This is a genomic window from Paenibacillus sp. USHLN196 (assembly GCF_037144955.1).
Taxonomy (GTDB): domain Bacteria; phylum Bacillota; class Bacilli; order Paenibacillales; family Paenibacillaceae; genus Paenibacillus; species Paenibacillus xylanexedens_C.
In genome coordinates this window covers 288357-403699 of the sequence record NZ_JBBCYH010000001.1, presented here as the reverse complement: position 1 = coordinate 403699, position 115343 = coordinate 288357, and the positions used below count along the sequence as shown (strand labels likewise).

The 115343-nt window shown below is 44.0% G+C and carries 98 protein-coding genes and 7 pseudogenes (1 of these 105 only partly in view); 23 read left to right on the top strand and 82 right to left on the bottom strand.

Translation table 11 applies throughout. From position 1 onward, the window contains the following. The 9 genes and pseudogenes from WFI24_RS01665 to WFI24_RS01625 form a co-directional block, all read right to left on the bottom strand. Window positions 1–814 (bottom strand): annotated as a pseudogene (locus WFI24_RS01665) (IS3 family transposase) (it extends 268 nt beyond the left edge of the window). 4 nt (window positions 815–818) lie between these two features. After that, window positions 819–1358 carry a GNAT family N-acetyltransferase gene (locus WFI24_RS01660; RefSeq protein ID WP_336758249.1) on the bottom strand — a complete coding sequence of 180 codons (540 nt, stop codon included), beginning with the start codon at window positions 1356–1358 and terminating at the stop codon, window positions 819–821. A 99-nt stretch (window positions 1359–1457) separates the two neighbouring features. After that, a pseudogene (locus WFI24_RS01655) lies at window positions 1458–1745 on the bottom strand (winged helix-turn-helix transcriptional regulator); the annotation flags it as partial. Between the two features lie 9 nt (window positions 1746–1754). After that, window positions 1755–2558 (bottom strand): undecaprenyl-diphosphate phosphatase, encoded by an 804-nt coding sequence (locus WFI24_RS01650; protein ID WP_145325319.1) that lies wholly within the window; start codon window positions 2556–2558, stop codon window positions 1755–1757. Window positions 2559–2971: 413 nt separating this feature from the next. Continuing rightward, window positions 2972–4576, bottom strand: a complete 1605-nt coding sequence (locus tag WFI24_RS01645) for a glycoside hydrolase family 43 protein (protein WP_336758246.1) — start codon at window positions 4574–4576, stop codon at window positions 2972–2974. 24 nt (window positions 4577–4600) lie between these two features. Beyond that, window positions 4601–9706, bottom strand: a complete 5106-nt coding sequence (locus tag WFI24_RS01640) for a pectinesterase family protein (RefSeq protein ID WP_336758244.1) — start codon at window positions 9704–9706, stop codon at window positions 4601–4603. 222 nt (window positions 9707–9928) lie between these two features. Then, window positions 9929–11071 carry a glycoside hydrolase family 88/105 protein gene (locus WFI24_RS01635; RefSeq protein WP_336758242.1) on the bottom strand — a complete coding sequence of 381 codons (1143 nt, stop codon included), beginning with the start codon at window positions 11069–11071 and terminating at the stop codon, window positions 9929–9931. Window positions 11072–11126: 55 nt separating this feature from the next. Then, on the bottom strand, window positions 11127–12632 hold the full coding sequence (locus WFI24_RS01630; RefSeq protein WP_145325323.1) for an extracellular solute-binding protein: 1506 nt from the start codon (window positions 12630–12632) through the stop codon (window positions 11127–11129). 80 nt (window positions 12633–12712) lie between these two features. After that, window positions 12713–13570, bottom strand: a complete 858-nt coding sequence (locus tag WFI24_RS01625) for an ABC transporter permease (RefSeq protein WP_145325524.1) — start codon at window positions 13568–13570, stop codon at window positions 12713–12715. 418 nt (window positions 13571–13988) lie between these two features. On the opposite strand from WFI24_RS01625, the gene WFI24_RS01620 reads away from it, so the two are divergent. Further along, entirely contained in the window at window positions 13989–14873 is an 885-nt protein-coding gene (locus tag WFI24_RS01620) for a carbohydrate ABC transporter permease (RefSeq protein WP_145325324.1), read from the top strand. Between the two features lie 63 nt (window positions 14874–14936). On the opposite strand, the gene WFI24_RS01615 is transcribed toward WFI24_RS01620, so the two are convergent. After that, complete coding sequence (locus WFI24_RS01615; protein ID WP_336758241.1) at window positions 14937–17174, bottom strand: AraC family transcriptional regulator; 2238 nt, start codon at window positions 17172–17174, stop codon at window positions 14937–14939. A gap of 295 nt (window positions 17175–17469) precedes the next feature. Here WFI24_RS01615 and WFI24_RS01610 point away from each other — a divergent pair, with 295 nt between their 5' ends. Together WFI24_RS01610 and WFI24_RS01605 are read left to right on the top strand one after the other, a co-directional pair. Continuing rightward, the gene (locus WFI24_RS01610; RefSeq protein WP_336758753.1) at window positions 17470–17568 is read left to right on the top strand and encodes a hypothetical protein; all 99 of its coding nucleotides are present in this window, start codon (window positions 17470–17472) and stop codon (window positions 17566–17568) included. Continuing rightward, window positions 17535–18185, top strand: a complete 651-nt coding sequence (locus WFI24_RS01605) for a helix-turn-helix transcriptional regulator (RefSeq protein WP_336758240.1) — start codon at window positions 17535–17537, stop codon at window positions 18183–18185. The genes WFI24_RS01610 and WFI24_RS01605 overlap by 34 nt, the downstream gene beginning before the upstream one ends. A 515-nt stretch (window positions 18186–18700) precedes the next feature. Here WFI24_RS01605 and WFI24_RS01600 read toward each other — a convergent pair. The 10 genes from WFI24_RS01600 to WFI24_RS01555 all read right to left on the bottom strand — a co-directional run bounded on the left by WFI24_RS01600 (window position 18701) and on the right by WFI24_RS01555 (window position 37190). Continuing rightward, entirely contained in the window at window positions 18701–20125 is a 1425-nt protein-coding gene (locus WFI24_RS01600; protein WP_336758238.1) for a glycoside hydrolase family 32 protein, read from the bottom strand. Next, window positions 20122–21792 carry a glycoside hydrolase family 172 protein gene (locus WFI24_RS01595; protein ID WP_336758236.1) on the bottom strand — a complete coding sequence of 557 codons (1671 nt, stop codon included), beginning with the start codon at window positions 21790–21792 and terminating at the stop codon, window positions 20122–20124. Before WFI24_RS01595 ends, WFI24_RS01600 begins: the two co-directional genes overlap by 4 nt. A gap of 162 nt (window positions 21793–21954) precedes the next feature. After that, entirely contained in the window at window positions 21955–26541 is a 4587-nt protein-coding gene (locus WFI24_RS01590; RefSeq protein WP_336758234.1) for a GH32 C-terminal domain-containing protein, read from the bottom strand. A 197-nt stretch (window positions 26542–26738) separates the two neighbouring features. Continuing rightward, on the bottom strand, window positions 26739–28988 hold the full coding sequence (locus WFI24_RS01585; RefSeq protein ID WP_442956188.1) for a GH32 C-terminal domain-containing protein: 2250 nt from the start codon (window positions 28986–28988) through the stop codon (window positions 26739–26741). A 47-nt stretch (window positions 28989–29035) separates the two neighbouring features. Then, window positions 29036–30541: a glycoside hydrolase family 32 protein gene (locus WFI24_RS01580; RefSeq protein ID WP_336758752.1), complete on the bottom strand. Its 1506-nt coding sequence runs from the start codon at window positions 30539–30541 to the stop codon at window positions 29036–29038. A 166-nt stretch (window positions 30542–30707) separates the two neighbouring features. Further along, entirely contained in the window at window positions 30708–32333 is a 1626-nt protein-coding gene (locus WFI24_RS01575) for an ABC transporter substrate-binding protein (protein WP_336758232.1), read from the bottom strand. A gap of 126 nt (window positions 32334–32459) precedes the next feature. Next, window positions 32460–33356: a carbohydrate ABC transporter permease gene (locus WFI24_RS01570; protein WP_145325332.1), complete on the bottom strand. Its 897-nt coding sequence runs from the start codon at window positions 33354–33356 to the stop codon at window positions 32460–32462. Window positions 33357–33368: 12 nt separating this feature from the next. Continuing rightward, window positions 33369–34319 (bottom strand): ABC transporter permease, encoded by a 951-nt coding sequence (locus tag WFI24_RS01565; RefSeq protein ID WP_336758229.1) that lies wholly within the window; start codon window positions 34317–34319, stop codon window positions 33369–33371. A gap of 180 nt (window positions 34320–34499) precedes the next feature. Further along, complete coding sequence (locus tag WFI24_RS01560; RefSeq protein ID WP_336758227.1) at window positions 34500–35468, bottom strand: LacI family DNA-binding transcriptional regulator; 969 nt, start codon at window positions 35466–35468, stop codon at window positions 34500–34502. 783 nt (window positions 35469–36251) lie between these two features. Next, on the bottom strand, window positions 36252–37190 hold the full coding sequence (locus WFI24_RS01555; protein ID WP_336758225.1) for a copper amine oxidase N-terminal domain-containing protein: 939 nt from the start codon (window positions 37188–37190) through the stop codon (window positions 36252–36254). Between the two features lie 146 nt (window positions 37191–37336). Here WFI24_RS01555 and WFI24_RS01550 point away from each other — a divergent pair, with 146 nt between their 5' ends. From WFI24_RS01550 to WFI24_RS01540, 3 genes are all read left to right on the top strand, one after another. Then, entirely contained in the window at window positions 37337–38707 is a 1371-nt protein-coding gene (locus WFI24_RS01550; RefSeq protein WP_336758224.1) for a TolB family protein, read from the top strand. Between the two features lie 137 nt (window positions 38708–38844). Beyond that, window positions 38845–39291, top strand: coding sequence for a hypothetical protein (locus tag WFI24_RS01545; protein ID WP_336758223.1), 447 nt, complete (start codon window positions 38845–38847; stop codon window positions 39289–39291). A gap of 41 nt (window positions 39292–39332) precedes the next feature. Further along, entirely contained in the window at window positions 39333–39785 is a 453-nt protein-coding gene (locus WFI24_RS01540) for a hypothetical protein (RefSeq protein WP_336758222.1), read from the top strand. A 359-nt stretch (window positions 39786–40144) separates the two neighbouring features. Here WFI24_RS01540 and WFI24_RS01535 read toward each other — a convergent pair whose 3' ends face one another. The 8 genes and pseudogenes from WFI24_RS01535 to WFI24_RS01500 form a co-directional block, all read right to left on the bottom strand. Further along, entirely contained in the window at window positions 40145–40474 is a 330-nt protein-coding gene (locus tag WFI24_RS01535) for a metal-sensitive transcriptional regulator (protein WP_047843212.1), read from the bottom strand. A gap of 92 nt (window positions 40475–40566) precedes the next feature. Then, window positions 40567–40638: pseudogene (locus WFI24_RS01530) on the bottom strand (4Fe-4S domain-containing protein); the annotation flags it as partial. A gap of 94 nt (window positions 40639–40732) precedes the next feature. Beyond that, window positions 40733–40972, bottom strand: a complete 240-nt coding sequence (locus WFI24_RS01525) for a glutaredoxin family protein (protein WP_237175136.1) — start codon at window positions 40970–40972, stop codon at window positions 40733–40735. Window positions 40973–41005: 33 nt separating this feature from the next. Further along, window positions 41006–41209 carry a heavy-metal-associated domain-containing protein gene (locus WFI24_RS01520; protein WP_336758220.1) on the bottom strand — a complete coding sequence of 68 codons (204 nt, stop codon included), beginning with the start codon at window positions 41207–41209 and terminating at the stop codon, window positions 41006–41008. A 5-nt stretch (window positions 41210–41214) separates the two neighbouring features. After that, the gene (locus tag WFI24_RS01515) at window positions 41215–41844 is read right to left on the bottom strand and encodes a nitrite reductase (RefSeq protein WP_336758219.1); all 630 of its coding nucleotides are present in this window, start codon (window positions 41842–41844) and stop codon (window positions 41215–41217) included. 16 nt (window positions 41845–41860) lie between these two features. Then, a complete protein-coding gene (locus tag WFI24_RS01510; protein WP_336758218.1) occupies window positions 41861–42739 on the bottom strand; it encodes a hypothetical protein in 879 nt (292 codons plus the stop codon). A gap of 28 nt (window positions 42740–42767) precedes the next feature. Further along, the gene (locus WFI24_RS01505) at window positions 42768–45002 is read right to left on the bottom strand and encodes a heavy metal translocating P-type ATPase (RefSeq protein WP_442956178.1); all 2235 of its coding nucleotides are present in this window, start codon (window positions 45000–45002) and stop codon (window positions 42768–42770) included. A 29-nt stretch (window positions 45003–45031) separates the two neighbouring features. Continuing rightward, window positions 45032–45232 (bottom strand): cation transporter, encoded by a 201-nt coding sequence (locus tag WFI24_RS01500; protein ID WP_336758217.1) that lies wholly within the window; start codon window positions 45230–45232, stop codon window positions 45032–45034. 522 nt (window positions 45233–45754) lie between these two features. Between WFI24_RS01500 and WFI24_RS01495 the strand changes: the two are divergent. The 3 genes and pseudogenes from WFI24_RS01495 to map all read left to right on the top strand — a co-directional run. Beyond that, window positions 45755–45931: pseudogene (locus tag WFI24_RS01495) on the top strand (TetR/AcrR family transcriptional regulator); the annotation flags it as partial. Between the two features lie 99 nt (window positions 45932–46030). Next, window positions 46031–46339, top strand: coding sequence for a hypothetical protein (locus WFI24_RS01490; protein ID WP_336758777.1), 309 nt, complete (start codon window positions 46031–46033; stop codon window positions 46337–46339). 6 nt (window positions 46340–46345) lie between these two features. Next, entirely contained in the window at window positions 46346–47092 is a 747-nt protein-coding gene (map, locus tag WFI24_RS01485; RefSeq protein ID WP_336758215.1) for a type I methionyl aminopeptidase, read from the top strand. Between the two features lie 232 nt (window positions 47093–47324). Here map and WFI24_RS01480 read toward each other — a convergent pair whose 3' ends face one another. The 8 genes from WFI24_RS01480 to WFI24_RS01445 all read right to left on the bottom strand — a co-directional run bounded on the left by WFI24_RS01480 (window position 47325) and on the right by WFI24_RS01445 (window position 54573). Next, window positions 47325–48611 carry a sensor domain-containing protein gene (locus tag WFI24_RS01480; protein ID WP_336758214.1) on the bottom strand — a complete coding sequence of 429 codons (1287 nt, stop codon included), beginning with the start codon at window positions 48609–48611 and terminating at the stop codon, window positions 47325–47327. A 211-nt stretch (window positions 48612–48822) separates the two neighbouring features. Then, window positions 48823–49476: a GntR family transcriptional regulator gene (locus WFI24_RS01475; protein ID WP_336758212.1), complete on the bottom strand. Its 654-nt coding sequence runs from the start codon at window positions 49474–49476 to the stop codon at window positions 48823–48825. A gap of 156 nt (window positions 49477–49632) precedes the next feature. Further along, window positions 49633–50637 carry a tyrosine-protein phosphatase gene (locus tag WFI24_RS01470; protein ID WP_336758211.1) on the bottom strand — a complete coding sequence of 335 codons (1005 nt, stop codon included), beginning with the start codon at window positions 50635–50637 and terminating at the stop codon, window positions 49633–49635. Between the two features lie 47 nt (window positions 50638–50684). Beyond that, a complete protein-coding gene (gene phnE / locus WFI24_RS01465) occupies window positions 50685–51524 on the bottom strand; it encodes a phosphonate ABC transporter, permease protein PhnE (protein ID WP_336758210.1) in 840 nt (279 codons plus the stop codon). Next, entirely contained in the window at window positions 51521–52312 is a 792-nt protein-coding gene (gene phnE, locus WFI24_RS01460) for a phosphonate ABC transporter, permease protein PhnE (protein WP_336758208.1), read from the bottom strand. Before phnE (WFI24_RS01460) ends, phnE (WFI24_RS01465) begins: the two co-directional genes overlap by 4 nt. Window position 52313: 1 nt before the next feature. After that, window positions 52314–53081 (bottom strand): phosphonate ABC transporter ATP-binding protein, encoded by a 768-nt coding sequence (phnC, locus tag WFI24_RS01455; protein ID WP_145325352.1) that lies wholly within the window; start codon window positions 53079–53081, stop codon window positions 52314–52316. Window positions 53082–53111: 30 nt separating this feature from the next. Continuing rightward, a complete protein-coding gene (locus WFI24_RS01450) occupies window positions 53112–54032 on the bottom strand; it encodes a phosphate/phosphite/phosphonate ABC transporter substrate-binding protein (RefSeq protein WP_336758205.1) in 921 nt (306 codons plus the stop codon). Between the two features lie 367 nt (window positions 54033–54399). Beyond that, window positions 54400–54573, bottom strand: a complete 174-nt coding sequence (locus tag WFI24_RS01445; protein ID WP_336758204.1) for a DUF1835 domain-containing protein — start codon at window positions 54571–54573, stop codon at window positions 54400–54402. A 92-nt stretch (window positions 54574–54665) separates the two neighbouring features. Here WFI24_RS01445 and WFI24_RS01440 point away from each other — a divergent pair, with 92 nt between their 5' ends. Further along, the gene (locus WFI24_RS01440; RefSeq protein ID WP_336758203.1) at window positions 54666–54824 is read left to right on the top strand and encodes a hypothetical protein; all 159 of its coding nucleotides are present in this window, start codon (window positions 54666–54668) and stop codon (window positions 54822–54824) included. Window positions 54825–55132: 308 nt separating this feature from the next. Here WFI24_RS01440 and WFI24_RS01435 read toward each other — a convergent pair whose 3' ends face one another. The 11 genes and pseudogenes from WFI24_RS01435 to WFI24_RS01385 form a co-directional block, all read right to left on the bottom strand. Beyond that, the gene (locus WFI24_RS01435) at window positions 55133–55903 is read right to left on the bottom strand and encodes an ABC transporter permease (RefSeq protein WP_237175145.1); all 771 of its coding nucleotides are present in this window, start codon (window positions 55901–55903) and stop codon (window positions 55133–55135) included. Then, a complete protein-coding gene (locus tag WFI24_RS01430; RefSeq protein WP_145325355.1) occupies window positions 55903–56661 on the bottom strand; it encodes an ABC transporter ATP-binding protein in 759 nt (252 codons plus the stop codon). The genes WFI24_RS01435 and WFI24_RS01430 overlap by 1 nt, the downstream gene beginning before the upstream one ends. 15 nt (window positions 56662–56676) lie before the next feature. After that, window positions 56677–57027 carry a DUF1048 domain-containing protein gene (locus tag WFI24_RS01425; RefSeq protein WP_145325356.1) on the bottom strand — a complete coding sequence of 117 codons (351 nt, stop codon included), beginning with the start codon at window positions 57025–57027 and terminating at the stop codon, window positions 56677–56679. 12 nt (window positions 57028–57039) lie between these two features. Beyond that, the gene (locus tag WFI24_RS01420; RefSeq protein ID WP_336758200.1) at window positions 57040–57387 is read right to left on the bottom strand and encodes a DUF1048 domain-containing protein; all 348 of its coding nucleotides are present in this window, start codon (window positions 57385–57387) and stop codon (window positions 57040–57042) included. Beyond that, a complete protein-coding gene (locus tag WFI24_RS01415; protein WP_272907538.1) occupies window positions 57384–57692 on the bottom strand; it encodes a PadR family transcriptional regulator in 309 nt (102 codons plus the stop codon). The genes WFI24_RS01420 and WFI24_RS01415 overlap by 4 nt, the downstream gene beginning before the upstream one ends. Window positions 57693–58025: 333 nt before the next feature. After that, the gene (locus WFI24_RS01410; protein WP_336758197.1) at window positions 58026–60311 is read right to left on the bottom strand and encodes a preprotein translocase subunit SecA; all 2286 of its coding nucleotides are present in this window, start codon (window positions 60309–60311) and stop codon (window positions 58026–58028) included. Between the two features lie 574 nt (window positions 60312–60885). After that, window positions 60886–61497: pseudogene (locus tag WFI24_RS01405) on the bottom strand (GNAT family N-acetyltransferase). Between the two features lie 27 nt (window positions 61498–61524). After that, the gene (locus tag WFI24_RS01400) at window positions 61525–62385 is read right to left on the bottom strand and encodes a DegV family protein (protein ID WP_336758749.1); all 861 of its coding nucleotides are present in this window, start codon (window positions 62383–62385) and stop codon (window positions 61525–61527) included. A 442-nt stretch (window positions 62386–62827) separates the two neighbouring features. Further along, on the bottom strand, window positions 62828–63412 hold the full coding sequence (locus WFI24_RS01395; protein ID WP_336758195.1) for a sugar O-acetyltransferase: 585 nt from the start codon (window positions 63410–63412) through the stop codon (window positions 62828–62830). A gap of 88 nt (window positions 63413–63500) precedes the next feature. Beyond that, window positions 63501–64535 carry an ROK family protein gene (locus tag WFI24_RS01390; RefSeq protein WP_336758194.1) on the bottom strand — a complete coding sequence of 345 codons (1035 nt, stop codon included), beginning with the start codon at window positions 64533–64535 and terminating at the stop codon, window positions 63501–63503. 208 nt (window positions 64536–64743) lie between these two features. Then, a complete protein-coding gene (locus WFI24_RS01385; RefSeq protein WP_336758193.1) occupies window positions 64744–65883 on the bottom strand; it encodes a glycoside hydrolase family 88 protein in 1140 nt (379 codons plus the stop codon). Window positions 65884–66118: 235 nt separating this feature from the next. Here WFI24_RS01385 and WFI24_RS01380 point away from each other — a divergent pair, with 235 nt between their 5' ends. Next, window positions 66119–66991 carry an AraC family transcriptional regulator gene (locus WFI24_RS01380; protein WP_336758192.1) on the top strand — a complete coding sequence of 291 codons (873 nt, stop codon included), beginning with the start codon at window positions 66119–66121 and terminating at the stop codon, window positions 66989–66991. On the opposite strand, the gene WFI24_RS01375 is transcribed toward WFI24_RS01380, so the two are convergent. From WFI24_RS01375 to WFI24_RS01340, 8 genes are all read right to left on the bottom strand, one after another. Then, window positions 66975–67301: a hypothetical protein gene (locus WFI24_RS01375; RefSeq protein WP_336758190.1), complete on the bottom strand. Its 327-nt coding sequence runs from the start codon at window positions 67299–67301 to the stop codon at window positions 66975–66977. The two genes, WFI24_RS01380 and WFI24_RS01375, sit on opposite strands and share 17 nt — an antisense overlap. A 558-nt stretch (window positions 67302–67859) precedes the next feature. Next, a complete protein-coding gene (locus WFI24_RS01370) occupies window positions 67860–69320 on the bottom strand; it encodes a glycoside hydrolase family 1 protein (RefSeq protein ID WP_336758189.1) in 1461 nt (486 codons plus the stop codon). Between the two features lie 13 nt (window positions 69321–69333). After that, entirely contained in the window at window positions 69334–71199 is a 1866-nt protein-coding gene (locus WFI24_RS01365) for a beta-glucoside-specific PTS transporter subunit IIABC (RefSeq protein WP_336758188.1), read from the bottom strand. Between the two features lie 147 nt (window positions 71200–71346). Next, window positions 71347–72186: a BglG family transcription antiterminator LicT gene (gene licT / locus WFI24_RS01360; RefSeq protein WP_076216836.1), complete on the bottom strand. Its 840-nt coding sequence runs from the start codon at window positions 72184–72186 to the stop codon at window positions 71347–71349. A gap of 292 nt (window positions 72187–72478) precedes the next feature. Continuing rightward, entirely contained in the window at window positions 72479–73366 is an 888-nt protein-coding gene (locus WFI24_RS01355; protein WP_336758185.1) for an RCC1 domain-containing protein, read from the bottom strand. A 178-nt stretch (window positions 73367–73544) separates the two neighbouring features. After that, window positions 73545–75476 carry a fructose-1,6-bisphosphatase gene (locus WFI24_RS01350; RefSeq protein ID WP_336758184.1) on the bottom strand — a complete coding sequence of 644 codons (1932 nt, stop codon included), beginning with the start codon at window positions 75474–75476 and terminating at the stop codon, window positions 73545–73547. A gap of 275 nt (window positions 75477–75751) precedes the next feature. Continuing rightward, the gene (locus tag WFI24_RS01345) at window positions 75752–76468 is read right to left on the bottom strand and encodes a class I SAM-dependent methyltransferase (protein ID WP_336758183.1); all 717 of its coding nucleotides are present in this window, start codon (window positions 76466–76468) and stop codon (window positions 75752–75754) included. A 69-nt stretch (window positions 76469–76537) separates the two neighbouring features. After that, window positions 76538–77446, bottom strand: a complete 909-nt coding sequence (locus tag WFI24_RS01340) for a LysR family transcriptional regulator (RefSeq protein ID WP_336758181.1) — start codon at window positions 77444–77446, stop codon at window positions 76538–76540. 145 nt (window positions 77447–77591) lie between these two features. Between WFI24_RS01340 and WFI24_RS01335 the strand changes: the two genes are divergently transcribed. After that, window positions 77592–78611: an alpha/beta fold hydrolase gene (locus WFI24_RS01335; RefSeq protein WP_336758179.1), complete on the top strand. Its 1020-nt coding sequence runs from the start codon at window positions 77592–77594 to the stop codon at window positions 78609–78611. Between the two features lie 223 nt (window positions 78612–78834). Here WFI24_RS01335 and WFI24_RS01330 read toward each other — a convergent pair whose 3' ends face one another. The 6 genes from WFI24_RS01330 to WFI24_RS01305 all read right to left on the bottom strand — a co-directional run bounded on the left by WFI24_RS01330 (window position 78835) and on the right by WFI24_RS01305 (window position 85382). After that, window positions 78835–79875, bottom strand: a complete 1041-nt coding sequence (locus WFI24_RS01330; protein ID WP_336758178.1) for an NADH:flavin oxidoreductase — start codon at window positions 79873–79875, stop codon at window positions 78835–78837. A 204-nt stretch (window positions 79876–80079) separates the two neighbouring features. Continuing rightward, complete coding sequence (locus WFI24_RS01325; protein WP_336758177.1) at window positions 80080–80655, bottom strand: TetR/AcrR family transcriptional regulator; 576 nt, start codon at window positions 80653–80655, stop codon at window positions 80080–80082. Window positions 80656–81020: 365 nt separating this feature from the next. Further along, the gene (locus WFI24_RS01320) at window positions 81021–81995 is read right to left on the bottom strand and encodes a phosphotransferase enzyme family protein (RefSeq protein ID WP_336758175.1); all 975 of its coding nucleotides are present in this window, start codon (window positions 81993–81995) and stop codon (window positions 81021–81023) included. A 425-nt stretch (window positions 81996–82420) separates the two neighbouring features. After that, window positions 82421–83125: a hypothetical protein gene (locus WFI24_RS01315; protein ID WP_336758173.1), complete on the bottom strand. Its 705-nt coding sequence runs from the start codon at window positions 83123–83125 to the stop codon at window positions 82421–82423. 125 nt (window positions 83126–83250) lie between these two features. Further along, window positions 83251–84603: a sensor histidine kinase gene (locus tag WFI24_RS01310; RefSeq protein WP_336758172.1), complete on the bottom strand. Its 1353-nt coding sequence runs from the start codon at window positions 84601–84603 to the stop codon at window positions 83251–83253. 71 nt (window positions 84604–84674) lie between these two features. Beyond that, on the bottom strand, window positions 84675–85382 hold the full coding sequence (locus WFI24_RS01305) for a response regulator transcription factor (protein WP_336758170.1): 708 nt from the start codon (window positions 85380–85382) through the stop codon (window positions 84675–84677). A 157-nt stretch (window positions 85383–85539) separates the two neighbouring features. Between WFI24_RS01305 and WFI24_RS01300 the strand changes: the two genes are divergently transcribed. After that, window positions 85540–85797, top strand: coding sequence for a GlsB/YeaQ/YmgE family stress response membrane protein (locus WFI24_RS01300; protein ID WP_024630063.1), 258 nt, complete (start codon window positions 85540–85542; stop codon window positions 85795–85797). A gap of 30 nt (window positions 85798–85827) precedes the next feature. On the opposite strand, the pseudogene WFI24_RS01295 reads toward WFI24_RS01300, so the two are convergent. The 3 genes and pseudogenes from WFI24_RS01295 to WFI24_RS01285 form a co-directional block, all read right to left on the bottom strand. Then, window positions 85828–85983: pseudogene (locus tag WFI24_RS01295) on the bottom strand (hypothetical protein); the annotation flags it as partial. A 21-nt stretch (window positions 85984–86004) separates the two neighbouring features. Beyond that, on the bottom strand, window positions 86005–87189 hold the full coding sequence (locus tag WFI24_RS01290) for an MFS transporter (RefSeq protein ID WP_336758158.1): 1185 nt from the start codon (window positions 87187–87189) through the stop codon (window positions 86005–86007). 9 nt (window positions 87190–87198) lie between these two features. Continuing rightward, entirely contained in the window at window positions 87199–87963 is a 765-nt protein-coding gene (locus tag WFI24_RS01285; RefSeq protein WP_336758156.1) for an MBL fold metallo-hydrolase, read from the bottom strand. 141 nt (window positions 87964–88104) lie between these two features. Here WFI24_RS01285 and WFI24_RS01280 point away from each other — a divergent pair, with 141 nt between their 5' ends. Both WFI24_RS01280 and WFI24_RS01275 read left to right on the top strand, forming a co-directional pair. Beyond that, a complete protein-coding gene (locus tag WFI24_RS01280) occupies window positions 88105–88515 on the top strand; it encodes an Lrp/AsnC family transcriptional regulator (RefSeq protein ID WP_336758155.1) in 411 nt (136 codons plus the stop codon). 422 nt (window positions 88516–88937) lie between these two features. Beyond that, entirely contained in the window at window positions 88938–90494 is a 1557-nt protein-coding gene (locus tag WFI24_RS01275) for a glycine betaine uptake BCCT transporter (protein WP_336758154.1), read from the top strand. Between the two features lie 350 nt (window positions 90495–90844). Here the strand turns inward: WFI24_RS01275 and WFI24_RS01270 are convergent, their stop codons facing one another. The 3 genes from WFI24_RS01270 to WFI24_RS01260 all read right to left on the bottom strand — a co-directional run bounded on the left by WFI24_RS01270 (window position 90845) and on the right by WFI24_RS01260 (window position 93290). Then, on the bottom strand, window positions 90845–91276 hold the full coding sequence (locus tag WFI24_RS01270; RefSeq protein ID WP_336758152.1) for a universal stress protein: 432 nt from the start codon (window positions 91274–91276) through the stop codon (window positions 90845–90847). Window positions 91277–91281: 5 nt separating this feature from the next. After that, the gene (locus tag WFI24_RS01265; RefSeq protein WP_336758150.1) at window positions 91282–92514 is read right to left on the bottom strand and encodes a CynX/NimT family MFS transporter; all 1233 of its coding nucleotides are present in this window, start codon (window positions 92512–92514) and stop codon (window positions 91282–91284) included. A 215-nt stretch (window positions 92515–92729) separates the two neighbouring features. Next, on the bottom strand, window positions 92730–93290 hold the full coding sequence (locus WFI24_RS01260; protein WP_336758149.1) for a helix-turn-helix domain-containing protein: 561 nt from the start codon (window positions 93288–93290) through the stop codon (window positions 92730–92732). Window positions 93291–93471: 181 nt separating this feature from the next. Between WFI24_RS01260 and WFI24_RS01255 the strand changes: the two genes are divergently transcribed. Next, entirely contained in the window at window positions 93472–94416 is a 945-nt protein-coding gene (locus tag WFI24_RS01255; protein ID WP_336758147.1) for an NAD(P)-dependent oxidoreductase, read from the top strand. Between the two features lie 10 nt (window positions 94417–94426). Here WFI24_RS01255 and WFI24_RS01250 read toward each other — a convergent pair whose 3' ends face one another. From WFI24_RS01250 to WFI24_RS01235, 4 genes are all read right to left on the bottom strand, one after another. Beyond that, window positions 94427–94825: a GNAT family N-acetyltransferase gene (locus tag WFI24_RS01250; RefSeq protein ID WP_336758145.1), complete on the bottom strand. Its 399-nt coding sequence runs from the start codon at window positions 94823–94825 to the stop codon at window positions 94427–94429. A gap of 149 nt (window positions 94826–94974) precedes the next feature. After that, on the bottom strand, window positions 94975–95460 hold the full coding sequence (locus WFI24_RS01245) for a nitroreductase family protein (RefSeq protein ID WP_336758143.1): 486 nt from the start codon (window positions 95458–95460) through the stop codon (window positions 94975–94977). 17 nt (window positions 95461–95477) lie between these two features. Next, on the bottom strand, window positions 95478–96062 hold the full coding sequence (locus tag WFI24_RS01240) for a nitroreductase family protein (RefSeq protein ID WP_336758142.1): 585 nt from the start codon (window positions 96060–96062) through the stop codon (window positions 95478–95480). 11 nt (window positions 96063–96073) lie between these two features. Then, the gene (locus WFI24_RS01235; RefSeq protein ID WP_336758141.1) at window positions 96074–96556 is read right to left on the bottom strand and encodes a MarR family transcriptional regulator; all 483 of its coding nucleotides are present in this window, start codon (window positions 96554–96556) and stop codon (window positions 96074–96076) included. Window positions 96557–96947: 391 nt separating this feature from the next. On the opposite strand from WFI24_RS01235, the gene arr reads away from it, so the two are divergent. After that, window positions 96948–97364, top strand: a complete 417-nt coding sequence (gene arr / locus WFI24_RS01230) for an NAD(+)--rifampin ADP-ribosyltransferase (RefSeq protein ID WP_047843187.1) — start codon at window positions 96948–96950, stop codon at window positions 97362–97364. Between the two features lie 84 nt (window positions 97365–97448). Here arr and WFI24_RS01225 read toward each other — a convergent pair whose 3' ends face one another. The 6 genes from WFI24_RS01225 to WFI24_RS01200 all read right to left on the bottom strand — a co-directional run bounded on the left by WFI24_RS01225 (window position 97449) and on the right by WFI24_RS01200 (window position 104646). After that, window positions 97449–98411: an amidohydrolase family protein gene (locus WFI24_RS01225; RefSeq protein ID WP_336758139.1), complete on the bottom strand. Its 963-nt coding sequence runs from the start codon at window positions 98409–98411 to the stop codon at window positions 97449–97451. A gap of 16 nt (window positions 98412–98427) precedes the next feature. Continuing rightward, complete coding sequence (locus tag WFI24_RS01220; protein ID WP_336758138.1) at window positions 98428–99921, bottom strand: ABC transporter substrate-binding protein; 1494 nt, start codon at window positions 99919–99921, stop codon at window positions 98428–98430. A 56-nt stretch (window positions 99922–99977) separates the two neighbouring features. Then, window positions 99978–100859 (bottom strand): carbohydrate ABC transporter permease, encoded by an 882-nt coding sequence (locus WFI24_RS01215; RefSeq protein WP_336758137.1) that lies wholly within the window; start codon window positions 100857–100859, stop codon window positions 99978–99980. 17 nt (window positions 100860–100876) lie between these two features. After that, a complete protein-coding gene (locus tag WFI24_RS01210) occupies window positions 100877–101809 on the bottom strand; it encodes an ABC transporter permease (RefSeq protein ID WP_336758136.1) in 933 nt (310 codons plus the stop codon). Window positions 101810–102142: 333 nt separating this feature from the next. Continuing rightward, window positions 102143–103363 carry an amidohydrolase family protein gene (locus WFI24_RS01205; RefSeq protein ID WP_336758134.1) on the bottom strand — a complete coding sequence of 407 codons (1221 nt, stop codon included), beginning with the start codon at window positions 103361–103363 and terminating at the stop codon, window positions 102143–102145. 23 nt (window positions 103364–103386) lie between these two features. Continuing rightward, window positions 103387–104646, bottom strand: a complete 1260-nt coding sequence (locus WFI24_RS01200; protein WP_336758132.1) for an amidohydrolase family protein — start codon at window positions 104644–104646, stop codon at window positions 103387–103389. A 202-nt stretch (window positions 104647–104848) separates the two neighbouring features. Between WFI24_RS01200 and WFI24_RS01195 the strand changes: the two genes are divergently transcribed. Beyond that, window positions 104849–106507 (top strand): PucR family transcriptional regulator, encoded by a 1659-nt coding sequence (locus WFI24_RS01195; RefSeq protein WP_336758131.1) that lies wholly within the window; start codon window positions 104849–104851, stop codon window positions 106505–106507. A 268-nt stretch (window positions 106508–106775) separates the two neighbouring features. Here the strand turns inward: WFI24_RS01195 and WFI24_RS01190 are convergent, their stop codons facing one another. After that, the gene (locus WFI24_RS01190) at window positions 106776–107861 is read right to left on the bottom strand and encodes an L-dopachrome tautomerase-related protein (RefSeq protein WP_336758130.1); all 1086 of its coding nucleotides are present in this window, start codon (window positions 107859–107861) and stop codon (window positions 106776–106778) included. 211 nt (window positions 107862–108072) lie between these two features. On the opposite strand from WFI24_RS01190, the gene WFI24_RS01185 reads away from it, so the two are divergent. The 5 genes and pseudogenes from WFI24_RS01185 (at window position 108073) to WFI24_RS01165 (ending at window position 110385) form a co-directional block, all read left to right on the top strand. Then, window positions 108073–108315 (top strand): spore gernimation protein GerQ, encoded by a 243-nt coding sequence (locus tag WFI24_RS01185; protein WP_336758127.1) that lies wholly within the window; start codon window positions 108073–108075, stop codon window positions 108313–108315. Between the two features lie 11 nt (window positions 108316–108326). After that, a pseudogene (locus tag WFI24_RS01180) lies at window positions 108327–108712 on the top strand (spore coat protein). Further along, a complete protein-coding gene (locus WFI24_RS01175) occupies window positions 108709–109845 on the top strand; it encodes a zinc-dependent alcohol dehydrogenase (protein ID WP_336758126.1) in 1137 nt (378 codons plus the stop codon). The pseudogene WFI24_RS01180 and the gene WFI24_RS01175 overlap by 4 nt, the downstream one beginning before the upstream one ends. A 31-nt stretch (window positions 109846–109876) precedes the next feature. After that, window positions 109877–110077 (top strand): hypothetical protein, encoded by a 201-nt coding sequence (locus tag WFI24_RS01170; protein ID WP_336758125.1) that lies wholly within the window; start codon window positions 109877–109879, stop codon window positions 110075–110077. A gap of 11 nt (window positions 110078–110088) precedes the next feature. After that, window positions 110089–110385, top strand: a complete 297-nt coding sequence (locus WFI24_RS01165; RefSeq protein ID WP_336758123.1) for a spore coat protein — start codon at window positions 110089–110091, stop codon at window positions 110383–110385. A 239-nt stretch (window positions 110386–110624) separates the two neighbouring features. On the opposite strand, the gene WFI24_RS01160 is transcribed toward WFI24_RS01165, so the two are convergent. The 4 genes from WFI24_RS01160 to WFI24_RS01145 all read right to left on the bottom strand — a co-directional run bounded on the left by WFI24_RS01160 (window position 110625) and on the right by WFI24_RS01145 (window position 115282). Then, a complete protein-coding gene (locus WFI24_RS01160) occupies window positions 110625–111587 on the bottom strand; it encodes a glycosyl hydrolase (RefSeq protein ID WP_336758122.1) in 963 nt (320 codons plus the stop codon). Between the two features lie 35 nt (window positions 111588–111622). Next, on the bottom strand, window positions 111623–113302 hold the full coding sequence (locus WFI24_RS01155) for an ABC transporter substrate-binding protein (protein WP_336758120.1): 1680 nt from the start codon (window positions 113300–113302) through the stop codon (window positions 111623–111625). Between the two features lie 66 nt (window positions 113303–113368). Beyond that, complete coding sequence (locus tag WFI24_RS01150) at window positions 113369–114307, bottom strand: carbohydrate ABC transporter permease (protein WP_336758119.1); 939 nt, start codon at window positions 114305–114307, stop codon at window positions 113369–113371. A gap of 15 nt (window positions 114308–114322) precedes the next feature. Next, window positions 114323–115282 carry an ABC transporter permease gene (locus WFI24_RS01145; protein ID WP_221821403.1) on the bottom strand — a complete coding sequence of 320 codons (960 nt, stop codon included), beginning with the start codon at window positions 115280–115282 and terminating at the stop codon, window positions 114323–114325. Between the last annotated feature and the right edge of the window lie 61 nt (window positions 115283–115343).

Here is a 115343-nt window from a genome sequence, read left to right as displayed (position 1 = left end):
TTTACCGTTTCCATAACGAGTTTAAGTCATTTCGCTCGGAGAGTTCCCAAGCTACAATCTAGTTATTGTAAAGATCCATCACAACTGAGAGATAAGCAAAATCATGTCCAATCCGGACATACGTATATCCGTCACGAGTTTTTGTACAGGAGCTGCCGCTGAGAATTCCCGATTTAAGGCATTACGGAATAGAACTGACGGTTTCCGGCCAGCAAATGAACGTTTCTTGCGAATCTCGGATGGAATCTGAAGTTCTCTCATTAAGCGGCGTAACTTTTTGTGATTCACTTTCCTAACGCGGTTCGCATACGTTTGTAGCCGAAATAAGGACGAAGCCGGTGAATGCCTAAAATATGTGCTTTTAGATCCGCATCCCGATCTGCTCGTTTCTCTCTGAGGACGATATTCTTCTTCCATTTGTAGTACCCTGCACGAGAAATTTCAGCCATTTTACACAAACAAAATAACAGGTGCCCACTTGCTTATTTCTTGAATGGACTGGCACCGGGCTTCGAAATCCAGCTTCCCTCTCCGTGCAAATTCGGATTGAGCTTTTTTAGATATTCTACCTGTGCTTTCAGATAAGCATTTTCTTCTTCTGCACTGCTAAAATGCTTCTTCGTCCAACGTCATCTATAATCCTCAAAACTCTCTCCATTTTGGCTTTTCCGTACCCAAGTAATAATCTGGCTCTCACTCTTAATACCAAACTTCTCCATGATCCGACTATATGTCCAACCTTCTTCCAATCGTAGGCGAACAGCCCTTTCTTCGTTTCTTCACTAATTTGATTAAAGGTTTGGCCTTTTCCCATTCGTCTAATAAAGATAACCTAATAAATCCAAATCTCCCTCGGTCCATTCCCTCTTACCTACTTCTTTTACCATCAATTCGTTCATCGATTCATAGCCTATTCCGTTTGTAATCTGAGACTCATTATCTATCTTCAACCACTTGCACTTATTTTCACATGTTTTATATCCATTCCTTAAATATAAAGTCTTATTATCTGCAAATAATAGGATGAAATCAATATTCCTTCCCTTAGCAAATTCATCAACCTCTAATAGTAATGTAGTACCTATTCCTTTAGAACGAGTGTTTTGTGAAACGCATAAATCAATTATACCTAATATTTTTAGGGGTTCTCCATTTAAATTCATTACTCTGTAATCTAAACCCACGTGTCCCACAAGTTGATTTTCTTGATTGAAAGCAAGAAATCTTAGATGGGGCAATTGCTTGAAATAGATTCTATTTGAGGGATAAATCTCCCGAAAACTGTTGGTTAATAAAGCTTGTATCTTTGCCTCTAATTTCACATTAATGTCATATTCAGATATCTTTTCTATTTTCAAATTACCTCTCCTACTATTTTATTTGTATTTATCCATTTCTATACAATGACACTACATACTTTTCATGAATAAGAAAACAAATCTTTTATCAAATGAACGCTAGTCCGATTTTGTATCTTCATTTTCCGCTTTTTTGAGCTGCTTTCTCTCGATATGGGCCTTCCCCCATTGATGTAATGTTTCCAAAATCGGAGAAAGGCTCATGCCGTATTCCGTGATCGAGTACTCCACTTTCGGAGGGACTTGAGGATAAATGACTCGCTTCACGATCTCTTCCTCCTCCAACTCGCGCAGATGGAGCGTAAGCATCCTTTGCGTGATATCAGGCAGTAATCTTTTTAATTCATTGAACCTCAAAGGTTCACCTTGAAACAAATGATAAATTATAGTTTACAGTTACAGTATGACGATTAAATAGAAAAGGGCTGCTAATCCAAAACGGTATAGAGCAAACCACTCCAATCGAAGTCGCTTGATCAGTCTAATAAACGTTACTACCGCAATCATAGCCACAAGAAAGGATGTCATAAAGCCAATTAACATTAGATAAAAATCGTCTAAACTAAGTAAATCGCGGCTATCATATAAGTCCAACAAGGTAGCACCAAACATAACAGGTACAGAAATAATGAACGTAAAATCTGCGGCAGCTTTTTGGCTTGTACCGAGCAAAAGGCCACCTGAAATCGTCGAACCCGATCTCGAAAAACCTGGCCACAAAGCTAGACATTGGAATAAGCCAATCCCAAAAGCTTGTTTGTAACTAATCATATCAATTGTATCAACGCTGGTAGTTCTCTTACTCTGTGCTGCGATGATCATTAACAAACCACCAGCAACTAAACCAATTAAGACAGGTGTAGGGCCGAATAATTGACTTTTTATAGTGTCCTTTAGTAGAAGATATACGATTAATGCTGGTAACATAGCCAAAATCATATGTATTACGTTTAATCCTTTACTTTTTGAAAAGTCCATTTTAATTAAGTTTGACCCAATCTCCATATACCTTTTCCAATAAAGAATTAGAACTGCCATCACTGCACCCAACTGTATAACAATTTTAAAGGTTATTGCCGCGTCTCCCTCAAAGTTAAGTAAATTGCCTGCTAAAATAAGATGTCCAGTAGACGATACGGGTAAGAATTCAGTTAAGCCTTCTATTATGCCAAGTATTATTGCTTTTATTACATCAGTCATTAGCAGATATCCCCTTTACGAAAATAAACTCGCTTAACAAGTTCAAGTATAAGAGTAAATGACTATATATTCCCATCGATTAGCATAACAATATTCATTTCAGTGTGACATTATTGTCACATCATTTAAATGATACAGATCATATTGATGTATCTTGTTAAACTAACCTCCCCTTAGAAGCTATTACATCTAGGTTTGCTTCTAAAGAGAGGTTTTAATCTTCTAACCTGCTTTAACTAACGTCTCTCGGCAAGTATTGCTGGACTTTGTTATTAATACAAGGCTACATGATTACAGATGAAATTATATAACCGTTCCCTGGAGGAAGATTAGGAAACGGCTACAGTTTGAATGTTGTCTTGGTATATTGTTAACTTGAGGTGTTTACCTGAAGAATAGCATTCAGTTAAAACTCAATCCCCTTTGTAATCAAACCAATCAAAATCAACAAAAGAAGAATTTGTGATATCGTAGTGTAATTGATCAACACTGTCTACCGAGTTTAAATCGACTTGTGTGCTCGCATACATGCCGATGTATGTTCCCGTAAATCCCCCAGCACGATCCGTACTGAGCAACCGACCATCGGCATTTTCGACTAACACTTCCCATTCCTCAACATCAGTTAAACGATAATAAAAACTGTATTGTTGTTGTTGCGCCTCCACTTTCAACTGGATGATACTGGTGTTCCAAGGTATTGAACCCAGCAGCCTTTCCTCACCATTTTCGTGCTCCACAAGTTGAATGACAGGCTCTCCTTGTTTTAGTGTTAACTCATATCGAAAATGGTGATCCGCGTTATGAAAAAGAGTAAGACCGGCTGCTTCTCCTTCATGTTGCGGTTTGAATTCCAGTTGTGTTGCTGCGTAGAAGCACAAATGTTGTTGACGGCGTCCCACAAATGCCGGGTTTCCTGAATCCGTCAGTTGGTCGCTTTTCAATCTTAATCGCAAATGTCCCGGTCGCTGAGTTAAGCTCCAGAACTCGCCGCGCGGAGTTCGCAGGAAATTCCACTCTGGAGACAAACGGGCCTCGTCGAAATCCTCTCTAACAGGTGTATTTGGCCACTTCATTTCAGGCAAGTCTGGCGACATTGTTTCCAGTTCCAGTCTGCCAACACCCGGACTGACAACCGGCCACTCCTCTTCCCATCGAACAGGAGTCAGGAATGTTTCCCGACCCAAGTTCCGGTAATATCCTCCAGCCGTTCTGGATGCAAGGCAAAACAACCACCAGTCGCCTTGCTGGGTCTCAATTAGTTCGGCATGGCCCACATTCACGATCGGATAATCTCTACCGAGATGCCGATGTGTGAGAATTGGGTTGGCACGGTGACCTTCAAATGGACCTGTAATATGGCGGCTTCGTGCAATCGTTACCGCATGTGTATGGCCGGTTCCTCCTTCTGCAATTAACAGGTAATACCAGTCATCTTTTCTATAGATATGAGGTCCTTCCTGAGCATGGGCAACTTTGAGCGCTCCCTGCCATATGCTCACTTTTTCACCAACAAGCCTGCCCTGCTTTATATCAATTTCCTGGAGCCAGATATCCATATGTTTGGGATAGTCCTGTCCTGCTGGTGGGATTCGATTCCCGGTGTAATAGATTCGCCCGTCTTCGTCAAAGAAAAGTGACGGATCAATACCTGGCGCATCATCCAGCCATATCGGATCAGACCAGTCACCTGACGGATCAGTAGTAGTTACATAGAAGTTATGTTCCTTCTTTTCGTTATCAACAAATGTAGTAATCATATAGAATGTGCCGTTATGATAACGAATCGTTGGAGCCCATATGCCCCGAGAAGGCATAATCCCATCCAAATTAAGCTGTGAAGTACGATCAAGAACATGGCCTAGCTGCTGCCAATGAACCAGATCTTTACTATGGAATAACGGTACGCCCGGAAAATATTCAAAACTGGACGTAACGAGATAATAATCTTCTCCTACACGAATGGCCGACGGGTCTGGATGAAATCCCGGCAACACGGGGTTGCGAAATGTTTTCACGTGAAGTTCTCCTTCATTAATATGTTATGGATTATCGATCTCAGCGTTCTCTTGCACGAGTGAAAGTTCTAAAGCCGGATTCCAATCATCCGCTCCTGCAAAGAGCTGGTCAGGCAGATACTTCCCTGCTTCTTCTGCAGTCAACTGAGTCGTCCAGTTAAAACGTGCTTTGGGATTCGCTCCAGGCCCATAACTGGAAAATTCGGCAAAACGTGCCGTACGTTCATTATCCACGTTACTCCAGTTATTCCATCCGGATGAACTGATGTGATTATCCATATAGCTGTTGATATAGACTACATTGGCATAAGGTCTCCACGGTCTGCCAAGAGGTATCGTACCAGCAAGACCTGATTCGCCAGTAATGCGGCTATTCAGGAATACATAACCAGACTTCTCTTCCGCAGTGGATGCTGCTGTAACGTAACCACTGCTTAAGCTGTGAATGACGCTGTTCTCAAACAATGCAGTTGCATTGCCAAAGATAAAGTCGACATCACCTTCAATATAACTGTCCACATAATATTGTCTTCCATCGTTCACATAGAGTGTGTCCTGCCATCCCTTTAGGCTAACGTCCCGGAATACCAGACGATCACCACGAGCGAGCAGAGCAACCGCTTGACCTGCATTGTCGCCGGCATCATTCTGTATCGTCAGATGCTCAGCCGTAAAATCGTTTGTCTGCACCCGAAAGCTATAGCTGCCTGAGGTGCCGAGAGGTTTGCCGGATGAATCCAATGTGCTGGCAGAATCACCATAGATCAGCACAGTACCCTCCCGGCTCTCGCCAATGATTCGCAGATGTTTTTTGCTGGACGGTACATCCAGCTTCTCACGGTAGACTCCGTCCTTGATTCGTATGATGGTAGGAAGCGTGCTATTGTCAGGAACCGCATGAATAGCTTCCTGAACCTGTTCATATTGCGCACTTCCATCAGATGACACTGTTAGAACAGGTGCAGGAATTTCAGATATTGGAGCGGACGACATGCTCTCGCCAACTTCATTAAACGAAGTAATGACGTAATAGTAGGCTGTGCCATTGATTAACTGTGTATCAGAAAATGAAGTATCCTGTACACTGGAAGCTACAGTAACGAACGGCCCTTCGGGTGATTCACTTCGTTTCACTGCATAATACTCAGCTCCCTCGGCTTCTTGCCAAACAAGAGAGATTGTACTTTCATCTGGCTCTGCACGAATCTCCGACGGAGGCTGAGGCCTACCATCATCCAATGCTGGTCGAGTGCCAGCGGCTGCGGAGTCAAGGCTTCGTGTACCTTGAACAAGTGCTGTCACCTTGTAATAATAGGGCTTACCGTTCACGAGTTCTGTATCCAGATAGGAAGTTCCAGATTCCTGATCAGCAATGACTTCGTAAGTTCCAGTCACGGACGTTGCACGCTTGATCACGTAAGTCGTAGCTCCTTCTATAGCTTCCCACGTGATGGAAACGGATTCGGGCAGAGACTCTACTGTAACTTTGGGAGTAGATAGAGCCATGGTCGGCTTTACAGCAACAGGGGCAGAATCTCCTCCCTCTCCTCCAATTCCAGTGGCAGATACGACGTAATAGTAGGTCGTTCCATTATCCAGTCCCCCATCCCGAAACGTAGGAACAGACGTACGAGACGCCACAGTTGTATACGGACCTTCAGCCTGCAGACTTCGTTTTACTGTATAGTAGTTAGCTGCTTCGACTTTTTCCCACGTTAATTCTGCTTGTGCATTTCTAGCAACAGCCATCAGACTCTCAGGCACTTCCGGCCGCACAGCATCCTCCGAGGGTGTCACTGAAGACGTATTCGAGTTGCCGCTCTCGCCCAAAGGACCAACGGCCGTCACGACATATGTGTAGGTCGTTCCATTGGTGACCTCTTCGTCAATGTAGGTTGTCTCAGTTAATTCAGAAGCAATTAATTCATAGTCGTTCTCGGACTGGATACTACGCTTTACATTGTACGTAGAAGCTCCATCCGCTTCCTCCCAGTGTAATCTCACCATACCATTGCCTGGTTCCGAGCGTAGCCCTTTAGGAGAACTAACTGGTTCAACATAGAGTTTTACATTGTCATAGAACAACGTTCCTTTACCCGTGCCTGGTGTTCTGGCAAACATTCGTCCAACACCATCAGCAGCCACATCGGCCTGGAACGGCACATCATCTGCGACGCGCACATCATCAACGTATATATCCGCTTTTTGCGAGGCTACATTGCCAACGATCTTGAAGCTGTACCAGCGGTTATTGACCGGTGCATCCATTAATTTGTAATCTTTGCCGTCTTTTTTGTAAATTAGCGTATATTGATCCTCTGCTACCGGAGCAGAAGGTTTGCGCAACTCAATAGAAAGTGCGGTGCGACTACCCGTTCCATTTTGCAATTGCAGAACCGTTGATGTGCCAGGCCAGCCCTGAGACATAATATCAGCTTCAAACACAAAGCTGTCACGTTGTGGTGGAAAGGATCTCACGAATTGAGAAATGCCAACCCCATTGTCGTACAGCATGAGCGCTTTAGAAGATGAGTTCCCCGTTGTTCCTGTAGGAACAGGCGTCACAACGACCTTGAGATCGGCTGTCTGTGGATCAGGTAATACAGTGTAACTTGCTGGGGTTGTATTGGTTTCGATATCCTCAAAATCATCATTTATATGATGAATTGTCTCCGGCTCTCCTTCCGCTGATGCACTAGCTTCATTTGAGTAGAAGCTTGTGCCATGATCATTCGTAGCCTTTACAGCGTAATAATAGGATTTACCTACAGTGAGTTTGGGATCTGTGTAGCTGGTGGTCGTGATACCCTCTTGCTGCAAAGTGTATGGCCCACCAGGAATCTCTGATCTATATATCGAATAAGAGTCCGCACTTTGCACTTCATCCCAATGTAAGTGAATGGACTTGAGATCTGGCTCAGCTACAAGTTCAGTGGGTGCTATTGGGAAATCAGCAGGCAACTCCTGAACAGATGCATTGGAGAAAACAGATATATTGAGCTTATCAACTTCATCATCCGGTTTGGAAGCATCGGCTGCCAATCCGATGTAGACCGTTTCGTCTGCTGGGAATGATTGTGAATCGATAACAAACCAGTCGTTACCATCCTGGGATACGAGTGAGTTCACTTGATCCCCAAGTCGCACAAGCTTTACCCAATACGGGAGTGTGACCATACCACCTTTTTCCTGATGTACAACTTCGTTACCTGCTCCATCACGAACGAGGCTAACTGCTTGTTGTCCACCCTTCACATAAGTGACCATGGCGGCAATAAACGGGGATGACGCATTCAGACTTTTACGAATCATGACACCTGCTTCCGCACCATCATCGGTAGCTGTCACCTGATCAACTCTAGCTACAATCTCACCATTGCCTTCTAAGGCTTGGTAAGCATAGTGGAAATGATCCGTCTCTCCACTGATATCTCCAGCTGATTTTACCGTAACGTCAGTATCGTTAGCTCCCAATTGGGTATGACCCGTAATGCCCGGTTCTCCAATATCGGTGGATGACCAAGGGGCAATACTGTTCTGCTTGTGAACATGTACCGTGACATTGTTGGACTGCGTTGAAGTACCTGATTCATCAATTGCTCGGGCAGTGAGATAATGTGTGCCATCCTGCACATTTTCCCAAGTAAACGTGTAAGGCGCTGTATCATCTTCCCCCAGTTTCACATCGTTTTGGTAAAATTCCACTTTGGCAATGCTACCGTCAGCATCAGAGGCAAAAGCAGTGATCTCAACGGAAGAGCCTTCTGTCTGAACGGTATGGTTGGCAGGTGATTGAATTTCAACCGTAGGATTAATAGATCCATTGCCAGCAATGCTGTTCAGATATACTTCCAGATAGGTATAACCCGATTCATGTATCTCATTGCGGTCAGCAGAATCATTAGGATCGAGTCCCATGCTGATCTCCCATTCGTCAGGCATACCGTCATGATCAGAGTCAACCAGAGCTGACGTCGTTTCCTCGAACTCAAGGTAACCCCCGACTTCCTTTTGCGAATTAATATGTTGTCCGGTGCGATTCTTCACATCGTTTACGATTCGTGCATCGATGGCGTCTCGTCTTGGCAGACTTGCACCTGCCTTTGCAAGGACTTGCTCATAGGCTATCTCTGCATCGTCAATGGATGCGGGATTAGCCATCTGCACTGGCGAGAGTAGTTTGGAATCTGGATTCGCAAGTTCACCCACACCTAACCAGTTGTCCGCTGTGACATCGGGATAACCGTCCACGACATTGCCGCTCACATGTATACGTGTATCAGGGCCAACATCGAGGAAAATTTGATCCCGGGCGTTGCGATACGTATTCGGACCATATTTATAATAGTTATTCATGAGGTTATAATTGCCTTCCTCACCGCCATAAGCAGAGAAGAACCCCCAATTATAGACAATATTGTTGTAGGACTCGGTATTAAAACCAGGAGCTCCTGCAAATCTTGGGTTACGGCTCACATTGTGAGCAATGATATTGTGATGGTAAGATGTGTTGTTCCCGCCCCAGATGCCTGCATATCCATGTCGACCCTTCTGATGCGTGGTCATCAGCATGCTCTCAGCAATGACAGACCACTGCACAGTTGTATTCTCGTTGGCGTACATACTCAGCACTTCATCGACAGACCAGGTAAACGATGAGTGGTCGATCATAATGTTTTTGCGGTATCGCCCGCCAAATACGTCATCCTCACTTGGGTGCTTATCCCCGAGCCGAAAGCGCATATGTCTGACGATAATGTTATCCGCTTGGAATGTAGTCCAATAATCCGATACGGTGATGCCTTCTCCTGGAGCTGTCTGTCCAGCAATCGTGATATTAGAACCGGTAATCGCCAGAGGGGATTCCAGATGAATCGTTCCTCCCACTCTGAATACAACGGTTGTATCGCTGTGACTAACGGCATCCCGAAGAGATCCGGGACCGGAATCGGAGAGGGTGGTCACTTCATACACCGATCCTCCCCTACCACCTGTCACGTACTTACCGCCACCTTCAGCACCGGGAAATGCGGGTAATAATGGAGTAGCTTCATCTTCTGCAGCAACCATACCTGGTAGCACACTAAATAACATTGCAACGACCAATACGAATGATACAATTCTTTTCAACGAATCTTCCTCCTCCGGTTTACATGTATTTGTGCAGATGTTACCTCACTGAGAACCAGATGCTCATGCAGTAAATCTTTCTGTTACCTGGCATCACCTCCTCAACATAATGTAAGCGTTATCAGTAAAAAGTGCGAAAGCCAGTTGTAATCCGAAACCTATCCGTATTCTTCCTGCGATCACGTTCTAGGTTTCCGATACACCGGTTCTCGTCATAGGCAATTAAACTTTGGCATGCAGCAGGTACTCGTATTCGGTACATGCGAGCAAGAAGGCACCCAATCCTTTTTGATCATTGGTTATAATCGGCTCACTTATATAATAAGCGTAACTTCCGTCACGTCGGGTATCTCCACCGAGCCCTGCCACCTGGCAGTTTTTGTAGAGATTCACCCAACCCTGATTGGTTTCCATTACGAATTCAGAGATTAATCCTGCATAAGCATGATTCAATACCGGTTCCCATTCCCGTGTTAACCATCCAAGGCGAATACCTTTGGCCAGGGCGTATACAGTCATGCTGGATGCTGACGCTTCCAGGTAATTCCCTTTGCGATTCGCCTCATTCACCACCTGATACCATACCCCGCTAGTTGTATCCTGATAAGTGCGCAGAGCGGCCAGCGTATCCGTGAAAATCTCAACCAACTTGCGATAATCGGGATGGTGGTTCGATAATAACTCCAGAACATCCACTAAAGCCATAACAAACCAGCCGATAGATCTGCCCCAAAAGTTAGGCGATTGCCCTGTTACCGAATGGCTCCAAGGCTGAACGCGTTTTTCATCCCAAGCATGATAGAGCAGTCCTGTAGCATCGTCTCGGGTATGTTTGGCACACAATATAAATTGTTTGGTTACATCATTCAATAATTCCTCTTCGGGTTCCCATCGAAGCAAATACTCCAGATAGAACGGTGCTCCCATATAGAGACCGTCCAACCAGATCTGGTAGGGATATACTTGCTTGTGCCAGAAAGCTCCCTCTGACGTGCGCGGGTGAGTCACAAATTGTTCCCGTAACAGACCTGCTGCAAGCTTATATTTCACTTTCCCTGTCCTGTCATAAAGGCCGAACATCAGCTTGCCATTATTCAAATGATCGATATTATGTTCTTCCATCCGGTATCCCCGAACAGATCCATCATCTTGAACAAAATAATCCATATTATGCTGGATGTATTGCGCATATTGCTCATCACCTGTTGCTTGCCATAACCGTTCAAATCCTTTTAGCACTACTCCATAATCATAAGACCACTTGCCGTGATGCCCGTTCTCTTCATACAGCTTAGGGGTTCGCTCCATGATGGATGCGGCTGTTTTGGCTGCCCATAAATCCTTAACAGATTTCGTTTCAAGCATCTGTAGAGTTCCTCCTCCGCACTTATTTGCTGTTTATTTGCTGTTTATTTGCTGTTTATTTATTGTTTAATAAGGCTTGGTGCGCTGCCTCATATTCGGTAATGATTTTGTCTCCACCTGATTTTCTCCAGGTATCAATTGCATTCTGAAAGCCAGCACGATCCAGCTTGCCCAGGATATACTTGTAAGTTGCATCCGTGATGATCTTCTGCAATTCAGACCCTTGTTCTGAGAACGTTGGTGATTCCAGCGAGTACACCGGGTTCAGCACGGCAAAGGTTGTATTTTCCTCAATTAACCGTGTAGATTCAATACGGAGCGGGTCAGCATCCATAATGGCATACCCGTTCTCGTTGGGGCGCGAGGAAGAAAATGGCTGTACCTCTTGCTCCCATAGCTTGGTATCAATAATTGTGGCACCATTGTTCTCGTCGAGGCTATAATGCACATCTTTGATACCATAGGTCATTAAAGTAAATACTTCTTCACTCATCAGATCATCCATAAACTTCAGAACCCGTTTCAATTCAGCTTCGTCTTTAACTTCCGATTTTGGGAAAGCAAGCAGTCCTCCTACACCATTGGACGTGGACCATATGGCCCGGTCACTTTCATTTCCCGTTGATGTAATATCATTCACCATAACGAGTTCCATGTCGTCCTGTACGCCTTTGGCCAGATTAAACAGGCCTTTGCTGTCAAACAATGCTCCCACATATATCCCGGCTTTGCCCTGAGCAAATCCCTCTTGTTGATCCTTCTTGGCGGTTACCGCGAAATCCTGATTAATGTATCCATTCTGGTACAGCTCTTTCATATAATCCATGGCCTGGATATAACCCTCCGCTTCGAACTCGGGTGTCACTTTTCCATCCTCGCTAATGGCCCAGCCGCTTGGGGTGCCAAAGTAGGAGCTCAGTGTTTTGAATGCACCGAATACCAAGTCACTCCGATCAATGAATCCTGTCGTATCGTTGGCTCCATTGCCATCAGGGTCTTGCTCCGTGAAGGCTTTGGCAACTTCCATTAATTCGGCAGTTGTTTTGGGAACAGGTAATCCAACATGATCGAGCCAGTCTTTACGAAGAATGACACCGTTACGTGCAACCTGTTTTTGCATGGGTATACCGTACAACTTCCCCTCAATGGATGCGGAATTACGCATATCCTGAGAGATGCCTTTCAGATTTGGATATTCATCGAGATAAGGTCCAACTTCCCAGAAGACGCCTGCTTTCAGCGCATTTCGGACCGAAGAGTTTTCCAGAATGGTCAGGGAGACGATATCAGCCAGTGAACCTGAAGCGAGCGAGGTATTTAGGCGTTCTTCCTTGGAAGCATCGGGTATCCATGAAAATTGGATATCTACATCTGTGAACTCTTCAATCTTATTAAGTACCGTATCGGTCGGCGGCGAAGCAGTATGCATGATGTTCAACCAACTAATCGTTGTCTTTCCATCGGCATTGATGCCCGTATCGTTGTTACCCCCGGAACAAGCGGAGAGAAGTAAGGTTCCACATAACGTAAACGCTAACAATTTGAAGGATCTAAATCTCATGTTTAACTCCCCTTTTCATATTTTTTTGTAGAGCCTACATCCTCACGATTCAATTAAATTTCGACATTGCACTTCGTTCACTAGTAGACCCCGTCTTCACCCAACTTTTTCGCCAATCGGTTAGCGAGCATAACGAGTACCAGTCCTACCAAGCCCTTGAACAACCCTACTGTGGTGCTGAAGCTTAATTGACCGTTCTTTAAGCCGGCGGTAAAGATGTACGTATCGAAAATCTCTCCCACTTCGCGATTTAGCGAATTCAGAAGCAAATACATATGCTCGAATCCGAGTTCAAGCGTGTTTCCGATTTTAAGAATAAGCAATGTAATAATGACGGGACGAATGGCTGGCAAGGTCACATGCCACATTTTACGCAACCGTGATGCACCATCCATGTCTGCGGCCTCGTAGAGTTGCGTATCCACCACGGTAATGGCTGCAAGGTAGATGATCGTAGACCAGCCTGCTTCCTTCCATATAATCTGTAAGATGTACATCGGACGAAGCCACTCCGGTGATGTCAGAAAGCTGATTTTGCTTCCTCCAAAGGCTGCAATAATTTCGTTGACGACTCCCCCATCTACGCTAAGGAATACATATGTGATGGATACGATGATTACCCAGGACATGAAGTGTGGAATGTACACGATGGTCTGAATGGAATTTCTGAACATCTTGTGCCGTACTTCATTCATCATCAGGGCGAGTATAATGGGAATCGGAAAGAAGATCACCAACTCCAGCGCAAACAAAATCAAAGTGTTGCTAAGCAACATGGCAAAGGTCGGCTCCGTAAACAGACGAATAAAATGCTTGAAACCTACCCATGGGCTGTCCTTGATTCCGAGAAACGGTTGATAATCCTGAAATGAAATGATAAGTCCGCCCATGGGAAAATACTTGAAGATCACAAAGTACACGAAGCCGGGAAGAATCATTAAATAGAGAAGTTTGTTGGATGCAGCCCTTCTTAAATAATGAGTTAGTCCGGTCTTTCCGTATGTGTTGCGTTGCAACGAAACGACTGCGGGTTCTGATTCTCTCACTGCTTGCTAACCTCCTCGATCTGGATTTGCGTTGATTGCTTCCCAAGCATATTTCATGTAAGCGATTACGTACATAATCATTAGCTATTGTGGTTGAACAACTCCGCGTGTACCGGGGCTCTAGGCCATTTTTGTATTGGTTGATTGTAGTTCAGGATTATTATTCGTCCTGCTGATTATCAGGGTTCTCTATCCTCAAAAACCACGATTCTCCCCCTCTTCAAGTTCAGTAGGTGAGGATTATATACGTAATAATCTTTGCTTGTTATGGTTAAGGCAGATCATTATCCATCAAGGAGGAACAATCCATATGTCCAAAATCGCTATTCGAAAGGAACGCCTCGGAGGCGTCATATTCAACGTAATGAATTATACGCTGCTGCTTCTTTTCTCTCTGGCTTGTCTGTTGCCCTTCGTAAATGTCGTTGCTAGTTCCTTCGCCTCCACACAAGAGATTGTGCAAAAGAAGTTTATTTTGTTCCCCACGACCTTCTCTCTGGATGCCTACCGTTACATCTTTTCTACACCTACCATCTTCAAAGGACTGGGCGTATCCATATTCATCACGCTGGCAGGAACCATTGTGAGCATGACACTAACAGCGCTCATGGCTTACGGGTTATCCCGGAGATATCTTCTGGGTAGAAACTTTATCAATTTCCTGATCGTTTTCTCCATGTTGTTCAGTGGCGGCATGATTCCTACCTTTTTGGTCGTCAAAGCTGTTGGGTTAATCGACTCGTACTGGTCCATGATCATTCCTACAGCCATCAACGCCTTTAATCTGATCATCATGCGCAATTTCTTTCAGGCGCTCCCCGACAGTCTCGAGGAATCAGCCAAGATCGACGGAGCCAATGATTTTCGTATTCTGCTGCAGATCATGATTCCACTGGCCTTGCCATCGATAGCTACACTGTCCCTGTTTTATGGCGTATCCTATTGGAATACCTATATGAATGCTATTTTGTATCTCAATGAGTCCAGAATGTGGCCTCTTCAGGTGCTGCTCCGCCAGATTGTCATTGTCTCCAGTGGTATGGATGGCAATAGCTCCGTTGTAGATATCGTACCTCCATCGCAAACAATCAAAATGAGTGTGATCGTTGTAGCTACCGTACCGATGCTGATTGCGTACCCATTTGTACAGAAACACTTTACCAAGGGAGCCCTTCTCGGATCGGTGAAAGGGTAAACACTCTACTGAGAACGAACAATCCCCTCGGGTTATTAACCTGAGGGGATTTGAACGTGGATTCTAATCCATTCTCATCCTGCGGTAAGCACCAGGGGTGAGATTCTCTTTTTTTCGAAAGGAGCGAATAAAGTTTTGGGAGTTCTGATATCCCAGACGTTCGGCAATGTCTTTAATCGGCATATTAGTGTCCACCAGCCACTTTCTTGCCACGTCCAGTCTGAAATTCATCAGATACTCACTAAAGGTCATACTGTACTCCTTACGAAAAATACTGCTTAGATAGTTAGGCGTATAGTGCAAACGTTCACTGATCAATTCGAGCGACAAGTCCTGATCATATTCTGTGCGAACGATGGATGCCATCCGATCTGCAATGGTGCGAAATTGCTGGTTGGCCCTCTCCTGCATGCTCTCAACCATCGGATAGATGACCTCATGCACAAGAATATGCTCAATCTCTTCCGGGTTAAGCGTGTTTAACAGCCTGTGGTACAACGTGGAGTTATACTGGGTTAATAGTACGTCTGCACCAATCAATTGTTCCAATTGTATCAGATTGTTCACAAAACGAATCAGCGTAATTTCCAGGTTCATCGGATTAGGACTGTGCTTCATCATATCAGCCAGAAGTGGATATAACGTGCGCGACACTTCTTCTCTGTCCCCAAGGCGAATGGCATCGAATAGTCGGGTTTCAAGCTCTGTTGGATAATGCAATAACGTAGGTCCGCTGCTGCCGCGTGAGATATCCTCGTAGAACACAATAGACTCTTTGCCAAGCTTGAGACGTTGGTATAATGCTTCAAGGCTCATATCACAAGCTTCCCGGGTATTCATCAAATCTTCGTACGGGGCACTGATGCCCACGCTGACTGAAGCAGACCAATATTCACGGGACAACATAATGATCTTCTTGGCATAGCGCATGATGACCTCTCGCATCTGAGGAGATTCCGATTCAAAGAACAATACGGTTGCCTGCGTCCGATCGTTCAGTACGACAGGCAGCAAGCGCTGTGATGGGGGAATGATCTCCTGCACCAACTGATTCACTGTAAGCAGCAACGTATCTCTGTCCGACAAAGGACCTTCTCCGCACCGATCAATCTGAATCAGCATGGTAGCGAACACACCATCGGACGTATTGAGGTATGCGAACCGTTCAAGGTTGTTTATAATTTCTTCCCGAGTTATACGATTCTGTAGTACATTAAGAACGAATTGGGTTTCGAGCTTCGGTTTTTCCAGATGAATAAGCTGCTCCAAATGTTCTTTCTCGGATACAATGGAGTGGATGGACTGAATAATCCAATCGACTTCATCTTTGACCGTTCTCTCGGTGTGTCCCCCAAGACTATGCTGAATTTTGCGGAATGGCTTGGCAAGATGCAAGGAGATAATGTACGCAAGAACAACCATCAGTCCCATAATCACTACAGCCATCACGATTAAGCCAATGCGGGTCGTTGATAAGGCCTGGCTGATTTCCTTCTGATCGAGCAATGTGACGTAAGTCCAGCCATTGTAGGTGGAACGGGCATAGAGTCCAATACGAGTATCCCCGGATTCATCAGGAATCTCCATCTTTCCAGTCAGCGGTTCGCTGACTATCTGCTTACTGAGCCAGCTCATTTGCTCGCTCGACATGGTTTTTTGGTCTGTTGGCGTTGCATACAATAATTCGCCCTTTTTATTTAGAATGTAGATGGCGGCTCCCGATGGGGTCTGCAACGATTGATTTAGTGTACGCAAAGAAATATCCGACATGGCGATCGCTTGTTTTTCCTTGGAGTAGACAGGTAAGGTATGTAGTAACCGGAGGCCATCCTGGGTTTTGCTCCAGTACAATCCATTGCCGTCCGGATCAGCAAACAAATCCTGCATCTCCTGTTTCTCATCATCCGTAATTCGGGTTAACGACCCGTTGGACAGACTCCAATTTTGCCTCAGGCTTACGAGCGTGTATTGCACGCCATCAAGGCCCATCGTCGAGATATAACCGAGCTGTGAATTCAGTTCCCGATAAGCCTCGTAATCCTGACCGGTAAGTGGACTATTAATGACTGTACGAAATGATGGCGTTGTGCTGTACGTGGCAAAAGCATATTCAATCGTTTGAATTTTCTGCTCCAACGTGTTGCGCACTTGCATGATCAGACTTTGCCGGCCTTCCCCTACCCGTTCAATGACGGATTTCGTAGTGGAGACATAGATATAGCTTCCAAAAGCAACAACAATTCCGATACTTAAGAGGAGAACAGGAACAAAGATGTTGGTAAAGGTTTTGCTCTTACGCACAAAATGGCCCCCTCCATTATGAAATTCGTCAACAAGCTGTATTCAGTCGTCACGAGACGTATTCATTGTTTTGTAATCGCTTGCAAATATCAGCACAAAAATATTTCTAATGAGTAATATAAACACCACATTCTTGAATTTTAACATGGCAATCGACAAGAGTGTGGACATAAAGCATTAGAAACTAGCCAAAAATTGCACAAGGAGGACATGAAAGGTGCTACCATTTTACGAGATTCGCAAAGATGATTTATCTGTAATTCGAAATGCCAAGCAGATATCTTTCCCCGCACATATGCACGGTTACATAGAAATTCTATACGTGTTATCAGGGTCTCAACGGGTTGAGATTAACGAAAAATGTACGAGTTACATAAGGGTGATGTGGCACTGATCTTTCCAGATATAATTCATCGTTATGAAACAAGCGGGTATCCTACCACCAAGGAAGTATTATTGATTATTCACCCCAAAATTTTTGGTGGCCTGTTTCCTGATCTCACCCGCTTTCACCCGGAGAACCCAATTGTTACCCAACCCTTTGTCCATGAAGACGTCGCTAGCGCTTTTGAAAGAATAAAGCGGGAAGATGATTATGCGATCAAACTAGGCTGGACCCACATCATCATGTCCCATTTATTACGAGAGATTGAATTCAAACAAATACAGCGCTCTCCTATACAAGACTTGTCCAAAAAATTAATGGAGTATTTGTCTAATCATTTTACGGAACCGATTACGTTGGATTCACTTGCTGCCGAATTTAATGTAAGTAAATATTATATTTCTCGGATCTTCTCCAATAAGATCAAAATAGACCTTCGAAACTATCTCTCCATGCTTCGGGTAGAGTATGCTTCCATGCTGATTCGTACAACGGATGCATCTTTAACGACGATATGTGTGAACGCAGGTTTTGATAGCCAGCGTACATTTAATCGTGTATTTCGAGCCATTTATGGAATGACACCGCGAGATTTTAAAAACAATGTCCACAACTATTTAAAATAATGTTTCCGCTTTCGAAAATATATTTGTGTTGCAAAACCGCACTGATTTACCCGCCTGTAGCTTTATGAATTAAGGAGGTACAGAATAATTACTTATATGCCTGATCGGTAATCGGACTATACTTGTAATTCTTTTCTAAGTAGATTCCTTGTTTTTCTGGATCGTTTGACAAGTTCCAATTGATCCGGACAAGCTCAGGAAGTACACCATGGCTGTCTAGAAGCTCATAAAGTTGTTCGTTTATCAAATCATACTGTTTAGTGGCAATCAATTTTCCAACTATACTCTGTGCTGTCCACGTTACCATGGATGTACTAAAACAATGCAATGTAAACTTAAAACACCATGCTTCAATGAGCATGTGGAGCTCTTACTTTGAAAATGTAAAAAATCCACAACCTCTTACGGTTGTGGATTAATATGGTGGGGGCGAACCGCGGCTCTGCAAAACCACAATTCGCCATAATCGAACTGTAACTCTTGTCTAATTCAAACGAAACATTCAGAGAGTTATATTATTCTCTGATCGCAATTTTCACATTGCTGAGTTGAGCACTGCCTTGACTGACGAACAAGCCTAGCTTCCCTTGAAGAATATCATACATTCTGGCACTCATCGCAATTTCATCGTCCACGTAAATTTCGCATATCGATCCGTCAATATACACTTTGATTTCATAAGAACGATTGGGAACAAGCTGAACGGGGCGTTCCAGCTCAACCTCATAAGGGAACGTCTTTCCCCCTTCTTCCGACTGCATAATCGCCCCCCGAAAGGTAATGCGGTTCCGCTGTGGTTCCAGCGTGACATAATAGGCCGCATCTAGAGTGTCTTTTGTCCGGAGCATGAACCCAACACCTTGAGTTTGTTCAGAGAATGAGACAATAGCTGATATTTTACATTGATCGGGTAAATCTTCCGGAGTTGTACAACCGGCAAACCTATACGGTGACTCGCAAGAGATCGATCCGTCTGCGAACTCCCACTCTCCAATAATACCATTGAATTGAACAGGCAGCGTTTTGGCAAAAGCGGCATCAACTGTTTCCGGTACTTTTACGCCAAGGGTGCCATCCGCCCGTTGAACGATTTCATGCACAATCAGATTCCCACCCCAGTCCCAAGTGTCGTAATCCTTGCCAAGGGACTTCGGCGGATTCCAGCCGAATAAATCGTCATTCTTCGTCGGATTCCATCCAAACAGATAGCGCTTCTCACCGTCTGAAACGGATTTGGCGGCATAGTAGGCACGACCGTCGAAGGCATCTTCCTTTGGAGTAATCCAAGGGCCTTCCAGGGAACGGCTCATCCGGTAAAAAGTCGCAAATCGTCCGGTATAAGAGGAGTAGATCAAATACCACCAATCCCCGATCCGAAACAAATCGGGACATTCGTGTGCCCCCACGTGCAGATTTGGCGAGTACAGGGGCTCGCGGTACTCCCAAGCTTGAAGATCCTTGGATGATAGCAGTGCGGTGCATCCCTTTCGATTAGTTGGCCCTTTTGCCATCGCTGCAAGCAACATCCAGTACTGGCCTTCCTCTTCATTCCAGAATACGAAGGGATCACGCCAATCGGATAGCTCATATATGCGGTCGTCAGCGGTAAAGGTATCCTCAGGGATCGCCTCCCATGTCTTGAAGTCTCTACTTATCGCATGGCATACCCACTGCTTGCCTTCAGGAAATATGCAATAGAACATATGGTAGATGTCGTCCACTTTCAGAACGTGACCGGTGCCGCCTTCGATCTTGCAAGCTCCTTCTTCCCGATAATTCACAAAATCCTTCGTTCCAATAAGATACCAGCCGTGATCCAGGCCCTCCCGGTAGTTATCTCTCCATCCGTGCAGATAGAACAGCTTAAACTCCCCGTCTTCATAATATGGAATAACGTCTCCTACCCATGCGTTATCCGGCCGATAGAAAAATTCCTTCATCTTTTATCCCTCCTGGTGTTTAAAGTAACTAAGCGGTCATTGACCGAAACAGGCCTATAATCATCGCTTGTGCACCGCTCCTGATACCAATAAACCGTGGAGGCATACAAACATTGGTTATTTGGGCCCCATTGATTCTCTTTATATTTCTCAATAAATCCCTCGAAGGAGTTCATGAAGGGAATGTTATCACAAATATGAAATCGGCTAACCGAGGTATGTCCGTTCGCATCCAATTCGATAAACGGCTGACTGGCGAAAGCACTGTCAAACATCGGGAAGGGAGGCTCAGCCGCCCAGGCATAGCCGATGTAGTCCTCGCTGCCCGTTCCGAAAGTGGACGGAAAGGATTCGCCATCCACGAAAAATTTCTCGTCCCCTTCTCCCCACCACCAATCAATCGTTTTTCGATCCCAACGCCCATACCACCAGGTTTCGGCTTCCTCATCGGGTTTCTCCCAGGTATTGTACACGTGAAGGTGAACGCCGCAGAACCTTCCCCGGCCTTTCGTCAGCAGCAGAGGCCAATCCGGCCAGCGATCCCCTCCTTCTTTGAAGCGCTCCATGTCCAGATCCAGATAATCGTCCCGGTGCCATTTCGCATGAAAACGCAGAAGATCGTTAGTATGAGATGCTCTTAAGGGAAAATAACGGATATCAGCTGATATCTCACACGGCTGCGTTCCATCATTTTCAATTTCGATCCTGGCGCCTTCCGAAAACGGCATATACCAGTAACTGTACATTTCATGTTCATTCATACCTAGAGGCAGAGAGCGGTACGGCTTGATGCCAGGAGCGCTTCCAAAAAAATCACCCAGTGGAGCCCATACGGAGGGATCTACTTCATTGTCCCATTTCATTAAGATGGCCAATTGCCTAACCAAGATCCGCTGCTGTTCCTCGCTCTTTCGTCCAAGGTCAGTCCTGATCCGGATCATGGAGATAGCACCGGCCCCTTGTTTATCAAAAAGCACCGCCTTGCCCCCTGCTGGTACGGATACCGTAACGTTCTCGAGGGAAGACCCTTCCGTATTCAAGAAAGAATCGATTCCTCTTTGCTGTAATACCCGATCCGCTTCGGCCAGTGCAATAGCTGACTCCTTGTCGATTCTACCATCAAAGGACGACAGTTTGACTTCGGAAGGGAACGAAGTATAAGTGATGTGATAATAAGCGCCCCAACCTTTATCCAACAGCACCTTGCAATGTTTTTGAAAGGGAATCGGAATGAAGCTGTTTCTTCCGCGGGATAATGTAGGCGACAGATTCGGAAAATTGGCCGGGGGCCCTTCCCGGTTGAATTTTTCAAAATAATCCCGGAAGGGTTGATTGATCACAGGGGTATCGGCATGATCAATATAAATCCGGATATTTCCATCTTCCGGAAGCGCAGACCAGAATCTCCAGATCACGCCAGGACCGTCCAGTTCCATAGCGACGATGCTGTCCCCTTCCTTACGAATGAAGCCTCCTCCGTCATTGTTGGCTCCCCAATTCTCGTATAAGCCGGTCTCGGCATTATAAACAGAACTTCGGTCAAAGCTTGAGAAGCATCCTGATTTCTCACCGGCCTGCGGCGGTACCGTCAGCGATTCAAAGTCATACAGTCTTCTCACAATGTCCTTATATAAATAAGATTGCTGCTCTTGCTTGGCTTGAGTCACGCTGTATACTCCCTTCTTGCTTACCTGTTGATCTTCTCCATAAAAAGTGAGATGATTTCCGCATTTTCCGCACGGTTCACTTTTTCATGTGGCATGAATAATTGGTTGCCGCGGCCATTTGACCGGGAACCGCACCTGCGTTTGTTTGCGGTGACCACAGAGTTATTCGGAGGGCTGGTAGGACCGGCTGGATCGATTGGATTGGCCGAGGTATTTTGGAGTAGTCGGGTTATTCACCTTAACCGGTACATTGAAGTCATCGACGTTAATATGTCCAAAACCACCTGTGGATTGGTCAACCACCTTAATATAAAGCTCCTCGCCGATATACTGCGACGCATCCCAAATTTTCCGTTGATACTCCTCATAATTGGTGGCAGTCTCTTTAAATAGCTCTTTGCCGTCCGACGCCCGGACCAGCGCAACATACAGTTTATCGATATCACGCCCGCCGCTGACCAAGAAGTTGAGTTTACCGTTCCCGCCAAGGATGAAGTTCTGTGATTTAAGCGTTCCCGTTAAACTGTCACCGCCGGCTTCCTCATTGAAGCCCCACAGATGATGGCCTCCGGGAATTTTATGCGACGGATTGAAATAAATCGTGTCCCAGAAAAACTGGGCATCGGTCACATGGACATTCTGGAACGCGTCTCCTTCTGTAATCCAGCCTGTTAAGTCGCCTGTGGCAAAATCATGGTTAGGCAGGTCCGTAATATCGGTGTATACGGAGTTGTCCCAGTTGTCAGGCACATCGACCGGAGCAGCCGGTTCACCCATCAAGGCATTCATATTCCATACTTCCATCGACTTGACCGTTATATCGTTGTCGCCCCAGACCTGCAAGCCCAAGGAGTCGTATCTACCTACGTAGACGCGGGTTGTCAGTTTTTTCTTGTAATTGGCAAAGGCTTCAACAACCGAGCGATCGAGGAAGATATGCAGCTTTAAATTCTCCCCGTCAAGATCTACGTACCCTCCTTGAATGCCGTCCACGCGCACATCCGGATCAATGCTGCTCTTAGTTCGGTCCACATTGAATGTCTGGTCGGTCTTATCGTAGTAGATCAGAGTTTCCTCTTGGCCGTTATCGGAGCGTCGCACCTTGAGACCGAATTTCTGAGCTTCGCCTGGATCGATCTCCATCACGATCTCCAGCATGTCACCCTTGACATTTTGGATCAATTGATTGGCGGCAGCCAAATTTTTGTCTGCGAAATCAACCACCTTATCTCCCCGTAGACTCTGCAATTCCTCAATAGGCTCAATGCGCAATTCATCATTCTCATCCAAGCTCAGGGAAACCGGCAGTGCCAGATTATGAGCCCATCCAGCCTGATATTCAGCCTGCGGCGTTCTCACATTTTGCACCATGGAGTATACGACCGTTCTTCCATCAGGTGTAACCATTCCGCTCTCTGCGGTCAAATAACCATCCCCCACATCCATTTTGGAGGGAGCGTCCTGATCAGGTATAAACTTGAAGTTATCTCTATCCCAGGTTCCAATCCAGTAAAAGACTTCAACATCTCTTTGTACATCGTCAGCTGGAGGAACATGCTCTGGCTTCTCATGGGGATTAACCATAAAGATATATTTTTGTTGTCCTGCACTATCCTCACCTAGCGGCAGTAATACTGGCAGTTCCCATACCGTACCGAGCTCTGGATAAAGATTTCTATCACTAACATACAACGGTCCCTTATACTCCCAGTTGTACATATCGTCAGACACATACACCAGTGCTGTACCACTACTGAAGTCTTTAAGACCGGATGTCACCAGCTGATACCACTTGTCGGTCTCTTGGTCATACCATACAAAAGGATCACGGAACTCATTATGGATACCATTGTCGTTCTGCTCCGTTACCGGCTCAGGATATTTCACCCATTGCTCCAAATTAGGGTCCGACAGATCAGCTGGAGTCGCCAGGCCCGTTCTTTGATTTGGTGACAAAGAGTCATTGCCAGCGGTATAGAACAGAACAGGATTGCCCTCACGATCATACGCTGCGCTACCTGACCATGCACCGTCCGGATCAAGAGTTCCCGCTTCTGGTGCAAGTGCAGGCCTCACATTTTCCCAATGCACCATATCGTCACTCACCCAATGTCCCCAGTGGATTTGATGCCAGAATGGACCTTGCGGGTTATGCTGATAGAATAAATGATACTTGCCGTTATAATAAATCGGTGCATGCGCTTCATTCATCCAGTTTTGAGGAGGCATCGCATGATACTGCGGACGGTGCTGATCACCGTCAAACACACTAGGATCCTCGTCAATGTCACCATTTGGAATTTCCGGAACCGCACCGCCGTGAAGCGCCTTCACATTCTCATACTCAGCAAGGATCTCTTGACCCGTGAGCGCTTTGTTCTGCAGTTTCACTTCATCGATAAGTCCGCTGAACATATTGTAGGAGAATAATCCCGCAAACTCTGCAGATCTATTGTTTTTTCCGATTATCAGCTTTTCCGTAGAAGGTGTAATCGGAACGTTGACAGGGGTTGCTTGAGAAGCTACTTCCTGACCATTTAAATATAATTTAATGATTCCGTCCTTTTTGTCGAACGTAGCTGCTACGTAATTCCATTTGTATTTTTCGAGTGGATGGTCTTTGACCCATACCTGAATCCACTGTCCGCTGATTCCGACCTGCATTGACCATGTGCCGTGCCGGTACATCCCCAAAGCAAATCCTTCTGTCTTATCCTGATCAGACTGGTTTACGATAGCAGACAGCTTGTTTCCGTCTCCCCATTCGTAGCTGTGCGGAGCGACCCATGCTTCAAGCGTTAACGCGTCACTTACTGGCACGGCATCCTTTGCGTTGACCTCGATATCATTTGAGTATCCATCGAATAGCAAGGCGCCACCTTTTACTCCGCGCGGAGTCCATCTTGGATCTTTGGAGTCCATATATCTGGCATTATTAAACACGTAGTTTACATCATGCTCAAGATTGCTTACTTGCTCAAGCGCCTTTTTTCCTGCGCCTTCATCAAGATTCATGTAGAAAATGGTTCCCGTACTATTCGTTTGAAAAGCGTCAACGGATATACGTGCTTGATTGGATTGATCGATAACTTTGACATAAAGTCTCTTATTGTAGTGCTTCTGCATTTTCCATGAAATCTTCTCATTCGCATTGACATCCTCGGTCTTCTCAAGCAACGTGTTAGTGCTGGCATCATATAATGCCACGTAGGCTTCCTGCGGATTAACGATGTCTAAAACAGTGAAGTTAATTGTCCCGGTCCCTCGAAGCGTAAAGGTATTGGAGGTAATCGAGCCCTGTCCTTCCAAGGAGGATTTGGCATAATAGTTACCTTCTTTACCGGCTTGAGGTTCTTGGGTCACTTGAAAAGCATTACCTTCAGCTGTCCATCCATCGAAATTCCCGGTTTCAAAACTGCGGTTTATGAGTTCGATCGGGATAATGTTTTCTGCCATGACTCCTTCTTCCGGCACGAGTTCATTGAAGGTATGGAAGGCGTCCGCAAAGATTACTCCCCAATCCGCGTGCCCATTATCGACGATCTCCACATACAGCTTCTTCCCGATATACTTGGAGAGATCGGCTTTATATTGCTCCATATTCGCGAGTCTCAGGCCCTGTGCCGGATACGGGAACCCGGACTCGTTAAATTCGGTGTTGCCGTACCTGGCAATCAGTTCATCTGTGTCCGCATTGATGACGTTCACATACACTTGATCCGTATGCTTGCCTCCGCCCAGTCTGAAGGTAATCCAGCCTGTTCCGCCCAGCTCGAAGGTGCTGGAACGAAGCTTACCTGTCGCAGTCTCGTTATACTTCAATCCGTTTAAATGATATGTGCCTTCCTGGTTATACGGAATTTTTTCAACCCAATAGGTGGTTTCGTCCGACACGCTGTTCGGACCAAACGCTTCTCCTTCTACAACCGTCCAGCCTGTTAAGTTCCCGGTTTCAAAGCTGGGATTCTCAATTTGATAGCGTTTGAAATCCGGCTTGATATCCGTGGCGTTAATTCCTTCAGCCGGCTCGGATTCATGATACATGAAGAATGCGTCCGCAAATATCACGCCCCAGTCCGTGGTTGCGTTGTCGACGATCTCCACGTACAACTTTTTGCCCAAATATTCGGAAAGATCCGCCTTATATTGCTCCATATTGGCAAGCCGCAAGCCCTGGTCGGGATTCGGGAAGCCAACGTCAGCGAAGGCGCTATTGCCATACCGGGCAATGACCTGCCCCGTCTGGGCTTCCACGATATTTACATATGCCTTGTTTGGATTTTTGCCACCGCCAAGCTTGAAGCTGATCCAGCCGCTGCCGCCCAGCTCGAAGGTGCTGGAACGAAGCACGCCGGTCGCAGCCTCGTCATGCTTCCAGCCGTTTAGATGATAAGTACCTTCCTGATTGTACGGGATTTGTTCCGCCCACCAGGTTGTTTCATTCGATACGCTGTCCTGACTGAACGCTTGAGCTCTGACAACCGTCCAGCCTGACATATCCCCAGTTTCGAAGCTTGGATTTTGGATTTGATAGACTGTATCCGTAACTGACAACCCCTCGTCAGCCTTGGGAATAGGGTAGACAGCATCCGTAACCGTCAATCCTGCATCAGCCATAGGGGGGAACGCCTCACGATCACCCACTCCTGCTTCAGATGCGGCCGAAATTCCGGGAGCTACAAGCTGAAGAACCATCAACCCTATAACCATTCTGGAGATCCATACTTTGTTTCTTTTGGCTTCTCTCATCTACAAGCCTCCTTCGTCATTTCTTATTCATGCAAACATTCATACGTAATTTTGAAATGGCTCTCCGTATACAAGGATGCATAGTCATGAAGTAAGAGAGGCGTGAATGAAGCGTTTCCATCCCGAGGGGGGCTAAGTGGCTTAAGTGTTAGTTACATTACCCATATGGTATAGTAAGGAGCGCCTAGGCGCTCACGTTACCATATGGATTGCATATCCCATATTTCCATGGACTTAACCAGCGGTTCCCCATCGCCCCAGATCTCAAGTCCCAGAGCATCCTTACGGCTCGGATACACGCGGGTCGTCAGACTTTTCAATCCGTTAGCATACGCTTCGACCATGGAGCGGTCCAAATAGATGTGCAGCTTCAGATTCTCCCCCAGCAGCTCCAGCTGACCTCCCTGAACCCCGTTACACTTTTCTCCCGGGTGCAGCGTCGTTTTTGTCCGATCAACCAAGAGCTTAGCTTCATTTAGATCATAAAATAGCAGCGTTTCTTCTTCTCCATCCGGCGTACACCGGACTTTGATTCCGAGTTGGCTGGCACTGCCCGGCTCCAGTTCCACTTGAATCTCAAGCATATCGCCTTGAACATCCTGAAGAAGTTCATTAGCCTCAGCCAATGATTTGTCCTGGAGCGCTAGCCGCTTGGCACCACGCAAGGATTGAAGCTCTTGAATCGGCTCGATTCCCAGCCGTCCGTCATCCCGCAAATACACACTGAGAGGCAAGCCGCCGTTGTGCGCCCAGCCCGATTGATATTCAAGCTCAGACGTCCGGTCGCCTTGGGCTATTGTAAATATGATCTTTCTGCCGGTCTTTGGATCCACCATGCCGCTCGGGCCGGTAAAATGGAAATCACCGACATCAATCAGTTCCGGCTCCTCTTGATCTGGAATAAACGAAAGATTTTGTTTATCGAGCTGTCCAATCCAGTAGAATACCTCGACATCCGCTCCTTGTCCCACAGGGCTGACCAGTAAAAGATGCTTGTTCACTCCCTGTTTATCGCTCCCAAGTGGAAGAAGCACGGGCAGCTCCCAGATCGGTCCAAGATAAGGGAACTTCTGAATCTCTGCTTTAAATAATGGCCCTTTGTACGTCCAATTCAGCATATCCTGCGACGAAAATGCCAGCGCTGCTCCACCTTCGCCTTCGATCCCGGACCCGACCAAGGCAAACCAACCTTCATCATCCTTCCACACGAAGGGATCCCGGAAATCTCCGAATACGCCCATGCCCTTCTTCTGTACAATCAACGGCTCCGGATGTTTGACCCATTGAACCAGTTCCGGGTCCTTATCCCGGGAATAGGTGCTTCGGGCAAGTGCCACGCTCTGATTCGGCGAAGCACTGTCATTGCCCGCCGTAAAGAACAAGACAGGCAGGCCTTCTGCATCATAGGTCGCACTTCCCGACCAAATCCCGTCCGGTGCGAGTTGATCTTTTTCGGGTGCTAGGGCCACGGGGAGATCCCGCCAATGTACCAGGTCCTTGCTTACCCAATGTCCCCAGTGGATCTGATGAAAGAACGGTCCGAGCGGGTTGTGCTGATAAAATAAATGATATTGTCCATCAAAATAGATCGGCGCGTGGGGTTCATTCATCCAATGGGCCGGCGGGCTGACATGATATTGTGGTCTGTGCCGATCCTGCAGCAGAGGCGTCCGACCCAGTTTGATCTCATCATACGTTAATTGCGGATGGCTTCCTCCATGGGCGGTTTCCAGCACATACCGATAGGAAGCGGCCACCTCGTCCGCGCTCAGAGGCCGATTATAAATCTTGAGCTCATCGATGATACCGCTAAACATGTGCAGGCTGAATACTCCCGCCAGCAGGCTGCCGTGATTATTTTTGCCGATGAGCAGATCCTCGTCCACTGCCTCGGCCAAGCGGGAACCACGAGGCAAGACGGCCGAAGCGATTTCATTTCCATTCAAATACAGCTTCATTTCCCCTTGGTCCCCATCGAACACGGCACTCAAGTAAGACCACTCATTCTTAGGCAGTTCATGGCCGTCCGACGACCAAACTTCCTTCCATCTCCCCCCTTCCAAACCAACTTGGAAGGACCAGGTGCCGTGACGAAACATGCCAAACAGATAACCCTGCTTGCGATCCATGTTGTAGCGATTCACAATGGCGGACAACTTGCCCTCATCTCCCCATTCATAGGAGCGTGGCGCTACCCATACTCCGATACTTAACGCCGATCGGTATTCCGGCTCGCGGTTCAAATCTCCCTCTTTTGAGAATGAATGAGCAATGCTAGTCGAGTAACCGTCGAACAGTAGGCCGCTTCCCAAAACTCCCTGTCTCCACTGCGGATCGCACGGTTCGGTAAACTCCGCTTGATTAAATACGTACTGAATATTATCCCGATCTTCGGAGACGCTCTCCATCGTGCTGGCTCCGGTTCCTTCATCGAAAGCCCAAGACATAATCAAACCCTGATTGTCGGGTATTTGGTTCACGATTCATCCCTCCTCTATATCTTTCCAGTGGTGTTATTTGAAATATGGATGGACTGAAGTGTATGGACATACAGCGAATTCAGTACAAACTGCCCTGATTCCGTACTTATTGAAATTTGATCCATCGGGGCATCCGGAAAAATTTGATCCGTCAGCACAACCAGGCCTTCATTCGCATACACTTCAACCGAATTGCGATCCAGCCAGATATGTAGCTTAATTTTCCCGTTTTCCGGAACTAACCTGACTCCATGCTGACATGCAAACGAAGGATGGAAGTCCGTTATGCCTGATTTGGATCGGTCGATGAATAGCCATTGACGCCCAGGATCATATCCTATGATGGTCTCACTCTGCTCGGACGATTGCATTTGGATACGAACCTCTCCCGAAGATCTAATATCGATATCCGCTTCGATCTCCAGGAGATTATCTTTTGTCTTTAGCCTAATCGGAACCTCCGGAGTAACCGTGGTATCAGACCAGCTTATCGATTCTTTTCGAAGCTGCTCTATTTCCTGGACAGGCATTTGGGTTAACACGATACCCTTATCCCGATTAGTTAAGGACAAGAAACGAGGCAGCGTCATGGCACCTCTCCAGTCTCCCGTAGGCGTCTCGTTGGCATATTTCCAGTTGCTCATCCAGCCAATGATCACGCGACGTCCGTCTAGTTCATGCATATCCGACCAGGTGACCCCTGCATAGTTGTCCCGACCGTGGTCCAGCCACATGATATGATCGGCAGGGTTGTCGTTGATGAAGGTATTTCCGTCAAACTCTCCAATAAAATATTGCGTGCGTGATCCTTCCGGACAAGAGGGATTATCCCCAATGCTAACGACAAGTACCCATTTGGAACGCCCACTGTTATCGATTGACAATTCAAAGAGATCCGGGCATTCCCAAACGCCATCATGCGAGCCTTCCTCATGACCGAACTCCCCTGTTAGTGACCATTCACGCAAGTTTTTCGATCCATAAAACCGAACATGATCTCCCGCGACAATCGTCATGACCCACCGCTCACTTTGCGAATGCCAGAACACCTTCGGATCCCGAAAGTCTGCCAGAGCAGGTTCGGCAAGCACCGGATTCCCCTTATATTTGTTCCAGGTCTTTCCATTATCTCTGCTGTAAGCCAAGCTTTGCCGCTGGCGCGGCTGTTCGGTCTCTGGACATGTATCCGCATGGGTAAAGATTGCAACCAATCCATGAGCACCTTCGAAAAATCCACTACTGTTGTTAAAGTCAACCACACAGCAACCGGAAAAAATAGCTCCATGTTCGTCCGGGAATAGAGCGACAGGTTCATGCTGCCAATGAATCAGATCTCGACTTACGGCATGGCCCCAGTGCATTGGCCCCCATGTATTGCTATAGGGATGATGTTGATAAAAAAGATGATATTCTCCCTCGTAATAGACTAATCCGTTCGGATCGTTCATCCAATGAGATGGAGGCGAAAAATGAAATCCCGGTCTATATCCATCATCCACATGCTGTTTATTTAGCTGCATTATCTTATTAATCTCATCTGTTGTCGGCATAGACTGAAGAGCCCCTTTCCGTATTGTTAATAACGCACCGCCAGCATTGGCAAAGTCAGCAACTTATAAGTCTATCAATACTCCCTCGTCGGCTATTACATCAAGCACAGGTTCTCCCCACCCAACGTTTGATTATTTATTTTTTTAAATTTGCGTTATAACGATCCAGCCCATTTTGATAGATCTCCATCAATTCGTGCAATCCCATCTTCTCCAGGTTCTTCAAATAGCTGTCCCACTGTTCATTCACGCCGCCATCAACAATGAACTTTCCTCGTTGGGTATTTACATATTTAATCAATTCGGGCTCAATTCTATTGATTTTGTCCAGTTCCTCCGGCTCAAAGAAGATACTCGGATAGTTTTCCTCTTCCATATAGGGATCGTAATATTTCTCCAAATCTTTAACTCGCTGTTGGGCTCTAGGCTCCAAATCAACTACTTTCCCCAAGTCTTCGATGGTAATAACGCCAGGTCCGCCTGCCCCTGGAGCCACCTTTTGACGGAATTCGCCTGCGGAAGTTCCTTCAGGAAGCGGCAGGTTTACCAACTTCCCATTCTCGTCCTTCTTAAATACGATATCCAGCGGACCCCAGTGGATTTGAGCAGCCATGTTCGGTTCATACTGCTGATCGATCCAACGCATTGTGATTTCCGGATTCTGGTTCTCTTTTGTAATCACGAAAGCGCCGCGTCCTGGACCGCCACCATTACCGCGACCGATCAATTGATCCCCGTTCGGTCCTTTGAGCGGAGACAGTAAAGCATAATCCTTGCTTCGCTCCGATCCGACAACCTCATCGGCTTCCCACCAGATGTAGGAGCCAAGCGTTTCGATTGTCGTTTTCCCTTTTGCCAGATACTGAGCGGCATCCTGGGTGAACGATTCAGGGTCAATCAGGCCCTGCTTATACCATTTTTCATGAAAATAGTTCAATGCTTCCTTATATTCAGGTTGCGTAGCGGTAAAGATCACTTTTCCGTCGCGCACGACCCGATGTTCCATATTATCCGGAAGTCCGAAAGCTCCGAATATGCCGGCAATATCCATACACCACTGCATGTGCATAAAGCTTAACGGAATTTCATCGGCTTTGCCGTTACCATTTGGATCCTGTGTCTTAAAGGCAACCAATGCTTCCGTGTATTCATCCAATGTTTGCGGCATTTTTAGGCCCAGTTTGTCGAGCCATTTTTTATTGATGACGTGAAAGAAAGGATTTGTTCCAAGGTTGTTCTCTTCCCATGAAGGCAGCCCGTAAATATGCCCGTCCGGTGCTGTGATCGCTGATTTAAGGTCAGGTCGACGATTTAAGAGCGCTTTCAAATTAGGCGCATATTCATCGATTAAATCCTCCAGCGGAAGGATGGTTCCGTCTTCACCGTAATTGATCAGCTCGTAATCCGAGAATCCGGCTCCATAAAAAGCGTCAGGCAAATTTCCACTGGCCAGCAGCAAATTTTTCTTCTCTGTAAAATCGGTATCCGGAATGTTCTCCCATTCGATCTTAATGTTGGTTTTCGATTCCAACCGCTTGAAAATTTCCATTTGCGAGTACTCGGGCGCTAATGCAGCTTTGGGGGATACCATCCTTAACGTTACCGGTTCATCAACAATCGGCAGCCCCGTTTTGTTGAAACTAGCAGCCTGATTGGAATTTTCCGACTGATTCTTGGAGCCTCCACCGCCTCCTGAACATCCACTCAGCGCAAACGCTCCGGCCAGTATAAGAATTCCCGCTCTTTTGAATACAGATTTCATCGTACATAACCTCCCTTTAGATCATTGCACAAGCTAGATACCTTTCTTTGACCTTCTTCTGTATTGTTCTGAATACAGATGTATCGAAACTGCTGCACATCCCCCCTTTCAAGTACCATGACAACATCATCCCTTGATCGAGCCGATCATTACGCCTTTGACAAAGTATTTCTGCAGGAAGGGATACAAAATCAGCAGCGGCAGACTGGATACCATGATGACACCGTATTTGATCAGTTCCGTTACGCGCATCTTCGCCGCATAGGATTCCACATCTACCATCATGCCGGAGTTTACCTGATTCTGGACGAGAATATTGCGAAGCACCAGTTGTAGCGGATATTTATTTTCGTCGTTTAAATAGATCAAAGCGTCAAAGAAACCATTCCAGAACCCGACGACATGATACAGCACCATGACGGCTAATATTGACTTGGATAAAGGCAATACAATACTCCAAAAGAATCTGGTATTTGAACAACCGTCGATTGAAGCGGCTTCCCACATTTCATCGGGGATGGAGGACTGAAAAAAAGTCCTTACAATAATGACATTCATGATGCCGCCAGCACCGGGGATCACAAGTGCCCAAATCGTATTTAGCATATGAAGATCCTTGATTAACAAATACGTAGGGATCAACCCGCCGCTAAAAAACATGGTGATTAGTAAAAACCACATGATGGCCGATCTTCCAACCAGATTCTTACGAGCTAACGGATAAGCTGCAAATACGGTAACACCTACTCCGATCAAGGTTCCTAAACCCGCGTACAACAAAGAGTTGGCATATCCGATCCATATGGAAGAGTCACTGAATATTCGTTCATAGCCATCGAGCGTGAAGCCCTTTGGAAATAGCCATACTTCCCCCGAATAAATCAGATTGGGATCACTAAATGAAGCAATCAGTACAAAATACAGCGGAAATAAAACAATCAGCATAACTACGGTCAAAGAAAAATAGTTGATAGCGTCAAACCATGCGTCCCCTCTGGTTTTTCTCTTCAAAAATTGGTTCAAAGTGAATCCCTCCTACCACAAACTGGTTTCCGTTAATTTTTTGGCGATCCGATTGACGATGACAATCAGGATGATATTGATGACAGAGTTAAACAGTCCGACCGCGGTAGAAAAGCTGTACTGCGCCTTCTGAATCCCCAATTCATATACATAGGTTGGAATAATATTCGAGGTGGCATAGTTCAGATCGCTATGCATAAGAAATGCTTTCTCGAAACCAATGCTCATGACGTTCCCGAGTGCGAGAATTAGCAGGATAACGATGGTCGGCAAGATGGACGGAATGTCAACGTACCATACACGCTTCCATTTACTTGCTCCATCCACAATCGCTGCTTCATGCAGTTCGGGATTAACCCCGGCAAGGGCAGCCAGGTAAATAATCGTGGCAAAACCAGTCTCTTGCCATATCCCTGACAAAATGTACAAAGGACGAAACCATCCCTCGTCAGCCATGAATAGAATGGGTTCTCCACCGAACCAGGTAATAATGTGGTTCACGATCCCGCTGTTTGGCGATAAAAAAACATGGAGCATACCGACGAGGACAACAGTAGAAATAAAGTGCGGTGCATAAATGACCGTCTGGATAAATTTCTTGTATCGCTTGCCCAACATCTGATTCAGCATGATTGCGATAATAATTGGGGCAGGGAAGCTGAACACAAGCGATAGAAAACTAAGTGTTAGCGTGTTTTCTATGATCGCCCAAAAGTTATAAGAATTGAAAAAATCAACAAAATGCCGGAACCCCACCCATTCACTGCCCCAAATTCCCTGGCTCGGTGAAAAATCCTTAAATGCAATTTGTACTCCGTACATCGGATAGTACTTGAACAGGAGGTAAACCAGAATGATCGGTAGAAGGAACAGATACAGTTCATAGTCGCGTTTGACTCGACTCCAAGTTTTACGATTTTCTTTGATCAGGGGTGGATCTCCCCCGAAATCTCTTGAATTCATCCTCATACTCCCTTTCTTCATAGAATGTATTTTGTTTTTGAAACGTTTCCAAAACAATTGAAACGTTTCCAATTTAGTATAAGAAAAACGTCATCCGGTAATTCCACCGGTGAAACAGCCGTAACAGCTGATGTTTTTCTAGTAATAATTAAAAGGTATATTATTTTTTTCGAGGAATAATCAAGTCGTTTCGCCTTGTCTAAATATGACCGGAAGACGATAAACTTCACTGTCCAATGTTTCGCCATCGATCTTTTTGTAGAGCAGTCTGATCGTCGTACGAGCCATCTCCTCTACAGGTTGTCTGATCGTTGACAATATCGGATGGAAATAAGTATGATCCTGAATGCCGTCATATCCGATGACTTTTACATCCTCCGGAACGCGAATGCCCTGCCTGCCTGCCCTTTCAATATATTTGGCGGCGAACATATCGGTAATGGCAAAAATGCCGTCCACATCCCGATGATCTTTTAGAAACTCGCCAAAATAGGCATCATCATCTACAACCGGGTCTGGCTTTTCGTATATAACATAGTCGACTCCCATTGCTTTGGCTTCATGAATAAAACCTTCTCTCCGATTCATAGTTTCGCTGAAAACGGATGTGACACTTCCCAGAAAAGCCGGTTTTTGGGCTCCCGCTTTGACAAGTTCCCTTAACGCTAGACGTCCACCTTCATAATTGTCCGAAGTAACGCATGTGATTTTCTTGTTGAAGTGCCTGTCGATACTGACAATCGGAATGTCATTGCTTACGAAATTTTCGATATCGTTGTACGTAATGCCGACAATACCTGCCACTTTATTTTGCTGAAGCATATCCAGATAATACAATTCCTTTTCAGGTTTGCCGCCGCTGTTGCACAGCATAAGCTTAAAACCTTCCCTGTCCAACTCATCTTCGATGTAATAAGCCAGTTCAGAAAAAAAGGGATGCCAGATACTTGGGAGCAATAGGGCTACCATCTTGGACTTCCGCATTTTGAAATTTCGTGCAATCTCATTAGGGATATAATTCAACTCTTGTATAGCCTTCTCAACTTTTCTGCGTGTTGAGGGTTTAACAGAGCCTGAATTGTTAATGACTCGGGACACAGTCCCTACAGCTACACCAGCTAAGGTGGCTACATCTTTAATACTTGACATTTAACCCCCCACTTAATCTCTTTTATGAAAATCATCATATCATCGAATTGGAAACGTTTCAATATAAATTTTGAACCGCTTTCTTCTGTTTAGGTTACCTACTGAATGGGGATTGGTTACGGTTACATTTAGGTGATTATCTAATTGGCTATAGATGCAAGTTCTTGTCAGTTCAAGTTCTAAGCTATGGACAAGAAGCGGCATCGTTTAAACAAAAACCAGCTAATGATTGTCAAGCATTTCAGGTTGGATGAGTTTTCCTTTCATGTTTGCCTCCGTTTAGCTATTTTTATCACAACTGTTGCAGGTCGCGTGATAAGGAGTTTGTGTAACAACAACCTAAAAATGACTCATGCTTCACTACCATTGTGTGTTTTTTTAAACTAAACGTGCGTTTCTTACCATTACCTCCTTGCAGGCTTGTTTATATCCAGACGAGGTCTCTACTCGATCATGAGCTATTCTGGCTTAATGCTCAGGGCGTTCAATCAAATGCCATTTTTTCGGAATCGGTACAAGTTCTTGTCCCGCGACACTTCTCCATCATTTGAACTCCCATCTGTAACACAGTTTTCATTCAAAAAGTTAGTTAAACAAAAACAGCCGATCACGTTGATCGGCTGCCTCCTTGTTTGTGAGCTATCGTCTTACATTGGTATATTTACATTTATTGCAAAAATATCTTCATAATCATTTCCTTCAAGAGTTCCCGTAATCGTCTTGCCCATAGCAACCAAGCCCTCTTAAACGCTTTTTAAGTCGAATAATAATCATCCAATATTATTATTCTTCTTCATAAACAACGACGGTTTTACTTTCTTCTTCCCATTGCACGGTTGCATCCAATGCCTCACTTATGAAACGTACGGGTACATAAGTACTGCCTTTTGTAATAGTGGCTGGCGCATCCAAAGAGACGTTTTTGCCATTAACTGTTGCAGTCTTACTGTCAACCACAAGTTTAATGCTCACCCCATCCTTCGTGACAATGATGGAGCGTTCTTCGGGATTCCATGCCACTTCGGCTTTCAAAGACTCAGCTATGGCGCGAAAAGGAACAAACGTGTTGCCTTTTTTGACAAAAGGTTCGGAGTCAGAAGCTTCCCCGTTCACATACAGCTTCACCCCATTCTTTTTACCCGCCTTTTCATTGAGTTTTCCCATTGTTTTGTACAGGTCCAGGTTTTTAAAATTGGATTTAATGGCCTCTTCCTGCAAATACACCGCGTCAGTCACACTACCGTTTTTTTCGAGCATTTCTGCTGCAGTTTCCAACGCCTTGTCCTTTTCAATGATGGCTTCAAGTTCTTTGATTTGTTCGTCCGTCAGCTCAGTCGCATATTTTGTAAGCAAAATATCGGCTAGTACAGCACCTGCAGGTTTATCTTCCACATGTTGAATAGCATTTAGCAAACCTTTGTATCCTTTGGAGCCTTTTTTCTTGGATTCGGTTGGTTCGGTTGTATTGTTGGTTGTATTCTCTGTCTCCGATGTTGAGGGATCCTTAACTTTGTCTTCTTCAGTGCTGACCGTGTCAGCACTGAAGAAGGCTTCCTCGGTTTGTTTCTCCTCAATTGGAGTTTCTTTGTCTTTGGGTGCTTTTGATGATACCTCTTTACCTGATTGTCCGGGTGGAGTGTTTCCCGGTTTGGCTGAGGTTGTGCCTGCGGCGGTGGCAAGCATTAGCGCCAGACTGGTTAGCAAGATAACTGTTTTTTTCATTGACGATTCCTCCTGAAGTAAAAAATATATGCTCCTTCATTATCGGCAGAATAAATACTTTCTGATAGGAATTTTACGAATAATTCGCCTATCTCCTTTTCTTGAATACATTGTAGTGAAATCAAACCTGAAGGGCGGCATCAAATATGAATTTTGCTTATCGTGAAGCGATTCTTTTTACTTCAAATGTTGGAGGTGGTTCGTACGACATTTGGCTTTATCAACCTTTAACAGGTCAGACCATGAAGCTAACCCAGGATCTTGGTGAGGCTTTTACAATTCCATATTGGTCGCCAGATGTCCGGAACATCGCCTTTATCGGCAAGAAAAATATCGTGTATGTATTCAATCTAAACAGCAGGGCATGGGCACAAATTGATCAGATTGACCCTTATACTTTACTGAGCTGGTCGCCGGATAGTCTATACTTGAGTTATGTAAAAAACGGACGAATTGTGATCTACAATATCAACTCCCATGCCAGCGGTTCAATCGTTCAACAAGGAGCCACCGATGTCCAGTGGTTTCCTTCAGGAGAGGCTCTCCTGTTTGCAGCTCCGGATGAAGCAGGCAATATCCAACTATATAAAATCAACCGAGATGGCATGATCAAACAGCAATTAACTCAAAATACGGAGGGTCCTCTCCACAATGTCAGAATATCACCTAACGGAGAATTTGCCCTATATACATCCCCGGGAGCCAGCATTTCGTTGATCACTACGGTGAACCTGACAACAGGAGCGAGCTACCAACTTAATGGTGGCCCTCAGGCGAAAAACTATTTCCCCGAATGGTCCCCGGACTCTTCACTCATCGCATACAGTGCCACCGACTTCGTGGATAATCAATATGTTTCTTTAATCCAGACCGACAGCCGAGTTGGAGGGCAACAAAAAACATGGGCGGTCTCCACCTGCTTCTCTACCCCTTTAAGTTGGTCGCCAGATGGGAACCGAATCGCTTACTTATCAGGGTGCAATAATCAAGAACAAGCAACCGAAATGTGGATTATTGATTTAAGAAACCCTAATAATCCGATCAAAATTGTTGAAGCAAGGTGGATTACAGCTCTTAGATGGTCACCACGAGTGCATGATGTTCATCCGTATGGATTATATTTCAATCAGGTATATAAGGTATCTTTCTATTATCCGCGAAGCTGGCACAAAGTTACCGAAGAACGATTCGAAGGAGCGGACGGATTTTTTCAGATATCCGCGATCTCTTCTGAGGAAGGAATTCACGCGGTATGCAGAGCGGAAGCTTTTCATATGTTGAAACCCTATGGGGCAACCCCCCGAATTTTCCCTGCTGTTATTCAAGCACAAGAAGCCTGTTTCATATTTCCTTCGGAAGACCAACCCGTGGAAATGAGAAATCAGGCGGCACTTATTGTAAAATATCCTGCTCCTGTTGTGATTCAAGGAATTACGTATTCATATTTCATCTTATGGGCTGATCAAAATCACTTGATTTCACTGGGAAAGACACTTACTTTTAACTATCAAATTTAATACGTTGGCGGGACAATGTACTTTTCAATTCCGTTTTCTGTTGTTATTTTAGGACTGTAACTTCTTTCCAATAAGCGGAAAACTCTTTCGAATCAGTAACATACGATATTTCAGTATAATAGATTGGAGGAATGAAAATGGTTCGTACACTCGACGCTCGTACTTCTCTCGCATCCACAGGGATTACTCCGCTCAACATCCCACTTCCATCAAACACACCTACCCTGCTTGGGATCGTGGGACTCAACATTGTTAATCCAGGACCGCTCATCCGTACTCAGTTTAATGGGACCTATGGATTCTCAGTGGCCAGTTTATCTTCGTTGCCCTCTACTATTCGACTGGAAATCTTCAGGGGGGCCACTAATACAGGCCAACCTATTTATGTCGTTTCCCAGCCTATATTCACTTCTACCAACACTATACTCGCAAGTTTCGAAGGTTCGGATTACAATGTGCCTCCCCCTATAAATGGACAACTAATCTATTCTTGCTATGCAACATTCGTGCCAGCATCCGGAATGGAACAAGCCACCCGCATTGGACCGGAATGCTTCAATGCTGTCACTTACAGCGACGATTAACTTCAACTCTATATGACTCCTTTACGGAAGGAGGAAATCACATGGTTAAAACTTTAGATGTTCGGACTTCCCAAGGCTCAAACGGACTGAACAATTTAACCCCCAGCTTCACGAATGGAGTCCCACAATTATTTGCTCAAGTTGGACTACAGGTAAGCAATCCAGGAATGTTCATCCGAACGTTTTTTTCGGGTATTATCGAAGTTACTGCCAATCAGCTGCCTGTTAACGGGAATTTTGTCATAGAAGTGTACCGAGGATTGAGCAGTTCACAGCAGCTTGTTTATCGTGCGGGCACAATCGTTCTGGCCAATGAATTTTTCAGTCCTTGCGTATTCAGTTTTACTGGCTCTGATTACAATGTGCCTCCCCCTGGAAATGGTCAACTTATTTATTCTGCGTACGCTACATTCACCTATAATCCAAGCTTCAGTGTTAGCAACGTTCGCCTGGGACCCGAAAGTTTCAATGCTACAGTTTATTCCGATGATTAATAGCTATGAGTTAATTGAGGATCAACTTTTCTCTTTTGCTTGATTACACGTAATAAAAGGAAAGCTCATGAATTCATGAGTTTTCCTTTATTTAGGCCAACTGTAATCCTCTTCTGCCCGAACAATCTTGATTATCCTGTTTGGCTTGTCAATTGATGTAACGGTACAAGTTCTTGTCCTTGGATCGGTACACGAACTTGTACCGATAAAACAAAAAAGCCGCTAAAATAGCGACTTCAACGGAACATGTTTTTGTTCCCGACATTTTTTTCATCACTAGCCATAATAAATAACCTTGATGTAACCCTGGATGGGCCATTTGCCTGAATAAAACAAGAGGGTATCTCCTTGATTCTAGCTTATTTAATTAACTTATTTACAGTTATCATCAGTTCATCCAAAACTTTGTGATCGCCTTCTGAAATGCGTTCAATGACACAGCTTTTCATATGATGTTCCAAAAGCTGCTTTCCTACTCCATTCAACGCGGATTGAATGGAGGCAATTTGGTGCAACACGTCATCACAATACGTATCCTTCTCAATCATTCCTTTTACTCCACGCACTTGCCCTTCAATCCGATTCAACCGGCTAATTAATTTTCGCTTCGTACTCTCCGAATGATGGCTTTTCCGCTCGTTTGAAGATGTATGGTCACATGAGGCGGCCTCAAGTATCGTATCATCCAAGTAGATCAACTCCTTTATTACACATTACCATCCCCCCCTACCCTATGTAAAGGGAGCAAGAAGTATCATGGTACGTGCTAAGAGAACGGCTTGTCAGGTGCCACTGCTCCACATGCACCACAAGCGATGCAAGTATCTTTATCTACACAAGTATATTTAGACATATTATACCCTCCTCCCTCCTACAGCGATATATCAGTTAAAGGGTTATTTCTATTAAGAATAACCCCGGTCGAATGTTGACCGGGGTCATAAGAGTTACTTCACTAACTCACTGATTTCTGTGAGATTTTCGGCAAATCCTACAAAGACCTTATCTCCAATGACAATGGTTGGAACAACCTGTTTGCCAGTCAACTTCCATACTTCCTCAGCGTACTTGACATCTTCTTCACAATTGTAATCCGTATAGGGAAGTTCATGCTCTGTAAAGTAACGTTTAGCATAATTGCAATCGCTACAGGTTGGGATTGAATAAATCTGAATGGATTCCGTCATGCACAATTACCCTCCCTTGTACTTCATTATATATTACGCTCCGATGTTATATCCTTTTCTACGGATCGCTTCTTCAATTTCAGCGATTTGAACTTTAGATTCGTCAAATCGAACTTCTACGGTTCCCTGTTCAAAATTAACATGGCCTTCAGCGCCAAGAGCGCTAATTGCACCTTCAATTTTAGATACACAAGAACGGCAAGACATACCTTGAATTTTTACAGTTGTTTCTTTCACTTTTTTCACCCCCTTTCAATCGTCATAGTCCTCAAGTTCTCCAGTGTCATTCGATTAACGAATTTGCTGAATTTTTCTTTGCCTTTCGCATGCATCTTATAATAATCAATAATTGCGGTAACGAAGGGAACAAGCTGATCCTCCGTTAGTCCGGAACTTAGCAGCATGGCGAAGGAGGTTTTAAGCCCCTTCGACTCGCCACCAACATAAACATCGAACTTATCGCGCATCTTTACGAACCCAATATCCTTAATCAACGGTTCACTAGTGCCTAAGGCGCATCCTGCATATCCAATCTTGAGTGGTGCAGGCGTATCGATACCGGAAATGGCTTGATTTAAATTTTTGGCTGTTTCCATGCCTGCTTCTTCTGCACCTCTACAAAAATTACAAGCGATCAGACTTTTGGTTACAAATCCTGCAGGATTTACTTCAAGTCCGTGATTCTCAAGTTCATTTTTGATCTGATCTCGTTGTTCAATCGATACTTCTGCGTAGAGTTGCTTAAAGGGTGTCATCTCCACTTTTGAATCTGGACCAATAATCTCGCCGATTTTAACTAGTTGCTCCGGAGTGAATAAGCTTCCACCAAGTTGGATTGCTGGACTAATCGCTATTTTAATTTTATCTCCCATGCTCATACCTCTCTACTCACTTTACATCTACTACGAAAGGTACTGTAAAGACTTCCCCATCATGTTGGAATTGGCCCCAGATTTTATAGATTCCGCTATGCGGGAAGGAGGTCATAAATTCCGCTTTTGGACCTGTTGCCTTTTCCTCTGTTGGATGAACATGCAGATATTGCTCTGCATCCTCAGAAAGGATAACAACATGACCTACAGCACCGAGGTATTGTTCCAGGTTATTGATCCCTTCGTTCGTTTTCGCATCCAAGATATTAAAAGTCAGATTTACATCTTCGTTGGCCTTTGTGCTAGTCAATGAAAGTTCGATTTTTTTACCATCCACTTCTTTTACAAGGTTGGAATCCGCTTGAACAGGCTCTTGGGCTTTTGCTGGCCCCCCAACGTTCACCCATTCACTGGGTGTAGTACTCGCTCCCCCTTTTGGAACAAAGTCGGCAAGGATTTTGTATTCTCCACCGGCTGGAAATGAAGTTTCAATCTCAAACTTCCCATCGTCCTTATAATCAGGATGAATGTGATTAAAGTAAGAAAGATCTTTACTCACCACGATAAGGTGCATTAGTTTTTCGTGACCCATTTCAAACTCATTAACCGGATTTCCATCAGCGTCCGTGATTTGGATTGTCAGATGCGAATTTTCATTGGCCTTCACATCTGATGCAAAGGAGAACGAGGCTTTAAGGGTACTTGCTGTTGAATCAGCATGAGGCCCTGCATGATCATGACTCGCACCTTCAGTTTCAGAATTCATCTCCGTATGATTCATACCACCATGTCCATCTGTATGTGCACTTTCTTTAGGGGTTCCGCAAGCAGACAACACACCGAAAGCTAAAACACCGGTTAACATTAGCATGATTTTTTTACTCCTCATCATCATTATGTTCGCTCCTATTCTAGTACTTTGACTAGTGACGTACTTTTACGCGTTGCAATCGCAGGGCGTTCAGAACGACGGATACCGAACTCAAGGCCATCGCTGCGCCTGCAACCCATGGTGCTAACAGACCGATAGCTGCAATAGGAATGCCTAAGGTGTTGTAACCAAGCGCCCAGAACAAGTTTTGCTTAATGTTGTTCATGGTCTTACGACTCATATAGATTGCATCAGGAATACTGGATAGATCGCCGCGCATGAGTGTTACATCAGCCGCTTCCATCGCCACATCTGTCCCCGTGCCAATCGCCATACCAATATCAGCAGTTGCCAAAGCCGGTGCATCGTTGATACCATCGCCAACCATGGCCACTTTTTTACCTTGAGATTGCAGTTTTTTCACTTCTTCCGCTTTTCCTTCAGGCAAGACCTCTGCACGAACATGGTCAATACCTACTTGAGCGGCGATGGCTTTCGCCGTACGTTCATTGTCTCCTGTAATCATAATGACCTGAATGCCCATTTCTTTCAGACGGCTCACTGCAGCTTTCGAAGTTTCTTTAATCGTGTCTGCTACAGCGACCATACCTGCATACTGGCCATCAATCGCAACCAACATGGCGGTTTTGCCCTCTTCTTCCAAACGTGACATCGAATGATAAGCTGCTTTTGCATCGATGTTAACCTTTTCCATCAGTCGACGTGTACCCACGAGCAGTTGTTTACCTTCAACCGTTGCTTGGATTCCGAAGCCCGGAATTGCTTCAAAGGATTGAGTTCCTGGTAGTTCGATATTTCGTTTTTGGATGCCAATAACGATGGCTTCCGCAAGTGGATGCTCAGAATTTTTCTCCGCGGCACCAACAAGTTTCAAGAATTCATTTTCATTGCCAAGAGCGACGACGTCAGTCAATTCAGGTTTACCTTTTGTAACAGTACCGGTTTTATCCAGAATGATCGCATCAATTTTATGCGTCTGCTCCAGATGTTCCCCGCCTTTGAACAACACTCCTAGCTCAGCCGAACGACCAGACCCCGCCATAATGGATGTTGGTGTTGCAAGTCCAAGTGCACAAGGACAAGCGATAACAAGAATCGCAATTGCTTTTTCCAACGAACCTGCAAAATCACCTGGTGTAACCCAGAAGTACCAAACCAAGAAAGCAACTATTGCAATACCTACAACGATCGGGACAAATATACCCGAGATCACATCGGCTACCCGTTGAATTGGTGCCTTTGATCCTTGAGCTTCTTCAACAACCTTAATAATTTGTGCAAGTGCGGTTTCTTTACCCACTTTGGTTGCTTTGATCCGAAGAATACCGTTTTTATTAATTGTAGCTCCAATCACAGCATCTCCGGCTTTTTTCTCTACTGGAAGGCTTTCACCTGTAAGCATGGATTCATCTACAGATGAGATTCCTTCCAGCACCTCTCCGTCTACAGGGACTTTATCTCCTGGACGAATAAGGACAACATCTCCTACAATGACTTCATCCACTGGAATGGTAAGCTCTTTGCCATCCCGAACCACTAATGCTGTCTTCGCCTGCAGACTCATCAGTGATTTAATAGCTTCTGATGTTCGACCTTTCGCAAGTGATTCAAACAATTTACCCATAAGAACCAGGGTAATTAGGACCGCACTCGTTTCATAATACAGGGATGGACCGTGATGCATACCGTTAGCTATACTTGACCATTGAATGGTCAAATATAAGCTATAGAAGTAGGCTGCAGAGGTACCAAGTGATACCAACACATCCATGTTGGCACTCCCGTTCCGGAGAGCCTTATACGCACCCACATAGAACTGTCTACCAATATAAAATTGTACTGGTGTAGCCAGGATTAGTTGGAACCACGGATTCATAAACAATTCCGGTACATAGATCCATGAAGTGAACGAGAAGTGACCTACCATAGTCCACAACAGCGGCAAGGAAAGAATCGCCGAAATCAGTAATTTCCGTTTTTGATTACTCAGTTCTTTAGCACGATGGTCACTTGCACCATTACTGGTACCGTCTTGCTTGACGATCGCCGTATAACCGAGTTTTTTCACCTTGTTTTTCATGTCTTCGATGGAAACTTCACCAGGGGAAAATTCAACTCGGGCCGTTTCCATGGCGAAGTTTACTGAAGCGTTAGTCACGCCGGGCAGCTTGTTCAGGCCTTTTTCAATTTTGTTCGCACATGCTGCACAGGTCATACCTGTAATTTGTATACTCGACTGTTTCGTCTGAGCCGCTGTTGTTGCCACAATAACTCACTCCCCTCATCGTCCATTGCTTACGCTACTTCGTAGCCTTGTTCTTCAATAACTTCTTTTATTTGCTCCAAGGAGGCTTGATTTTCATCATACGTCGCTTCAACCGAATCATCACTGAGATTCACCTTGCCACTCACTCCGATTTCTTTCAGAGCACCTTCGATGGAGTTTACACAATGTTGGCAGCTCATACCTTGTACGTTCAATACAATGTTTTTCATCTTATTTCGTCCCTTCTTGTGGGTGATTTTTTGGTTTAGTTTGACCTAAACGATGGGCTAAACTCTCGAGGCCAGTTTTTCAGGTCTCATCGAGCTCTTGTTTTATACTATACCCCCCTACCCTATATTAGTCAACATCTTTTTATACCCCCATATCCTATATTCACTATCTTTCTCGTTAGCTCAATGAATTTATGGAGAGAAGAACGGATTAGTTATACGCTGATTGGTAATCGGACCATGTTCTTGTCCCCCGACATTTATCCTATTACTTCGCACTAATCTGTCCGTTAAATGAACAAAAGTAGCCGATCACGTTGGTCGGCTACCTTCTTCATTTTATTGATCTAATGTTTCCAGTTAGCTTAACGCCTGCGTCGGGTCTACAACTTTATTATTGCGGCCTAATTCTTCTTTCAAATCTTCATTTCATCGAACACAACTTTTGCATTTCTCTACTCCATGCGTTACTATCTTTATATCGACAAATATGTAGGTCTATAAAAGGAGGTCCTCACGTCCATGTGCCCCCGTACTAAAGAACAAAATGAGCTCATACGTATGCAGCGCAGAGAACAGATCCTGGACGTCGCCGCGCGCTCCTACTTTCGCACCGGAGGCAGCTTTGATATTCGCGATGTCGCCCGCGAGGCAGGGCTTGGTTACGGCACAGTATACCATTATTATCCTAACCGGCATTTATTAATAGAAGATGTGTTGGGTAGCGGTTTCGAGCGATGCGAGCAAGTTATCACACAATGGGCGAATATCACCGACAGCCCCTCGGATGACGGACAGTTGTTGACGTATTGTACAGCGCTGCTCCAGCTCTGGCAATCAGACGCTCGCGCATATCTCGTCTACAAAATGGCAGCGGAGCATTATACAGGCTTGCCTGAGAGGGATCGACATCACGCCAAGAGAAGATTTATGGAACGGCTGTACGTACCACTCCAAACGATCGCCCAGTGCGAAGACGACAGCGTCGACCATATGTTTGCTGTGCTGGTCGGTTGCTGTGGTGTCCACTACTATGCGGGCAATTCCGACCTGGACGTTGATCGAATCGCCCGACTCGCTATGCAAGCTATTACGAAGGGGTCTTGATACAACATGATCATTTTAAAAAGCAAGCATGAAATCGAATCCATCCGTAAGGCATGTCAAGTGGTGGCTGAATGCCATCGTACAATTGCCCCACTCATCAAACCGGGCATCACAACCAATGAGATTGAGCGCATATTCGAGGACGTTATTTTGAAGCACGGCGCCAAGCCCTACCAAAAGGGATACAAGGGGTATCCATATGCGACCTGTGCCTCCGTCAACGACGTAATCGCACATGGCTTCCCTAGCAATAAGCCACTTGAGGAAGGCGATATTGTGACGATCGACACGGTCGCGGAGCTAGACGGCTGGCTCGGCGATTCGGCCTGGAGCTATGCGGTTGGGCAAATCTCACCGACGCCCGAGAAGTTGATGCGTGTCACGAAGGAATGTCTTGACCTGGGCATCGAGCAGGCGCAGCCCGGCAATCGACTCGGGGATGTAACAAGCGTGATTCAACGGCATGCGGAATCGCACGGCTTCGGTGTCGTACGCGACCTTCTAGCCCATGGCATCGGCCGTGACCTGCACGAGGAGCCAACGTATATGCATGTAGGCAAGCCCGGAAAAGGCCTCCGCATCAAGGAGGGTATGGTGTTCACGATTGAGCCCATGATCACCGAAGGCACCTACTTTATGACACTTGATTCTGACGGCTGGACCGCACGGACGATGGACAACAAGCTTGCCGCTCAATACGAGCACACGATCGCCATCACAGCTGAAGGTCCACAAATTCTGACCGCGCAATAGAAAAAAGAAGTCGACCAATGAATTGGTCGGCTTCACAATGGATTAATTATCCTACTCAATCGCCGTCTAACAAGTATTATTCGCTACGCTAACCTGCTCGTTAACTTAATGAATTAATCAATTGTTGTCGCCTTGTATCCATTTTCGTAGTAGAGAATTTGAATACAACAAACAGCGCCTTCCCTTTTGATTGAATCACCGCTGTTGTAGCAGGTATATCATTTTTTCAGTTTCAGCGCATTGACAAGTCACGGAATGAGTAGATGCGATATGTATTTTTGCCTTCCGCTTTGGCAAGATAAAGTGCTGCATCTGCTTTCTGAAGCAGTTCTTTTACTGAATCGTCTTCTTCATAAAAGGCAATACCGATGCTTGAAGTTGTATAGAGCTCCTTCCCGTCGAGTATCCAAGGGAGCTGCAATGTTTCTAAGATGTTTTCAGCCAAAAGGCTGAGTTCTGAGGAGGATTTGACATGAGGAAGTACAAAGACGAATTCGTCACCACCCATTCTGGCAAGAACATCGTGTTCTTGAAGACAAGCTCCTGCTCGCTTTACAAATTGCCGTAGCAATTCATCCCCCGCATCATGACCTAATGTATCATTGATCTGTTTAAAATTGTCCAGATCCGCAAACATGACGGCTAGCTGGCCAACGCTTGTCGTTGCTTCACTTAAAGCATCGCTGAGCATTTTATTGAGATATCTCCGGTTAGGGGCACCGGTAAGTGCATCATGATAACTTAATTGTTCCAGTTGAACTTGGTACTTTTTTCGCTCTGTAATTTCTCTTCCCACGAGCATCATGTTTTTAAAATCACCGTCCTCGTCGAACATTGGTGTCCCTTTCAACTCCAGCCATACAGGATAGCCCTGTTCATGCTGCCGCTTTATTTCGTAGGTAAAAGGCTTTCTCAAAAGCAACATACTCATAAATACTGTACGAAACTTATCGTCCACATCTCCATTTGGCTGGTAGAATACCCATTTACCTATATATTCTTTTGGATCGTAGCCAAGCACCATTTTATGAGAAGGAGAGGCATACTCCACAATGCCATCCAGGTTGATCAACTGGATCAGATCAAGGGAGTTATCGGCTAAGAGGCGATAGCGCTCTTCGCTTTCTTTCAAAGCCTTAAGCAGCTGCCTGTACTCAGTAATGTTTTTAGCTACTCCAAAGATCCCATTTACCTTACCCTCAAAAAACAAAGGAACTTGCTTAATTTGCAAATAAACAATTTCTCCATTTTTATGATGGGCTTCGGCAACATATTGACAGGATGCACCCTTTAAGACTTCCGAAAAATATTGACTGATCAAATCAAGCTGATGTTGACAAAAGAGATCTTTGTAGGAGGAACCCATGATTTCTTTCTTTTGAAATCCTAAACACTCTGTAACTCCTTCATTTACTTCTACGATCGTTCCTTCGTTCGAAACGATAAAAGTGGCATCTGGATTGTGATTTATGATTGATCTAAATGCCTCAATGGACTGCTCGCTTAAAAACTCTTTCATACTTCCCGATCAATCCTCCGCTAAAATGGCTAAATTTGTAGAATAACTATACAATATTTTAGCAAATTTTGTTTTCATTTAATATTACTAAAATTATCCAATTGCACGTCTTCTGCTGCTGATCACTCAATTCCTCCAATAAAAAAAGCCGATCCATTAAGGAAAGACTTTGGCTGTTATGTGTACAATAATGGGTAATCGTGTGACGCTTTTAAAATTGCCCTGTAACAAGCATGCGTTCTCTGGTTATAGGAATGAGGGATAACACAACCTCTTGAGCTGCCTTATAATCATTACTGGATAATGCGTGCAGCGTATCCCGATTAATTCCGATCGCACTGTAGTGCTTGATATGCGGAGTTCGCTTGAAGCGGACGATGGAGTACATGTAAAGTTTATCCCGAAAGGAGTCAAATGTGCTCAGCATTACGCCATTGTTCAAGGATTCAACGATCTCGCGCATGAAAAGAAAATGATGTTCGGTGTATAAGGCATAGTCATTCCTTTTCTCGGCGGTCCGCTGGACCTCAACATGAGCTGCAAGTGATTCAAGATTTAAGTAGATCTCTCGGTTCGGGTTTTTCATCATTTCGAAAGAGTAAAAAAGCATGGATTGAATCTGTTCAATCAGATCAAGAAATTCTTTACCGCCTACATCCTTGACCAATACGCCACGATTCTTGAGGGAAGTCACATAACCTTCTGATTCAAGGCGAGCAATGGCATGACGGATTGGTGTACGGCTCATTTGATACTCCTCCGCCAATTCGTTCTCTGAAAGCAGGGTTTCGGGCATTAATTCACCGCAAACCATTCGCTCACGAAGCATCATGTATGCTGTATCGACAAGCGATATTTTGTTCATATCATAATCCCTTTCTCTCATTGATGAGGCCTTCATTTAAATTTTAATGCGATCTACACATTTCATCCTATATTACCAGTCTTAGGAGAAGTTACGCAACCAGACAGAGACAAGAAGGAGTCCGACACTGTATCCCAGTTTCTGGACTCCATTTTTTTAAACCAGATATTTGTTTTGAAGAGCTGTTCTTTGCTCGGCACTAATGCCTAGTCCCTCTTTAAGATACTGATCAAAAGAACCGTAGTTCTCGTCGATTGCTTCAAATGCCGCTTGGATAAAGGCCGCTTTCATCATTTCCGGAATCGCTCCCTTTAATTCAGGCATTTGATCCATGTATTTTTGATAATCCTTGTTGCTTCCGGAGAGGAAGCGCTGCATGAGTCCGTCCACCGCGAGATTCGTCAGTTCATAGTCTTCAATAACTACATCTCGCGGCACACCCAAGGTGAGAAGGATCACTGCACATACGACTCCGGTCCGGTCTTTGCCGGCTGCACAGTGGAACAAGGAGGTATCCCGCTCTTCTTTTAATAGTTCATTTAGGATAAGCGCACATTTATCCGTATTTAAGATCATCGCTTTGTAGCCTGCATGCAGATCATGTCCGATCTTCTGCATTTCCTCAGGACTTGCTTCCGCCATAAAGGGAATATTCGTGTTGATCGTATGGCCAATGGCTGGGCTTGGACGGCTAGCTACTTCAAAATCACTGCGCAGATCACAAATCCAGTCAATACCGAGCGCAGTGGCGGTATGCAGGTCCTGCTCACTAAGCTCATGCAGATCAGCAGACCGCAGCAGCATTCCCCATCGAGTCGTACGACCATCTTCTGTGAGATAACCGCCCATATCACGGAAATTAATTACTCCATCGGTGTAAATCATGCGATCGCTAATGGTTGATATCGACCCATTCGTGAACTTCACATGATAATAGTTTCGGCCTGGAGACACCGTTCTCGTAAATACTGCTCCTGCCGGGTCGATTTGTATATCAAGCAGTGTGCTGTTGGATTCAATCCATTCCGGTAGAACAGAATGGTAAACTGCCTCCGCCTCCATATTCTCTTCCATATTCCAGGCTAACGTAATCCCGTTATTATCGCTATACCTAGCCTGTACCTGAGGGCCTTGTTTCATAAGTGAATTAGATGTTGACATTGATATTCCTCCTCAAAGTGATATTCATCGTTATGCACATGAATGAATTAGTTTTGACGTATTTTTAGCTTCATTTTGTATCGGTTTGCCACAAATTCCACGCTGAATACCATGACGAAAACGACCAATCCGACAAACAAAGCAGCCGCAAAGTTATAGGATTTCATGGCATGAGTCATCTCATATCCAATACCTCCCGCGCCAACCGCACCGAGAATAGTGGATTCGGCAATACCGCCTTCCAGTTGCAGTACGCACCAGGCAATAAAGGCTGTCTTCACGGTAGGCAAAATACCTTGCATGACAATCTGCAGCCAGCTGGCACCCGTAGACTGCATCGCTTCGAGTACGCCCTTGTCGATTTCCTCCAGTGACTGGGCAAATACTTTGACAAGCATGCCTGCCGCAGAGACGGCAATCGCAAGCACGCCGGGAAGCGGTCCTAGACCAACGGATACGATAAAAATCAGGGCCCACACGATCGTAGGAATCGCACGAAGCAAGGAAGCCGCGCTTCGAATGATCCAGGCAACGAACGGATGAGGTGTCAAATTGCTTGCAGCCAAAAAGGAGAGAAAGAACGCTACGACGATCCCCAGCACCGATCCAAGAATGGCAACTTGCAATGATTCTACAGCAGCGAGCAGGACATGGCGCCAGGCCGAGAAATCAGGTGGAAACATGGTTCCCATGTAACCGCCGAGTTTCGTAAAGCCTTGGGCCATCTTAGAATAGTCGAACTGCAGCTGAACGAGACTGAACACAAAAAGCACAGCAATAAGCGGCAAACCGATCATGAACAGCTTGTTTCTTTTCGGCTTGGGTGGCTCTGGTATGGAAGTATACAGCGTAAAAGATGGCTTCGCTTCGTTCATTCGCATACTCATATGATTCGCTCCCTTACGCGATTGGTGATCATTTCCACAACAAGAACGATAATGAGCACAAGCAGCACGGCCATGCTGGCTTCCTGATACTGAAACAACTTCAATTTGGATTGCAAAATAAATCCGAGACCACCGCCTCCAACCATACCTACAATGGTAGAAGCGCGTACGTTGATTTCGAAGTTGTACAAGCTCCAACCGATAAACCCGGGTAAGAATTGTGGAAACACGGCTTGGGACAACACTTGTAAATAACTCCCGCCAGCAGCTCGAACCGCTTCTACCTGTCCCATGTCAATTTCTTCAAGCACCTCGGCAAAGGAACGAGTCAACATACCAATGGAGATCAGGATCAGCGACATTGTACCGACTACAGCCCCCAGTCCAAACGCAGCAACAAGCAGAATCGTCCAGATAATTACCGGAATGTTACGAAACAGGGATGTAGCTGCACGAACAAATACCTGAAGGTAAGGGTGAGGGCTTGTCGTGGCCGCGGCTAAAAAGGATAACATTCCTGCTACAACCGACCCGATGACCATCGCCACCACACTCATATAAAGGGTCTGCATGGCAGGTTCAATGAGCTGGGAAAGTGAAGATAAATCAGGTGGAAGAAAATCAAAAAAGATAAATCGGAAGCTCTCCCCTACCCCTGCGAACAAAGCTCCAAATGAAAACTCTGCGCCGATGGAAGACCAGATGATGAGAGCCAACAGCACGATAAAAAACAATATCGTCTGTGTGCGTTTCATTTTTCGGGCAGATTGTAACTGAGCCGCATTCATGTCAGGCTGTCTCCTTCACTTTGGGATTGGTCTGGTTGTATATGAGCCGGATCATATCTTCCGTCAGTTCATCAGGTGTCCCGTCAAACACCTTGGACCCTTTATGGATACCGATGATACGGGTTGCGTATTTCTTCGCGATATCTACCTGATGCAGATTGCACAGGCAGGCAATGCCTTCCTCTTTGCAGATCGTATACAAGTAATGCATAATCGTCTCTGAGGAAGCAGGGTCGAGACTGGCTATGGGTTCATCTGCCAATATCAAATCCGGCTTTTGAGAAAGTGCACGTGCAATACCCACTCTCTGCTGCTGACCTCCACTGAGTTCATCTGCCCTCTTATACATCTGTTCATGTAAACCAACACGGTGAAGCATAAACTTGGCGGCTTCTGTATCTGCTTTTGAGTAAAGACCTAGTGCCCCTTTCAGCGGATTCATGTAGCCTAATCGTCCATGCAGAACGTTATTAAGAACGGACACGCGGGTGACCAGGTTATAACCCTGAAAGATCATGCCCATATGGCGGCGGAGTTCACGGAGCTTTTTACCCTTGATGCCCATAGTTTCACTGCCTTTAAACTGAATCTTTCCGTTTGTCGGCTCGATCATTCGGTTCAGGCTGCGCAGCAAGGTGCTCTTCCCCGCTCCGCTCGGTCCAATGACGACAACGAACTCTCCAGCATTAATTGTTAAGTTCAAATTATCAAGAGCTTTTGTTCCGTCGGAATATACCTTGGACAAACCTTCCACCTGTAAAAGTGTCATTTTAATTTCTCCTCCTCTCAAGTTTGAATTCTACTTCTTCAGCAGTTCTTCAGGGGACATATCCAGTGCTTTGGCGACTTCGCGGATTGGATCAAAGTCACTGTCACTGCCTTCTACAAAACGGGCTGCGCCGACACTTTCCAGGAATTTAGGATTTTTCGTATCGTAATCCAGCATAAGATCACGCAGCTGTGTAACCAATTCCTCTGGCAAGTCTTGACGATAAAGCAGTGGAGCCCCACCGACGATCGGATCGGATTCGGCAATTACGCGGAAATCTTCCTCTTTAATAAGTCCTGATTCTGCCATCATCGGCACCATGAGACTTGACGTCCCAATCCCATCTGCATTACCGTTTGCCAGTGCAAGCAGTGATTTGTCATGTCCACCGGAGAACGCTACACTGCCGAAAAAGGAATCCAGTTCCTTATTGGAAAGACCTAGCTCTTTCATTAATGTGGCACGTGGGTACAGATTGCCAGATGTTGATGCCGGATCGGCAAACAAAAAATCTTTTCCTTTTAGGTCCTGTACACTTTGATATGGAGAGTCCTTACGAACAAGGATGACTGTATTCGATTGTTGATCACTTTCGGAACGGACAAGCAGTTTGGCATGGGCTCTTTCCGTAGCGATGATGTAACCAAATGGCCCGATCAGTCCAACTTCAATTTTGCCTGCACGCAGGGCTTCGATAACCATGTTATAATCTTCAGCTACAAAAATTTCCGCAGGAATGCCGGTTGCTTCAGTAATGTCTGTTGCAAGCTGTTCCTGAGAACGGTTCATCTCGCCCTCTTCGCTTGGCATAATACCGATTCGGATTACTTCTGGCATTCCGCCTTCACTGGAGCTTGAACTTGCTGATGCGCCGCATCCAGACAGGATGACAAGCATAAAAACAAGCGAGAGGATCAAGCTTTGATAACCTTTACGTTTACTATTTTTCACAATGTATACCCTCCTGAAATTTGGTTGCTTCCATACCGGATTATCTGGTACACAAGTAGGATACAAGTTGAATGTAAGAAGAATGATTTGGTAAATCACCGAATTTGTAAAACATTTACCGGACTATGTTTTGTAAATTTAGGCAAACAGTACAAGTTCTTCTTCTCGGCTCGGGACACGAAACTTGTACCGATAAACAAAAAAGCCGCTAATATAGCGACTTTCAATGGGAATATGTTCTAGTTCCTCGACAATTGTCGTGTTACTAATTTAGTATCCCTGAAGGAATTTCTCCCGAGTATCTATACTCAATAAAGGCATTTGGTCGGTTGTACATCTCCTCACAGATTACTCAAGCGTCGAATGCTTACGCAATATTGTTACGGAACCAATTGCTGCGTGCCATACGACCTTCCAGCGAGTCCAGACCGGTGATTGGACCAATAGTGTCATTCTCCCGTAACGTTATCAACTTGTGCGTTTCCGTACAGTCAAGACTATCTGTTGCCTTTTTAATCGCTAAAATATCTTTCAATTCCATTTCATTACACCTCGTTGGCTCTCCATGACTATTTAATGAAACAGATTTAATTCGAATTCGTAGTATATAAAAGTAATTTGGAGGTACTAACTATGAATAAGAAATCTCTCACAACAGGTGTATCTTTGGGATCGGTCTTTGGCGTTATTTTTTTCATGGCGCTTGATAGTTTTCCATTGGGCATTAGTTTTGGAATCCTCTTTGGAATTGTCTTCTATCTTGCTACTAAATCAAAGAAAGAAAACTCCTGATCTCGGTACAAGTTCTTGTCCTTGGCTCGGAACACGAAGTTATATAGAAGAAACACAAAACGGCATCCACGATTTGACACCAAGCTTCAATAAAAAAAGAACAAACTACCCGAGGCAATTTGCTCTCTATTATCTTTCAAGCCACTTACTTCTATTTAAAAGGAGTAATAGAACATTCCTTCACTGATACGTCCTTGATCCAAAAGAGCAGAACTGGTAAAGCTGTCGTTTATCGCGTTTATAATGTGGATGGTGTCTTTTATCGTTATTCTGTTGTGCCCTATCTATGATTATAATGCGTACAACCATTAAGCTGCATTGCCTTTGTATGCACGCACCGCAAAGATATAAGCCACGAATATAATCCCGACGCACCACGATAGGGCGGCCCATATGTCATTCCCCACTGGCTGTTCTGACAGCAGGGCGCGAATAACTTCAACAATCGAGGTCACCGGCTGATTTTCAGCAAAGATCCGAACAACTTTCGGCATCGACTCGGTCGGGACAAACGCCGAGCTGATGAACGGCAGGAAGATTAGAGGATAGGAAAAAGCGCTTGCACCTTCTATCGTTTTTGCGGACAGTCCAGCAATGGCTGCGATCCAAGTCAGAGCCAGTGTAAACAGCACGAGTATACCTGCTACAGCAAACCAAGATAGCACCCCCGCCGAGGAGCGAAATCCCATAATAAGCGCTACGAGAATGATGACCACAATAGAAATAACGTTGGATACTACCGAGGTTAGCACATGCCCCCACAGCACAGTGGAACGCGCAATCGGCATGGAGTGGAACCGCTCGATGATGCCCCGTTGCTTATCCATAAACAGACGATAAGCAACGTAAGCCACCCCGCTCGCAATAGCCATGAGCATTATGCCAGGCAACAGGTAGTTCACATAGTTTTCCGTACCGGTTTCGATTGCGCCACCAAGCACATAGACGAACAGCAGCATCATTGCAATCGGAGTGATACAGACCGTGAGGATGGTATCCATACTGCGGAAAATATGGCGCATGGAACGACCAAGCATAACGCTCATATCGCTGAAGAAATGTTTTATTGTTGTCTCCATTAAAGGGCCTCCTTTTTACCGATGATTGCGAGGAATATTTCCTCTAAAGTTGGCTGTTTTTCAACATACTCTACCTTTGGGGATGGAAATAGCTTTTTTAGTTCCGTAAGCGTGCCGCCCGCGATAATCCTGCCCTCGTGCAGAATAGATATTTGGTCGGCAAGCTGCTCGGCTTCCTCTAAATACTGTGTGGTCAAAAATACCGTCGTGCCGCTGTCTGACAGTTCCTTTACAATCTTCCATACTTCGATACGTGCCTCCGGGTCAAGCCCAGTGGTTGGCTCGTCGAGGAAAATGATCTGCGGTTTACCCACAAGGCTCAAGGCGATGTCAAGCCTACGGCGCATACCACCCGAATACGTAGATGGCTTACGATTGGCGGCGTCGGTTAAGCCGAAACGTCTCAGCAAATCGTCCACAACTTGATGCGGATGATCCAGATGCCGCAGCTTGGCAATCATGATCAGATTTTCCCGTCCGGTCAATATCTCGTCTACAGCGGCAAATTGCCCGGTCAGACTGATCACTTGCCGCACATTTTTGGGTTTTGACACAACGTCAAATCCGTTTACGGTGGCGGTGCCTCCATCTGGTTTAAGCAATGTGGTGAGGATTCTAATAATCGTCGTTTTGCCTGCGCCGTTAGAGCCAAGCAGGGCGAAAATTTCACCTTGCCTCACTTCAAAATCGACACCCTTAAGGACTTCTGTGTCCTTGAATGACTTTCGCAGACCCTTCACTTCAATTGTGTTTTCCATCCCGAAGGCCTCCCTTTACTTTGTTTTATCCGTACCCTTTTTCATGGCCTTTCTAACTTCTTGGTCAACAGATTCTTGATAAATGTCCGCATAAGTTTTGGAATCTTTAATTAGATCATCGCAAAAAGCCGCTACATCACTGCCCGTAACTTCGAGCACGCTTTTCCCCAAGACCGCGCCCTCTTCAAAAAGATCGACAATTCCCGAGAGCAACCCCGTCCCGTTAGTTAGCTCAACAGGGCCGACTTTAAAGAGATATTTTTGAATCTCTTTATAAACAATCTGATAATCTTGCGGGAGTCCTTTGACACGCGCCACATGCGCTCGCCACTCTTTTTTTCCTTCGATAATATCTCGGATTTTCAATATACTCTCCTCCTATTTACCTAATTTTTTAACAACATTATTGTTGAGTTGCTCGCGCCACTTGTCCCGATAAGATTTTGCCCCTTCTTCGCCAGCCAGTGCAGAACAGAAGCCTTTAATATCGTCACCTAAAACCTCTTGGATCCGCTGCCCCTCCGCTGCGGTTTCTTCCAACAGGCCAAGCACACCGTCCAAAATTGGCATGAGGTTGCGTCCGGTAAAATCGGAGTGTGGCCAAAGATGGTTATTAATTTCTTTCCATGCGGCTTGATAATCCGCCGGCAGTTTTTTGACTCGCTCTTCAAAAGCTTTGAATTCTTTTGTCATGTCGTTTCCGGTGATTTTATCCCAAAAATTCATTGTTTTTTCTCCTTTAACTCGTTCATTTTTGATGATACGAATTCCCATTTTGCCCAGAACTTCCGCAGTTCCTCATGCCCTGCTTCATTGATGGCGAAAAACTTTCGCGGCGGTCCCATTTCGGAAGGTTTCTTGGTGGTTTCCACCAACTTGTTTTTTTCAAGCCGGATCAGGATCGTGTAAACCGTTCCCTCGACAACATCTGTGAAACCAAGGGCATTCAGTCGCCGCGTGATTTCGTAGCCGTATGTTTCTTGGCGGCTTATAATTTCAAGAACACAGCCCTCAAGCACGCCTTTAAGCATTTCCGTTAAATTCTCCAGCACAATCACCCTTTACTATTCTGTATGACTGGTATGCAGTGTTACTTACTACTGCTATAAAGTAACACGTAGTAGATGATAAGTCAATAGCCATTATGACTGACATGCATTTTACATTTTCAACTATCAAGCCCCATGAGTAGCAGCAGTAAAATGCACACTTTTTTCCTTTTAATTGCTAACTCAACGAAAAGTGGAGTAGCTGCCAACGGCAAACTACTCCTTTCATTCATTTGGATAGCGTTTATGATCGTTTACCCAGCTATTCCTTTTCTGGCCTAGATCTGTTTTTAATTAAAAATCTACTCTGCATCACTATTTTGATAGCCTGTATACTGGCCACAGTGCCAACCTCAAAATCTTGCTGCCCCAAAAAGCCAAAACGGTCGTTCCGGTCCATGAACTCCGCTTATTCTGGCTGTACTGGTCATTGATAATATAGGTCCGGGTGGAAGTAGGGCTTTTGAGACCGAGCTTTTCCCACTCCTCTGGATCATTTGAACCCCCAAGCTTTGTAAGCATATCCGTAGACTCCTTATTGATTTTAGCAGGAATTTGCTCGTAGGCATGGGTGATTTTCGCATGGAATTCGTCGATTGGATTACGGCTGGAAATGCTCTCCAAATGGATGCTTTCGCGAAGGTAAGAAACGTATGCCAGATGTTCAGCCCAGAACTCGTCGATATAAAAAAGCCGTACCCGCTGCTCCAAAGGGCTCATTGGCAGCTCGCCTTTCAAAATTTTAAGTCGCTCAGCGTATAGAATTCGCCTCTGATCCTCCACCATATCGGAATAACTATTCAGTTCCTGGTGGATATCGAAGTTTTGGCCCATAGTAACGCGCTGAACATGCTCGATTTTACTGCGGAGCATCGACTCCTCGAGAGCCTTCTCCTGCCGAGGAGCGCGAACCACTTTGTGGATTCCGAACTGAAGCATCAACTCGTCCTCTAAGCTGACGAAAAATACGGAAGCTCCCGGGTCGCCCTGGCGGCCGGAACGCCCGCGCAGTTGATCGTCAATCCGCACGCTTTCGTTCATATATGTACCTATCACGTATAATCCTCCCAGCTTGGCGACAACTTCTGCCTTCTCCGGGTTGCCGCCGCCGAGCCGAATGTCGACGCCGCGACCTGCCATATTTGTAGACACCGTTACGGCGCCGATTTCTCCAGCTTTAGCTATGATTTTTGCTTCTATTGAGTCGTTTTTCGCATTCAGAATATGGCATTGTACATTGGCGTTCACCAGCGCCTCCGCCAGTTTGTCAGACTCCTCAACGCTAGACGTACCAATGAGAATCGGACGTCCCGTCGCATGGATAGACGAAATTTCTAGTACAAGCGCCTTTAGTTTGGCTTCTTTATGTGTGTACATTCGGTGCGGGTGATCGATCCGTATGTTTGGCTGATTCGGTGGAATTTTCACGACCTCCAGCGCATAAATGTTTTCAAATTCCAATGCTGAAGCCTGCGCCGTAGCCGTCATTCCGCAAATTCCCGGATACAAACTAATGAAGTGTTGAATGGTAATCGTCCCGAGAATTTTCCCTCCCGCCTTCCACTCTAGTCCTTCTTTGGCCACAAGCGCAGCTTGCAGTCCATCCGGCAAATACCTGTTCTCCGCTACACGACCGGTATATTCATCAATTAATTCGATTTGACCATCTCTCACGATATAATTGACATCTTTTTTTAATAACGTTTCCACATGCAGCGCACAATTTAAGGACGTTAAGAAATGACTATTATGGCTATCGTACAAATTGCCGCATCCGAGCAGGGACTCCACCTTCGCAGCGCCAGCTTCATTCAAATAAACGTTCCGCTGAAACTCGTCGAATTCGTAATGCTCTACTTCGTCGAGCTGCCGAGCCACTTCTGCGAAACGAAGGTCGTCGCTCTTGTGAGAGCTCGACTCGCCGCTGATGACTAGCGGCACCCGCGCTTCGTCGAGAAGCAATGAATCCGCTTCGTCGACGATGACGTAGTGGAATGGACGATGCACCGTATCAGCTTCGTTTAGGGCGATCGTGTCGCGCAAATAATCAAATCCCGCTTCTTTAGCCGTCACATAGGTTATATCGTTGGCGTACGCTTCCTGTTTCTCGAAAAGGCTCATACCAGCTTGAACTGAGTTTACACTTAACCCGAGAAAACGATAAATCGGACCCATCCACTCGGCATCTCGACTTGCCAAATAATCGTTAAACGTCAGCACATGAACGCCTTGGCCAGTCAGCGCATTTAGGTATGCAGGCATAACAGCAGAGAGTGTTTTTCCTTCGCCCGTATGCTGCTCGATCAAAAATCTCTCATGCAAAGCGATGGCAGCCATGATCTGCACATTATAAGGCTGTAATCCGAGCCTTCTCTTCGCTACCTCACAGACCAACGCATAGGCATCGACAAGTAACTCATCCAAAGGTGTACCCCACTTTGCTTCCTTTTTCAAGCGGAGAGATTCTTCTTGGAGCCGCTGATCGTCCCAAGCCTCCAAATTTCGTTTTCTGATGAGTTCCACCTTGTCTCGATATCCTTTTAACTGTAGCTGGGTATCCCGGTCTTTGAACCTCCGTATCATTTTGACGACTATACTCAATGGTTTGTTCCCTCCTCGGTCATGCCTTCATGGCAATCTTTCGTCTTCTTTATCTATAACTTTTCTGCCACTGAATCAGATTTCATCCCCCCGACTTATTGCCCATCATTTTCTATTCTTGGTTCTGACTTTACATACGCACTTACCTGGGGAAAGTTTCCAAGATCTTGGATTAAATGAATTGGCAATATTCATCCGAACATTTCAAAGGGACACTACTTCTCAAAATATTTGTCATAAAAAAACAGCCGATCGAATTGCCGGCTGTAGTACGTCTTTACTAAACAATAATTTCCCGTTAGTTCAATTCCTTTCTCCTGTGTTTTTTGGAAGTTCCACCTGATACTTCAAGCCCAAAATATTGGCATACATCTACATGTTCTCCGGCATATTTTTGTAAAGTATATCTGAAATTCATTACAATTTCGGCGACGGCTGCCACATGCTTTTTGTAAGCAAAAATAAATTCTAAATTTGTTTCAATATAGCGTTAAACGTTCAAAAACATAAAAAAGCACAAGCTGAGGGTTTTTACACCGCTGTAGCTCGCACTTTGCTCACCGAATTAGGACATTCATTTTAGCTTTTTGACGATTCGATACAATGATACAGTAGGTTTCACTATTTCAGAGGTAATTTCATAGCCCAGTTTGGCGTATAGTTTGGCAGCAAGATGATTCTCTTTTTTGACTGTAAGGGAACTTAGGGTATACCCCTGTTTGATCGCCTGCTCTTCTGCATGCTGAATGAGTTGGGAGCCTATCCCCATGCCTCTGCTTTCAGGCATAGCTGCAAGAGTTGCGATATGATACTCTCCTTCGAATCATTCCTTCAGTGTGAGTGTTGTGAATAAGGCTTTTGGATGCAGCAGATTGTAAGTGATCAGTCCTAGTTTTCGGTATGAAAACAGTTGTTTCGCCGTAGAGGAGGCCAATTTTTCCAGAACGGTAATGGGTAAACACGTTATCATTCCAAGCGATTGGTCACCCATTTTTGCTTCATAGGCAAATTCATGACTAAATCGATTGTTCTTAGACCTCCATAGCATTCTAAATGTCGCATCAGCAATGCTTTGCTTACTTGACCCCACAATAGAGTGTGCCATATCTCCAACTGCCATTAAATTGAGTTTGGCTCCAACATTGGAATGTGGATCGGCCTGCGAGATTGAGATGTCTGTCTTCATGTTGATCAATACTCCTTTCCAGTTCCCTCACAAATTCAAGTAGCTTATCGCAATGGTGTTCGGACCAGTATGTGAACCTATTACACACCCACCCTCAATAACTATCACTTCTTTAAAGTAAGCATGCTCAAGTATGCTAGTTCGAACTTTATCTGTCATTTTCTCCGCAACTGTTTGAGCAATGATCAAGAGATTGGGACAAATCTGATTTTTTTGAGTTGAAATTTTTTGTATAATACTTTCCAATGCCTTATCCATTTTACCGCGATATTTTAGAACGGACCGTACCTCTCCATTAATGATATTTAATATGGGGCGCACCCTTAGCACATTACCAATAAGGTGCTGCATACTATTAACGCGTCCTCCTTTATGCAGATAATCGAGTCTATCTACTAAGACCTCAATCTTGACCTTTTCCCTCACATGTTCTATATCTGCTAGCACCTCTTCAATAGACTGACCTATTTCAATTGCACGTGCAGCACGAAGCACTAACATGGCATAACTTGCTGATAAATGCATGGAGTCAATGATATGAATTCGTCCAGCAGGGAACTCTTTAGCTGCAATATGCGCATTTTGATTGGTAGATGATACTTTGGATGACATGCTAATATATAGAATTTGTTTACCTGCGAGAATCTCTTCTTCAAAGATTTGATAAAAATCTGAAGGAGATGGAGCTGCGGTGTTAGGAATAACCCCTTCTTCCTCGGAACGACGATATAGTTCTGCTGGAGTTATCTCGAGATTATCTTTGTAAGTTTGAGTCCCCATGATTACATAAAGTGGGACAACACTAATATCGTATTGCTGTAGCCATTGGTTCGATAGGTCAGCAGTGCTGTCGACTATCAATTTAATAGTATGGTCTGTTCTCATCATATTCACCCTTTCAGCCTTCTATATCCATTGAAACTTAAAAAATATTCTATTTATGTGAATTAAGATAGAAATAAAAAGCATAAACACTACATGAGGTAAGGGTCATAATTAAGATAATAATAATATCAAATGATACATAATAGTATCATCTGATATTATTATAAACTACTATTTCTAATTTGCAACTTTAATCATTTTATCTACAAAAGACGGTACAGTCTCCGGCGATAGCCAGAGGAATAATCAAATTAGCCCCAGCAATTGCTCAATTGTCTACTAATTTTCTTGTGAATTGAAGCTGTATACGGTAATAACCGAAGTAACAATCCTCTTTTGCTGTATAAATAGAAAAACCTTGCTATCTAGAAGACAACAGGGTTTTTGAGTAAATATCAAGTCAGAGTGGTTCAAATCGTTTCCTTGTTGAAATTATGAACGATTATTAGATATGTTTTTCGATGATATTCGTCTCTTCAATTTGTTTAATTACTCTCGCTGGGTTGCCGCCAACCACCACGTTGTCTGGAACGTCCTTAGTCACAACTGCTCCGGAAGCAACTACGACATTATTACCAATCGTCACACCTGGATTGATAATAGCTCTGCCGCCAACCCATACATTATTTCCAATCTTTACTGGCTTACCAAATTCCGGTCCTTTATTTCTTTCTGTGGGATCCAATGGATGAGTAGCTGTGTATACATGAACCCCCGGCCCAAATAGGCAATTGTTCCCTATTACTACTTCACATACATCTAATATTGTGCAATCAAAGTTGGTATAAAAGTGGTCTCCCACATGAATATTATAACCGTAGTCAAAACGAATATTGGGCTCCATACCTAGGTTTTCACCTGTGGAACCGAGCAATTTCTTGAGTATTTCTACTCTCATTTCATCATCCGTTTCAGTGGTCTGATTATACATGCGCGTCATACGTCTGGCGTATGCGCGATCACGTGTAAGTTCAGGATCCCAAGCCATATACAATTCTCCATCAAGCATCTTTTGTTTTTCTGTTTTCATAGTCGTTTTTATCCTTCCTTATCTTAAAATTTAACTTATAGTGGTTTGGCTGCTTTTCGAGCGATATTTGGATTATTTGTGTTACACTTCACCTCCTCTTCTCTACTAGCTGCAGTGAATAAGAGAGGCTTTCCAATGTCATTTTAATTAATCCACACATGTAATCATCATCTGGATTCTCAAGTAGTATCAAACGGGGCATATGTAACTCGGGAATATACTTCAGACATTCATTCCGGATCAGCTCCACATCACCCGGTTTCAATAAATCACCTGTCAAAGCAATCGTTTCAGGGTTCATCACAGCGATTAGGCTCGAGACGCCCCGGGCTGCAAGCGGATGGAATGTGTCTCGATTATGGAGCTTTCTAAACTGTTCATCATGAGACATTTCCAAGGGCAGAAAGGCAATTTCTCCAGCAAAACGTGAATTTCCCCTGTGAATGTGCCCATCAATCATGATTCCTGCTCCAGGTAGAGAGCCTTCAATAAATGTCGTAACGACCAGAGAGTTTCTCTCATTGTATCCCTGTCTCTGATAAAGTCCATAAACCGTTAGGTTCATGTCGTTATCCAGAATAACCTCAACTTCAAGCTTCTCCTGAATGGGAGCTACTAAATTGACATTGATCAGATTAGGAATGTCACAGGTATTAATCACCCCTTGATGTACTGCACCTGGAACACCAATTCCTATGGCCTGTATACGGGGATATTTCAATATAAGTCTATCAACCAAATCATATATCTTTTCTTCATTCATCTGTTCTAATTGCTGAGAGCCTTCTTCCAATGACTCCCCTGACAGATTAACGACGCTGTACGTTAGAGAATGAAGCGTTACTCCAGCTCTGATAATAATGCAGGCAATATTAGCAAAGTCCACATTATACCTGTAAATTTGCGCAGGTCGGCCTCCGTTCGATTCTTCTAATTCCAACTGAATGAGTTCACCCGTGCTAAGGAGTTCATGGAGTATATTACGACATGTGGCTATGCTCAAACCGGTTGCCTCTGCGACCATGGACTTGGTTCCCTGTCTCATATCTTTCAGTGTTTCTCGTACCAGTTCCTGGTTCATCTTTTTGACACGCATTGTATTGTTAATAATATGATCTACCATTTTTCACCACCTCCAATCATATTTGATAACACTTACGTTAAGTATTAACATAATATACATACCTCTTCTTGTCTACATCTTTATGTTTAATTGATCATGCGGCAATGCTCTATGCTTCTATTTAATTTTATTATGTTTTAATTTATTTCCTTAAAAGAAAAACTTCTCAACTTGGCTTGGGTTGAGAAGTTTCTTGACCTGATCTCTATTACCAAATTAGAAAATCGCTGTTCTTCAGCCGTAGTACTGCTTCAATGAGAAAATAATCTCCATAGATGATCGGCACAGCATAATCCCCTCCTCGCCCATGATATGAGCCAGTACCATTATCAACAATCGAATCAATCTCGGGGTCCCAGTTGCAAAAACGTTGGTCGGTTGCTTTGAGAATATTAAGAGCTCCGTTTACATACAGAGCACGCTCGTTTACGCCGACATGTTTGGCAATCTCAAGTAACCCGCATGCAGCACACATTCCAGCGGTCGTATCCCAACAGACTGGTTCTTCCGGTGCTCGAAAATCGACTTTCGGTACATAATCTGAACTACTCACATTTGCCAGGAAGTAATGAGCAACCTGTTTAGCCGCATCAAGATAACGAGAGTCACCACTATAATGGTAACTTAGAGCGAATCCATAGATTGCCCAAGACTGGCCACGTGACCATGAGGAATCGCTAGCATACCCTTGTCCTTCTGGAGCTTCGACGAAATCACCGTTCTTAGGATCCAGTACTACGATATGATGACAGGACCCATCTGGACGCAATGCTTTGTTGAAGGTCGTATCTGCGTGATCCTTTGCAATATAGGAGAACCGCGGGTCTTCGCTGACTTCGCTCGCCCAATAGAGCAGAGGTATATTCATCATACAGTCAATTATGATCCAGCCCGTACAGTTATCGTTCCAAGCACGAATAAACTTACCACGTGGATTATATCGTCCCGCAAGCAAATTTGCTGCATGCAATCCGCGCGTCTTGGAACGGGTGTTGCCAGTCAGACGATAGTTTGCCACGGCAGAATGCAACCACATGAAGCCCACATCATGATGCAGCCCTTCATACCCATCAAAGGCTGCGTCAAGCCGGAGTTCGACGCCCTCGGCAGCCGTTTTATACTTTTCTTCGCCAGTAGCATGGTACATCTGCCATAACATGCCCGGCCAGAAACCGTTGGTCCACCAGTAGATATCGGTCTCACCTTTATCTTCCTTATACTGCCCTCCTTCAGGAATGTATGGGATCTTCACACCAATACGATCAACCTCTGCGGACATCTTCGTTTGCAATTTTGCCCAAATCTCATTCACCCACGTTTGATTGTCTTTGCTCAATTTGTAGTCCATTGTTGTTCTCCCTTCTTTTTTTCAAATGTGCCAGGTTTAACTTTGTGTATGCGTTTGCATGAACGGAGAGGTATGTCTTCGTTCCAATATATTTACTCCCTTCATTCTATAAAAATCACGTGCAAATAGTGTCTGTTGGTAGTACAATAATATCAATTTGTTGTACATTTTAATTGGAGATTCTAATCTTTTAATACAACTAACTAATATTATTTGTATAAAGGAGGCATGACTAATGCAAAAATTGCTTGAACATATTCCATTAGATGGCATTCCATTGATTGCCTCCTGCCATACCCGTACAGAGCAGCACTTTAAGGGGTTCTACCACTGGCACCAATGTTGTGAAATACTGATCGTTCACGAGGGAGAAGGCACCGTGACTGTTGGACCCCAAGCGTTCACCATACGCCCAGGTGCGCTCTTTTTCTTTCAACCGTTTCAACTGCATAAGGTGTTTGCAAGTCCCTCGACTGATAAACCTTACGTTCGCTCAATCATTCATTTAAATCAAGCTGTATGTATGTCTTTTCTCGACAAGTTTCCCAATCATGCTCGTTTCTTCAACCATCTTTGCTACGGAGCCTCGGTTAAACCCTGCAGGTATATATGTTTGGATGAGACCAGCATCTCTGCTTCCCTTCGACTCCACTTCATGAACGGTGGGCAATCAGGCGTTTCACAGCAGGAAAACCATATCATCTTTTTATTGCAGATGCTTTCCTTGCTTCAAACGTATGAACCGCAAGACAGCCTGATATCTTCCGGTTACCGCCAGCCTCAATATGCCGAGCAAATCATGCAATGGATAGAGCGGAATTTCTCGCACAGCTTCGAGCTATCCCGACTTGCGGAAGAACTACATATCTCGAAGTCTTATGCTTCACGAATGTTCAAAAAAGAAACCGGTAGTACAATCACTGAATACCTGCTAGCTCGAAGAATTAAGCAAGCCTGTCATCTTCTAGAAACTACAAGTCAGCCGATCGACGTGATTGCTTCTGCGCTTGGCTTCAACACGGCTGCCTATTTTATCGCCCAATTCAAACAGATATACCGAACAACGCCGCTCCAGTACCGAAAACACAAGCTCAGCCCTGACGGCTGAGCTTGTGTTTGTTAAGCAGATTGCCCAGATAATTCGGACTTAAGTAAACCCTCTCTGCCAGCGAACGCAGGTTAATATCTTGATGATATTCTTGCGCAACGATATTCATCACCAACTGCACAATAGTCGTTTCAGGTAGTTGGCGCTTCTTTTCTGCTCTTTCGGTCCATTCCAGAAGCCAATGGCTAAGGGGTGGCTTTATCTTATGGAAACAGTTCTGATTCTGTAGGGAAATCCTTAGCTCCCACAGCGACGTTTTCATCTCATGGAGATCTGCGAAGTCTTGCGCTACTCGTGTCACAATCCACATTAAGAATTCTTCTATATAAGCCGGATCAACTCCCGAATACTGTTTAAAATAGTGCATGATGCGTTGGGCTGGTGATTTTCATTGCTTTCGGCTGTAATCTGTTCCAGCAGAAGACGAGGCTCCGGTTCATCAATCGGCAATACACGATGGGCAAGACCTATGGCTGACTTTGCTACATGTGTCTTTCATATGTTATCTTTTTTTTGAAGAAGTGTATGTTGAAGTTACCAATGTTCTTAAAATTTCTGCACATTATTCTAAAAATCACAACATACTCCCCGGTACTCATCTACTGATTGGTTTCTTGGGGTGATCAGAATTCATTATGTACTGTAATAGATGATTAGGAAACATCTGGTTTCTTACTGTTGAATGTAAACCATCTGCACCAACTAACAAACTTCCATTTTCCTGTTTACCGTCTTCAAAATAAGCCGTCATACTCAAAAAAAACCAAGTACTTGTCTCACAAAGTGATAAGTACTTGGTCTATTTGATAGAATTTTAAATGTTATGACCCATCTGTCTGTTAATTAAATAAAGGCAGCCGATTTCAAATTATGTTTCCAAATTCAATCTTTCCCCGTTGGATTCAATCACCTTTTTATACCAGTGGAAACTGTCCTTTTTACTTCTTTTCAGGGTACCACTGCCCTCGTTATCCTTATCTACATAAATGAATCCGTAGCGTTTCTCCATTTCGCCAGTTGAGGCACTAACGATGTCGATGCAACCCCAAGCCGTGTAGCCGATAAGATTAACGCCATCGAGGATAGCTTCTCTCATTTGTTCGATATGATCTCGCAGGAAATTGATCCTATACGTATCATGGATAGAGCCATCCTCTTCGATGACATCAACCGCTCCCAGGCCATTTTCAACGATCATTATAGGGATTCTATACCGATCGTACACATGATTGAGTACGTAACGGAGTCCAACTGGATCGATTTGCCATCCCCAATCATTTGCCTTCAAATAAGGATTTTTGAATCCACCAAAGACATTCCCTTGGGTCTCATCACCCTCTGGGCGAGTACCCACTACATGAGATTTGTAGTAGCTGAAGCTATAGAAATCAACACAGCCTTGTTTTAACACCTCTTCGTCTTCTTCTGCCATCTCAATCTGAATATTGTTCTCATTAAAATATCTCTTCGCAAAGTCAGGGTATTCCCCTCTCACTTGCACGTCGCTGCTCAGCATATTGTTAATCTGATCCATTCTCAGAGCCTTCAACATATCTTCCGGTTTACATGTACTTCCGTAACCATGACTATAATTAATCATGCAACCGATTTGGAACGCCGGATTAATCTCATGAGCAAGCTTGACAGCTTTTGCACTTGCTATAAATTGATGATGTAAAGCCTGGAATCTTAATTGCGTACTATCCACAACCGTATTGTTAAATACACCACTATCATCAACTAATAATGCCCCTGCTATATATGCACCTGCTGGAACAATTAAACTATTGATCTCATTAAATGTAATCCAGTACTTCACGACATCCTTGTAACGGGTGAAAATGGTCTCACAATACCGTACGTAGCAGTCGATCATCTCTCTGGAAGCCCAAGCATTGAATTTCTCAGTTAGCGCAAACGGAGCTTCGTAATGTGAGATCGTAACGATGGGTTCAATATTATACTTTTTCAGTTCACTGAACACCTTGTCGTAAAATTGAAGTCCTGCTTCATTTGGCGTTACATCGTCCCCGTTAGGGAATATTCTGGACCAAGCAATGGACATTCTGAAGCTTCGAAAGCCCATCTCTGCAAACAGACGGATATCTTCTTGGTAATGATGATAAAAGTCTACTGCCTCATGGGAAGGATAGTTTACGCCCTCCTCAATGTGTTTAGTGATTCGTCTTGGAGTAGTATGCGTTCCACCCGTCATCATATCTGCTGTACTTGCCTTTTTACCATCCATGTTCCAGGCACCCTCGTATTGATTCGCCGCTGTTGCGCCGCCCCACATAAAAGAGTCTGGGAATACGGTTGTGTTCTTCATTGGCAATTCCTCCTTATATGATCTTCATTAGTTTTTCACCGATCGTAATCGATGGTTTGTCTATACCAATTACATCTGTAAAGTCATCTGAATTCGTAACAATAATTGGTGTAGTCAGGTCATAACCTTTGGAGGCTATTGCATCTGTATCGAATTCAATAAGTAAATCCCCAGCTTTTACTTCATCGCCTTCTTGCACATGTACCTTGAAATGTTCACCTTTCAGCTTGACCGTGTTCATGCCGATATGAACGAGGAGCTCAGCGCCATTATTCGAGCTAATACCAATTGCGTGGAAGGTAGGGAATACCGCGGATATTACACCATCGGCTGGTGAAACAAGCTTTCCAACTGAAGGTTCAATGGCGATCCCTTTTCCCATAGCTCCAGTTGCAAAAGCTTCGTCCTTTATTCTCGATAACTCTAGAACTCGACCAGTCATTGGTGCTATGAGCACATGCTCAGAGACGCCAACAACAGGCACATGGTTTGTTGAAGAAGACTTCGCTGTTGCTTGTTGATTCGTTCCATCCTCAGGCACATCTTCAAATCCTAAAATAAGGGTCATCAAGAAGGTGACAATAAAGCTAATGACGAGACCAATTGCTGCATGCATTAGGTTCCATGGATTATCTGTAATAAATGCTGGTAACGTAGCCAAGCCGGCAATGCCTAGAGCAGATCGAGCTACACCGAACAAGCCAACATATATTCCGCCTACAATACCACCAATGACAACAGCGATCAGCGGTTTTTTCAACCGTAGATTTACACCAAACAATGCAGGTTCGCTAATACCTAATAGCGCAGTTACACTTGTAGAGTATGCAACTTGTTTAAATGCCTTATTTTTGGTTCTTAATGCGACCGCGAGCGCAGCTGCACCTTGAGCAATATTGTGTACGAGCATACCTGGGCCAACAATGCCATCGGTTTTTGTCTGTGCATAAGCAGTGAGGACAACGGGTCCCAAACTATAGTGCATTCCCGTCAGAATCAGGAAAGGGAACGCACCGCCAATAATACCGGACACTAACCATCCTGCGTGTGTATTGACATAGGATACAGCAGAAGCAAGGTAGTTACCGGCAATTGCACCCAATGGGCCTAGAACAATTAATGTTAGAGGTGCCATAACAAGTATTACAACTAACGGTTTCAAAATGGATTTGATCACGGAAGGAGAATACTTTTCAGCAAATCGTTCCACATATGACAGGATCCATACAGCTAAAATGATTGGAATAACGGAAGAAGAATACGTTGCTTGTGTAACAGGTAGACCGAAGAACGTAACAGGCTCACCCGCAGACATCAACGCCGAAAAGCTAGGATGTAACAAGATACCCGCAATGGTTAACGCAAAGCCTACATTAGCTTTAAGTTTAACAGCAGCACTCCAGGCGAGTAGCATTGGCAAGAAGTAATAAGCTGCATCTCCGACAAAAGTCATAATTGTATTAAATTGACCGTCAAGGTCAACCAGATTAAAGGTTTTCAAAATGAGAAGAACTGCCTTAATCATGGCGCAACCGATCATTGCGGGTAGAATCGGTGTGAAGATTCCGGCAATCGTGTCCAGAACCGTAGAGACTTTTCCTTTTTTCACAGTTGGAGCATCATTCTTGCTTGTAAAGTTCCCTAGTTGCGCAAGGGCTTTATAGACGTTGTTGACCTCATTACCGATAATGACCTGATACTGGCCTCCACTACTGGCAACACCCACAACTCCTTGTACGTTTTTCAGTGCTTCGTTGTTTGCAATCGACTCGTCTTTCAAATTAAAGCGCAGCCTGGTAGCACAGTGTGTAACACTTTCAATGTTTTTTTCACCACCAACAAGTTTTAGAATGTCGGTAGCCGTTTGTTCATGTTTCATTTTTTGTTCCCCCTTCAATGTATTTTTTTACAAAAAAAGACCTAGAGTTCTATCGAATATAGATATGCTCTATACACGATGGAACTCTAGGTCTTGCCTGCATCACCAGTAACAATCCTAGTATAGTCATTATGGAGCGATGATGGGTCAATCCCTTTCTTCATCAGTCACCCTTTTGATATGAACAGTTAAATATACCAATTCGTCTTCGGTTAATTCTTTCCCATAGTCTACCCGAATCAACTGCGCAATTCTTAGACTACATTGGTACTCTAGCTTATATTTTTCTTTAATAATATGGAGGAAATCGTTATCATTACTTTTCATCACCGTATTGTTAAACAGACGATAGGCAAAAAACTTTAGATGCGTGATCAGTCTGGAATAGTGAAGGGAACTTTCATTAAAGTGAATTTTGAACTGATAACGAATAATATTTAAGACCTTTTGAATCAATTGCGTGATCTTCATGGTATCTTCCATTTCAGATCCGAGTTCTGCATTGACGATATGAAGCGCAATAAAGCCGGCCTCATCTTCAGGCAACGTAATGTTGAATTCTTGATTAATCATATCCAAAGCCTTCAAAGCCACTCGATACTCATTGGCGTAGAATGCTTTAATTTCAGACAATAACGCATTGTTGAAGTTCATTCCCTGTTTATAGCGTGATACGGCGAAGTTAATATGGTCTGTTAGCGTCAAATATATATTTTCATTCAGCTCTTTATCCAAGGACTGCTTGGCATATTGAATAATACTATCGGACACACGGATGTACTCCATCGGAATCTGCGCGAGCAGGGCATATAATTTGCCAGTTACATTTTTGGACTTCAGGAAAAATTCTTTCTCAATCTTCTCTGTGTCCACATCGTCTCCTTTTTTCTTCTGAAAACCAATGCCACTTCCTAGAAGCATCATCTCCTGGCGTCTTTCATTTACAGCGCAGACGACATTATTATTAATAATTCGCGTGATTTTCATACGAATCTCCTTTTAAAATGAAACGTTAACAGAATTTAGCAAATAAAAAAGACCATTAATAGTGCACACATGGTATTTAAACTCTACATGTTTGCATATTAATCGGTCTTGCCTGCTGATCAGTAACAATCCTGATTATATTCATTATTTACTTGTACGATTATCTTAGTGGAAGGCGTTAAATTTGTCAATATAGTTATTTAGAGTACTTTCTATAACTCAAAACGATCAATTAAAATTATACCGCTAAAATAGCGACTTCCATAGGAATATGTTCTTATTCCTCGACATTTTATTGTTGGATGCTACTCCATCCGCTTACATCACATTGTCCATAATCATTATCACCCACAGCAACCATCGTACCATCCGATTTCAGTCCAATCGTATGGGCACACCCCGCCGAAACAGCTCGAATATCGTGCCAGCCACGTACGTCGCATTGGTGATGTTTATTCGAACCCACCGCAACCATTGTACCGTCAGACTTAAGACCAACGGTATGATAACTCCCCGCTGAAACTGCCACAATATCGCGCCAACTGCTTACGTCGCATTCACCATCATTATTTCTTCCCACAGCCACTACCGTGCCATCCGATTTAAGTCCAACCGTATGAAGATACCCCGCCGAAACAGCCAATATGTCGCTCCAGTCGTTTACGCTACATTGGTTATACTTATTGTTACCAACGGCTGTTACCGTTCCGTCTAATTTTAGACCAACTGTATGCCAGTCACCCGTCGTGACCGATACAATATTATGCCAGCTGCTCACGTTACATTCCCCTTCATTATTTCGCCCCACCGCAACCACAGTGCCATCTGATTTAACCCCAACAGTACGGCACCAACCTGCCGAAATGGTTACAATGTCGCGCCATTCGCTTACATTACATTGGTCATGCTTATTCCAACCTATAGCAGTTACCGTACCATCAGATTTAAGACCAACGGTATGTGCATTACCGGTGTTCGCAGCCATATGAACATTACCAGCAGCAACTGCGACAATATGGCACCAATCGCTTACCTTACATTGACCGTATTTATGATCACCCACAGCTATTACTGTTCCGTCAGATTTAAGAGCAACGGTATGACGACGACCTGCCGCTATGGTACAGCTACGGAACCGTTTCGTCTCAAACACTGTTTCCTTCGGTGAATTGTAGTCCATATCTTCCTCCTCTCCACTAATTGAAGGCAAATTCACATTTCCTCTACGTTGTTAGATCGCACTGCTACAAAAGAAAGGCTCGTACAGGCTGGGTATTATTACTTCCCTGCCCAATACGAGCGTCTACGTCATATTGCACTCAAACGGTTGATCCAGGTGTGTATTTTTAGCAATCGTTTCATTTCATGTCGCGATAGTCTAATAGATCCTTCAAATTTGAGATTTTCTGCAGCAGCTTTTCTCCGACATTGGTTTCCCTCACCAGCTTCCGCGCCAGTTCTTTGTCCACCAATCTTTTTAGAGATAACACGTCCGTTCCGCTACATAACACATCTTCTTTTGATTTAAATTTCTTATGGGCGACGAGCTGCATGCCAAAGGAATTATACAACAAGGTATATCCGGCAATGCCCGTTGTGGATTGAAAGGCTTTGGAAAAACCGCCGTCAATCACGATCATTTTTCCGTTTGCTTTTACAGGGTTCTCTCCACTAATTTCTTTGACTGGCGTGTGGCCGTTAATGACATGTCCATGATCTGGATTCAAATCAAACTCCTGCAAGATTTTTCGACAGATCTCTTCATTTTCACGTAAATGGTAGTACGGATTCTTTCTCTCCTTATGTGCTTCTTTATCTTGGATGAAATACCGTTCAAAAGTGGTCATTTCTCTCTTTCCAAAGAGCGAGGAGCATTCCCCTGTCCAGATGTACCATACCATATCCGTCGCCAGATCTTCTGTCTCTTCCGGATGCGCAAAGGCGTAACGTAGATAATCTTCAAAAACATCAAGCAATTGACGGCCCGCATATGTCTTGTCTTCAATCTGCATTTCTTCCATATTTCCTTCTTCATCTAAAGGAATACAGCCGTGGATTAACAAATTCCCGTTGTATTTTAAATAAAGGCTACCCTTTTTCATGAGAAAATTCATATGTCTGGCCATCTTTTCGGAATGCTGAACGGAAAACAACAGCTTTTCCATCACCTGGCGTTCTTCCTCCAGCAATTGTTCAGGCTTCTGTGGATTTACGGTTGCGAAACAGGTGTTTTCCAGCAGGTACGTTTTACCGCAGATGTTGATTTCATTGTTGTCGTAATCAATCTGCTCCAGCAAAAGTCTTTCAGACATATTAAAGTATGGGCGTCTCTTGATAATCGGGATTTCAAGTTTAAACTGGATCATGGCAATGGCTTGGTGAATTTTGGTGATCTGCAGAATTTCCTGCTCCGATACATTATGGCCAGCCTGTAGCTTAGGTCTGAAGGGCGGATTGTCTTCATAATATTTCTCCGCCAGCTTTAGCAGTGGGCGCAGATTGATTCCGTATACATCTTCAATGATGTCCAGATTGTCGTATCTGGCGCAGATCCGGATAATATTCGCAAGGCAGACCAGAGACCCCGCGTAGGCTCCGATCCAGAGGACATCATGGTTACCCCACTGAATGTCTACAGAATGGTAGTTGATTAGCGTATCCATAATTTTATCGGGGTACGGCCCCCGGTCATAGATATCTCCAACCACATGAAGATGGTCAACCACCAAGCGCTGGGTCGTATAAGCCAGGCCGATAATGAGATTGTCCGCCTGGCCCAAGGATATAATTTGCCGATATATTTCCTCGTAATAAGGATCCTTATTGTTGGTCGAATCCGTCTTGTATAGAAGCTCTTCTACAATATATACATATTGCTCCGGCAGAGCTTTACGCAATTTTGAGCGTGTATACTTGGAAGAGGCATAAGAAATAAGCTTAAGCATGTGTTCAATCGTTAGTCTATACCACTGGTTCAAAGCCTGTTTATTGCTCAGTTCCCCTATAACCAACTGTATTTTTTCTTCCGGGTAATAAACCAACGCCGCAAAATCATTGATTTCTTGTTCCGTCCATACCTCCCGGAATAATTCTTTGATTTTCTCTTTGACGGTACCCGAACCGTTTCGTAGTACATGCTGAAAAGCCTGGAACTCCCCATGCAAATCACTGACAAAATGCTCGGTTCCCTTCGGGAGATTGGAGATCGCTTCAAGGTTGATGATCTCTGTTATGATTTTTTCTTCCGTATCATATTTCTCGGCCAATAAATCTAGAAACTGCTCATCCAAAACAGATGTCCCCCTTCAAGGAAGTATGGTGTTGTATAGCCGGGTCCAAAAGCTTTAGACCTATATAAAATTACACTCTATACTTGGCATTGATTATATGGTGATTATCAGCATCGCCTTCCCCCATCATACTCCAGTTCATCTTATATGAACAAATTTCATTGAATGGATTTGAATGAACAATGTCTGTAGTTATTTTAGGAATAAAAAAGCCGCTAATATAGCGACTTTCAATGAGAACATGTTCTTGTTTCTCGACATTTTTTTACTAACTGCTATTTTACACAATGAAAAATAAACGATCTATTCTCAGAATTTGCTTGTTTAAATTCCCAATCACCATATGTTTTAATTTTTGAAAAACCGATTTGTTTCAGCGACTCATCAAGTTCTTCTTGATTTCGAAACCTCAGCTGCATTTTTTCATGAACTAACACTTTTTCCGTTTTGGTATTTTTTACTATTTCATAGAAAGTGTAAATATCTCCCTCAAACCCTTCATATTCTGTATAAATTTCTAAAGGATCTCCGCTTAGTCTATCTTTAGCGAAGTCAGGAGTTTTGTCCTTCTCCCATTCTTCCCATACTTTTACCAAAGGGTTTCTTGTATCAAAAATAAAGTGACCCCCGATTTTTAGGGATCGGAATACGTCTGAGATTACTCGCTTCCAACTGTCATCTGTAAGAAATACCTGTGCAACATTCGCTGTCATAATTACCGCATCATAGGTATTGGTTTGTAAATCCGCACTACCACCTATAATCCAATCTACATTTCCAGAATTATCTTTACTTCGCGCCATTTCAATCGCTTCTTCATTGGGATCTATAGCGGTAATTTTATAACCGCACGGAACAAGATGAGTAGTCCATCTTCCTGTTCCACAGCCCAGGTCAGCTATAGATTCTACTTGTAATCTCTTTAACAATGCAAGGAAAAATTCATCGTCTTTTCCCCAATGGTTAATCTGGTCGTATACTAATGGAATCATAAATAATGTCTCCCCACTTTCGCAGCGTTTTACTGTGCTCAACAGTCAGTTTGATGTCTCATACATAACCTATATGGTTTTATTCTCATTCTTTGATCCAAAAACTTCCCTGGTTGCTTCTATGAAAGATAACATGATTGGTGAAAGCCACTTGTCTTTATGCCACAACATCTGTGTATATACCTGCAAGTCCGGAATTTGCCATGGGAGGACAACAAGTTCTCCGCGTTCAACTTCAGATTCCACGACGATCTCAGGAAGAAAGGCAATACCGATGCCTGAAATTGCACATTGTTTAATGGCTTCCGCACTTTGAAACTCTAAATATGTAATGTTATCAATTCCCTCTTTCTCAAATGACCGATCAAACATCGTTCGATAGGGACAACCCTTCTCATTTGTCAGGAACACTTCTTCATGAAAATCTTCCAATTGCAGCACAGTTCGTTTGGCGAGTGGGTGATCTGGAGCAGCTAACAATCGGAAATGTTCTTCCAGCAAAGGCTCCACGGAAAGTCCACTCGAGCGAATGGGTTCATCCAACATATAAACCAAATCCGTGGTTCCCTCAAAGAGCGTTTGCTTGAGCTCTTGATTCGGAACTGAGCGGAAGATTAGACGAACTCCCGGATGCTGCGAACGAAACCGTTGGAAGACAGGTGGAAGCCGATAGGAGCAAATAACCTCATTCGCACTTATCGTTAAGGTACCACTTAGTTTTTTAATATCATGGACAGCACTACGAGCTTCGTCCATTTTCTCAAGAACGCCTTGGGCGTGTGTTAAAAAGCGTTTACCCGCAGTTGTGAGCGCGAGTTGCTTGCCCAACCGATCAAAGAGGCGAACCCCTAGCTCATCTTCCAATGCTTTAATTTGCATCGTGACGTTGGAAGGAACGTAGCTCAGCGCTTCTGCTGCCCGCGTGAAATTCAATGTTTTTGCAACCGTACAAAACGTATTCAGTTGACGCAATTCCATCCGATGATCCCTCCTTCATCTTTCAATTTTATTGAATACTATCTTGAATTATATTCACTTTTATTGAGAGTATCACAGCTCTATACTGAGTACAAGAGATCACAGTGAACATGTGGTTTTTCATTTTGAAGGGAGCAATTATACGATGGATTATGAAATTTTTAATTTGGGTGATGTACTCTTACAATCAGGAGTGACGTTACCAAACGCTTATCTCGCTTATCAAACTTACGGAAAATTAAATGAACAGAAAGACAATGTTATTGTCTATCCAACGGCTTTTGGAGATCAGCATATTCAGAATGAATGGCTCATTGGCAGCGGGATGGCACTGGATCCAGAGAAATATTTTATTATCGTTCCCAATTTGCTGGGCAATGGACTCTCTTCCTCACCCAGTAACACGCCTCCTCCATTTGATCGGGCTAACTTTCCACAGGTAACCATCTACGACAACGTTCGATTCCAACACCAACTGCTAACCGAAAAATTCGGTATTCAAAAGATTGCTCTCGTCGTCGGGTGGTCGATGGGCGGCATTCAGGCATTTCAATGGGGGACAAGTTACCCGGAGATGGTTGAACGAATCGCACCTTTCGGAGGCATCGCCAAACCTTGGCCACACACATTTGTAGTCCTGGAAGGCGTGAAAGCTTCACTGCTATCTGCAGTCGGCTTCGACTCAAGTAAATTAAACCAACTAAGTTCTACAGACATGCGTGCCGTTGGTCGGGTGTATGCGGGATGGGGACTATCACATGCGTTTTATAGAGAAGAGCTTTACCGTAAGATGGGATTTGACACATTGGAGGATTTTGTAGCTGGTGTCTGGGAAAATAGCTTTATGAATATGGATCCGCATAATGTTCTGGCCATGTTATGGACAGGTCAACATGCTGATATCAGTGCAAACCCCTCCTATAACGGAGACTTTGATAAAGCACTTCAGAGCATAAAAGCACTTGCCTGTATCATGCCGGGAAGCACGGATCTCTTCTGCACAGCGGACGATAATGAATATGAAGCTAAGCGTATACCTAATGCTGTCTTGAAACCAATTCAATCGATCTGGGGCCATTTTGCCGGTCGTGGAATCAACAGTGCCGATAATCAATTGATTGATGACAATCTAAAACACTTGTTGTCACTTAGCACTAATGAATAGATCGTCACTTGCATTGGATGTCTGTCAGGCCTAGCAAGTCCCTGTTCTGCTCTAAGCAGTGCAATTTTCCATTACGATACCGGTACTCTGTCAGTCTCATTTCTATGTCTTTCATCTTTAATTCCACCGGATAACTCACTCTGGTTGCCATTACAAACACACCTCCAAGATGATCTTGAAGGTGTGTTTGATTAATACATATTCCTAATGATTATAACTGCAATTAAGTAAGTACAGTCATCGCCTCTCTTGTGAATGGAACCAGATCATCAGTACGACCTTCTTGAATTTTCTTAACCCATTCAGGGTCGACTAGAAGAGCACGGCCTACAGCAACCAGATCAAACTCATCATTCTGAAGTCGTTGTACCAATCCCTCGATACCGACGTTACTTGCACCTTTACCTTCTGTGAACAGACTTGTAAAGTCACCATCAAGACCAATCGATCCAACAGTGATTGTCGGTTTACCAGTCAGTTTTTTTGTCCAACCAGCAAAATTCAGATCAGATCCTTCGAATTCCGGCTCCCAGAAACGGCGTGTGGAACAGTGGAAGATATCGACTCCAGCTTGAACCAACGGTGTGAGAAGCTGCTCCAGTAATTCCGGTGTTTCAGCCAATTTAGCCTGATAATCATCTGTCTTCCACTGAGATAAACGCAGTACAATAGGGAATTCCGATCCCACTACTTTACGGCAAGCCTCAATTACTTCAACTGCAAAACGTGTGCGAGCCATCATATCTCCACCATAACGATCCGTACGAGAGTTGGTTTTCTCATACAGGAATTGGTCGATCAGATAGCCATGTGCTCCATGGATTTCAACACCGTCGAACCCAACACGTTTCGCTTCTGAGGCTGCTTTTGCGAATTCCTGAACGATTGTAGCAATCTCAGCTTCCGAATAATCATTAACATGACCTTTGGCTCCCATATGCCAGATCTGTGGAATAATTCGACCGCCAGCTTCATGTACTTCAGATACAACATGTGCCCAACCATTCATTGCAGCTTCGCCATAAAAGTGCGGCACATTGGCTTGATTGGATGCATCCGGATGATTAATTATTGTCCCTTCTGTCACAATAAGCCCCACTGCGTTCTCTGCTCTGCGGCGATAATAGCCCGCAACATTCGAACCCGGAATACCGTCCGGAGAAAATTGACGCGTCATCGGCGCCATTACGATCCGATTGGATAACTTCAAGTGACCTAACTCTATAGGTTGGAACAATGCTTCTACGGATTGAGAATAATTCATAATAACCTCCACATATTTCGTTTTATATAAATTGACCTAGGAGATGTTAAACAGCAACCAGCCTGGTTAACAGCTAGACGTTATTTCCAAATGAATCAATACACGATTTTTATCGAAAAGCTCCACCTCCTTCAAGGTTTCGTGCTGTATTAATCCGCCTTTAATTATTTTTGACTTCGTAGTCAAGAATTTCACAAAAAAAGATCAAGACATGATCATGCCAAATGAAGTACGCAGAACCGTCTCGATCTGTTCACGGGATGAACCTGATTTCTCCATAACTCTCACACCAAGAATGGTGTTATTTAGATAAGATGCAAGCTCTATACTCGTATACCGGTTGGAAATTAACTGTTGTTTCTGGCCACTACGTATGATCTTCTCTAATACCAGTTGAATCTCTTCTGCCATGAGCTCAGCTTCTCGTGTGACCTGCTCGTCATCTGTTCCGAATTCGAGTGATGCATTCACAATTAGACATCCTTGGCAGCTAGTTTCATCGTCTAAAAGGGAATATCGTAAGGTATCCAGTTTATCAACGGGAGACGAATCCAGGGCTTCAATCTCTTTCAGTTTCGCTATAACCTGTTCACGGTAAAGTGCCAGCGCCTTCAGGAACAACGATCGCTTGTCTTTAAAAACACAGTACAAACTTTGCTTTTTGACTCCTGTAGTACGTGTAAGGTCCTCATAAGAAGTTGCTTTGAAGCCTTGATTCCAGAACACTTCCATAGACTGGTGTAATACACGATCGACATCAAATTCTCTTGGTCTGCTCATGGGATTAATGTATCAGTTATTGACCATGCAGTCAAGAACTGATACATTTTACATCCTATTTGAAAACTGTTTATGTTTTTATCGTTCGCATACCTGAAGTATACTCACAAAATTCATCTACCCTACTCGTTAACGTAATGAAAGCTGCCGACACAGGCAGCTTCATTTTCGTCGTTTATTCAATTATAGTTTCTACGTTAGCGTAATAAAGCATTAACTTTTAATATCTTCTTTAGCCTTTTGTCTATATCGAATTATGGAAAGAGGTAAATTAACTACTCCAAGAATAAAAGAAGAGCTAATAGATATCCATTGAGATATTGAAGGATAATTCGGTTTTCCGTCTCCTACAGGACCTCTACTCCTTAGTTTAACAAAAAATTTTCTCCTTTAAGATATTTCCTAAAATAGTTTTCAATAACTGATGGAAAATTTGCCGCTAAGGATTGTTGTTCATTTGGATTTAGAGAATGGAATGCGAAAGTCCTAATGATTGACCAAATAAAAAATGCTTCTAATAACTCGACATAATTCTCTTCCAGTTGATTTACTTTGCTATACGCTGAAATAAATACTTTCCTATTATCAGATGAAAGATGCAAAAATGTTTCAGCCATATCAAATAAATAAAAGCCATAGCCACAATTCGAAAAATCTATAGGTTGAGGAGTATCGTCATAAAATACATAGTTACTCTCATGAAGGTCAGAATGAATAACTCCCCAGTTACTTGGCAAACGTTTATAATTTTGTATCACATTTGCTATTTTATGTGCTGACTCTTCCACATGAACAAACACTTCGCTTGAGATAAGCTCTAAATTTACTAACCGTTTTAATTGATTAAGTGATGAATATAAATGATCAGAATTGTATATTGGTCTATTAAAGCCTTCAGGTGCATTCCACTGCATAGAATGTTTATGTAGAGTCGCCATTAAGAGAGCTAAATTTTCAGTTTCATTACTTGTTGGCTCTCTTTGAAGTACGCTTCCATGAATCCAATGATGAATAGTCAGCATGATTGTATTTTCGCTAAGATCAGTTGTGATTTCTGTTACCAGATCATCATGAAGATTTCTAACAGGTGCAGGTACGACGAGATTTGTATCTTTAACCAAAGCTTCAAGCCAAATAAGCTCTGATGCGATATTCCCTTTTGATTGAATGGAAATCGTTGAGTTATGGATTTTGATAAGAAACTTTTGATGATCATCGTTGGTCTGAACTTGAAATGTAACATTATCACTCTTTCCGAGATACACAAGTTTTTCCCAATAGATTGGGTATTGATGTAAAGCTTCTTTCGCCATCTTCGCATAATCTTCTTCAGAAAGCATAGTATCCACTCCAGTTAATGTGATTTTTACTTCACAATTTTACCAAGTGAACTTTATTTTATCGTGATAAAAGTTGATTATAACTAAACTTTACTGCCCGGTAGTCGAATAAAGCCACCGATCCTGTTGATCGGCGGTCTCCTTTGGTTTCATGGAACTATTGTTTCCCTTTAGTTCAATCGACCTTCTTCGTTTACGATACTGTCCTCCGTGTTGTCTGTAACAGCAAGTTTTAGAGCCATCCTATGTGGGATGACCCTTTCGCTTTGTTATACAATCGTATACTTAGGACAATCGTTACATTTTCTTTACTGGTATCAGTTCCTACCCTTTGTATGCCATGGCATCACATTGTACCGATAAAATAAAAAAGCCGCTAAATTAGCGACTTCAATAGGACTATGTTCTTGTCCTTCGACTAAATATTAGTCCAGAAGGCTGTAGATCTGAATGCTCTCCACCTTGGCATCCTTGATATGAAACGACATTACATCCACATAATTGGATGGCTCGTAACGGTAGTCATCTTCCTCATTAGGGGCTCCATCACCAAGCAGTTTCCCCTCCGGGTAGGCGTCTTTGAGTGTATCCAGACTATCTCCTGCTTTAATGTTTCGCACTGTCGTGTACTTAGGATCTGTGATTTCGATATGAAAGATGGAGTCTTGTTTTCCTTCCGGTATACTGATTGTTTTAATCTCCAGACCAGGATACGTATAGACCTTTTCTGTAAAACCGATTAACGTATCGATGTTGGTTCCATCGTCGGCACTGTACGTATGAGATTTCAGGTTATCCGGTTTGCCCAGCATCTGTTCCATCTGATCTTCGTTCGCTGTATCCGAAATAGCGATGGTGTGCTCATTATAGACAAAAGCAAGCTCCTTCAGCACCACATTGCCTTCCTTCTCCATCGAACCTTCTTTAATAGCTTCAGTACCCTTTTCTTCCGAACTTTCGGAAGCAGGCGTAGGAGAATTGGTTGCTCCTTCGCCTTTGCTTTGTTCATTCGCTGTGTTCTGTCCGGTTGCTGGAGATGTAGCATCACTGGACTGACAGCCTGTTAATGCCACCGTTAGTAGAGCACCTAGTATGATAAAACCTGCAGCTTTCTTGGTTAACTTCATCATGATCCCTCCATAAATGTGTGATTTGTTCTTATGAAGTGATTATAAATAAAACATTTGTTAGTCTTATAACAGAAATGTACCAATCTTGTAACGTTACCTATTTAGGCTTGGGTTTAGATGCAGGTCTACGCACGAGGCAAAACAATCGTAACGGTCGTTCCTTCCCCGATTTGACTTTCCATGTCGATATATCCATTAAACCGCTCTACAATCTCTTTGCATATAGAAAGTCCAAGACCTGAACCGTTCGCTGTACTTGCATTTTTCGCCCGGTAAAAGCGTTCCTGCACTTTCTCCAGCTCATCGCCCGCGATACCGATCCCTTGATCATGTATCCGTATAACTACCTCGCTAGGCGTATGTTCCAACTTCAATTCGATTAGCGATGGACTGCCTGAATATTTGATGGCATTGTCCACAAGGTTGGCGATCGCATGGGACATCAGCATTGGATTCACGTTAGCGTGGATTCTCGTCTGAAGCTTATCCTCCGGTTCCGCTTCCGCCTCCCTGAACCTAATCTCGATTTCTTTATCTTTGGCCTTGGCACCCATACTCATTGCGACTTGCTGAATCAGTTCGTTCATTTCCGTCTTCCGGGCTTCCAGTTCGTTAGAACCAGCCTTGTCAAATCGGGATAGCAACAACAGTTCATTAATCAAGCGCGTCAGCCGATCCGATTCCTGCAGCAGATGAGCATAGATTTTTTGCAGCTCCTTGTTCTCAGTCTCTCCTTCAACCAAGTATTGAGAGAAACCACGAATGGCTGCCAAGGGTGTTTTTAACTCGTGAGATACGTTGGAGACAAATTGTTTCTGGTACTGAATGTAATCATGAAGCTGCCGCCCCATGGAATCCAGCCCATCTGCCAGCATGCCCAGCTCATCCTTCCGGTTTAGATGAACTCTCCGAAACTCCTGTCTAGAGAAACTTTGCGCAGCGCCAAGCAACAGCTTAATCGGCTTGGTTGTGTTGCGGGCAATCCACAGACTGGATAACGTAATCAGCACAATAAATCCGCCTGCACCCGCAAACAGGATATAACGGATTTGATCCATAATCGCATAAAAATAGGAAATGTCCTCCACGAACTCATACACATAAGCGTTTTGGTAGTATTGATCCTGAATGGGAGTGGCAAAATAAAGCAAATGATCTTCCGTTACGGTGTAGGCATAACTGCCGCTCAGGGCTTTCTCAACATTCTTTTCGAAAATAAGCGGTTTGCCATCATTAATGATGATGCCATCCACAGCCAGGCCCAGCAACTGCTTGGAGCTGTCATAGATACGTACTTCCTTGCCCGAAGCTTTCAGCTTCTCCAAAGCAAGTCTGACAATTTCCTTGGTCTGGGGCTCTCCTGAGGATGATCTATGCTGTGATAACACCTCACGGAAGGACAACTCGGACAGATCCGCTTTCTCCATCATCTGTTTCTCAATGGTAATGAAGCTGTAGTAATCGATGGCTTTATTCACCGCAAAAATGATGATGCCAAAGGAAAGCACGGAGAAAAATAAATAATTCAGCAGTAACCGGGTTGCATACTTCAGGCCTCGCCACCTCCAAGTTGATAGCCAAATCCATAGATCGTCCTGACATACTTCGGTTCGTCCGCGTTATCCTCCAGCTTCTTCCGTAATCGCATGATGGTCATATCCACACTGCGACTGTCTCCCATAAAATCATATCCCCATCCGATCTGCAGCAGCTCATCCCGGGTAAAGATTTTGTCTGGCCTTTTGAGTAACGTTTCCAAAATTTTGAACTCTTTGGCCGTTAAAGACACGAGTACACCGTTTTTTAGCACCCTGCGGCTTTCCAGATCAAATGTCAGCTCTTCATGAATGATGCGTGTAGATTTCACTTCTTTTCCTTCACTTGATTCCTCCTTGCTCTCGTTTCTTCTCAGAATCACCTTGATCCGAGCGAGCAATTCACGGTTGTCAAAGGGTTTGGTCATGTAATCTTCCGCCCCTAGCTCGAGTCCCAACACCTTGTCGATTACCTCGTTTTTGGCAGAGAGCATGATCACAGGAACGGCACGTTTCCCGGTGATTTCCTTGCACAGATCATATCCGGAGCAGTCAGGCAGCATCAGATCAAGTACCACTATATCGGGTTGAAAAGAGTCGAGCAGCTGCAAGCCCGTTTTGCCGTCCTCTGCGGTCTGCACATCGTAGTTTTCTCGCCTTAGCACCAGCTCAATTAAATCTCGAATTGCGATTTCATCATCAATGACTAGGATTTTCTTCAACTGTACACCCCTATCTAGCCTTGTTTTCACCAGCTTCAATCAACTATTAACCCATCTTAGCACAGGCGATTTAGATTCCTCCACCCGCAGGAAGATGAGGTATATTCAAACGAACCCAACATAACTTGTAATAACCCCGAAGAAAGGAGAACAATCCATGGATCTGCTCTGGGTACTCATTGTTGGTGGACTTATTGGCTGGTTAAGCGGCAATTTGATTGGGCGGGACGTACCGGGCGGTGTACTTGGAAACATTATTGCGGGTTTTATCGGTTCCTGGTTAGGAACGGAATTGCTGGGACCAAGGGGTCCGGTGATTGGCGGATTTCATATTATTCCAGCCATCGTTGGCTCGATTATTGCCCTACTTATCTTCTTCGCGCTGGCACGCGGGGGAGCCTTCCGAAGACGTTAACCAAGAGGCGGAAACCGTTACCGTCATTCATTAGGACCGAAAGCATTCATCGATGGAAGATGAACACTTACGGTCCTTTTCTAAAAATGTAATGACAATTTTACTTACAGCGTGGTGGGTTTCACTCAAAGCATGTGCATCATAAATACCCTGTCTACTAAACGGGAATGTTACAAAAGCAGCCGGTCCTCTTGACCGACTGCCTCCTTAGTCCACCACTTGATTTTGGATTTTACCTTCTTTCTTTCCATACAACATGTAATATAGAAAAAATGTAGCTAAAACAATTAATCCGAGTATTACATACAAACCACTATATCCTGTAGCTGGAATTATCAAACCGATAATAGATGGGCCAAATCCGTTCCCTAGATCATAAAATATAAAGAACGTCGCAGTTGCTAAGCCAACTCGGTGAGGTTCAGCTAAATTGATGGCTATGGCTTGAGTTACGGAAGAAATATTACCAAATCCCAATGCAACTAATGCTCCTACCAATAACAATGTAAAGCTATTGTTAACTGAGCTTAAAAGAAGCATCCCTACTCCATATATAATAAGAGCCGGATATATGATAATGTTAGCTCCTCTTTTGTCCATTATTCGTCCAGTAAAAGGTCGTGATATTAAGACAAAAAAAGTATATACCATAAAGAAGAAACTTGCTGTGTCTATTAACCCTAACTCCAAAGCGTAAATATTTAAATATGAAACTATACCGGAAAAACAAAAAGTCATGAAAAAAATAATAATTGCGATCGGCATTGCTTTTGGCTCAATAAAGTCAGAGATTTTTATTCCCTTTTTATTGTGCTTCTTAATCTTGTATGTTGCGGGAAACTTCAGAAAAAGTGCGATTACTAAACTAAAAATTCCAAGCAATAGACTTAAAGAAAAAATCATATCAAAGTTTGAATTTCGACTCAAAACTAAACCAATAAATGGACCGATTCCTGTGGCCAAGGCCGTACTAATTGCAAAATAACTTATCCCTTCACCTTTTCGTGATGCAGGAAGGCTAAATACAACAACCGTACTCACAATTGTAGATATAATACCCACTGTGATCCCGTTTAAAAGCCGATTTAAGATGAGAAAGTTAACATTGAGATTAACGAAATAAAGCAATGTTGTTAAAATTAATAAAAACAAGCTGGTCATCAAGATTTTTTTGGAAGGTATACGACGTCCTGTAAACAAACGCCCTAATAAAGAACCGATAATAAAAATACCTGCGACGATACCAGCTTGGCCGGTTGATGCATCAAATTCATTAATGGCATAAAGAGTGATCGTCGCGTTTAATAAAAAGAAAATTAATGTCATGATGAAATTGACAGACGAAAGAATAATAAAGTTTTTCGTCCACAGTTTAGGATTCGTGTGGTTCATAACATCCTCCTAAAGAGTGTACGATTCGCCGTCTTCGGGAACTAATAAGCTAGAGGTGAATCCCTTTTCTTCTCCAAAGCTTTTTAGTTCTTTTCTAGATAATGTCCAATGATTAACGGCTTCCATATGGACTGATATAATTTTGGCGTTGGGAGCCGCCTTATGCACCTCGTAAACATCTTCTTTGCCCATTATAAGGGAGCCCCAATCATGGAAACTATTATTTCCAGCGTTCAACACGATAATCTCAGGCGTGTGGGAACTGATTTCATTTTTGACAACTTCATACCATACTGTATCTCCGGCAAGGTACAACGTCTTCTCATTGGCATGTTTGAAGACAACACCACATACCTGTCCCATCATTTTTAATAAATCTTTCCCTCTGCCGTGCTCGCCTTTTGTTTTAATTAACTGAATCCCTTCAAAAAGCGTATCTTCAGTAAGTACTTCTACTTGTTGAAAACCGTCACTTTCAACTTGTTTGGCATCTTCTTCGTTTTGTACAAAAACTTTGATGCCTTTTGGAAGCACTGCTTTGGCTATATCATCGTAGTGATCCAGATGCAAATGAGTCAGAATAACAGCATCGACATCTTTAATGATATCGTAAACGGACATGGGCAAGTTAATTATAGGATTTCTCAAATCCTCTCCGATCCCCGCCGAGAATGGATCATATAGACCCTTGTCCGCGAGAAATGGATCGATTAGGAACTTTTTACCTGCATAATGAACAATGATTGTTGCATTTCGAACGAGTTGGATGTGCATATTTATATATAATTCTCCTTCTGTTTTTTAATTTTGTTTGTTGACAATGATAAGTTTATACTAGATGCAAACTTCAAATACACAGATTAAATAAAGTGTATTGGTCTTTTTACTTTATTTTTTAAAGGAGATGCTTTTGATTTGGATCAAACAGATAAACGAATTATTGAAGAGCTGAGCCAAAATAGTCGAATTACGATGAAAGAATTAGGGGAAAGAGTTCATCTAACTGGACCTGCAGCAGCAGCCCGGGTAGAAAAACTTGAGGATACTGGAGTTATAGAGGGATACAGCATTAAAGTTAATCACGCAAAATTAGGATGTTTTACGTATGCATTTCTAAATATCTATATTAAAGATACACACCATCAACCATTTCTTTCATTTATTCATTCTAAAGAAGATCACATCCTAAATAATTACAAAATAAGCGGTGATGGATGCTATCTGCTTGAATGTAGGTTTCCAAGTAATGAAGCGTTAAACCAATTTTTATTACAGTTAAACAATTATGCTAACTACAAATTATCCATTGTAATCGATAAAACCTAAACAATAACGACAAAGAAACTGTATTTCTGAGAAGCAAAAAAGGCAGCCGATCATGTTGATCCGCTGCCTCCTTTGGTTTTATTGAGCTATCGTTTCCCGATAGTTAAATTCACATATCATGTGTATGGCCCGATCCACATCAGACGGGTCTCTGCCTTCATATGAATCTAATTAAAGTACAGTCGATAAATGTAGCATTCTCCAATGTCATCCCTATCACCCTATCTCCTTCCTTATCTCAGATTAACAAGAGAATATAGGCAATATATATTATGCTGGCAAGATCAAAACAAACCGACCGGTGTTTCATTACACGACGGTTTGTTTTATTTTATCAACAGCTGGCTTTCCGAAATATAACAAGCTGGACTAGCACATACTAAGGAACAGTTGGCTGAAGCTTACATAATGGAGGTCTCATCATGGTATTTACAATCACAATTATCATCGTTGCACTGTTTGCAATATGGGGAGCCGTCGCTCCTGATCAGCTGGCGGATGTGGCTAATGTTGCCTACAACTTCTCTATTCAGAATTTTGGCTGGTTTTATTTGCTAGCGACACTGTTCTTCCTGATCTTTGCTTTCTATCTGGCGTTCAGCCGATTTGGCGGTATTAGGCTGGGGGATGACGATGATGAGCCGGAATATTCTACGGTTTCCTGGCTGTCCATGCTGTTTAGCGCTGGTATGGGCATTGGGCTGGTTTTCTGGGGAGTTGCTGAACCGCTGTCCCACTATTTATCTGCACCGGAGGGCGCGGTACCCGAAACAACGCAAGCAGCAAGACTTTCAATGCGTTATTCCTTTTTCCACTGGGGGCTGCATCCTTGGGCTATCTATACCGTCATCGGATTGGCGCTCGCTTACTTCCAGTTCCGGAAAGGCTACAAAGGGCTGATCAGTTCCACCTTTATTCCGCTGATAGGTGAACGTCTTGCTGCAGGCTGGCTTGGTAAGATCATTGATATTCTTGCAGTCATTGCAACGATCTTCGGTGTTGCAACCTCTCTTGGATTGGGTGCGCTTCAGATCGGTGGGGGTCTGAATTACTTATTCGGTATTCCAAACTCGACGATGTCCCAGATTGTCATTATCTCAATTGTAACCGTACTGTTTTTGATCTCTGCAACCTCCGGTCTGGATAAAGGTATTAAAATTCTGAGCAACACCAACCTGGTTATAGCTGTGCTATTGATGGTATTTGTATTGGTGACTGGACCGACTTCTTTTATATTTGACACATTCACGACAACCTTGGGTAGTTACATGCAGAATATTATTAACATGAGTTTGAGACTGACACCGTTCTCAAGAGAAACCTGGATTGGAGCATGGACGTTATTTTACTGGGCATGGTGGATCGCATGGGCTCCCTTTGTTGGCACGTTTATCGCAAGGGTATCCAGAGGAAGAACCATAAAGGAGTTTGTAATTTACGTCATGGTTTTTCCAAGCCTGTTCGGATTTATCTGGTTCTCCGTCTTCGGCGGAACAGGACTTCACCTCGAATTGTTTAATGCCGCCCATTTGGCGGAGGCCGTCAAAGAAGATACAACAACCGCTTTATTCCTTACACTGGAGCAGCTTCCTTTGGGTACGATCATAGCATTCATCGCTACACTCCTGATCATGACCTTCTTTATTACGTCGGCTGATTCGGCTACCTTTGTGCTGGGTATGCTGTCTTCAGATGGCAAGCTGGACCCGAGTACGAGAGTGAAATTAACCTGGGGAATCATGCAGTCCGCCATCGCGGTAGTACTACTGATCAGCGGGGGGTTGAACGGTCTCCAGACGGCCTCCATTGTGGCCGCACTGCCGTTCGCTGTTGTTCTTATTGGTATGTGTTTCTCCCTGCTCAAGGCTCTGCAAGCTGAGGACAGAGAGCGCCGTCAGAAAGAAAAACGGCAGCGCCAAAAACTGAAACGACTGCTGGAGGAACAAGAACACTCGCTGAATGAAATTCCCGGCAGGTAATGTATACTTGATTTCTATAGAGATGGTACCTGTCTTAAGGCAGGTACCTTTTTATATCTTGTTCCTTGGAATAATACCTTAAAACAAACAAAAGCCCGCGTCGTTGCGGGCTTTTGTTTGTTTTAAGGTATTGAGTTTCACAGTCTAAGGATCGAATTAATGATCTGTAGGTGCCTGAGTCATCATATCGTTAACATGGGTTACAAAGGCTCCTTCATACGGACCCAATGCTTCAAGAGGCATCGTATGCGGATTGTCTTTGAGATCTGTCATGAGTTCTGTTTGAACCCCAGACGGAATGATTTCTAACACTTATTTATACTATGAACGTTCCCCAGTTCCCGGAGGAGTTAATGTACAATGAGGACTGGGCAACTTGATAGCTGTGAAACCTTGTGACTGACACTTCCAAGCATCATTTCTTTTATGCCCCTTAGCCCACGGCTTCCGATAATAATAAGTTGCTGCTCGGTATCCCTTGCATAATTCAATATTTCATGCCCAGGATCTCCCTTAAGCTGAACAGTTTCAGGGTTAATCCCCGCAGACTTTAATTTAGATTTGGCTTGGTGCAACTGTTCCAAACTCGCTTTTTCCATTTCATTCAGTATGTCTTCCAAAAAATTCTCTGGTACATATGTCATGCCGCTCAACACATAATCCTGACTGACATTAACCAAGGTAACTTGAGTTTGTTTATATTGGGCTATTTCAACGGTTGCATCAAGGAGTTTGTTCGTTATTTCAGATTTATCAATGGCCACCATAATTTTGTCAAACATCGTTATCATCCTTTCCGTGGCAGTTCGTAACCATTTCGACTACCTACAACACGATTACTTGCTGCTCCCATACCAACTAAAAAGAGTAAGACCGAAGCCCCAAGAAGAATGAAAAGTGGCAGGTTCCAACTATTTGTTGCATCATGCAGATATCCTATAAGGGCTGGACCTATTGCGGCAAGAAGATATCCGATCGATTGGGCCATGCCAGATAGTTCCGCTGCTTGATGCGCATTTTCAGTGCGTAACCCGAAAAACATCATGGCTAAACTAAAGGCGAAGCCTCCACCAATTCCGAGTATGACGATCCACAACAGAATGACATTAGAACTTCCGTAAAGAAGTCCGAGCGTCCCAGTCAAAAGCAAAGTGGTTGTGATGACCACTAACAAACGTTGGCTAGACATGCGCCCAGCAATAACAGGGACAATAAAGGTAAATGGAAGCATCGCTAACTGCATGATCGAGAGGTACCATCCAGATTGGTTGGAGTCAATGCCTTGCTGCTTTAAAATTTCAGGCAACCATGCGATCAACACATAGAAAACCATAGACTGTATACCCATGAACAAGGTTACTTGCCAAGCAAGCGGGGATCGCCAAACATTCACATCGTTGCTTGCCATTTGTTGACTCGTCGTGGCTGTTTGTTTCGTTTGATTTCTTAATTGGGGTAACCAACCGAGGATCGATACAAAGCTTAGAATCCCCCATATTCCCAATGCTCCCTGCCATTTTAGCCCTGCGTTCATGGCTAGCGGTACACTGATTCCCGATGCGATTGCTCCACATAAATTCATCGAAATGGAGTAAACTCCTGTCATGGAGCCAATTTTATTTGGGAAATCCCTTTTGATTATACTTGGCAATAATACATTACATATGGCAATGGCGAATCCAAGAACTGCTGTTCCAATAAACAGATTAACTGCGCCAGATAAAGATCGTATTACAATACCAACAGTCAGAAAGATGAGGGCAATCAAAATGATACGCTCTACCCCGTACCTCCGTCCTAATTTTGGTACAAGAGGCGATAATAAAGCAAAGGCAAGCAAGGGTACCGTTGTGATCAGGCCTGCTAATGTATTTGAAATATGAACGTCATCCCTTATAAAACCCACTAAAGGACCAACTGAGGTTAAGGGAGTACGTAAATTAGCTGCAATAACAATAATGCCGAGAATGATCAGCGCTACAGAGGATGGCACGAATTTTTTATTTTGTTTATTCGGCATTCTTCATTTCTCCTTCCTGAATTCTTACGTCTTATATTTGCTTCTTGTTGGCTGAAAAACTTTGCTATAACATCCGCGCGAATAATAAAAGTATAGTATAATATACTTTTATAAACAATAACTATTTTATAACATACTAAAATTGATTAAAAAAATACAACTCTGAATTCCCGTCATGGAATTCGGAGCTGCATTTAATAAGTGGATTTTCGGCTTTAGAAGCCATATTTTAAGGATATATGGAGCACTGTTTCGCTATTCGTATGATTGGTATAAGCGTGAGGATAATCTGCACGAAAACTGATCGTATCATATTGATTCAATGTGTACATCTCTCCATTGACTTGTAACTCAATGGAACCCGTCATTACTGTCGCAATTTCAGTTGTATTCACATGGTGACCTTCAGGGTAATACGAGCTATTTGGCTGTAAGTATGCCCGACACATTTCAATATCGTTGCTTTTAAAGACGGGTTCAATGATCCAATTTTTTTCATCATTAGAAAACCGCAATCCCTCGCCTGCTCGATACAAACTAACAGGTTTCTCTGATGTGAACAAAGCCAATAGCGGTAAAGATATTCCTTTTGAAATTTTCCATATAATGGCCAAAGTTGGATTTGTCTCGCCACGTTCGATATTACCCAGAGTAAGTTTGCTTACGCCCGTTAATTCTGATAAGTCGTCTAAGGTCATGTTTTTTTCTTTTCTATACTTTTTTAATGCACCGCCGATTTGTAATACAATTTGTTTTGACTCATCGATTTCATCCATTTGATATTCACCTCAACAAAAAAACTATATAGCTAGTATATTGTTTATCAAGATTCTTTTCCATTCCGGTTCAATAGAAAGTGATGAGATTTTCTTGATAAAATTGTATTAAAAGGATAAAATGACGAGCATCAACGGTTTTATTTGAAGAATGGTATAGCTTATGAAAGGTGGTTTAGCAATGAAGATTCTCATCGTTGGCTATTTTAGCGAGACCTCAAAATCAAATATTGCAAGGTATTTTCCGCAAGACTGGAACGTTGTAGTTGTCCCGCCTGGAAAAGAAATGCTGCATCATATTGAAGATTGCCAGGTAATCATTCCTGAACATATTAAAGTGGATTACAACCTGCTTTCTATCGCAAAAAAATTAAAATTGGTACAGACGGGTGCAGGATTTGATAATGTTGATGTCCCTGCCTGTACACAGCTCGGCATTTGGGTGGCCAATGCTGCAGGAGTGAATGCACAGGCAGTGGCCGAGCACGTAATGGCATTGATATTATCTTATTATAAAAACATACCTTTTCTTGATACTTTCATGAAAAACAAGATGGATGAAAATCAACTGGACTATACAGGGAGTGAATTAAAGGGCAAGACGATTGGGATTATCGGTTTGGGTGCTATTGGAAAAAAAGTAGCTGCGTTTTGCAAGGTTTTTGATATGAATGTGCTGGCTTATGCGAGAAATGCCTTTGTACAATCGGACGGTTTTGTAGAAATGACGGATTTCGATACGCTTGTAAGCACATCTGACATAATCAGTGTACATATACCCCTGAATCAGCAAACCAAACAGCTGATCAACAAAGCGGCATTCAAGAAAATGAAGAAGTCCACTCTTTTTATCAATACAGCCCGCGGCGGGATTGTCAACGAAAGAGACTTGATTGATGCATTAAAAAACGGAGATATTTCAGGCGCATGCCTGGATGTGTTTGAATCTGAACCGCTTCCTATGGACAGTGAGCTCCGGAATCTGAGTAATGTGATACTTACTCCCCATACAGCAGGAATGCCTGATGGTCGGAAATTTCATAAAAAAAGATATGATTTCTTTATAAAGAATATAAGACGTGTAGAAAATGGTGAAGAGCCTGAAAGCAAGCTCAATCAGGTATGATCCAATCATATCAACTCTGAGATAAACATGGGTTAGCTCCATCCTCTGTATTAAAGCCAAATTTACTATAGAAATCCACTGCATGAGGATAAGAAATTAATACTTTTGTTTTGCACCCTTTATATCTATCAAGCATTACATTCATCATTTTCTTACCTATACCCATACTCTGATAACTCGGATGAATAAGCATATAATGAAAATATACCGTTAAAACACCATCTGACAAAGCATTTATTAAACCGACAAGCTTATCTCCTTCCCAAGCGGTAACAATGGAATGAGACCCTCTGATTGCTTGTAAAAGCTCGTTTGGATACTTCCCAGACTCCCATTCTACCGAAAGAAATAACTCTTGGAGTGCATCCTTAGTGATATCCTCTTTGCTTGAAGCGTAATAAATACTCACCCCTATACCTTCCTCTCACTTTCATAAAACCAACTGGCACAACAACTGTTTGCAAATCCCACTATTAAAAATAGGTATAGAAAATGGATTAAATCAAGTGGAATTTGGATTTATTCACATGTTGGAGTCTTATCCCATCGTCTTCACCCCTACAGCAGTTCAAAATGAAGTTGAGTCTCAGGTAACTCAGTATTCCCTTTCCACTGATTTGCACCATATCCCAATTCCAGAACCGCAGCGATGCGCTCGTTACTCAGTACACCAAACATTTCAGTAAGGCTCGGGTCGTACATCCAGTCATGCAAGGTACAGCGCACACCCAGACTCTGCTCATGAGCCAGCAAGCGGAAATTCTGAATTAGGCAGCAGACAGCTGCGAAGTCCTCTTCCCGTTTAAGATGATCCGCCTCTTCCTTCACCAAGACCAGAAGATACGCAGGGGCAGGCTCCTGTAATCCCTGCATGATGTCCCCATACCGGTTATCGGCAAAGATAAATCGCCACGGCTCTCGGAGTCCATCATTTGGCGCCCATACGGCATGATTGAGCAACTCAAGGATTAGATCCTGCGATACGGGTCGATCCAAAAACTCACTCGGACCGTCCATGTCTCCTTCCAGATCTGACAATTTCATTTTTAGATCCTCCTCTTCTATGTAGACTGTCCTCGCAATACGGTCCACTTCTGCTCGGCTGGCGTCCTTTTCCGACTTCTTGGCGCTTTGTCGTAATATCCTATATGAAGAATACCAACAAATCTTTCATCCTGACGTAAGCCAATTCCATTGAAGAACCCTTCATGCTGAATCATGGACTCTGTATCCCACAACATTCCTAACCCTCGTTCCCAGCCCAGCAGTTGGAAGCTCTGCATCACCCCGCAGGCAGCCGCATAATTGCGGTCATTGGTCAGACGATTCGGTCCTACAGTCGACATAACAATGACGTGAGCAGGAATATCGGTAATTCTCTTTTTAAATACATCCAGAAGTTTCCCTGGAATCAGCTTGCCGAGCTTGCTCTGCGACATCTGTTCCAGCATGCAGTCCACCAACCGTTTGCGTGCTTCTGGAGTTCCGGCATATACCACACGCCACAAGCCAGCCTCAACCAATGGTTGAAGCTGAATAGCCTTACGCAGTAATTTAACAACTAACTCCTGATCCACCGGCGTAGAGTTACATTTACGAATACTCCTGCGCTCCCTGATCAATTCCGCCAGACTCAAATGCTTCACTCTCCTTTGTTCTATCTGGATTCCATATTTATACTGCTGTCTTGAAGAAATTGATGGATTACTTTTAGTTCCGTTTCCGAATATTTGTCGAGAGTATGATAGAAGCGCTCAGTCTCATGTATATGCAGACGTTCATGCAGTTCAAAGATTTTTTTGCCTTGCGGTGACAACCGGAAATAGCTTTCCTTCTTGTTGTCATTCATTTTCGTACGTTTGACGAATCCTTCCTCCAGCAGTTTGTTTCCAATTTTGGTGATACTTGCTTTGGACAAATTCATCGCCTCGGCAATACCCGTGTTGTTAATAGGCTCATGCTTGCCTATGCAATCTATCATATGAACTGCGGTCAGATGCTGAGGGATTTTCTCGATACTTTCTCGCTGGGCGATACTTAGAAAATGCTCGATTTCTGTATCCTTGTGGTTCTCATACACATGTAAAAAACGGATAAATTGGTCATAAAGTAACTGTTTTGTTCGATCTTTTGAGATCATCCTGTGATCGCTCCTTATTTACTAGTAAACAAAAATATCATTTAAATAATGGAGTTTTTTTAAATAACTCCTTATATATTGTTTACTGGTGAACAATATAACATGAATGATAATGATTATCAACTATATTCTGGCTCGGATAAGAACCTGTACTTATAAAATAAAAAAGCCGCTAAATAGCGACTTTCAAATGGAGCATATTTTTGTTTAAGAAAGACCAGTGAAAACTGCTCTTCTCCCATAACAACTTACTAATTAAAACGTAATGCTAAGTCAGTATCATTCTCTCTACTTAAATTATACCGTTATTTTTTATTATTTATAAGACTGTTTTTTTAAAAATTCCTACACTATACTGCTAAATACAAAACTAAAAAAGAGGTGGATCAGTATGGATGACAAAAAAGTGATCATAGATCAAGGTCCTTTTTTTCATGGTACAAAAGCAGAACTGCAAATTGGTGATTTATTAGAACCACAGTTCTTATCAAATTACCAAGAGAAAAATTCTAACCATATATACTTTACTGCAACATTAAATGCTGCCAAATGGGGTGCTGAATTGGCAAGATCTAATGCAAAAGAAAGAATCTACATTGTAGAACCATTAGGAGATTTTGAAAGTGATCCAAACGTAACGGATAAAAAATTTCCTGGAAACCCAACACGATCATATCGATCTAAATCGCCACTTAAAATAATAGCTGAATTAGCTTCATGGGAAAGACACTCTGAAGAAGAGATTAATCACATGATTACATCATTAAGAAAACTAAGTGAAGAAGGAAAAAATATAATATATGATTGATTCCTCTCGTTAGCTGAATAAAAGCAGCCGATCACTTGGATCAGCTGCTTTCTTTATATGATTGAGTTATCCTTTCCTGTCACTTTAAATTAACTTTTTCTCTATATCAAAAAGCTTGGAAATGCGGGGAAATAGACGAAAGGCATTGCCATAAGCGATCGCCTTCGCGTTTTCTTCGCTGATCTGTTGTGCTTCATGGAATACCGACTCCCGCTGTATACGAAGGACACTGTCCGCTGGCCAAGGTATGTCCGCTCCGAACAGAATCCGATCAGGCGCAATCAACTTTTGGATTGTGCCGAGGTTCAACGTGGAATCATAGTAAAGGTGGTCCAATTTGGCTATTTCAGCTTGAAATTGTTCCGGTGTTGTTTCAACCTGAATCGAATCTTGCCCGATGGCGGCAAGCGCAATTCTCCATTTGATATACGGAACCATGCCCCCTGTATGGGGAAGAATGAACGTAATGGATGGATATTGGTCGAAAATGCGATGAACAGCCATGGTAGTGACGGCCCGCGTCGTATCGAAGGTGCCCTCAAGTAGTGCAGGACTAAGTCCAGCGATTTTTTGCGGTATGAGGATGGGATGCAGAAACACAACAGCACTGCGCCGATCCAATTCGGTTAACAATTCGGTATAATCCGGATGGCTTAAATATTTCCCCTGATAACTTGTTAACATTGCAACACCATCCATCCCGAGAATATCAAGTGCATACAAGGTTTCTTCCATGGCTGCTGCGGGATCCGGGAGTGGAAGCGTTGCAAACGTACCATACCGCTCAGGATGAAGTTGAGCATACGATGCTAGCTCTTCATTCATTTTCCGAGCCAACGCATTGGCAGACGACTGGTCGATGAACGTCAGGTCTGACGGGGCTGAAAGAAATGAGAACGAGATGTCACATACATCCATTTTTTGCATCCCGATCTCGGGCGTCCACTTCGGCATAAAACTTGGAATCTCCATTCCCAGCTCCCGCTGCTTTCGTTGCATTTCTTTAGAGATGATATGGTGGTGAACATCAATGACAGGATTAAACATGCGTGATCAGCTCCTTCTATTTAGTTTCAAGCCATTGGTTTAACTGGTTTTGCTTTTCCGTCAATATTTTCTCTACGCCTGCATTCTTTAGTTTGTCGAGATAAGCACCCAGTTCTGACGGGTCAAAAGTTCCTGTCTGAAAGCCTGCATCATACTGGTTTTGGACGTTGGCCACCGCGGTAATTTGTGTTTTGACCGGATTGATGTCGAAGCTGAATCCCATTGCCCTTGATTTTACGGCACTCTCGTTTTCGCCCCTCAATTGCTTCCACATATCAGGATCATTCCCTTCCCATATATAGGACATGAAATTGTTCCCCACGGCATATTGGTTTGAATCGTACCCTGTTGCAGTAATACCTTTCGGCTTGCCGATCAGGCCATTATCCTGTTTAACATAATGCTTGCCCTCAATTCCATTGGTAAACAGATTAATGACTGCTTCGTCCGAGTAAAACAGTTCCAATACTTGAATCGCCTTATCCGGCTGCTCACTGTTCCTTGCCAAAGACATCATGTTGGAAGCTACGCTATTTCGCGTCATGTACGAGTCCTCAAGGGGTACGCATACAAGTTCAGTCCCAGCCGCAAGCGATTCCGAGTAACACTCATTGATATTCCGGATATACGAGAAGGCTTTGCCTGCCTTGATTAGATTGGACCCCGTTTCCTGCGATGTTGCGACGTCTTTGCTGAAATAACCTTTTTGGTACCAATCACGCATCAGATCAGCCATTGTGGAGAACCGCGAAGTTGCAAAAAGATTCTGCACGGTGAAGTGCTCCCCGCCAAAATCCAGCACGCCAGGTGCTGTTCCCAATGGATCAAAATTCAGCATGGCTTGTCCAGGTGTTTCCTGCGAGGTATAGCTGACAATCGGCGTGACACCAGGCTCATTGTCCTTGATACGCTGCAATACAGTAGAGATATCATTCCAGGTTTTTATGGCGCTAAGGTCAATATCATGCTTATCGGCAAGCTCTTTGTCCATCACAAAACTGGGAGAAAGTGCCCAAGCTTTAATGCTGGGAACGCCATATGTTTCGCCATTCATCTTCCCGGCTTCTGCGGCTTCCTGCGGAACGGCCTCCAGTATCTTTTTACCAAATTCATTCAACGATTCGTCCATGGGCAGTAACTGCCCCCTGCCGATTTGGGATTCAAGGCCGAACCAAACGCTGGTATACACCAGATCCAGTTTCTCGCTGCCCGCCAGCATCAAGTTCATTTGATTGGCATAGTTCGATCCATTAACAGGCAAGAGCTTCACTGTGGCGCCTACCTTTTCTGCTGTAATATCACTGATGGCTTCCTGAATTTCCTGAACATCTGTTACATCCCCAAAAGCCGGATACGTCATGACCACTTCATACATGTCAGTAGCTGAAGCTTGCCCAAGTTCTGCTCCCCCCTTACTGTCTGGATTTCCGCATGCCGTCAACAATAGAGGGGCCGCACAAATTAAGGACATTACCTTCAAGAAACCCGCAGGCAATCTTTTTCTGAACATCTTCATTCACTCCCCATGTTTGCTTTTGGATGTGACATCTTGGATACGAAGCATGACTAACCTTTTACGGCACCAATGGTCAATCCCTTGATGAAGAACTTCTGGAAAAACGGATACGCTGCGATCAGTGGCAACACGCCGATTACGGCAATAGCCATTCTCACACTGCCGAGAGGTACGGATGAGACAACAGCCGTCTGGCCAGACAAACTGTTTTGCTGCAAGTACTGGACATCAGACAACATTCGATTAAGCAGGTTTTGAATGCTGTAGAGGCTTCCGTCATTGATGAAGATCAGACCGTTAAACCAATCGTTCCAATACGAAATCATGAGCATCAGACCAATGGTTGCCAGGCTTGGGAGAGCAAGCGGGAGAACGATTTTGCAATAAATAACCCATTCGTTGGCTCCATCCACATAGGCCGACTCCACGACTTCGCCGGGAATTGACGTTGAAAAGAAACTGCGCATCAACAAAATGTAGAACCCGTTGGTCAGTAAATTCGGGATGATTAGCGACCAAATGGTATCTTTCAAATGGAAGAGGTCCGTATAAACCAGGTACATCGGCACCAGCCCCCCATTGAAAAGCAGGGTGAAAAATACGAAGAATGACAGGAACGAACGAAATGGAAGCACATTTCTGGATAGTGGATAAGCGACCAGGGTTGTGATCAGCAACCCAACGATTGTGCCCACGACCGTGATGAACGCCGTAATTCCATACGACCGCAGAATCAACGAATACTGATTAAACAGATACACATAAGCATCGAAGCTGAATTGAGCCGGAAACAAACGATAACCATCCCTGATAATGGCTTGTTCCTCGGTTAGGGAAGCGGAGATCAGAAGTATAAACGGAAACACTGCAGCAATTCCCATCATGATGAGCACGAGGTGAACAGCCATTTGATATATCCTATTTGAATACATGTTGTCCTCCCCCTTAGCTAAAACAGCGCCAAATCCCGGTTTTTGCGACGAACGATCGCATTGGTCGTCAATACTAACAGAAAACCGACAATGGACTGATACAGTCCGGCAGCGGATGACATTCCGAAATCCCCGAAAGTCATCAATCCACGATAAACGTATGTGTCAATGACATCCGTAGTCGTTTGCAGTGCACCCGAATTCAGCGGAACCTGATAGAACAATCCGAAATCGGAATTGAAGATGCGTCCCACTGCAAGAAGCACCATAATGACCATCGTGGGTTTAAGCAGAGGAAGGGTAATGCTCCAGACTTGCCTCCACTTGGATGCTCCGTCCAGCGTGGCGGATTCATAATATTCTTGGCTGATGCCTACGATTGAGGCCAGATAAACAATGCATGTATAACCAACGTTTTTCCACAGATATACGACACTTAATATAAAGGGCCATTTACCGGAATCCGCATACCACGACACGGGGTCAATCCCCAGCAAAGGAAGCACATAATGGTTGACGAATCCGTTTTCCTCGTTGAGCAATGCCAGAACCAAGTAAGCGACAATGACCATCGAGATCAGATAGGGCAGCAAAATGATGCTTTGGTATATTCGGGAGGCGAATCGCTTTTTTACCTCGTTCAACAATACGGCCACAGCTATGGAGAGCACTGTTCCAAGCACGATAAATGCGCCGTTGTAGAGTAATGTGTTTCGGGTAATCACCCAAGCATCCTGCGTTTGGAACAGATAGGCGAAATTATCGAAGCCTACCCAGTCACTTCCCCAGATTCCTTTTGCAAAATTGATATCTTTGAACGCAATCACAATGCCGAACATGGGCAAGTAATTGTTGATGAACAGATAGACAATGCCTGGCAAAATCATGACCAATAACAGCCCATGCTTTCTGATATTTTGGATGCGGTTTGCATGGATACCTCGACGCATGTCTCTCTCCCCCTGTTCGTAACAATGATGTTTGGTTTGTGTAACTCCTCCAATATCCCTCCTATTCTATCAATGTCAGTTTATGTGACTCAAAAATGTTCTTATATGAATAATACGATGTAAGGAAGCCACAGTCATTGGTGTGATTCACTAAAAAAAATGATTTCATTTGGATTGTTACACCAAAAGGAAAGCCTTTCTAAATTTTAATGTCATGTATTATTACATTCGATACGCAAAGCGATATTTTATAAGCCATGTCATCAGCCTTTTCATGCCAAAAAGCAACGCACCTGAAAAAGGATGCGCCGCTTTATGTGTAATTAAAGATTGTTACGAATAGGTGGCTGCCATTTGTCTGCTGTTTGGAAACATTCGACCACCAACAAGCACACCACCCGAAAATACAGCTTCCCGTGGAGGTGCCGCCGCCAACGCATGCATCGCATTTATGGCATTTACCAACGAGAAAGTGCCTCGTTCACCCACTTTTGGAGTTAATGGCGCATTGGATATAAGCTTGTACGTTTCTAACAGCCAGAAGTCTTCTACCCAACCGGATGCTTCAGCGAGACGTGACCCACGGGAGAGCATATCGCCATTTCCGAATGGGCTCCACGAATCCAAAATGTTATCGGAACCGATATGCACGGACACGCCCGTTTCCATCAACAGTTTGATGGGGGGCATGGGCCTGTCAATGGGCACACTCGTCATGATGGCTACGCCGGCCGCACACAACCTTTCCGCGAGTGAGCGCACTTCTGTTTCCCCAACTTGGCCCAAACAATAGGCATGGCTTACCGCGGTACGGCCGGACATACCGGCTTGTTCTGTCAGTTCGGCGAAGCGGCTGATCGTGTATATTCCGAGATGACTCGGGTCATGAAGGTGCAAGTCGATGCCCGCAGAGAATTCTGTCGCAAGTTCAAACATGGCTTCCAGACTGGCATCCACCCGGCGGTCCAGTCCGGCCGGATCCACACCACCAACATAGTTAGCTCCAGCACGAAGCGCTTGCCGCATGACGGTAACGGAGTCAGATCGAAGCAGGCCTTGCTGGGGAAACGCCACAATTTCCATATCGATGCGTCCCTGGTACATCTCACGCACTTCCAAGACCTCCTCAAGATGAGAGAGGCCAATTTGCGGATCCACGTCAACGTGTGTGCGGATTGCCGTTGTACCTTGGGCTATCATTAAATCCAACATTCGTTTCGCACGTTCTCCCGCCCCGGTCGGTAGTTCTCCCAACATGTTTTTCTCAAATTCCAACTGGCCGGGCAGCGTGACAAACGGCTGCAAAGACTTCCAAGGCTCCCCAATAAAATGCTTGTCAAGATGGGTATGCATATCTGCCATTGGCGGTACATAGTGGAGCCCGTCCGCGTCAATGACGGTTGTCGCCCTACCGGCAATATTTACAGATGTGAGATCCGCATCCGTTCCGGCAGTCTCAATGCTGACAATTAGTCCTGTTGCTTGATCAATCATTAGATCGAACAGGTTTTCCGACCATTTTACATTTTTTACGAGTGTTAACCCTTTCTCCATAACTCCATCCCCTTACTTCATAATTAGATTGTTTCGATCCCATCCGACAACCACGGTAATTCCAAAAGTTTTGAGTCGGTACAAGCTACCTGTAATCCCGATTTCCAGACCGTACGGGCCTCCGGTTTATTAAGCAGCACTTCTCTTTCCGACCGCTCTCGGAACAATACCATATCAGCCGGAGTGCCGACCTTAACACCATAATTTCCAATGCCTAACGCCTGTGCCGCATTATGCGTCAGCATGTTGGTCAAGATGAGCGCATCCCGTTTGCTGCCCATGTACGAAGTAATCGCCAATAGCCAGGCAGCCTCAATCGGGTCTGCCTTGCCAAACGGCGTGAATGGGTTGCGCACATTATTGACGCCAATCGCCACATTCACTCCACAATCCTGCAGCAGTTTCACTGGAGTCAGACCTCTATGATGTCCTTCGGAGCCTTCCCTTCCATTCAAAAAGAGGTCCGTCATCGGCAGCGTAATGACGCTGATTCCGGCAAGACACAGAAGCTCTCCGATAGCCAAAGCTTCGTGTGCAGGGAGGGAACCGAGCGAGGTTACATGTCCGGCGGCTACATGCCCCTGCATTCCTGCAGCAATGGTCCTTCTTGCAATTTCCACAACGGCACGGTCGTTGGAATCGACCGAGAAATCCGCGTGAAAATCCAGCGGTTTTCCGTACTTCCCTGCCAGACCAAATGCAAAATCCAAGTGCTCCCCCAGGTCTGCATCCTGATAAGTGATTCCTCCAATCACATCGGCTCCCATACGAATGGCCTCTTCCATCAGCTCAGCAGTCCCCGGATTCTTAAACACCCCTTCTTGCGGAAAGGCAACTACCTGTAAATCCAGTTGATGTTTTAAGGATTGTTTGAGACGAAGAGCAGATTCGACAGCTCTGAGTCCAAGAACCGGATCAACCTCTGCATGGCAACGCATATGGGTTACACCATTCCTAACGGCTTCTCGAATGACAACCAGCGAGCGACGATACATGTCCTCCCTCGTGAACGAACTTTTCAGTTTGGATGTTATCTGAATCGCGTCCTGGAGAGACTCCGCCTCCCGATCCATGGAATCCAGCAAATATGCTTTTTCCAAATGAATATGCGGCTCGACGAATCCGGGCAGCAATAAGCCTCCTTTGCCCTGCACTACACGAGACGCTTCGGTTTTCCTTTCCCCGCATGGCGTGACAAATGCAATCTTGCCTGAGGATATCCCGACATCCATTCGCCTTTCATCCCCGGAAATCACCGTATCTGTGATAAGTAGATCAATCATTACATCCTCCGTTCATGTACGCTTTTATTACACACAAGAAACACTTTAAGCATAATTCACTCCTTGTGAGAAATCATTGGATGAAAAGGATAAAAATAATGAGCAATCTTGGATGATCAAACCAAAGATATTTACTCCACATGATCGTAGTGTTATATTACTTAACAATAAAATAACTTGTTCCAGAAAGGGATGGGTCGATGTGCTGCTGACAGATTTGCTGAAAAACGGTATTTACGATGATGCCAGAGTGATTACGGGGCATAAGGGTCTAGTACGTGAGGTTCAAACGGTCAACATTATGGACTGTCCGGATATCATTCGGTTTCTAAGGCCAAACGAGCTCTTGCTGACCAACGGCTTTTTCATGAAGCAGCAGCCAGAGATGTTTATTCATCTAATCAGGGACATGCAGCGGCTTCATTGCTCGGGGTTGGCCATCAAAACCAAGCGCTTTGAATTGCCGATCCCTGATGAAATACTTTGGGAAGCGGATCAGAACGAATTTCCCATCATCGAAATTTCCGATGTCCGTCTATCCCTCGGCGAAATTTTGCAGCGATCGACCAGTGTGATTCTGAACAACAAGAGCGACGAACTGCAATATGCACTCAGCATCCACAAAAAATTCTCCGAGATGATCATGCGCGGCAAAGGAATTTCCAGCATTATCGATTCCCTGTCCAAACTGTTCTCATCCCCAGTCATCCTGTTAAACTACAAATGGCAAACTATCTCTGCTTCCAACCAGAATACAAGTGTTGCTGAACTCACTGCAGCCGCTGTAAATACACTTCAAGACTTGTCCGATATTTCTAGTCCCACTTCGTTGTGCTTCATCAACACATCAGTCCGAGAGCGTTGCTGCATGCTGGTATATCCAGTAAAAACTTACCGCCACGAAGGCTATTTGTTATCCTTTCATTCGCCGGATCAATGGACTGGCCTTTTCGGTCTGACGCTTGAGCAGGCCTCCAACGTCATTGGAATGGAGCTGACCAAATCACAGGCTGTCAAAGAGCGCTCCCGCAGACACAAAAACGAATTCTTCTCCGATCTGATTGAGGGATATATCACTTCTGAGCAGGAGGCGCTGAACCGAGGCAAGAGATGTGGGCTTATCAAGGGGCGTGCAAGCGTCGTGCTGACCATGCGTAATGACGAGATGCATCACATGCATCAAAGATTTCCTAATTACGAGGGTTCGGCCCTTCCGAAAGGAGATAATATCACGGAGCAAGAGGAGCAATACGAGCACATCAAACGTCTTTTTGGTGGGTTAGATCATTCCTTCGTCATGTTTACCAAACATGATACCTATTGCCTTCTGCTATCTATCCCTGAGTCGGGGTGGGATGAGGCAAAAATCACCGAGCAGCTGTCAGAAATACTTAGAGAGCTGCATCATGAGACTGGACTGAGTCTGTCTATCGGCATTGGCAAACCTGCAACAAATGTACTCGGCGTTCGTCATTCTTATACAGAAGCGGTCAATGCATTGCAATTCGGCTACTGGCTAAAACGCAAGCAATTCGTCCAATCTTACCAAGCCAAGGACATCGGATATTTATTCCACATGCTTCCCCACAACGAACTGAAACAATTTTACGACGCGACCTTAAACGGATTGCTGCACATTACAGACGAACATGAAAAAAAAGAGTTGCTGCGCACCTTGAACGCTTTTTACGATACACAATGCCAGCTTGTCGAAACATCCAAGCAACTTTTCGTTCATCGAAATACGGTGGTGTATCGACTGGAAAAGTGTGAAAAACTCCTGGGTGTGAAACTCAAAGATCCAGCTGAAAGCCTACGAATCCGTATAGCAATAGCCATCGAACCTCTACTGCTTCAATAAGACTAATTGGGATATCGTCCGATGAATGAACAGGCGAAAATATGTTAGACAGATGACTAATCGATACCAGGAACAAATTCCTGTCCATGACGTTAATTGGTACAGGTTTTTGTCCTTGACTCGGGACACGAACTTGTACCGATAAAACAAAAAAAGCCGCTATAATAGCGACTTCAACGGGAATATGCTTCTACCTCTAACGTTGTATTACCATTGTAAAAGGATTTTTTTCTTATATGTTTCGACATTCTAATAATGTGGGATTTTATCAAAAAGTAGGAGCAGGTAATTCATCAATTTTTATACGGAGTAAGCTATACGGTTTTTGTCGCAGGTCTTTGCCGTAATGAAATCTTGCCTGCCTATGTAATTGATTCACAATTACATATAAATATTGATCCGGACCAATAGAAAAAGTATCCGGCCATAAAATTCTGGGATCATGTGCGATGGTTTCCATGGTTCCATTCGGCAATATCTTTCGTATACTATCGTTTTCATAATCTCCAGCATAAACGTTTCCATTTGCATCCGTTATCATTCCATCAGATGCACCTTTTTCTCCCCAAAAATGCACTAGATCACGTAAATTGAAATCCGATATCGTTCTGTCTCTTAAGGCTTCTGTTGAGATTGAGTATAGATAACGGCTGGTTAATGGACAAAAGAATAACATTTTTCCATCAGGGGAAATGGCTATCCCATCAGAGGCCAATCGAAAGGGAGATGTGGAACCATCCGAGTTTCGATTCATCAAAATTTTACCTTCCACTTTCGGTACAAAATACGGATCGGGTGAAGTTGAATTTGCTCCATGTAACCGTCTATATGCATCTCCGTTTTCTAAATTTACGACGATAATAGCGCCTGGACCTCTGGAAGAAGAATCTGTTATATATGCATAACCTGCTTTGCCCACACGAAAATCAAATCGGACATCATTCAGATACGTTGTCGGCAAGACTACATCTTCTGCAAATGTGTATACTTTTCTGATCGTATTTGTATTTAAATCTACAGCGACTAATTTCGCCCCTCCTTTCATAGGTTCAGAAAAATTTGGTGCAGCCGTATCCAGTACCCACAGGGTTCCCCTTCCATCAGCAACTACACTTTGGACACTGATGAAGGACATAGCGATATTCAAAGGGTTGATCATATTCGTTTCTAAATTTGGATAAGGCTGCAACCGACCCTCCACAATTTCCGCTACCGTAAATTTAACGTCATCTCCCCATTTCGGAAAGCAAATAAAGATACGCCCGGTTTCGGATATACTAACGCCTGTAGGCATTGCCCCATAAAATGAATGAACGAGTTCTAACTTACCGAAATACTCTTCCATAGGTAACATAGGTTTTATAATATCCTCCTCAACATATTTGAATAGATATTATCTATAATATGCTCAGGAATTTTTCAAATACTTGGACATTAGTGAGCCTGACTCCACTTGTATCCGAAAAAGAAGGGAAATCTCTGCTAATCCTATCATCGCTAAAAGTATAAGATCCGATTCGTTGGAAAATCTAACGTTAATCAAAAAAGGAGGTGATCCTTTCTGAATGAATAATTCAACGCTAGCACCGCATGAATCGATGGAACTGCATGAAGCATTAAACTTTAAAACGCTCTGCCTCGCCAAGTCAAAACTTATGCAAGGCCTGGTCTTTGACCAAGAGCTAAAGGCCTTAATGCAAAAAGACGTAATTCAATCCATACAACAGATCGCTGAGCTGCAAGCAATCTACGCGAAAGCTCCTTTCCAAGCGCCTGTTCCAAATAGTCCTACACCTATAACACATTAAGGGGAACTCAAATGAATACCGATTATTTAGATCCGATTAATTCATTAAATATGCCGGAAATGGCAGATATGACTTTTGCCATGGACTTCCTTATTCGTGCCAAGGAGGGTGTTCGTAATTTGCTATCGCCCTGACGGAAGCAGCTTCACCGGATGTAAGAGCATTGCTGCATAATCATCTTAAACAGGGGATTTCAATGCACCAAGAAATTACGGAGCTTATGATTCGCAAAAAATGGTTCCATCCCTACGAGCTAAACGAACAGTACCAACTTGACCAGCTTTCGGCGAAAAATACGGTGATGATCGGGCAGATGAATCTGTTCCCGGATGATACGTCGCGTAAAGGAATGTTTGATCGGACCCCAGATGAACATATTGGAGGACATAAAGCATGAAGGCGGTTACGTATCAAGGGATTAAAAATGTCGTGGTCAAAGAGGTGCCGGATCCGAAGATTGTGAAACCAGACGACATGATCGTAAAGATTACCAGTACCGCCATTTGCGGTTCTGACCTTCATCTTATTCATGGGATGATCCCAAATCTTCAGGAGAACTACGTCATCGGACATGAGCCAATGGGAATCGTAGAAGAAGTAGGCCCCGGCGTGACAAAGGTAAAAAAAGGCGACCGTGTGATCATCCCGTTCAACATCGCATGCGGAGAATGCTTTTTTTGCAAAAATCATCTGGAAAGCCAATGTGACAATTCAAACGAACATGGGGATATGGGCGCATACTTCGGCTATTCCGGAACGACCGGCGGATATCCAGGCGGGCAAGCCGAGTATTTACGGGTTCCGTTTGCTAATTTTACCCACTTCAAGATTCCCGAAAACTGCGAACAACCAGACGAAAAGCTAAGCTTGATCGCCGATGCCATGACGACGGCATTCTGGAGCGTAGATAACGCAGGCGTAAAGAATGGAGATACGGTCATTGTGCTCGGATGTGGTCCAGTCGGGCTTCTGGCCCAGAAATTCTGCTGGCTCAAAGGAGCAAAGCGGGTCATAGCCGTTGACTATGTCGATTATCGCTTGCAGCATGCGAAGCGAACGAACAAAGTCGAAATCGTAAACTTCGAACAAGATAAGAATATTGGCAACAATCTCAAGGAGATGACCAAAGGCGGCGCTGATGTCGTGATCGATGCGGTAGGAATGGATGGCAAGATGAGCGATCTTGAATTTTTAGCCAGCGGTTTGAAACTGCAAGGCGGCACCATGAGCGCATTTATCATTGCATCTCAGGCTGTCCGCAAAGGCGGCACCATTCAAGTCACTGGGGTATACGGCGGACGTTATAACGGTTTCCCGCTCGGTGACATCATGCAGCGAAACGTGAATATCCGTTCCGGACAAGCTCCGGTCATTCACTACATGCCATATATGTACGAGTTGGTTACGTCTGGCAAAGTGGACCCTGGAGACATTGTTACGCACGTCATTCCGCTCAGCGAGGCCAAGCAGGGCTATGAAGTGTTCGATACGAAAACGGACAATTGCATTAAAGTTATCTTAAAGCCTTGAATATGGATAGATACATGGGAGGACAATCTGAATGAATTCCAATTACGCTTTGCATGAAATGCTCGAGGTGCATGAAATAGCTGCGTTCAAGACGGTTTGCATGACGAAATCAAAGACCATGCAAGCTCTGGTAACCGACCCGGAGCTCAAGCAAATTTTGCAACAAGATGCGACATTATCACAACAGCAGCTTCAGGAGCTCAGTGGAGTGCTGTCTAAAGTGACTGTATAGGAGATAATAAAATGAACCCAATATTAGAACACCTGACAGGTCTTCATACGATGACCGATGACGTGATTGCAATGGATTTTTTAATGAACGCCAAGAGCAGCGTCAGAAACTACGCCATGGCTGTGACTGAATGTGTCACCCCCGAAATCAAACAAATTTTGATGAAACAGCTGGATGAAGCCATAGACTCTCATGAAAAGATATCAAATTACATGGTGCAGCAGGGCTTATACCATCCCTACCATATTCCAGAGCAAATTCAGCTCGATCTGCAAAACATTCAGACTGCTATGAATATTCCCTCCTGAAACCATTTTTTTCATCCCGTAAAAGGCTTAAAGCCACGAATGGTCAGGTCTGTTTTTGATTTTAGCCGAAGACTTCAGAGGACAAAATGTTCCTAAGTCAAGAATCAGAATCCATCAATGAAATAAGGGCGGATATACTCCGCCCTTATTTTTCGTTAGTATCACGATACACACTCAAACTTGCGTTCCTTTTCCTTCGTTTCACGCCTGATCGGCTGCCAAGAGGTGCTTTTGAATATTTAATATAGCTTCGGAAGTTTATCCAGCGTAATGGCATAGTCACAATGATACGCGCTGCGCAGCTCCTCTTTTGTCGTAAACTTCTCCGTCCTACCAAAATCCTGAGACCATGTCATAAACCACAGCCACGGGATGCGCGAGGTTGACAAGCTTCTAATACTCGGAATCGGACCAATCTCCCCGATAGCAGCAAGTTTTGGAGTTCGTGTAACACCAACCAGTTCCTCATATTCCTTCCGTAAATCCGTATGTTGGTGAGCTGGGGGGTACATATCCCTGGAAATAATGTCAACCACGTCATCCCCAACGTAACCTTCGACCAACGGTGAGTTCCACACCCAAATTAAATTATTTAGATTATGATAATGGGTATACCTCTCATACATGATACGGTACAATTGTTTTGCGATTTCCGGGCCTTTACTGCCCCACCAGAACCAAGTGCCTTCCGCTTCATGAAATGGTCTCCACAAGATCGGAATGCGTTTGTTGCAAAATTCCCGGAGGATATTGGCCATATGGTCCATATCGGACAACAGGGCTTCATATTCTTTGGTTCCTTCCGTAATCGCTTTACTTACGTTAAAATCTGTATGCTCCGAATAGAAGCTTTTATCGCGTCCGTTCAGTGGAGAAAACCAATGCCAAGTAAATGTAAGCAATCCTCCGCTTTTCTGCGTCCACTTCCAAGCTTTTTGCAGCGTATCCTGGTTTTCAGCGACTTCCAGCAAACACTCTTCGCCGCTATCCTCATAATTAATGTTTGGAGAATACCCAAGAAGCTCGAATCCGCATAGTGCCGGCCACTTCCCTGTTACTTGATAGATGTAGTTTAATTCCTCTTGCGCCATGGTTTGTGTGTGCTGTCCCGTAATGATGCCAGTCCCTTGAATCTCGTGGAAATAGTTGAGCACAGAACGTACTTCTTCAGATGCATTAGGATTGCAAGGTATCGATTTCATCGTATCCTGCCTTTCTGTCTATTCTCAATTGCATGCTATTGACCGCTCCACAGTTTAACACGGTCTTTCACATATTGACCAAAAGCCTCTTCCATCTCTTCCACTCCAGCCTTTTCCAATTCCGCCATGTACTCATCCCAGACTTTATCGAAATTTTCCGGTTTGGCCATTACAGCTTCGGGAATTCGTTTCCATGTGATATCCTTCATTTTGGCCATTAATATTGTCGCCTGGCTATCGCTTGGCAAAGCAATGTTGTAAACCGCCCCGGCTTTTCTTTCAGGAAACTCTTCTTCTTTTGGAAAAAGATCTCTCCAGTGCTCGACTTTGTAAGCGGCCAAAGCATCTTTTTCGGGGGCACTGTAGGTAGCCGTTAAAAGGTCACTGTTCGTTTTCGTATAATAATTGCCTGTTGAGTCCTTAATTCCGTCACCATAATGAACAGATAAGTTCCAATACAGGCCGAGACCCGATTCCTTCATGTAAGCACTACCTTCGTTGTCCATCTTTTCTTGAACATCCTTCGGTACAGTTCTTTTTCCATTCTCTACAACGTAATCTTGTCCTTCGATCCCCCAGTTCATCAGAATCTGTCCTTCTTCCGAAGCCAGATAATCCAAAAATTTGATTGCAGCTACGGGATCTTTGCACTCACTGGAAATTGCGATCCCATATCCTCCGTCAAACCCAGCGGACCAGAAATTAGTATCCTTGTACTCTTCAGACAACGTTACTGGATAATGACCGTAAGTCTGGTCAAATTTCCCTGCAGCCTTCAATGCCTGTTGAGCATCACCATAGTCCCATGCAGGGTCGATCAGGCCAAGCACACGTCCAGATGAAACCTTGGATTTGAATTGATCCGTCTTTTGGACAAAACTTTCCTTATCCAATAAACCTATATCGTTCATATGGTTCAGCCAGCGGAAATATTCTCTTTCCTCTGGACGGCGGAAATGATAAGTTACATCAAAAGTTTCTTGGTCCACATAGTACTCTCCATCATCCGGTGCACCTGTCGTAAAAAATCCCATGTTCGTCACTTGATACATATGCCAGTCATCCGCATTAATGGTTAGTCCGATATTTTTGTTACCGTTATCATCTGTTGGGTGTTTAGCCAAATAGTCTGTAAGGACCTTCTCGTAGTCCTTTACCGTACGAATATCAGGATAACCAGCTTCTTTTACAACACGATGTTGAAGTTGGAAGCCACCATCGGCTTTGAATTTACGTTCATCGATAGCAGACCAAGTTGGAATGGCATAAATGGCTTGATCCTCCAAACTATATTTGGCACGAACAATCTTATCGCCAAGCATCTTTTTAATATTTGGGGCATGTTCTTCAATCAAGTCCGTCAGATCAAGAACTGCACCTACATCCACTAGCTTGCCAAGATCCGCCTTAGCAGCTATGAGATCGGGAACTTCACCGGTGGCAGCCATGATGGATACCTTTTGCACAGGGTCCCCCACTGCGAATTCAGCATCCAAAACGACACCTGTTTTCTCTGTGATGACTTTTCCTATACGGTCATTCATATTGTTCCAGTTAGGACTTCCATCCTCTGAAAAATAAGTAAGTGTGATAGGATTTGAGCCATCTTGACTTGCTGATTCCCCGCCACCACTTCCACTGCAGGCTGCGAGCTGACTGAGTAAAAGACCAGCTGAAAGTAGTGTTACTGCTGTTTTTCGGGTTCGCTTTTTCATAAAAACTAACACTCCCCATGATTCAGATAATTTAAGGATACAAAGTCATTTACGGTTAGTGTCTCATCAGCTTTTGACAGCACCTAGTGTCATGCCTTTCACAAAGTACTTCTGCAAGAAAGGGTAAACAATGAGAATAGGCACTGTTGCGATGATGGTAATCGCCATTTTGACAGCGTCAGGAGACACCTGTGATATCAGTTGCGACATGTTTTCCCCACGTATATTGTTAGAATTAGTGGTGGTACTCTGAAGCACTTTCATAAGTTCATATTGCAAGGTTGTTAGGGAGTCATTGGAACCATTATAAAGGTACGTATCAAACCAAGAATTCCATTGCCCAACAGCAAGGAATAAGGCTACTGTTGCAAGAGCAGGCTTGGTGAGCGGGAGTATGACTCGCCAGTAAATGGTGAAATCATTTGCCCCATCAAGCTTGGCTGATTCTTGCAGAGCATAAGGAATTCCATCAATGAACGAACGGATGATGAATATATTGAAGGCGCTTACGAGTCCTGGCAAAATATAAACTGCGAATGTATTGATCAGATCCAGATTCTTGATCAAGATAAAACCTGGAATCAAACCGCCCGACACATACATTGTGATCGCCAGAAATACGGAGACAAACCGCCTTCCCTGAAATTCTCTACGAGCAAGTGCATAAGCAACCATCGAACCGCTTACAAGACCTGCCAGTGTTCCTATAAGAGTTCGAAGCACCGATATTTTGAAACCCGTGATCAATCCCTCATAACTAAAGATGAGCTTATAATTTTCCAAAGTGAATTGTCTAGGGAAAATTGAAATACCGCCTCGAACAGTATCTACGGAATCGTTGAAGGAAATGGCGAGCACATTCAAAAATGGATATAGCGTCGCGATCGTAACGATTCCTATGAAAACATAAACAAAGGTGTCAAATATCAAGTCTTGGGGAGATTTTGCGCCTATCTTCGGTCGTTTGGGTGTGACGGAAGAAGTTGTCGGCTCGGATGCTTCCATGTCTGTTCCTCCTCCTTACATAATGCTTTCGTTAGCGAATTTTTTAAAGAGTCCATTCACGACGAACAGCAAAATCACGCTGATGACCGAATTGAAGATACTAATAGCGGTACCGAAAGAATATCTCCCCATGGATAAACCGTAGTTCAACGCATACAGATCCAATACTTCGGAATAATCGCTAACCATGTGATTACCAAGCAAGAATTGCTTTTCAAATCCGATTCCTACAAGGTGGCCAATCGACATAATAAACAGTACGATGATTGTTGGCCTGATGCCAGGGAGTGTAATATGCCATATTTGTCTCATACGACTGGCGCCGTCTACCCTTGCTGCCTCATACAGTTCAGGACCAATCCCCGAAATGGCAGCCAAATAGATAATGGCGTTCCAACCTGTCTCCTTCCAAACATCGGCTCCCGTCACGATTCCCCAGAACAGTTGACCCTTGGCCATAAATTGTATCGGTTGGTCAATCAAATTCAGCCCCAAGAGCAAGTCGTTTATCGCGCCTCCGTCGGTTGACAGCATTTTGATGACGATCCCGGCGGCCACGACCCAAGACACGAAGTGAGGCAGGTAAGAAACAGTCTGTACGAAACGCTTCATAAACTGAACTCGTACCTCGTTTAGAACCACTGCGAACAATACAGGAAACACGAACCCAGCAACAAGCCCCATAAGGCTCATTGCCAGTGTATTTCTTAGCACCAAATAGAAATGCTCATCCTGAAACAGTGCTTGGAAATGATCGAATCCAACCCATTTTTGATCGAAAAACCCTTTGCCTGGTCTATAGTTTTGAAATGCCATCGTCCATCCCCACAGAGGCAAATACTGAAATACAAACACCCAAATCACAAACGGAAATGACATCATGTACAGATATTTTTGATTCTTAAATACTTTCCACTTTTGCGAATTTTTGTGTTTGCGTGTGCGGAACCTTCTCTCTTCTGTTATCGCTTTCATTTCATTCCCTCCTTTCCTCTCTCATCATAAAACGATTGTTATATTGGCGACATATCGGAGA

What these genes read in the sequence shown, in the direction of transcription:
- WFI24_RS01650 (WP_145325319.1), bottom strand. Translation starts at nt 2,558, where the DNA reads ATGACTGATGTAATAAAAGCAATAATACTTGGCATAATAGAAGGCTTA.
- WFI24_RS01635 (WP_336758242.1), bottom strand. Translation starts at nt 11,071, where the DNA reads ATGCTTGAAACGAAATCTGTTAAGGATTTATGGGCAGCCAAAACAGCC.
- WFI24_RS01630 (WP_145325323.1), bottom strand. Translation starts at nt 12,632, where the DNA reads ATGAGATTTAGATCCTTCAAATTGTTAGCGTTTACGTTATGTGGAACC.
- WFI24_RS01625 (WP_145325524.1), bottom strand. Translation starts at nt 13,570, where the DNA reads ATGATTCTTCCCGGCTTCGTGTACTTTGTGATCTTCAAGTATTTTCCC.
- WFI24_RS01620 (WP_145325324.1), top strand. Translation starts at nt 13,989, where the DNA reads ATGTCCAAAATCGCTATTCGAAAGGAACGCCTCGGAGGCGTCATATTC.
- WFI24_RS01610 (WP_336758753.1), top strand. Translation starts at nt 17,470, where the DNA reads ATGCACGGTTACATAGAAATTCTATACGTGTTATCAGGGTCTCAACGG.
- WFI24_RS01605 (WP_336758240.1), top strand. Translation starts at nt 17,535, where the DNA reads ATGTACGAGTTACATAAGGGTGATGTGGCACTGATCTTTCCAGATATA.
- WFI24_RS01600 (WP_336758238.1), bottom strand. Translation starts at nt 20,125, where the DNA reads ATGAAGGAATTTTTCTATCGGCCGGATAACGCATGGGTAGGAGACGTT.
- WFI24_RS01590 (WP_336758234.1), bottom strand. Translation starts at nt 26,541, where the DNA reads ATGAGAGAAGCCAAAAGAAACAAAGTATGGATCTCCAGAATGGTTATA.
- WFI24_RS01585 (WP_442956188.1), bottom strand. Translation starts at nt 28,988, where the DNA reads ATGTCTTGGGCTTTCGATGAAGGAACCGGAGCCAGCACGATGGAGAGC.
- WFI24_RS01580 (WP_336758752.1), bottom strand. Translation starts at nt 30,541, where the DNA reads ATGCAGCTAAATAAACAGCATGTGGATGATGGATATAGACCGGGATTT.
- WFI24_RS01575 (WP_336758232.1), bottom strand. Translation starts at nt 32,333, where the DNA reads ATGAAATCTGTATTCAAAAGAGCGGGAATTCTTATACTGGCCGGAGCG.
- WFI24_RS01565 (WP_336758229.1), bottom strand. Translation starts at nt 34,319, where the DNA reads ATGAATTCAAGAGATTTCGGGGGAGATCCACCCCTGATCAAAGAAAAT.
- WFI24_RS01560 (WP_336758227.1), bottom strand. Translation starts at nt 35,468, where the DNA reads ATGTCAAGTATTAAAGATGTAGCCACCTTAGCTGGTGTAGCTGTAGGG.
- WFI24_RS01555 (WP_336758225.1), bottom strand. Translation starts at nt 37,190, where the DNA reads ATGAAAAAAACAGTTATCTTGCTAACCAGTCTGGCGCTAATGCTTGCC.
- WFI24_RS01550 (WP_336758224.1), top strand. Translation starts at nt 37,337, where the DNA reads ATGAATTTTGCTTATCGTGAAGCGATTCTTTTTACTTCAAATGTTGGA.
- WFI24_RS01545 (WP_336758223.1), top strand. Translation starts at nt 38,845, where the DNA reads ATGGTTCGTACACTCGACGCTCGTACTTCTCTCGCATCCACAGGGATT.
- WFI24_RS01540 (WP_336758222.1), top strand. Translation starts at nt 39,333, where the DNA reads ATGGTTAAAACTTTAGATGTTCGGACTTCCCAAGGCTCAAACGGACTG.
- WFI24_RS01525 (WP_237175136.1), bottom strand. Translation starts at nt 40,972, where the DNA reads ATGACGGAATCCATTCAGATTTATTCAATCCCAACCTGTAGCGATTGC.
- WFI24_RS01515 (WP_336758219.1), bottom strand. Translation starts at nt 41,844, where the DNA reads ATGGGAGATAAAATTAAAATAGCGATTAGTCCAGCAATCCAACTTGGT.
- WFI24_RS01510 (WP_336758218.1), bottom strand. Translation starts at nt 42,739, where the DNA reads ATGATGATGAGGAGTAAAAAAATCATGCTAATGTTAACCGGTGTTTTA.
- WFI24_RS01500 (WP_336758217.1), bottom strand. Translation starts at nt 45,232, where the DNA reads ATGAAAAACATTGTATTGAACGTACAAGGTATGAGCTGCCAACATTGT.
- map (WP_336758215.1), top strand. Translation starts at nt 46,346, where the DNA reads ATGATCATTTTAAAAAGCAAGCATGAAATCGAATCCATCCGTAAGGCA.
- WFI24_RS01480 (WP_336758214.1), bottom strand. Translation starts at nt 48,611, where the DNA reads ATGAAAGAGTTTTTAAGCGAGCAGTCCATTGAGGCATTTAGATCAATC.
- WFI24_RS01475 (WP_336758212.1), bottom strand. Translation starts at nt 49,476, where the DNA reads ATGAACAAAATATCGCTTGTCGATACAGCATACATGATGCTTCGTGAG.
- WFI24_RS01470 (WP_336758211.1), bottom strand. Translation starts at nt 50,637, where the DNA reads ATGTCAACATCTAATTCACTTATGAAACAAGGCCCTCAGGTACAGGCT.
- phnE (WP_336758210.1), bottom strand. Translation starts at nt 51,524, where the DNA reads ATGAGTATGCGAATGAACGAAGCGAAGCCATCTTTTACGCTGTATACT.
- phnE (WP_336758208.1), bottom strand. Translation starts at nt 52,312, where the DNA reads ATGAATGCGGCTCAGTTACAATCTGCCCGAAAAATGAAACGCACACAG.
- phnC (WP_145325352.1), bottom strand. Translation starts at nt 53,081, where the DNA reads ATGACACTTTTACAGGTGGAAGGTTTGTCCAAGGTATATTCCGACGGA.
- WFI24_RS01445 (WP_336758204.1), bottom strand. Translation starts at nt 54,573, where the DNA reads ATGGAATTGAAAGATATTTTAGCGATTAAAAAGGCAACAGATAGTCTT.
- WFI24_RS01440 (WP_336758203.1), top strand. Translation starts at nt 54,666, where the DNA reads ATGAATAAGAAATCTCTCACAACAGGTGTATCTTTGGGATCGGTCTTT.
- WFI24_RS01435 (WP_237175145.1), bottom strand. Translation starts at nt 55,903, where the DNA reads ATGGAGACAACAATAAAACATTTCTTCAGCGATATGAGCGTTATGCTT.
- WFI24_RS01430 (WP_145325355.1), bottom strand. Translation starts at nt 56,661, where the DNA reads ATGGAAAACACAATTGAAGTGAAGGGTCTGCGAAAGTCATTCAAGGAC.
- WFI24_RS01420 (WP_336758200.1), bottom strand. Translation starts at nt 57,387, where the DNA reads ATGAATTTTTGGGATAAAATCACCGGAAACGACATGACAAAAGAATTC.
- WFI24_RS01415 (WP_272907538.1), bottom strand. Translation starts at nt 57,692, where the DNA reads ATGCTTAAAGGCGTGCTTGAGGGCTGTGTTCTTGAAATTATAAGCCGC.
- WFI24_RS01400 (WP_336758749.1), bottom strand. Translation starts at nt 62,385, where the DNA reads ATGATGAGAACAGACCATACTATTAAATTGATAGTCGACAGCACTGCT.
- WFI24_RS01395 (WP_336758195.1), bottom strand. Translation starts at nt 63,412, where the DNA reads ATGAAAACAGAAAAACAAAAGATGCTTGATGGAGAATTGTATATGGCT.
- WFI24_RS01390 (WP_336758194.1), bottom strand. Translation starts at nt 64,535, where the DNA reads ATGGTAGATCATATTATTAACAATACAATGCGTGTCAAAAAGATGAAC.
- WFI24_RS01385 (WP_336758193.1), bottom strand. Translation starts at nt 65,883, where the DNA reads ATGGACTACAAATTGAGCAAAGACAATCAAACGTGGGTGAATGAGATT.
- WFI24_RS01380 (WP_336758192.1), top strand. Translation starts at nt 66,119, where the DNA reads ATGCAAAAATTGCTTGAACATATTCCATTAGATGGCATTCCATTGATT.
- WFI24_RS01375 (WP_336758190.1), bottom strand. Translation starts at nt 67,301, where the DNA reads ATGTGGATTGTGACACGAGTAGCGCAAGACTTCGCAGATCTCCATGAG.
- WFI24_RS01370 (WP_336758189.1), bottom strand. Translation starts at nt 69,320, where the DNA reads ATGAAGAACACAACCGTATTCCCAGACTCTTTTATGTGGGGCGGCGCA.
- WFI24_RS01365 (WP_336758188.1), bottom strand. Translation starts at nt 71,199, where the DNA reads ATGAAACATGAACAAACGGCTACCGACATTCTAAAACTTGTTGGTGGT.
- licT (WP_076216836.1), bottom strand. Translation starts at nt 72,186, where the DNA reads ATGAAAATCACGCGAATTATTAATAATAATGTCGTCTGCGCTGTAAAT.
- WFI24_RS01355 (WP_336758185.1), bottom strand. Translation starts at nt 73,366, where the DNA reads ATGGACTACAATTCACCGAAGGAAACAGTGTTTGAGACGAAACGGTTC.
- WFI24_RS01345 (WP_336758183.1), bottom strand. Translation starts at nt 76,468, where the DNA reads ATGATTCCATTAGTATACGACCAGATTAACCATTGGGGAAAAGACGAT.
- WFI24_RS01340 (WP_336758181.1), bottom strand. Translation starts at nt 77,446, where the DNA reads ATGGAATTGCGTCAACTGAATACGTTTTGTACGGTTGCAAAAACATTG.
- WFI24_RS01335 (WP_336758179.1), top strand. Translation starts at nt 77,592, where the DNA reads ATGGATTATGAAATTTTTAATTTGGGTGATGTACTCTTACAATCAGGA.
- WFI24_RS01330 (WP_336758178.1), bottom strand. Translation starts at nt 79,875, where the DNA reads ATGAATTATTCTCAATCCGTAGAAGCATTGTTCCAACCTATAGAGTTA.
- WFI24_RS01325 (WP_336758177.1), bottom strand. Translation starts at nt 80,655, where the DNA reads ATGAGCAGACCAAGAGAATTTGATGTCGATCGTGTATTACACCAGTCT.
- WFI24_RS01320 (WP_336758175.1), bottom strand. Translation starts at nt 81,995, where the DNA reads ATGCTTTCTGAAGAAGATTATGCGAAGATGGCGAAAGAAGCTTTACAT.
- WFI24_RS01315 (WP_336758173.1), bottom strand. Translation starts at nt 83,125, where the DNA reads ATGATGAAGTTAACCAAGAAAGCTGCAGGTTTTATCATACTAGGTGCT.
- WFI24_RS01300 (WP_024630063.1), top strand. Translation starts at nt 85,540, where the DNA reads ATGGATCTGCTCTGGGTACTCATTGTTGGTGGACTTATTGGCTGGTTA.
- WFI24_RS01290 (WP_336758158.1), bottom strand. Translation starts at nt 87,189, where the DNA reads ATGAACCACACGAATCCTAAACTGTGGACGAAAAACTTTATTATTCTT.
- WFI24_RS01285 (WP_336758156.1), bottom strand. Translation starts at nt 87,963, where the DNA reads ATGCACATCCAACTCGTTCGAAATGCAACAATCATTGTTCATTATGCA.
- WFI24_RS01275 (WP_336758154.1), top strand. Translation starts at nt 88,938, where the DNA reads ATGGTATTTACAATCACAATTATCATCGTTGCACTGTTTGCAATATGG.
- WFI24_RS01270 (WP_336758152.1), bottom strand. Translation starts at nt 91,276, where the DNA reads ATGTTTGACAAAATTATGGTGGCCATTGATAAATCTGAAATAACGAAC.
- WFI24_RS01265 (WP_336758150.1), bottom strand. Translation starts at nt 92,514, where the DNA reads ATGCCGAATAAACAAAATAAAAAATTCGTGCCATCCTCTGTAGCGCTG.
- WFI24_RS01260 (WP_336758149.1), bottom strand. Translation starts at nt 93,290, where the DNA reads ATGGATGAAATCGATGAGTCAAAACAAATTGTATTACAAATCGGCGGT.
- WFI24_RS01255 (WP_336758147.1), top strand. Translation starts at nt 93,472, where the DNA reads ATGAAGATTCTCATCGTTGGCTATTTTAGCGAGACCTCAAAATCAAAT.
- WFI24_RS01245 (WP_336758143.1), bottom strand. Translation starts at nt 95,460, where the DNA reads ATGAAATTGTCAGATCTGGAAGGAGACATGGACGGTCCGAGTGAGTTT.
- WFI24_RS01235 (WP_336758141.1), bottom strand. Translation starts at nt 96,556, where the DNA reads ATGATCTCAAAAGATCGAACAAAACAGTTACTTTATGACCAATTTATC.
- arr (WP_047843187.1), top strand. Translation starts at nt 96,948, where the DNA reads ATGGATGACAAAAAAGTGATCATAGATCAAGGTCCTTTTTTTCATGGT.
- WFI24_RS01225 (WP_336758139.1), bottom strand. Translation starts at nt 98,411, where the DNA reads ATGTTTAATCCTGTCATTGATGTTCACCACCATATCATCTCTAAAGAA.
- WFI24_RS01220 (WP_336758138.1), bottom strand. Translation starts at nt 99,921, where the DNA reads ATGTTCAGAAAAAGATTGCCTGCGGGTTTCTTGAAGGTAATGTCCTTA.
- WFI24_RS01215 (WP_336758137.1), bottom strand. Translation starts at nt 100,859, where the DNA reads ATGTATTCAAATAGGATATATCAAATGGCTGTTCACCTCGTGCTCATC.
- WFI24_RS01210 (WP_336758136.1), bottom strand. Translation starts at nt 101,809, where the DNA reads ATGCGTCGAGGTATCCATGCAAACCGCATCCAAAATATCAGAAAGCAT.
- WFI24_RS01205 (WP_336758134.1), bottom strand. Translation starts at nt 103,363, where the DNA reads ATGGAGAAAGGGTTAACACTCGTAAAAAATGTAAAATGGTCGGAAAAC.
- WFI24_RS01200 (WP_336758132.1), bottom strand. Translation starts at nt 104,646, where the DNA reads ATGATTGATCTACTTATCACAGATACGGTGATTTCCGGGGATGAAAGG.
- WFI24_RS01190 (WP_336758130.1), bottom strand. Translation starts at nt 107,861, where the DNA reads ATGTTACCTATGGAAGAGTATTTCGGTAAGTTAGAACTCGTTCATTCA.
- WFI24_RS01185 (WP_336758127.1), top strand. Translation starts at nt 108,073, where the DNA reads ATGAATAATTCAACGCTAGCACCGCATGAATCGATGGAACTGCATGAA.
- WFI24_RS01175 (WP_336758126.1), top strand. Translation starts at nt 108,709, where the DNA reads ATGAAGGCGGTTACGTATCAAGGGATTAAAAATGTCGTGGTCAAAGAG.
- WFI24_RS01170 (WP_336758125.1), top strand. Translation starts at nt 109,877, where the DNA reads ATGAATTCCAATTACGCTTTGCATGAAATGCTCGAGGTGCATGAAATA.
- WFI24_RS01165 (WP_336758123.1), top strand. Translation starts at nt 110,089, where the DNA reads ATGAACCCAATATTAGAACACCTGACAGGTCTTCATACGATGACCGAT.
- WFI24_RS01160 (WP_336758122.1), bottom strand. Translation starts at nt 111,587, where the DNA reads ATGAAATCGATACCTTGCAATCCTAATGCATCTGAAGAAGTACGTTCT.
- WFI24_RS01155 (WP_336758120.1), bottom strand. Translation starts at nt 113,302, where the DNA reads ATGAAAAAGCGAACCCGAAAAACAGCAGTAACACTACTTTCAGCTGGT.
- WFI24_RS01150 (WP_336758119.1), bottom strand. Translation starts at nt 114,307, where the DNA reads ATGGAAGCATCCGAGCCGACAACTTCTTCCGTCACACCCAAACGACCG.
- WFI24_RS01145 (WP_221821403.1), bottom strand. Translation starts at nt 115,282, where the DNA reads ATGAAAGCGATAACAGAAGAGAGAAGGTTCCGCACACGCAAACACAAA.